Raw genomic sequence first — 96921 nt, forward strand, 5'->3', positions numbered from 1 at the left:
AAGCTTGTGCTGGATCAGCGGATGGTCAAGGATATAAAGATTGGGAAAGCGTGGATCCTGTTTCATGGCATATTCGTAAATAGCGCCGTCATTAGCGGCAGTAGCGCATTGTCTCATGCCGGATGAAGCTGCCGGCCGTCATCAAGGGAAGCTACGCTTATGTTGGTGCGCCGGGTCTATCGCCAACCGAACATAAACTGATGCGCCAGCAGGCGTTTGGCCGGCGCGATCACGTCAAGCAGCCCCAGCGTGCCGCCGAGGAAAACCTGCGATGGATAGCCGTCTGGCGCGCTGGCAAAAATGCGCGCCATGGCATCTGTCAGTCCGATGGTCAACTGGCGGTCATCGCGGCGTTGTCTGGCAAATTGCTCCAGCGTTGTCGGCGAGCGGTCGCGCGCCAGCATGCTCGATAATACTTTGGCGTCGCGCAGCCCCAGGTTGAAGCCTTGTCCGGCAACCGGATGCAGCGTCTGCGCGGCGTTGCCGACGGCAATCACCCGGGCTGAAGCAGGCGGCTTCGCATTCAGGCCGAGCGGATAGCTATTGCGCACGCCGAGTCTGCAGAAGCGTCCGAGGCGTCCGCCGAACGCCTGTCCGAGCGCCCGCAGGAAGTCCGTATCGTCAAGCGCCAGCAAGCGGCCGGCCGTGTCAGGACGCGCACACCATACCAAGGCATAGCCGTCATGATGCGGCAACAGGGCCAGCGGGCCTTCGGCGGTGAAACGCTCGAACGCGCAATGGGTTATCTCGTGCGTGACGCCGACATGAGCGACAATGGCGACCTGGTTGTAATCGCGCTGCAGCGGTTTTGCCGTCTGTTCGGAAAAAATGCCGCCTTCGGCTTGCACGACGACGGCCGTATCGAGTTTGCTGCCATCGGCCAGATGCACTTCGAGGGCAGGTTTGGATTCGTCGATTGCCACAACCCGGGACGGTCGCAAAACGGTCATGCCGCTATCGTTGAGGATGGCCGTCAACGCGGAGACCATTGCCCCATAGTGCATGACGTAGCCAAGCGCAGGCAGATCATAGTCTTCACATTGGATCACGGTGCGACCGAAATGGCCGCGCCGCGATACATGGATGCGATGAATTTCGCCGGCGTTGCCAGCCATGCGGGGCCAGGCGCCGATTTGGTCCAGGATTTGCCGGCTGCCATACGACAAGGCGAGCGTGCGGGGATCTTGCGCTGCCTGGTCGGCAGATTTGGCGTCAATGATGGCGATGCGCGCCGCCGGCATGCCGCGTTGCCGCAGTAATGCGGCAACACTCAGGCCCACTGGGCCTGCGCCGCAGATGACGACATCGAAATCGGTGGTATTCATATAGGAAAGTCATATTGGCGCCGCGTGGCGCATGATTTTCCTATTGTAGTGCTTTCCGCAGGCGGAAGCATGTTTGCGGGATGCGAAACAAGGCAGGCATTGCTGCCAGCCTTGCCCGGATTATGCTGCAGTTTTGCTCATCTCCAGCATGGTGCGTTTCGTGGCCGGCGAAGTGTCCACATGAAGGTTGTGCCAATTGACCTTGATGTTCCTATTGCGCCCTTCCTCGGTGAAAGTGTGGATGAATTCGATGATGTCGGGATCGATATAATCGACATGGTTGGCATCGATAATAAGCGCCGAATCAGGCGCAATGCTGAGTAGATGGCGTCTTAGCATGACTTTGCCAAGGAATGAAACGTCCTTGCGAAAAACCAGCAGATAGTGATTGTCGTACTGAGCGAATGTAAAGGTATTGCGCAGATTGACGGTCAGGGTCAGTGCGATGCACGTGCCAAGTCCGATCAGAATACCCATCAGCAGGTCAAAGGCGATCACGCCGATGATGGTTGCGGAGAAAGCTGCGAAATAATAAAAACCTTGCTTGGCAGTGGCAAGAAATATGGATGGCTTGGCCAGCTTGAATCCCGTATGCAGCAGGATGGCGGCCAGGCAGGCAAGCGGGATCAGGTTGAGCAGTTCATCGAGAGCGAACATGCAGATCAGCAGCAGCGCACCATGAAATATCGCCGACAGCTTGCTGCGCGCACCGGCATGCACATTGGCTGAGCCGCGCACGATAACGGAGGTGATGGGCAATCCGCCCAACGCGCCGGAGACCAGATTACCTACGCCTTGTGCCGCAAGTTCGCGATTGGGATCGGCGCGGCGTTTGCTTCGATCAAGTTGTTCCACCGCTTCCAGGCTTAACAGCGTCTCCAGGCTGGCAACGATCGCCAGCGTCAAAGCGACGGTCCAGACGTCGAAGCGCCATAGCTGACCGAGATCGGGAAAGACGAAGGTTTTCGTCAGGTCTTCCAAGGAACGCAATGCCGGCAGATCGACGCGATGCTCGGAAGGCGGCGCCAGATGAGGCGATGTCATGTCCAGCAGCCAGGTGATGGCGATGCCGACGGCGACCACAACCAGGGGCGCCGCGAGCGAGCGCACGATGGCGTATCGGCGCATCTTTTTCGTTTCCCAGGTAAACAGGATGAGCAGGCTGAGCAGTGCAATGCCGGCGGCAGTCACGGAAACGTGGCCGAATGCGGTCCGGACGACCGAGGCTGCGCCGGCGTGGCTGGAGCCGTCTTCTTCCATGCCCAGCGCCAATGGAATCTGTTTGACGATCAGTAGAATGCCGATGGCGGCCAGCATGCCCTTGATGACCGATGACGGCGTATATGCGGCAAAACGGCCCGCCTTGAGTAAGCTGAATACAATCTGAAAAATCCCTGCCAGAACGACTGCCGTGAGGAAGGCGCTAAAGCTGCCCAGTTGCGCAATGGCGCCGACGACAATGACGATCATGCCCGCTGCCGGTCCGCTGACGCTGATGGATGAGCCGCTGAGCGCTGCCACCACCAGGCCGCCGACGATGCCGGCAATCATGCCGGAGATGGGGGCGACGCCCGAGGCGTTGGCAATGCCCAGGCACAATGGCAAGGCGATAAGAAACACCACGATGCCAGCGAGCAGGTCGTTCTTGAGCGAAAGTAATGGCGATGTTTTCATGTCTGCATATATCCTTTGACTGGTTCAGTTTCTGCTGGCTTACCGGGATAAAGAACTCTCAACAGTCCGTCGTTCAGGCCGAATATCCATCCATGCAGACTGATGCTGTGTTGTGCCTGAAGGACGATGGGCAGTTGCGAGAGCGTGTCGATCTGGTCGAGTACGTTGAGTTCCGCGAGACGGTCGGCGCGCAGCTCCACGGTGGGCAAGGCGGCAAGTTCGTCCTGATGGCGCAGCGCCAGTCGCCGTAATTGCGCAATATGCTGGTTGACTGCCGGAATGTCCGGATTCGGCGGACGCATGGAGGCCATGACGCCGCCGCATTGATAATGTCCGCAAACGATGATGTGCGACACCTTCAGCACTTTTACTGCATATTCGATGACGCCGATTGCGTTGATGTCTTCAGCGGCGATGAGGTTGGCGATATTGCGATGTACGAACAATTCGCCAGAGGAGGAATGCGTGATTTTTTCGGCCGGCACCCTGCTGTCTGCGCAACTTATCCAAAGCGTGTCGGGTTGCTGGCCTTCTGCAATACGTTTGAAAAAATCGGGGTCGCGCATGCGCGTCTCGCTGGCCCAGGCAACGTTCTGGGCCAGCATCAATTTCTGATGACTCATGATGGACTCCTTGCTTCAATCGGAGCAAAGCACTGGCGAGTTTTCCCCGCCCTTGTTTGAAGAAAATCACCGAGAGAACGAATGACGTCTATCTGGTGGAAGTAGATATCTACAGAGCAAGAGTCTGTAGCAAAGTTCAATTCTGACAACTTTATGGCGCTTGGAAAAACAGAATGGCAAATTGGCGAAGCCAGATTTGCCATGGGGCGGGAACGCATAATACGTATGCGTTTGGTGGAGGGGGTATCTTGATGTGCGGGGCAGGGCGCCGCAAGCGGTATTTATTTATGCATCAACGCTTCGATGTCGGCGGCCTTGTTCGGCACGGCGGTGGTGAGGATTTCGCAGCCATCCGGCGTGACATGGGCGTCGTCTTCGATGCGGATGCCGATGTTCCAGTATTTTTCCGGCACGCCTTCCGCGGGACGCACATAGATGCCCGGTTCGACCGTCAGCACCATGCCCGGCTGCAGCGTGCGCCACGGCTTGTCGCCGCTGGCGGTGGCCGGGTCGCGGTATTCGCCGACGTCGTGCACGTCCATGCCGAGCCAATGGCCGGTGCGGTGCATATAGAACTGGCGGTAATCGCCTTTGCCGATCACGTCGTCGAGCGAGCCGACCTTGTTCTTATCGAGCAGGCCGGTGTCGAGCATGCCTTGCGCCAGCACGCGCACGGCGGCGTCGTGGCCGTCCATGAAGCGCTTGCCGGGATGGATTTCCGCGATGGCGGCGTCTTGCGCGGCCAGCACGATGTCATACAGTTCCCTTTGCGGGCCGGAGAACTTGCCGTTGGCCGGGAAGGTGCGGGTGATGTCGGACGCGTAGCTGTCGAGTTCGCAGCCGGCATCGATCAGCACCAGATCGCCATCCTTGAGTTCGGCATCGCCGGCGCGATAGTGCAGCACGCAGGCATTGGCGCCGGTGGCGACGATGGAGCCGTAGGCCGGATACTGCGAGCCGTTGTTGCGGAATTCATGCAGCAGCTCGGCTTCGAGATGGTATTCGCGCAGGCCGGGGCGCGACAGGCGCATGGCGCGGCAATGCGCTTCGGCAGAAATGATGCCGGCGCGTTTCATCACCGCAATTTCGCCGGCATCCTTGAACAGGCGCATCTCATCGAGCAGCACGTTGACATCGACGATGGACGACGGCGCCGAGACGCCTGTGCGGCCGAGCGCGCGCACGCTTTGCAGCCATTGCTGGAGCTGGCCGTCGCGCTTGGTGTCGTGGCCCAGCGCGTAAAACACGGCGGACGCATCGGCCAGCAACTGCGGCATCTCCTTGTCCAGCGCATCGATGGCGAAGGCATCGTCGAAGCCGAACTGCTCGCGCGCGGCTTCAGGGCCGTAGCGATAGCCGTCCCAGATTTCGCGTTCCAGGTTCTTGTCGCGGCAGAACAGGATGCTGCGGCTTTCCTTGCGCGGACCAGCTATCAACACAATGACCGCTTCCGGCTCGGTGAAGCCGGACAGGTAATAGAAATAACTGTCGTGGCGATAAGGGTAGTCGGCGTCGCGATTGCGCATGACTTCGTGCGCGGTCGGGACGATGGCGACGCCGCCGCCTTTGGCTTGCATGTGCGCGATCAGTCTGGCGCGACGGGAGGCGAAGGACGCTATGCTCATCTTGGTACTCTCTTCCAGGTCATTCAGGTCATCTTCCCACGAGGGGCATGTTCAATTCTTCCAACTGTTCGACGGTGCCGACATTGATCCATTCGCCGCGGTATATCTCTCCGCCGACTTGGCCGCGGGCCGCGTATTCGCGCAGCAGCGGTCCCAGCTTGGCATGCTCGCCGGGCGCAATCGCGTCGAACATCTGCGGGCGGTACACGCCGATGTTGGCGAAGGTGTAGAGCGGCGATCCTTCATTGGCGATCGAAAAACTGTTCAGCGCAAAATCACCGGAGGGATGGTGCGGCGGATTCTTGACGAGGTAGATCCAGGCGACGTCGCGTTTGTCCAATGGTATCGGATTTCCCCACAGGTCGTTGTCTTCCAGCACGGTCTTGACTTGTTCGAAGTCGAAGTGAGGAATGTAGATGTCGCCCGAGATTGCAACGAATGGTTCTTCGCCGAGCAGGTGGCGCGCCTTGGCGATGCCGCCGGCGGTTTCCAGCGCGGTGCCTTCGGCCGAATACCGAATGCGCGCGCCGAACTGCGAACCGTCGCCGAGCGTTTCTTCAAACATATGGCCCAGATGGGCATGGTTGATCACGATCTCGATGATGCCGGCGCGCACCAGGTTCAGGATTTGCCAGACGATCAGCGGGCGGCCGCGTACTTTGAGAAGCGGCTTGGGACAAGTGTCGGTCAGCGGGCGCATGCGCTCGCCGCGGCCGGCGGCAAAAATCATGGCTTTCATGGCGAAAACGGCCTCAGAAGGTGTAGCCGACTTGCGGCGTCTTGTCTTCAAGCTTTTCGATCAGCCTGACCAACGGGATCAGCGCGCTATAACGGCGAGCTGCCTTCAAGGTGTATTCCATGACCAGCGGCATGTCCTTCAGATAAGCATCCTTGCCGTCGCGATGATAAAGGCGCGCGAAGATGCCGAGCACCTTCAGATGGCGTTGCAAGCCCATGAATTCGAAATCGCGGTAGAAGGTGTCGATGTCCGGTGCCACCGGTAGGCCGGCGCGTTTGGCGCGCTCCCAATAGCGGATCACCCAGTCCAGCACCATTTCCTCATCCCACTGGATATAGGCGTCGCGCAGCAGCGACACCAGGTCGTAAGTGATCGGGCCGTAGACCGCGTCCTGGAAGTCGATGATGCCCGGGTTGCCGTTGGGCAGGACCATCAGGTTGCGCGAGTGGTAGTCGCGGTGGACGTAGACCTGCGCCTGGGCGAGGTTGTTGGCCAGCAGGATATCGAAGACCTTGGCAAGCGTGTTCTTCTGGTCGTCGCTCAGCGTGGCGTTCAGGTGCCTGCCGATGTACCAGTCGGGGAACAGTTGCAACTCGCGCAACAGCAGGGCGCGGTCGTATTCGGGCAGCACGTCGGGTTTGCTTTGCGTCTGCAGCAGCACCAGGGCGTCGATGGCGTCGATATAGAGCTTGTGTGCCGTATCGTTGTTGAGCTGGTTCAGATAGGTCGTCGAACCGAGGTCGGACAAGAGCAGGAAACCGCGTTCGGCGTCCTGGGCCAGGATTTTCGGCACCGACACGCCGGCCCGGCCGAACACCTCCGCCACATGGACAAAAGGCCGTACATCTTCCTGCGGCGGCGGGGCATCCATGACGATCAGCGTTTTGTCGTCGAGCGTATCCACGCGGAAATAGCGTCGGAAGCTGGCGTCGGCAGAGGCGGGGCGCAGCGTTTCGACTCTGGTCGGCGTCGCGGCAAGGGTTGGCAGCCATTCCTGCAGCAGGGACAGACGCGGATCAGGGGAATTATTTAAAGACATGAACAATCAGAGGAATTCGTTTGATGATGTTGAGTTCCCATATAATAAGGGATTAAATCCAAAAAATCGCCTGCCATGGTGTTTGAACGCTTCTTTACATGATCCGCTTTTTCAAGTTTCCATTTGGTCGTTCTGTCGACTTGCGGATGTCGCGTTTCCTAACGTCGCTGGCCTCCCTTGCCGTAGCGGCGTCGGCCACGACGGTTTTACCCGCCTCTGCGCAGGCGCAGACGACCCAGAGTACGCCAGGCAAACCGGGCAAACCAACCCCCGCCGACGACAAGGATGCTCCGGTCAACATCAGCGCTGAACAGATGACCGGGCGCCCCGACCGCCAGATCAACCTCGACCGCGACGTCGAAGTCGTGCGCGGCGAAACCACGATCAAATCCGACAAGGCCGAATACCGCATCATCCAGGACGAGGTCGAAGCCACCGGCCACGTCTGGATGAAGCGCTTGCAGGATCGCTACACCGGCGACAAGGCCGTAATGAACATGGATTCGGGCAAGGGTTACGTGACCAACCCGACATATCTGTTCGGCCGCGGCGGCGGACGCGGCAAGGCGGAGCAGATCGATTTCCTCTCCAACGACCAGGCCAAGGTGACGGAAGGAACCTACAGCACTTGCGAGGCGCTGGACCCGGATTGGTATATCCAGGCCTCGACCATGGACCTCGACAGCGGGCGCGACGTCGGGACGATGCATGGCGGCGTGGTGTATTTCAAGGGCGTGCCGATTCTGGGGGCGCCGTTGATGTCGTTTCCCCTGTCCGGCGAGCGCAAGTCGGGCGTGCTGCCGCCGACCTTCGGCGTGACCAGTACAGGCGGCGCGGAACTGACCGTGCCCTACTATTTCAATATCGCGCCCAACCGGGATTTGACGCTGTATCCGCGGTACATCGCACGGCGTGGGCTGCAGTTGGGCTTGGACGGGCGTTATCTGGGAGAAACCTATTCCGGTGAAACCATCGTTGAGGGCATCCAGGATCGCGTGACAGGAACGGGGCGGTATTCGCTTTCGTCGGTGCATACGCAAACAACCGCATCCGGCCTGGGCTTCGGCTGGAACTTCAACAAAGCATCAGACAACGACTATCCGAGCGATTTTTCGCATTCGGTGACTGCCAGCACCCAGCGCTTGCTGACGCGCGACGCTTATGTCACGTACGGCGGAACATACTGGAGTGCGGTCGGTCGTGTGACCAAGTATCAATTGCTGCAAGACGTCAATAATCCGATCCAGAAACCCTATGACCGCCTGCCGCAACTGACATTGACCGCGGGGCGACAGGATGTCGGCGGCTTCGATCTGAATTTCACTTCGGAGTTTGCGCGCTTCTCCAATACGTTCACCACTAGCGGTTTGACCGGCGACATGGTCGGCGGCGACCGCATGTATGCGACTCCCTCGGTGTCTTATCCCATCATCCGCCCGGGATATTTCATCACGCCGAAGGCTTCGCTGGATGCGACCACCTACCGGCTGAACAACGTCACCCTCGGCGCGCCGACCAACCTGACGCGCGTGGTGCCGACTTATTCGCTGGATGCCGGCATGACCTTCGAGCGCGATACCAACATGTTCGGCCGCGATATGACCCAGACGCTGGAGCCGCGCCTGTTCTACGTCCGCACGCCATACCGCGACCAGAACCAGTATCCCAATTTCGATTCAGGCCTGGCGGATTTCAACTTCGCGCAGATCTTCAGCGAGAACCGCTTTGTCGGTCATGACCGCATCAGCGACGCCAACCAGATCACCGGCGCGCTGGTTTCCCGTTTCATCGAGGAAAACGGCCTGGAGCGCCTGCGCATGGCGGTCGGCCAGCGCTTCTATTTTTCCGATCCGCGCGTCACGCTGGACGGCACTTCGGCAACAGTCAACGGCAGCAAGTCAGACCTGCTGCTGGCATTGGGCGGCCAGATCACCAACAAACTGTCGCTCGACAACACCGTACAGTACAGCGAAACGCTGAAGCAGATGGTTCGTTCGAACTTCGGCGTGCGCTGGCAGCCGGCGCCGAAGAAGGTGTTGAACCTGACTTACCGCCTCGACCGCACCAACGCCACCGGCCTGCTCAAGCAAATGGACATTTCCGGACAGTGGCCGGTCTCGCAACGCTGGTATGCTGTGAGCCGCATCAACTATTCCATTCCAGACAAGACCGTGGCGGAAGGTTTGCTGGGCATGGAGTACAAGGCCGACTGCTGGGTGTTCCGCCTGGTGGCGCAGCGCATTCCGACCGCGTCTACCAAGGCGTCGACTTCGTTCTTTATCCAGCTTGAGCTGAATGGGTTCTCCAAGATTGGTTCCAACCCGTTGGATGCCCTGAGCGCCAGCATCCCTGGTTATCAGGTCATCAATAAACCAGACGACATCACACGTTATTAATCGATAATCCTATGAACGTTTCCTTCTCCATGCGCAATCATTCTTCTGTACGTATCACGTCCGGCATTGTCTTGTTGTGCATGTCGCTCGGCATGGTCGGCAGCGCCCAGGCGCAATTTGCGACAACGCCGCCTGCGATTTCCGCGCAGCCGGCATCGCCGGCCAGCGCCCCTCCGGCGGCTGCGACGACTGCATCGAGGCCGGCGCAGCCCAAGCTGGTGGACTCGATTATCGTGGTCGTCAATAACGATGTAATCACTCGTCAGGAGCTGGCCGATCGGCTGGTCATGGTGGAAAAGCGCCTGACCGCCCAGGGTACGACCCTGCCTCCGCGTCCTCAGTTGCAGCGCCAGTTGCTTGAGCGCATGATCGTCGAACGCGCACAGACGCAAATGGCGAAAGAGAACGGCATTATCGTCGATGACGTCATGCTGGATCGCGCGATTTCGCGCATTGCCGAACAGAACAAATTGTCGCTTCCTGATTTTCGCACCCAGTTGGAACGGGAAGGCATCGCTTATCCGGCATTCCGCGAAGATATCCGCCGCGAAATCATCATGCAGCGTTTGCGTGAGCGCGAAGTCGACAACAAGGTGCTGGTGTCGGAATCCGAAGTCGACAATTACCTCGCTGCGGAAAACAATGGCGCCGTCGCGCACCAGGATCTGAACCTGGCGCAGATCCTGATCCGCGTTCCCGAAAATGCCTCCCCGGAGCAGGTCGCGGCACGTCGCCAGCGCGCCGAAGAAGTATTGCGCCAACTGAAGACCGGTGCTGATTTCGCCAAGACGGCGGCCACCTATTCCGACAGCAGCGACGCGCTCAATGGCGGCGATCTGGGCTGGCGCGGCCAGGACCGGTTGCCGCAGTTGTTCCTGGATGCGGTCGCCAGCCTGAAACCGGGCGAAGTGTCCGGCATCGTCAAGAGCGGCAACGGCTTTCACATCATCAAACTGATCGACCGCCGCGCCACCAGCGTGGCCAAGGCCGGCGCCCCTGCGGTCGAACAGACGCATGCACGCCACATCCTGATCAAGGTCAACCAGGTGGTGTCGGCTGCCGAAGCGCGCCGCAAGCTGCTGGAACTGAAAGAGCGCCTGGATCACAAGGCCGCGACATTCGAAGAACTGGCCAAACTGTATTCCAATGACCTGTCCGCTTCCAAGGGCGGCGACTTGGGCTGGATCTACCCGGGCGACACCGTGCCGGAATTCGAGCGGGCCATGAATGAACTGAAGCCGGGTGAAATCAGCCAGCCGATCGAATCTCCGTTCGGTTTCCACCTGATCCAGGTGCTGGAACGCAAGACCGACGACGCCTCGAAAGAGCGCACGCGCCTCGCCGCACGCCAGGCCATTCGTGAGCGCAAGATCGACGAAGCCACTGAAGACTGGTTGCGCCAGTTGCGTGACAGCGCTTACGTCGAATACCGAACCGACGATAACTGACCTCCGATGCCAGATACCCTCTCCGTTGCCAGTCCTGATCTGCGTCGGCGTCCTACGCTGGCGATCACGTGCGGAGAACCGGCCGGCATAGGTCCGGAAATTTCCATCAGAGCCGCCTGGGAGTTGCGTGCCGAAGTCCGCAGCGTCCTGCTCGGCGACGCCGCCTTTCTGGCGCAGACGGCGCAGGCGCTCGATCCATCCATCGCCTTGTCGGCCTTGTCGTTGCAAGCGTTCAGGAATAGCGGCTTGCCCGATTTCCCGCAGGATCGCCTGATCGTGATCGACTGCCCCGTCAATGAGCCGGTGGTGCCCGGTGTGCTCGACGCGCGCAATGGCCGGGCGGTGTTGCAGACGCTCGATGTCGGCATCGAGGGCGCGCTGCAAAAACAATTCGACGCCATCGTCACGGCGCCGCTCCAGAAAAGCACCATCAACGATGCAGGAGTGCCGTTTACCGGGCATACAGAATACCTCGCCGAGCACACCGCCACGCCGCAGGTGGTGATGATGCTGGCCGGAGGCGACGCGCCGCATTTACGCGTGGCGCTGGCGACCACGCATCTGGCGTTGAAAGACGTTCCGGCCGCGATCACGTTCGACGGTCTCGGCCGCACACTTGACATCCTCCATGCCGATTTGCGCGACAAGTTCGGCATTGCGCAGCCGCGCATCCTGGTTACCGGCCTGAATCCGCATGCCGGAGAAAACGGTTATCTCGGCCGCGAAGAAATCGATGTCATCATTCCAGCGTTGGCGGCGGCGAAAGCGCGCGGCATGGACGTTGCCGGCCCGTATCCGGCCGACACGCTGTTCCAGCAAAAATATCTTGAGCATGCCGATTGCGTGCTCGCCATGTACCATGACCAGGGTTTGCCGGTGCTGAAGTTCGCCAGCTTCGGTCAGGGCGTCAACATCACGCTCGGTCTGCCCATCATCCGCACTTCCGTCGATCACGGCACCGCGCTGGATCTGGCGGCCCAGGGACTGGGCCGGGCCGACCACGGCAGCATGATCGAAGCCATCAGGACCGCAGCGCTCATGGTCCGCGCCAAGAATTCCTTATGAAGCACATCCCCCGTAAACGTTTCGGTCAGAACTTCCTGACCGATCAGACCGTGCTGTACGACATTATCCGTGCGATCGCGCCGCAGAAGGACGACGTCATGGTCGAGATCGGCCCAGGTCTGGCAGCGATGACCCGCCTGCTGCTGGAATCGCTGGCGCAGATGCATGTGGTCGAACTCGACCGCGATCTGGTGGCGCGCCTGCAGAAGCAATTCGATCCGCAGCGGCTGCATGTGCATTCCGCCGATGCGCTGAAATTCGACTTCACCTCGATTCCGGTGCCGGCAGGTCGCAAGTTGCGCATCGTCGGCAACCTGCCGTACAACATCTCCAGTCCCTTGCTGTTTCATCTCGCCGACATCGCGCCGCTGGTGCAGGACCAGCATTTCATGCTGCAAAAGGAAGTGGTCGAACGCATGGTTGCCGAACCGGGCGGCAAGGCTTTCGGCAGGTTATCGGTGATGCTGCAATGGCGTTATCACATGGAACTGATGTTCGTGGTGCCGCCGACCGCATTCGATCCGCCACCGCGCGTGGACTCGGCGATTGTGCGCATGATTCCGATCCCGCAGCCGTTGGAATGCGACCAGACCCTGCTGGAAGAGGTCGTCACCAAAGCGTTCTCGCAACGTCGCAAGGTGATCCGCAATTGCGTTGCCGGGCTGTTGACGGAAGCGGACCTGATCGCCGCCGGCGTCGATCCTCAGGCCCGTCCCGAGGCGGTTCCCACCGCACAATTCGTTGCCCTAGCCAATCTGCTGAAACAAAAGCGCGCCGGCTGACACCTTGTCTGGCCGTCACTGGCGCGTCGACTTCAGCAGCAACTCCATGAAATCCACGGTGAGCTGCTGGTCGCGCGCCGACAGCAGGATGAAGCGTCCCAGCGCGCTCTCCAGCCGCGCTGCTGCGGCCGTGCCGGCATTGTTGCCGGATTTTCCGGATTGCATATTTTGTTCGGCGATAAGGTATAACGACGACACCGGGACTTCGAGCGCTTTCGCGACGTTTTCCAGCATGTCAGGGGTCAGGCGCTGCTTGTCGCGCTCGACGCGGGATAAATTGGCAGCATCGGTACCTGCGACCAATGCAATTTCTTCCAGGCTCGCTTTTCTTTCCTTGCGTATCTTCCGTAAGACTTGGCCAATATTCATTTACCAATTCTCCTGCCAACATTGCGTGACGCGCAAAGTCTTTTGAACAAATTTTTTGTTAATATATTGCGTATTACGCAAATAATTGACGCGGAACCAAGTCTGGCAAGCAAAAACATTTATTGCTTCATGGCATGGATTCGCGGCTGTTGTCGGAACTGCGCCACGATGTGTGGCTTGAGGCATGGGACAACATGCCGGAAGCGGATCGATTCGCGTATTGTCGGCGGACGGCCTTGAGAATGAGTCGGTCATATGAATCATCATAGTTTGCCGACTGCAAGAGGAAACCTGTACTTGCATCTCCTGTCGGCCGTCGTCGGAGATGCTCTGAGTGGGATGGCATCAGGATTGTCCTGATCGTCGCCAACGGCGGGGCTGGCTAGTCTCTGGGAGAAATTCTGTCCCTCAACATCGCGCCGTCTGCCGCCATGTGTTTATTTGCACTTTCACATCGACAAGGGGAAATGTATGCGCATAACGAACTTGAAAATCGGAGCACGCTTGGGTATTGGATTCGGATTTCTGGTGTTGTTGCTGATAGCGATGGCAGTACTCGGCGTGGCGCGTCTATCTGGCCTCAATGAGCAGATGGATGAAGTGGTCAATGACAAATATCCCAAGACGGTGCTGGCCAACGACATCATCAAAAACGTCAATGTGATCGCGCGTTCCTCGCGCAATGTCCTGCTGATGACGGACGCGGACGAGATCACCGGGGAAATGCAAAGCATCCGGCAGGCCAGCGAGCACACCAAGACAGCCCTGGAAAAACTTGACGGCATCATTACCGGCGACAAAGGCCGGGCGCTCATGAAAACCATCATGGACGCGCGCACGCAATACAATGCAGGGCGCGATGAAGTGTTGCGCCTGGTGTTGGCCGGGGCAAAAAATGAAGCCACCATCCTGTTGCTGCACACTGTACGGCCCTTGCAGTTGGGTTATATGAATGCCGTTGAAGCGCTGATCGCGCATCAGAACCAGTTGATGCAGGTCGCCGGCCAGGAAGTCGTGGACGAGTATCTGGAAGCGCGCAACCTGGTTGTCGCGCTAAGCGCCATTGCCATCATTTTCGCTGGCCTGATCGCATGGCTGGTCACGCGCAGCATCACTTCGCCGCTCAGCCGCGCCGTCAGGGTCGCGGAAACTGTCGCCGCCGGCGACCTGACCTCGCAATTCGACGCCACCGGCAAGGATGAAACCGGCCAGTTGCTGCGTGCCCTGCGCGCCATGAATGACAATCTGCTTCATATCGTCAGCCAGGTGCGCCACGGCACCGATACCATTGCCACCGCTTCGACCCAGATCGCCACCGGCAACCTCGACCTGTCCAGCCGCACTGAGCAGCAAGCCAGTTCGCTGGAAGAAACCGCTTCCTCGATGGAGGAGCTGACTTCCACCGTGAAACAGAATGCGGAGAATGCGCGCCAGGCCAATCAACTAGCCGTCTCGGCTTCCGCAGTGGCGGTGGAAGGCGGCAGCGTCGTCGGCCAGGTGGTCCACACCATGGAGTCGATCAACGCTTCCTCCAAGAAGATCGTAGACATCATCAGCGTGATCGACGGCATCGCCTTCCAGACCAATATTCTTGCGTTGAATGCCGCCGTGGAAGCTGCACGCGCCGGCGAGCAGGGACGCGGTTTTGCCGTGGTGGCCAGCGAAGTGCGTACGCTGGCGCAACGCAGCGCGGCTGCCGCGAAAGAAATCAAATCGCTGATCGACGACTCGGTCGAAAAGGTAGACTCCGGCAGCAAGCTGGTCGAGCAGGCTGGCCAGACCATGAACCAGGTGGTCGCAAGCGTCAAGCGCGTGACCGACATCGTCGGCGAAATTACTGAAGCCAGCCGTGAGCAAAGCGAAGGCATCGAGCAGGTCAATCAGGCGGTCACGCAAATGGACCAAGTCACGCAGCAGAACGCCGCCCTCGTGGAGGAAGCTGCCGCCGCCGCACAGTCCTTACAGGATCAGGCTGCCAGCCTGTCGCAGATCGTCGGCGTGTTCAAGATCGACAATAACCGCCTGACGCATGACGCTGCGCCGGCAAGCTTGCCGCGCGCGTACGACGTCACGCCGAAAGAGCCCGCGCTGGCGCGCAAGGAAGAGATGCCGAAGCTGCCTGCCGCACGCGTTGCAACGACAACCAAAGACGACGACTGGGAGCAGTTCTGATACCTGCGCCTGCCGCCGACAAGCATTGTCGACGGCAGGGCGTTTGCGAAGGGACGCCGGCAGCTAGGCAAGACCGGTTGCCGGCGCAGTGCTGAAGGCTAGAGGGGCGCTTCGGCAAACCTGCAGGGCGGACGTTTCGCATCTGGTTGCCCGGCAAACCGCTGCAAGGCGGCACGGCCTGAGTGCCATCCTGTTTTATTGTAAGGCCATCGACACCGACAACCGGTAACCGACGCCATGGTCGGTGTGCAGCGGCAGTTCGTTGCCGCTGGCCTTGTGCCAGCGGCGGCGCAAACGGCTGACCAGTTGGTCCAGGCGGCGGTCATCGTAGTCCAGCCAGTTAAAGCCGAAGGCGGTGGCGATGGTTTTGCGCGTCACGGTCGAATGCGGCGATTGTGATTGGTCGATCAGCAGTTCCAGCAGTTTCATTTCCTGGATGTTGAGTTTTTCCTGATGGCCGTCGGGTGAGCACAACTGGCGCTTGACACGGTCCAGCCGCCAGCCTTCTGCACCGAACCGCCGCACCATCGGCGCCATGTAGGCCGACAGCATGTCCGGCCCGATCGGCTTTGTCAGGTACTGGTCGGCGTATTCCCTGAGGCCGCGGATTTTTTCGTCGAGGTTGCTGCGTTCGGAGAGTATCACCACACCAGCTTGCGGCCGCGTATCGTGCAGGCATTGCGCGGCTTTGTAGCCGGCGCCGTCAGGCAGGTCGATGTCGATCATTGCGATGTCGGCGCGCGGGATATAGGGAATGAAGTCTTCCACGCTGTCGACCTCGAAGACTCGATGGCCGTCCCTGATCAGCGCGGAGCTGAACTCGCGCCGCACCGCGACCGTTTTTTCCAGTACCAGAATATTCGCCATACGCTTACCTCGCTTTTTTTCGTTTTATTGGTGCCGGCGCTGGTTTTTTATAGCGCGCCCTGATTGTCAGAATCGCACGCTCAAAAAAAGTGAGCGATCCGGCAATGCGCGAATTATGGGCAGGCAGGTTCCGTCAGGGAAGATGTCGCAAGCAATCGTTAACAAATGTTGACAAAAACAAGCAATGAAAACGGCGTCTGAGCGGAATATTTTCCATATGGAAACCTTATTTCGGCGAGATATTGGTGCAGACGATTTCCAGTATCATGTCGATTTTCTGTGGGTAAGATTTCCTGCAGGCATCCGACTTCAACAGCACGACTCCATCGAACGACACAAGCATTCCATGAGAATCGCCATACTGGAAGACGAGCCGGCCGAAGCCGCTCTGGTGCAGCACATCCTGACAGGCGCAGGGCACAACTGCACGCTCTACGACACCGGCACGCAACTGATCGATGCGCTCGGCAGCCGCCGCTTCGACCTGCTCGTGCTGGACTGGATGCTGCCTGACATGACCGGTCACGACGTCGTCAATTGGGTGCGCAGCCACTTGAGTGCGCAGGTGCTGGTGTTATTCCTGAGTAATCGCGCGCTGGAAGAAAACATTGTGTTGGCGCTGATGGCGGGCGGCGACGATTACATGATCAAGCCGGCACGTCGCGCCGAACTGCTGGCGCGCGTGCATGCCTTGTCGCGTCGCTTGCCGGCGCAGGAATCCGAGGCTGCCCCGCCATCGGACGACAAGCTCGAAGTCGGCGCTTACCGTTTCAACCGCATCCTCAAGCAGGCGTCGCTGCACGGCAAGGCGATCGAACTCAAGCCCAAGGAATTTGACATTGCCTTTGCTTTGTTCCGCAATGTCGGCGGCATCGTCTCGCGCGAACAGCTTACTGAGGAAGTGTGGGGCCGGGATCTCGTGATGACCTCGCGCACGCTTGACACGCACATGTCGAATGTGCGCAGCAAGCTGGCGTTAAAGCCGGAAAATCAGGTCAAACTGACGACGATCTACACGTTGGGTTACCGGCTCGATTGCCTCGACGGCGAGGCCGCGTAAGCGCGCCTGCCGTCACTCCGGCGCGCAAGGCAAGCGCACGATAAAGCAGGCACCGCCGCCGTCGGCATTGGCGGCGCCGACGTTGCCGCCGTGATGTTCCACTACCGTTTTGACGAACGTCAGCCCGAGTCCGGCACCGGGCTGGGTGCTTCCGGTCGCGCGATAGAACGGCGTGAACAACTGGTCGAGGTCGGTTTCCGTCAGGCCGGGGCCGCGGTCGTGGATGGCACAGACTAATTGCGGCGGCGTGGCGCGGTGATCGACCGACAAGCGGCATTCCACCACTGCGTCGCGCGGGCCGTATTTGATGGCGTTGGAGATCAGGTTGCACAAGGCGCGCACCAGCATCGGGCGGTCGCCGCAGACCCAGTACGACGCGTCGTCGCCGGCCGTGGTGATGTCGAGGCGCACTTGGCGTTCGTTGGCCAGCGCCCACATCTCGTCGGTGGCGTCGGCCAGTAGTGAACGGAAATCGAGCTCTTCGGGCTGATAGCTCTTGGATTCAGCGCGGGCTAGCAGGATGAATTCGTCGGCCAGAGACAGCGTGCTGTGCACCGATTTTTCGATGCGCCGGAATAATATCTCCTGGTCGAGCACGATCTGGCCGCTGCGTTGCAGTTCCAGCGTCGCAAGGATAGCCGACTGCGGTGCGCGCATGTCGTGCGAGATGAAATTGAGGCTTTCGTCGCGCAGGCGCAGCGTCGCACGTAGTGCGGTCACGTCCGCCAGCGAGATGATCCAGCCGAGCATGTCGCCGTTGGCCTGGCGTGAGGGAGTACTGCGAATCAAGAACATGCGCTGGAGCGGGTCGGTCGCCTCGATACCGTCGGCATCATAGGCGCGGTCGTCGCTATCCCCTCCATTCTGCGCGGGTGACGTCAGCAACTGGCGCCACGGCGCGCCGGCCAGCGCAGCATCGATAGGCAGGAGCGGCGCCAGTAGCAGTTGTACGTCCTGGCCGCGCGCCGGCGCAATATGCAAGCTCATGAACAATTCGCGAGCCTTGCGATTGAACAACATCACCACGCCATTGCAATCGATCACTACGTTGGCGTCAGGCATGCTGTTGAGGTTGTCGCTGACAAACTGATGGAGGTCGAGCATGCGCCGCGTCGCAATGCGCGCAGCGTCGATACGGCGTTCGAAGAAATCCAGCAGCCGTCGCTGTTCCGGCCTTGCCGCCGTCGCCGCAAACGGCGTCGAGGACGCCAGCCGGCCGGTTTCTTCATCGAGGTAACGCAGCGCAACCTCGAGCCGGCGCCAGCTCCACAGTGGATAGATCAGCCACAACAATAGCAGCGCCGCCGAAGGTGCGAGCCAGATGTCATATTGCAGCAGCCCGTAGCACAGGGCGCCGGCCAGCACGGTCAGCACGCCTGTCAACGCCAGCGCATGGCGCGGCGACAGATACATGAAACCGATCAGCACCAACAGCGCCGGCAAGGCCGCGAACGCAATGCGCGCAGGGCGCGGTGCGGCGGAAATCGAACGGCCTTCCTGCAACGCGGCCAGAATGTTGGCGTGCAGCTCGACGCCAGACATCAGTCCCTGACGGTTGGCCTGCGGCACCGGAAAGACATCTCCCAGACCGGATGCCGCGGCGCCGACGAGTACGTATTTATCTCGGAAGAAGTGCGCCGGCAACGCGCCGCGCAGCACGTCGATGTATGACACGCGCGTGAAATGTCCGGGCGGTCCGTAGAAGGGGATGACCAACAGGTCGCGGTGTGCGATCTGCGGCGTACCCGCAACGCTGCTGTGGCCGGACCTGGGGGGCAATGGACGGGTGCTGTCGCGCAAGCGGTCGGCATCTTCAAGCAGCGACAATGCCAGCGTCTTCCATTCGCGTCCGCCCAGGGTTTCGTACAGGTAGGCGCTGCGGACGATGCCATCGCCGCTGAAGTTAAGCTGAATGTGGGCGAGACCGGCGGCGGCCGTCGCAAAATCCGCATACGGCAGCAGCGGCGCCAGCCCGGTCTCGGTGCGTGTGGTCAGGATCGGCAGCACCACGTGGCGGTTCCTGGCGATCGCCAGCGCCAACGCATGGTCGCCGCTGGCCGCGGCAGCGTCGCCTTCCGTCAGGATCACGTCGAAGCCGATCGCCCTTGGCGCGCCGTTGCTGAGAATGTTCAGTAGTTGCGCGTGGGTGCCGCGCTTCCACGGCCAGCGGCCGAGTTCGGCGATGCTCTTGTCATCGATGGCGACAATGACGATATTGTCGGGGGCCGGACGTTCCAGCGTCGACATCAGATGATCGTAGATCAGCCGGTCGGGCACGCGCAGGCTGTCGCCCCCGACCAGCAGGAAGGCGGCCGCCAGCGTGATCACGAACAGCGCGAGCCATTCGTTGCGCAGCGACACGCGTCGGCGCGTGCGGCTCCAGCGCGACCGCCCCGGTTCCCCGGCAGGTTGGGAAATCATGTTTAGTTACCGCGCACCGGAGTGTCGCCGGCATTGAGCACTCCGCCGGAACCTGTCGTCCAGCGTCGCTCGATCACGACGCGCTGCGCCGGCGAGTAAGGCCCGCGGTAGCCGTCGGCATCGATGCTTTGCAGGCGTGCATAGTAGACGCCGGCGGGGGGCAGCGGAAATTCAGCGTGCGACTCGACGGTGTCGGCATGCAGCAATATGGTATCAAAAGCGGCGCTGGCGGAAACGTCGAACACAAAGGTCTGGCCCGGTTCGCCAGACCACGAGAAGTTCAGACGGTCCTGGCCCTGGCTGGCGGCGGGCGCCTGTTGCGGCGGCAGCACCAGGCATTCCTTGGCGTCGCTCCACGGCCCCTGGTCGGACCGGCCGCTGCTCATGTCGATGCTCGCAAGGCGCCAGAAGAAACGGCCTTGCGGAAAATTGTCCAGGGTGAATTCGGTGGCGGCCAGGTCTGTCTTATCGAGCAGCAACCGCGTGAATTCCGCGTCGGCAGCAAGCTGCAGGCGGTAGCGGTAACCGGCGCCGACTTCGGTCCATTTGAAATGCGCCGTGAGCGGCTGGCCGTCGGCGACGCCGCGCAGCTTGGTGCCGGGTTCCTGCTGGAACGGTGCGAACGGACGAGCCTTGAGGCGGAATTTTGCATTACTTTCGCGACCTTCGAGGCCATTGCGGTCGATTGCGGCTGCATGCACGTAATAGCTGCCGTCGGCCAGTCCGGCAATGCGCGCCAAGGTGGCACCGGCTTCGGTGCCGGCGTCCACGCGCACGTCCGCGACTTGACGCAGGCCGCCGGCGTCGGTCGATACGCTGACGCGAAACGCCGCTGCGTCGGGCTGGCGCAAGCTGAAGCGCACCGGTAGACGTTCCTGCACGGCGCTGGCGTCGGTGAACGTTGGCGCCGCCAGCAATGGCACCGGTGCCGATACCTTGTCGGCATCGGCGATGGCGCCGAAGTTGGCGTGGACGTCGCGCGCGCGGCCGGTAGTGCGCAGGCCTTCGGGAGCTACCTTGACAGTGCCTTCAAGTACTTCGCTATAGCTGCGGTCGCCGTCGAAATTGACACGGAAACGGGTGCCGCGCACACCGGCGATGGCCAGCGGTGTTTGCACTTCGTATTGGCTTTTCGATGCCGAGAACGGGGTCACCAGCGAAGTGATGCGACCTTTCCTGAGCATCAGCGCGGTGCGCGACCGGTTGGTGTATTGCTGGATTTGCAAGGTGTTCAGTTGCAGACTGCTGGCCGGCGGCAGCGCGAACGTGGTGCCGTCCTTGAGCTGCAGCGTGATGAAGCCGTCATCCGAGGTGACGATCAGCGCGCCTTCGCTCAGGCGCGTGCCGGCCTTGCTGCCCACCATCTCGCCATCCTTGCTGACGATGCTGATGTCGCCCTGCGCGGTGACGATAGTCGCAAAGGCATTCTGGTCCGGCAGCAGCCGCGCGGGGATGGTGATCGATGTGCCGACCTGAATGGTGCGGTCGTTGACGATGCCATTGGCCTTGCCGATCGCCATCCAGTTATTGGCGTTGCCGGTGAAGCGCTGGGCGATCGACGACAGGGTTTCGTTGCGCGAAATACCGTAGACGATGCGGTCGCGTTGTGTCCCGATTTGCCCGGGCGCACTGGTGCGGACGGTTTGCGCCGATGCCGGAACGATTGCCAGCAACAACGAACCGATCAGTACAGCGTTGCTGCCTATTGTATTTTTCATTGGAAGAGCGTTCACAGATCGTTTCGGATTTATGTACTTACCGTGGGCTGCGGCACCCGGTCCTGACTGGAGCATGTGCGGTTGCCGCTCGTGCTCACAGCATTGTATCCAAGGCTGTAAAGCAGCGATTTTACTATGGGTGCCGTGTCCGTTTCTGACGCATCCTGACTAGTCCTTGCGCTCGCTCCTAGCTTGCTGCGACACAATTTAGCGGATGTTCTACAGGAAAATCGATGGTTTGCGTCATGTTTTCAATGGAATTCGGCCGAGCATCGAAAGCGGATCTCGGCCTGCAGGCAGGTGCGGGGGACATTGAAAATGCATTTTGGGGATGTCTGTTATTGGCCGAGGCTAATAGATTATTCGATTGAAATGAATTCTAGTAACCTTTGAAAGGTCTTTAAATTCCTTTTGACCTTTCACAATCGGTTCTTCATTTTTTAATCGCACGTTGATGTTCGAATTGGGCTTTATGCGCTAAGGCAATGAGCAGAAGGTTACCGCCACCATGGTTCTGGAGGATTAATAAAAGAGCATGAGCATTTCAGTGCCGGGTTCAAGTTATCAGTATTGCAGCGCATAAAGGACGAGCAACTATTGCATAGTCAGACGGAAGTATCGTTCAATTTGCGCGGATGCGGCCCGGAATGTCGGTGGAAAGTCCGGGCGGGGTAGACGCATCAAGACCAAACTAAAAAGGCTGAGTCCTGTGCAATACAGAACCCAGCCATCAAGGTCTTAAGCGGCTTCTCTGACCGTCAAACTTTACGGGGTCAGTTCACGAAGCAGGCCGTTTTTGCGGCACCAACCTGAAATCAATATTGATAGAAAATCTTTTGGATTTCCTTGGTGTCGGTGGTCTTGGTGAGCGCCAGCATCAGCAGGATACGGGCCTTTTGCGCGTTCAGCGTATCGGAGACGACGAAGTCCAGCTTGTCGTCGTCGGCTTCGCCGTTGCGCGCGACGATGCCCTGGCCGACGCGGCTTGCGCGAACGATCACGACGCCTTTCTTGCGCGCTTCAGTCAGCGATGGAACGACAGTGTTGTTCAGGCTGCCGTCGCCCACGCCGGCGTGGATGATGCCCTTGGCGCCGGCGGCGACGAAGGCATTCAGCGCGATCGGGTTCATGTTGGCGTAGCCATAGACGATGTCGACCTGTGGCAGGGAATCCATTTTCGAGATGTCGAATTCGGAATCAACCGTGTGCTTGCGTGTCGACTGGCGATAGAAGAACGGCTTGCTGCCCTGGATGTAACCGAGGAAGCCCAGTTCCGGCGTCTTGAAGGTATCCAGTGTCGAGGTATTGGTCTTGGTCACTTCGCGCGCGGCGTTGATCTGGTCGTTCAACGTCACCAGGACGCCCTTGCCGATGGCTTCCTGGCTGCCTGCCAGCAATACGGCGTTGTACAGGTTGATAGGACCGTCGGCGCTGATCGCGGTCGATGGACGCATCGCACCGACGATCACGACCGGCTTCTTGCTATGCACGGTCAGGTCGAGGAAGTAGGCGGTTTCCTCTATGGTGTCGGTGCCGTGGGTGATCACGATGCCGTCAACGTCGCTTTGCGCCAGCAGCGTGTTGACGCGTTTGGACAGCTTCAGCCAGTAGTCGTTGTTCATGTTTTCGCTGGCGATTTGGAAAACTTGTTCGCCCTTGACGTTGGCGACTTTCTTCAATTCAGGCACGGCATCAATCAGCGCATCGACGCCGATCTTGGCGGCAGTGTAGCCGACGGTGGTGGTGCTGGAAGCGCCGGTGCCGGCAATGGTGCCGCCGGTGGCGAGAATCATGACATTGGGGAGTTTTTGCGCATGCGCGATGGAAACCAGTGCCGCACAAGCCAGGATCAGAAACTGGCCGATTATCTTTTTGGAATACATGTCGTTCCTCTTGGTGAAAGTATGTTTTTTAGTCTCTTCCCCGTGTGTTCCGACGCGAGCAGATGGACGCCGGAAACATCCCTTGTGAGGCGCGGAGAGCAGCCACGATAGCATTCATTGCGCTTTCTTAGAAGATGTCTTGCGCGGTTTCTGAAAGTATTTTTCAGTGCGAATGATTACTCGGATTATGTGCTCGCAACGGGTGCGTCAGAGGCGCTTTTTGAGGGCGCGGGCATGTTGGTTTTGCACTTAAATCGCTCGCGCCAGGCGGCGTGGGACGGGCATTGTGCCGCCAAGATCCATACTCGCAAGAATGCGCGGACGAGGCGTTTGTCGGTTGGAAATGCTTTCGCTTTTTTTCGTGCATTCAATTTTTGTTAAATCAAAAATTGAAGCGTCGAATGTTTGATTCTATTCAAGAATCTTCTTGCCGGGTGAATTGAACGAGGCGGCGTTGTCAGATGCGAGCAGTTTCCTGATTTAAGTTGGTGTTTTTGTTTATATAGGTACAATGAAATCGGACGTTGCCGGTCTCTAAAAAAACCGGCAACGTGTCGAGAACTGGAATTGATTGGAGAAAAGTTGTTGACTGAAAAATTTACCGATCCGCAAGCGGCGGTCGATCGTGTGATCGAGATCTATGAGCACAATACCGCCATTCTCAGAAACGCTTTCAAGCAATTCGCCAAGGGCGAGATATTGCCGGAACGCGTGCGAGCGTGCTATCCCTATGTGCGCATCGTCACCGACAAGGTTACGCATACCGACACGCGCCAGTCGTTCGGCTTCGTCGCAGGCCCGGGCACTTACCAGACCACGCTGACGCGTCCGACGCTGTTCAAGAATTATCTGCTGAGCCAGTTCAAGCTGCTGCTGCAGAATCACCAGGAGCCGCTGGAAATCGGCGTAAGCGATTTGCCGATCCCGGTCCACTTCGCCTTTGCCGAAGGCATCCACGTCGAGGGCGATCTCGATCCGGACCACCTGCGCCTGTTGCCGGACGTATTCGATTTGCCCGATCTGGCCGAGATGGATGACCGCATCGTCAACGGCACCTACGAGGTCGACAACGGCGGCTGGCGCGACGGCGTTCATCCGCTGGCACTGTTTACCGGACCGCGCATCGATTATTCGCTGCACCGCCTGCGTCACTACACGGCAACGTCGCCGCACCAGTTCCAGCGCTATGTGCTGTTCACCAACTACGCTTTTTATGTCGACGAGTTCGTGCGCATGGGACGCGAATTGATGCAGGCGACCGACGATCCCGAGTTGCGCACTTACCGCCAGCAATACACGGCTTTCGTCGAGCCTGGCAACGTCACGACGCCCAACGCCAACGTCGAGGGCATGAAGGGCATGGCCGGCTCCGGCATGGCGCCGGCGCGGCAGCCGCAAATGCCGGCGTATCATTTGCAGCGCTCCGACGGCTCCGGCATCACGCTGGTCAATATCGGCGTTGGTCCCTCCAACGCCAAGACCATCACGGACCATATCGCGGTATTGCGCCCGCACGGCTGGATCATGCTGGGCCATTGCGCCGGATTGTCTTCGTCGCAGCGCATGGGCGACTATGTGTTGGCCCACGCTTATGTGCGCGACGACCATGTGCTGGACGACGATCTTCCGCTGTGGGTGCCGATTCCGGCGCTGGCTGAAGTGCAACTGGCCTTGCAGGATGCGGTGGCGGGGATCACGCAGTTGGAAGGCTACGAGCTCAAGCGCATCATGCGCACCGGCACCGTGGCCTCGGTCGACGACCGCAACTGGGAGTTGCGCGACCACCGCACGCCTTTGCTGCGTTTTAGTCAGAGCCGGGCGATTGCGCTCGATATGGAAAGCGCGACGGTGGCGGCCAACGGTTTCCGCTTCCGCGTGCCTTACGGCACTTTGCTGTGCGTTTCAGACAAGCCGCTGCACGGCGAGATCAAGTTGCCTGGCATGGCCAATCGTTTCTACGAGCAGCGCGTGGAGCAGCATTTGAAGATAGGGATTCGCGCGCTGGAGCTGTTGCGCAATCACGGTATCGAGCAATTGCACAGCCGCAAGTTGCGCAGTTTCGGCGAGCCGGCTTTCCGTTAGTCGCCGTTGTCTGTAAAAAAGCGCCGATGCGAACGATCGCATCGGCGCTTTTTCATGTCTCATGCCGTTGCGAGGTTCTTCGTACGTGCGCGCAAAGCCAGCCAGCAATACAGCACGGCGCCGGTCAGCAGCGCCGCCGCAGCGATCGAGAGCGATGGCGTGAACGAGCCGCTCGCATGCACCAGTCTGGTCGCCAACGGCGGACCGGCAATCTGGCCGATGCCGTAGGACGCGGTCATCAATCCCATCAGGCCGGCGGCATGGCGGCTGCGCAAGCGCCGCGCTTCGCGCATGGCGAACAGCGTGATGGCAGTAAACGGCAGGCCGAGCAGGATGCTGCCCAGCGCAAAACCGGTTTCATTGGGCAGGACGGCGCTGATGATGACGCCGATCGCCTGCATGACATAGCTGGTCGCCAGCAGCAAGCGCTGGTCGACATGTATCGGGATGCGCGTCGCAAACAGTGCCCCAAGGGCTACGCACAACCCGAACAGCGGCCAGAAGAAATCCGGCCAGAACGATCCCGGCAAGGCCTGGCGTGCAATCACCGGCAGGAAGGTGGCGGTGATGATGTAGCCGAAACCGGCAAGTCCGTAGGCAAGCACCTGCCAGCGCACCTCGCGTTTTATCGCCGCCGGCTCGGTTTCGTCTGTATTGGCCGCCGCGGGTGTTCCGGTGCGCAGGTCGGCGTCGCCGCTGAACGTTTTCCACACCGCCAGCGTCAGCAATGCGGTCAGCAGTCCGAACGCCATCCAGCCGCTGGCCGCGTGCCAGCCGGCCGCAACCATGCCGCTGCTCGACAGGCCGGTCAGCACGATACCGATGCCGGGTCCGCAGTAGATGATCCCGCCCAGCGCCGGCAACTGTAACTGCGTCAACCGCTGCAAACACCAGCCCGAGCTGTAGACGAACACCAGCGCACTGGCGATGCCGGACAGCAGGCGCAGCAGCAGCCAGATGCCTTGCGTGTGCAACAGTCCCATCCCCAGCGTCAGCAGCGCGGTTGCAATCAGTCCGACGCGGATTGTGCGCGTCGGCGGCAGGCCGCGCCAGAAGGCGCACAGCATGGCGCCGATGAAATAGCCGAGATAATTCGACGTCGCCAGCCAGCCGCCGCCATTCAGGTCGATGACCTGGTCATGCAGCATCATCGGCAGCAGCGGCGTGAAAGCGAAGCGGCCGATTCCCATTGCCGCCGACAACGCGATCAGTCCGGCAAGCGCGATGCGCCAGGCGGCTTTGCGGTTGGTTTTCTGAGTATTCATGGGTTCCTGTAGCGCCACTGCAAACCGCGGCGGCTTGGCGCCGCGTCTGCTGTGGTGTTTCTGTTATTGCATGGATATTGCCGATGACGTTATGGTAGCTTGTCTTTATCATTCTAAAAAATGAATAATAAGAATGGTTTCATCTCTTTATAGGATGTTTGGTGAAAATTATTAAACCGGGATTGCCGGGAGAGTCCGATGGAAATTGCCGAGCTTGAGATTTTTCGCGCCGTGGTGGCGGAGGGCGGCATCACCCGCGCCGCCGAGCGGCTGCATCGCGTGCAGTCGAACGTGACAACACGCATCCGCCAACTGGAAGAATCGGTCGGCGTGCCGCTGTTCATCCGTGACCGTAAGCGGCTGGTGCTGACGCCGGCGGGCGAAGTACTGCTGGATTATTGCGAGCGGATTCTCGGCCTGGTGCAGGAAGCCAGGCAGGCGGTGTTGCCGCAAGGCCCGCGCGGCAGATTACGCGTGGGAGCGATGGAAAGCACTGCGGCCAGCCGTTTGCCCGGACCGCTTGCGGCGTTTCATCAGCGTTGGCCGGAAGTCCAATTAGAGCTGACCACGGGCGCCTCGCAGAGGCTCATCGATCAGGTGCGCGCCTTCAAGCTTGACGCCGCACTAGTGGCGGGGCCGATCGTGGAGGATATTTTTGTGACGACGCCGTTGTATCAGGAAGAGCTGCTGATCGTCGTGCCACGCGGTCACGCCAGGGTGAAGAGTCCTGACGATCTCGATGTCGAAACCCTGATCGTGTTTGAGCAAGGCTGCGCTTACCGCCGCCGGGCCGAAGCCTGGTTCGCTTCCGGCACCGTTAAAGGGCGGCGGCCCGCGCGTTTGCTTGAACTGGGCTCTTATCATGCCATGCTGGCTTGTGTCGCGGCCGGCGCAGGAATTGCCTTTGTTCCGCGTTCGATACTAAATATGCATGGACAACAGAATTTTTCGACCTATTCTTTAGGTAAAGAAGGACGCATCATCACGTATCTGATTTGCCGTCATGACCAACAGACAATGGTTTACGACGCGCTGCGAACCCTGTTGCTGACGGAGGCCTGACGCACCGGCCTGATCGCGAGCGGCGTAACAATTTGTAAAAAACGCTGCGATGATGGGTTTGTTTTCTTATAGTTTGATTTCCCCCTCCATTCTCTCCCCCGAGAATGGGATTTACCCCGCGAGCCGCAAGGTGCGCGGGGTTTTTTCTTTGGGCATCCGCTTTCCCTACCTTTGCTTCGGAATGATCAGGCTTTCGCGCGCGGCGGACTGGATCGCCAGCACTGCGGGGTGCGTCAGGCGGCGCTCCACCGAAATCGCATAAAACTGTTCCGTAATTTGCTCGGTCTGCCCGATCTGCACTACGCCAAGCTGTTGTTTCAACTGCGCGGCGACGGCGGACGGTGCCGCGAAGATGCCGGTTCCGGCTTCTCCGAACGCGTTCAACAACGCTCCATCGTCGAATTCGCCGGCGATTTGCGGTCGTATCTTTTCTTTTTCAAACCAGCGCAGCAGCTTTGGCCGCACGGCCGCATCTTCTCCGGGCATCAGGAAGGGCGCGCCGTCCAGGCTTTGCGGGAAATTCTTCCTGTGCGTTTTCGCCAGCGCGGGCGTGGCGAAAAAACTGGTGTTGCATTCGCCGAGCAGGTGGCTGTAGCCGCGTACGTCGATATTGTTCGGCATGGGGCTATCCGCGATGACGATGTCGAGGCGATGGATCGCCAGATCGCCGAGCAGGTTGTTGAGCTTGCCTTCGCGGCAGACGATGCGCACTGGATCCGGCAGCTTCAGGGCGGTTTCCAGCAACAGGTAAGCGATCGTCTTGGGCACGGCGTCGGCCACGCCCACGCGGAATTGCAGCGGCTTGCCTCCAGGACGGAAACGCATGACCTCTTCGAGTTCTTCCCCCAGCGTGAAAATCTGGTCGGCGTAAGCGTACACCGTGCGGCCGGCGTCGTTCAGTTCCAGTTTGCGGCCGATGCGATTGAACAGCTTGTAGCCGAGAGATTCTTCAAACAGCGTGATTTGTCCGCTGATGGTCTGCGCCGTCAGATGCAGACGCTCGCCGGCGCGTGCAATGCCGCCGGTCTTGGCGACGACCCAGAAGTAATGCAGGTGCTTGTAATTGAGTGCGGCCATGACAATCCGAATTAATCGGTTTTTACGAAGAAAATGGAAATTATATTCGAATTTTCAAGAGTATTGATTTTGGCTAAAGTGGCGCTTGTCTATTGCACAGCCAAGGAGGCCATCATGAAATGTCCCGTTTGCACTACCGTCAATCTGAGCATGAGCGATCGCCAGGGCGTGGAAATTGACTACTGTCCGCAATGCCGCGGGGTCTGGCTGGACCGCGGTGAACTCGACAAGCTGATTGAACGCTCGCAAGGTGCGATGGCGCAGTCCGTCCGTCCGGGTCTGCCGGCGGCGCCTCAGCAACGCGGCTACGACGACCGGTTCGGTCACGGCATGGGCGACAAGGATCGTCACCCGGATTACCGTTCGCGCAAGAAAAAGGGGTTTCTGGGCGAGATTTTCGATTTTGACTGATGCATAACCTGCGCGCATTCCTTGCAATCGGCAGGGAACGCGCCTCAACAAGGGGAAGACCGTGAACGGTGTGGAAAGCTTTGCCAGCCCGCTGATGTGGGGTGGTTTCATTGTGTTTGTGCTTGGCATGCTGGCATTCGACATGCTCGTCCTTGGCGGTCGCCATGCGCACAAGGTGACGGTGAGGGAGGCGCTGGGCTGGTCGGCGGCGTGGGTGGTGCTGGCGCTGCTGTTCAGCGGTTTGCTGTGGTGGTATCTGGATCACAGCATCGGGCGCGAATTCGCCAATCAGAAGAGCCTGGAATTCCTGTCCGGCTACCTGATCGAGAAATCGCTGTCGGTCGACAATATCTTCGTGTTCCTGGTGATTTTCGGCTACTTCGCGGTGCCGGCCGAAATGCAGCGACGCGTGCTGCTCTTTGGCGTGATCGGCGCGATCGTCATGCGGGCCGCGATGATTCTGCTGGGTGCCTGGCTGATTGCGCAATTTGGCTGGATCATGTATCTGTTCGGCGCGTTCCTGGTCGTCACCGGCATCAAAATGATGATTTTTGCGGACAAGGAGAGCGATCTCGGCGGCAACCCGCTGTTGAAGTTCCTGCGCAAGCACATGCGTATCAGTGACGAGTACGACGGTCAAAAGTTCTTCACCATGCGCAACGGCGTACGTTGTTTCACGCCGCTGATGCTGGTGCTGATCCTGATCGAAATGACGGACCTGATTTTCGCGGTCGACAGCATTCCGGCGATTTTCGCGATCACCACCGATCCGTTCATCGTGTTCACGTCCAACATGTTTGCGATCATGGGGTTGCGGGCGCTGTATTTCTTGCTGGCTGACGTGGCGGACCGCTTCCACTACCTTAAGTACGGTCTGGCGCTGGTGCTGGTGTTCGTCGGCGGCAAGATGCTGCTGGCTTACTGGTTCCACATCCCGGTCATGATGTCGTTGCTGGTAGTGGCCGCTATCTTGCTGGCGTCGGTAGTGGTGAGTCTGGTGTTGTCGCGCAAGCAAGTTGCCGATTGACGATAAGCTTGGCTTGATTCTGCGAGAAAATTAGGGTCGGAGTGATTTACAATCGTGAATCTTCTCCGACTCTTTCTCTTTGTCGCCATGGCCCGTCTGCCTCGTCTGATTGTCCCCCATCAGCCGCATCACATCATCCAGCGCGGCCACGACCAGCAAGTCGTGTTCCGCGATGCCGCCGACCATACGGCCTTCCTCGATTGGCTGAAGGAAGGGGCCAAGCGGTTCAAGGTGGCTATCCACGCCTATGTCCTGATGCCAGACCATATCCATTTGCTCGCCACGCCAGCCGACAGCGAAGGGCTGGCACGGATGATGCAATGGGTTGGGCGGTACTACGTGCCTTATTACAACCAGAAATACCAGCGTAGCGGTACGCTGTGGCAAGGACGCTACAAGGCGACGGTGCTCGATGCCGAGCGCTACCTGCTGCTTTGCAGCCGCTACATCGAATTGAATCCGGTCAGGAACGGCCTGGTGGCCAGTGCAGGCGATTATCGCTGGTCGAGTTATATGCATCACATTGGCGCAAAGTCGGATCCTTTGATTACCGATCATCGTTTGTACTGGGCGCTTGGCAATACGCCGTTCGACCGGGAAATCGCCTACAAGCTGCTGGCCGAGCAATTGCCTGCGCAGGCGGAGGTTGATGCAATCAGTCAGGCGACCTTGAAAGGATGGGCGTTAGGAGCCGAGGAGTTCAAAACCGGGCTGGAAAAGCAGGTCAGTCGTCGCGTGAGTCCGGCGAAACGTGGCCGGCCAGCAAAGAAAGCGAAGGATCCTGTCACATCCGAGAATGCGTCGAAGGATCTGGAAGTGAGTAAATCGTAATAAATACAATAGGTTATGAATTGTCATGATGATCCTTTGATTACTCTGTCCCTATTTATAAAATCTGGAAAGTTTTAAGGTTTTTATTATTACTCTGACCCCTTTTATTCTTGTTGAAGATTCGGGTGCAGTGCACTATCCTTAAATCCTTACTCTCAAAGTGGTGGAGCACCGTTATGCATGCGCAAGGCCTATACGACCCAGCTAATGAACACGACGCCTGCGGCGTCGGTTTTATCGCCCATATCAAGGGCAAGAAAAACCATTCCATCGTCGAGCAAGGCTTGCTCATCCTGAAGAATCTGGACCACCGCGGCGCGGTCGGCGCCGATCCGCTGATGGGGGACGGCGCCGGCATACTGATCCAGATTCCAGACCAGTACTATCGTGAAGAAATGGCGAAGCAGGGCGTTGAATTGCCGCCGCCAGGCGAATACGGCGTCGGCATGATCTTCCTGCCCAAGGAAAACGCCTCGCGCATCGCCTGTGAACAGGAAATCGAGCGTGCCGCGCTGGCTGAAGGCCAGGTCGTGCTGGGCTGGCGCAACGTACCGGTCGACATGGATATGCCGATGTCGCCGACCGTGCGCGAAAAAGAACCGGTGATTCGCCAGATTTTCATCGGCCGCGGTCCGGACATCATGGTCACCGATGCGCTGGAACGCAAACTGTATGTGATCCGTAAATCCTCCGGCCACGCCATCCAGGCGTTGAACCTGCTGCACGGAAAGGAATTCTTCGTGCCGTCGATGTCGGCGCGTACTGTTGTCTACAAAGGCCTGCTGCTGGCCGACCAGGTCGGCGTGTATTACAAAGATCTGCAAGATCCGCGCTGCGTGTCCGCGCTGGCGCTGGTGCATCAACGTTTTTCCACCAACACTTTCCCCGAGTGGCCGCTGGCCCACCCGTACCGCCTGATCGCCCACAATGGCGAAATCAACACCGTCAAGGGCAACTTCAACTGGATGCGCGCGCGCGAAGGCGTGATGCAGTCGGCTGTGTTGGGCGACGACCTGAAGAAACTGTTCCCGTTGATCTATGAAGGCCAGTCCGACACCGCGTGTTTCGACAACGCGCTGGAATTGCTGCTGATGGCAGGTTATCCGCTGGCGCAAGCCATGATGATGATGGTGCCGGAAGCCTGGGAAAACCACACACTGATGGACGACAATCGTCGCGCCTTCTATGAGTACCATGCCGCGATGATGGAACCCTGGGACGGCCCGGCCGCCCTCGCGTTCACCGACGGCCGCCACATCGGCGGCACGCTGGATCGAAACGGCCTGCGTCCTGCGCGCTATATCGTTACCGACGACGATCTGGTGGTGATGGCGTCCGAATCCGGCGTCCTGCCGATTCCGGAATCCAAGATCATCCAGAAATGGCGCCTACAGCCGGGCAAGATGTTCCTGATCGACCTCGATGCCGGTCGCATCATCGATGACAAGGAACTCAAAGACACCTACGCCAATGCCAAGCCGTACAAGCAATGGATTTCGTCGGTGCGCGTCAAACTCGATGAATTGAAGCCTGAACCGGCGGAGCCCGGCTCGATCATTCCGCTGCTGGATCGCCAACAGGTGTTCGGCTACACCCAGGAAGACGTCAAGTTCCTGATGGCGCCAATGGCTTCGGGCGGCGAAGAAGCGATCGGTTCGATGGGCAACGATTCGCCATTGGCCGTCATGTCCAACAAGAACAAGACGCTGTACAACTACTTCAAGCAATTGTTCGCGCAAGTGACCAATCCGCCGATCGATCCGATCCGCGAAGCGATGGTCATGTCGCTGGTGTCCTTTATCGGCCCGCGTCCGAACCTGCTCGACACCAACAACATCAACCCGCCGATGCGCCTGGAAGTGTCGCAGCCGGTGCTGGATTACGCCGACATCGCCAAGCTGCGCAACATCAGCGCACACACCGGTGGCAAGTTCAAGTCGCATGAGCTGAACATCTGCTATCCGGTCGCCTGGGGCAAGGAAGGCATCGAAGCGCGCCTGGCGTCGTTGTGTGCCAAGGCCGTTGACGCCGTCAAGTCAGGCCATAACATCCTGATCGTTTCCGATCGCAAGATGGATTCCGAACAGGTCGCGATTCCGGCATTGCTGGCGACTTCGGCGATCCACCAGCATTTGGTCAGCAAGGGCCTGCGTACCTCGACGGGCCTGGTTGTGGAAACCGGTTCGGCGCGCGAGACGCATCATTTTGCACTGCTGGCAGGCTACGGCGCCGAAGCGATCCACCCCTACCTGGCGATGGACACGCTGAGCGAAATGGCCAAGGGCCTGCCGGGCGACCTGTCTGCGGACAAGGCGATTTACAACTTCCAGAAGGCAGTCGGCAAGGGCTTGCTCAAGGTCATGTCCAAGATGGGCATTTCGACCTACATGTCTTATTGCGGCGCGCAGATTTTCGAAGCCATCGGCCTCAACAAGGCGTTGGTCGACAAGTACTTCAAGGGTACGGCGTCCAACGTCGAAGGCATCGGTGTGTTCGAGGTCGCGGAAGAAGCGCTGCGCCTGCATCGCGCTGCGTTCAGCAACGATCCCGTGCTGGCCAATGCGCTCGATGCCGGCGGCGAATACGCTTTCCGTATCCGCGGCGAAGAACACATGTGGACCCCGGATGCGATCGCCAAGCTGCAGCACTCGACCCGCTCGAACAGCTTCAACTCGTACAAGGAATACGCGCAGATCATCAACGATCAATCCAAGCGCCACATGACCTTGCGCGGCCTGTTCGAATTCAAGATCGATCCGTCCAAGGCGATCTCGATCGATGAAGTCGAACCGGCCAAGGATATCGTCAAGCGTTTCGCCACCGGCGCAATGTCGCTCGGCTCGATCTCGACCGAAGCGCATGCCACGCTGGCCGTCGCGATGAACCGCATCGGCGGCAAGTCGAACACTGGCGAAGGCGGCGAAGACGTCAATCGTTATCGCAACGAACTCAAGGGCATTCCGATCAAGCAGGGCGCAACCCTGGCCTCGGAAATCGGCAAGGACGTGATCGCCGTCGACATCCCGCTGCAAGCGGGCGACTCGCTGCGTTCACGCATCAAGCAGGTGGCGTCCGGCCGTTTTGGCGTGTCGGCCGAATACCTGATCTCCGCCGACCAGATCCAGATCAAGATGGCGCAAGGCGCCAAGCCGGGCGAAGGCGGCCAGTTGCCGGGCCATAAGGTCACCGATTACATCGCCACGCTGCGTGTGTCGGTGCCGGGCGTCGGCCTGATTTCGCCGCCGCCGCACCACGACATCTATTCGATCGAAGATCTGGCGCAGTTGATCCACGACCTGAAGAACGTCAATCCGCGCGCATCGATCTCGGTCAAGCTGGTGTCGGAAGTCGGCGTCGGCACGGTTGCTGCAGGCGTGGCCAAAGCCAAGTCCGATCACGTCGTGATCGCCGGCCATGACGGCGGCACCGGCGCATCGCCGCTGTCTTCCATCAAGCATGCCGGCACGCCTTGGGAACTCGGCTTGGCCGAAACCCAGCAGACGTTGGTGCTGAACGGCTTGCGCAACCGCATCCGCGTGCAGGCCGACGGTCAGATGAAGACCGGTCGCGACGTCGTCATCGGCGCGCTGCTGGGCGCTGACGAATTCGGCTTCGCCACTGCACCGCTGGTCGTCGAGGGCTGCATCATGATGCGCAAGTGCCACCTGAATACTTGCCCGGTCGGTGTGGCGACCCAGGACCCGATCCTGCGCGCCAAGTTCTCCGGCAAACCGGAACATGTGGTCAACTTCTTCTTCTTCATCGCGGAAGAAGCGCGCCAGATCATGGCACAGTTGGGCATCCGCACGTTCAATGAACTGATCGGTCGCTCCGACCTGCTGGACCGCACCAGGGCGATTACGCACTGGAAGGCGCAAGGCCTGGACTTCAGCAAGATTTTCTATCAACCGGCCAGCACGACGCCGTACTACCACACCCAGGAGCAGGACCATGGCCTGGACAAGGCGCTCGACCACAAGCTGATCGCGCAAGCCAAGATCGCCTTGGAAAAGGGCGAGAAGGTTTCCTTCATCTCGCCGATCAAGAACCTGAACCGCACCGTGGGCGCCATGTTGTCGGGTGAAGTGGCCAAGCGCTACGGCAACGAAGGCCTGCCGGATGACACCATCCACATCCAGTTGCAAGGCACCGCAGGCCAGTCGGCCGGCGCGTTCCTGGCGCACGGCGTGACGCTGGACCTGGTCGGTGAAGGAAACGACTACGTCGGCAAGGGCTTGTCGGGCGGCCGCATCATCGTGCGTCCGAACACCGAGTTCCGCGGTCGTGCGGTCGACAACATGATCTCCGGCAATACCGTGCTGTACGGCGCGACGACGGGCGAAGCTTTCATCAACGGCGTGGTCGGCGAGCGTTTTGCCGTGCGTAACTCCGGCGCCATCGCCGTCGTGGAAGGCACCGGCGACCACGGCTGCGAATACATGACCGGCGGCACCGTCGTCGTGCTCGGCGCAACCGGCCGCAACTTCGCCGCCGGCATGTCCGGCGGCATCGCCTACGTCTACGACGAAGCCGGCGATTTCGCCGGCAAGTGCAACCTGGCGATGGTGGCGCTGGACAAGGTCTTGTCCGAAACCGAGCAGGAGGCATTATCGGATCGCGCTGTCTGGCACAGCCTCCAACGCGGCGGTGCCGGCCAGACCGATGAAGCGATATTGCGTAGTCTGATCGAGCGGCACTTCAAGTACACCGGCAGCACGCGTGCGCGCTACCTGTTGGATAACTGGGCGGCATCGCGCGGCAAGTTCGTCAAGGTCTTCCCGACCGAATACAAGCGTGCGCTGGGCGAACTCAATGCAGCCAAAGCGACTGCCAAGGAAAAGGTTGCCGCATAAGCGTGCAGCCAGCCTTGAACGATCGATATACGCAACAACGCGCAACACGCGCAAGGCTGACGATTTCCAAGCATAACGACAGAATCGTCAGCCGCCTATCCTAGCGAAGAATGTGAGTGGAAAATGGGTAAAGTAACCGGCTTTATGGAATATCAACGCCTGAAAGAGGCGAGCGAAGCGCCGCAGTCGCGCATGAAGCATTACAAGGAATTCGTCCTGCACCTGGGCGACGCGGAAGCGAAGATACAAGGTGCGCGCTGCATGGATTGCGGCATCCCGTTCTGCAACAACGGCTGCCCGGTCAACAACATCATCCCCGACTGGAACGACTTGGTGTATCGCGGCGCCTATAAGGAAGCACTGGACACGCTGCATTCGACCAACAATTTCCCTGAGTTCACCGGCCGCATCTGTCCGGCGCCCTGTGAAGCGGCCTGCACGCTCGGCATCAACAGCGACGCCGTCGGCATCAAGTCGATCGAGCACTTCATTATCGACAAGGGTTGGGAGAACGGCTGGGTCGTGCCGCAGCCTGCCGCCGTCAAGACCGGCAAAAAGGTCGCGGTGGTCGGCTCCGGTCCCGCCGGCCTGGCCGCAGCGCAACAACTGGCACGCGCCGGGCATGACGTGACCGTGTTTGAAAAGAACGATCGCGTCGGCGGCCTGCTGCGTTATGGCATCCCCGATTTCAAGATGGAAAAGTCGCACATCGACTTGCGCGTCGAACAGATGCAGGCCGAAGGCGTAATCTTCCGCACCGGCGTGCTGGTGGGCAAGGATTTTCCGGCCAACGTCACCAACTGGTCCAAGGAAACCGTTTCGCCGGACCAGCTTAAGAAGGATTTCGACGCGGTCGTGATCGCCGGCGGCGCCGAGCAGCCGCGCGATTTGCCGGTCCCGGGCCGCGAGTTGAAGGGCGTGCATTTCGCCATGGAATTCCTGCCGTTGCAAAACAAGGTGAATGCTGGCGACAAGCTCAAGGGGCAGATCATGGCGACCGACAAGCACGTGGTCGTGATCGGCGGCGGCGATACCGGTTCCGACTGCGTCGGCACCTCGAACCGTCACGGTGCGGCGTCGGTGGCGCAGTTCGAATTGATGCCGCAACCGCCGGAAACCGAAAACAAGCCGCTGGTGTGGCCGTACTGGCCCACCAAGCTGCGCACTTCCTCTTCGCACGAAGAAGGCTGCGACCGTGACTGGGCAGTTGCTACTAAACGCTTGGAGGGCAAGAACGGCAAGGTTGAGAAGCTGATCGCCGCGCGCGTCGAATGGAAGGACGGCAAGATGCAGGAAGTGCCGGATTCCGAATTCGAAATGAAGGCAGATCTGGTGTTGCTGGCCATGGGCTTCGTCTCGCCGGTGCAGCAGGTGCTGGATGCTTTCGGCGTCGACAAGGATCAGCGCGGCAACGCCAAGGCAACGACGGACGGCGATGGTTGCTACAAAACCTCGGTCGATAAGGTGTTCGCCGCAGGCGACATGCGCCGCGGGCAGTCGCTGGTGGTGTGGGCGATTCGCGAAGGTCGCCAATGCGCACGCGCGGTTGACGAGTTCCTGATGGGCGCATCGCTGTTGCCGCGTTGATACGGGCAAACAGAAAAGGAAACCGGATCGACGCAAGTCGCTCCGGTTTTTTTATTGGTTCCGCATTCATCCGCTCGATCTAAAATCAGCTCGCCGTCAGCCGGGCCGGGCCTTGCTCAAGTACAATGGAATTTCACTTCTCAGACACCGGCATGCGGCTCTCCTCCAGTCGTCGCCCAAGAACAACATGACTACCCCGATTCGCTACAGCATCACTTCCAACGATTGCGCTGCTCACTTGTTCGACGTCACGGTGACCGTCGATGTGCCGGCTGCAGACGGGCAGGTGTTTTCACTGCCTGCCTGGATTCCGGGCAGTTATATGATTCGCGAATTCGCCCGCAACATCGTCCGGGTGCAAGCTGAATCGGGCGGCAAGAAAGTCGCCTTGCGCAAGCTGGACAAGCACACCTGGAAAGCCGCATCTTGCGCCGGTCCGCTGATGTTGAGTTATCAGGTTTATGCCTGGGACTTGTCGGTGCGCACGGCGCATCTGGATCAGACGCATGCGTTCTTCAACGGCACCAGCGTATTTCTGCGCGTGCATGGACAGGAGCAGTCGGCGCACGTCGTCGACATCCGCCGTCCTGCCGGCGATGCCAGCAAGCGCTGGCGCGTTGCGACGGCGATGGCCGAGTTGAAGGCAAGGCGTTACGGCTTTGGCACTTATATCGCCAATGATTACGATGAGCTGATCGACCATCCGGTCGAGCTCGGTGATTTCTCGCTCGCGACGTTCACCGCACACGGCGTGCAGCACGACATCGTCATTACCGGTCGGGTGCCGAATCTGGATTTGCCGCGTCTGTCGGCCGACCTCCGGAAAATCTGCGAAGCGCAGATTGCGTTCTTCGAACCGAAGAGCAAGCGCGCGCCGATGTCGCGCTACGTGTTCATGACGCTGGTGGTCGGCGACGGTTACGGCGGCCTGGAGCATCGCGCCTCGACTGCGCTGATCTGCGCGCGCAGCGACTTGCCTGTCAAAGGCAGCGGCGAGCTGAGCGACGGTTACCGCACCTATCTCGGTTTGTGCAGCCACGAGTATTTTCACACCTGGAATGTCAAGCGCATCAAGCCGGCGGCATTCGCGCCCTATGATTTGCGCGAAGAGGGTTATACCTCGTTGCTATGGTTGTTCGAAGGTTTCACCAGTTACTACGACGACCTGTTCCTGGTGCGCACTGGCCTGATCGACGAGCCTGCCTACCTCGCCATGCTGGGCAAGACTATCAACGGCGTTTTGCGCGGCAGCGGCCGCCGTAAGCAAAGCGTGGCGGAATCCAGTTTCGATGCCTGGGTCAAATACTATCGCCAGGACGAAAATGCGCCCAACGCCATCGTCAGCTATTACACCAAGGGTTCGCTGGTTGCACTGGCGCTGGATCTGACGATACGCAGCGAAACCGATGGCCGCAAGTCGCTCGATGACATCATGCTGGCGTTGTGGCAGCAATACGGCCGTTCGTTCTACAGCCGCAACGGCGGCAGGGGAATTGCCGAAGACGAGGCCGAGGCTCTGTTCGAAGAGGTCAGCGGCGTCAAGCTGAAACGTTTCTTCGACCGTTATATCCGCGGCATCGAGGATTTGCCGTTCGCGCAATTGTTGCCCGCTTTGGCCGTGAAGTTTGACGACGCGCGCAAGGACGCCAAGCCTTCTCTCGGCATTCGCGTGGTGCGCGACGGCGGCGATGCCAAGGTGGCGAATGTCTATGAAGGCGGGGCAGGGCATCGCGCCGGCCTATCGGCGGGCGACCGGCTGGTGGCGCTGGACGGCTTGCGGGTGCCGCCAGCGGGCCTCGACGGTCTGCTAGGGCGTTATCGCGAAAACGACGTGGTCGCGTTGCACGTATTCCGGCGCGACGAACTGATGAGTTTCTCCGTCAAGCTCAAGAACGACGACGCACCGCAAATGGCATTGACTGCCGAAGCGAAACCGGTCGCGGCGGTACGCAGGCGCAGGTCCTGGCTGCAAGGCTGATGTGTGGGAAGAATGAACAATAAAAAACCCGCCGAATGAACTGACCCCAAAGAGTTGGACAAAAGTCCAACCTTTGGGGTTTTTACATGGCGAAATACGAAACGAAGTTCAAGCATGAGGTAGTAAAGCAGTACCTGAGCAAAGGAGGCAATGCCAGAACGGTCGGAAAGGAGTTCGGAGTTGGTCACGGGACGGTCCGGCGCTGGGTACAAAGTTATCGCCATCATGGCCTGAAGGGGTTAAGCAAGAAGCACGAGCATTACAGTGCCGAATTCAAGTTGTCTGTATTGCGGCGGATGAAGAAGGGCCGGTTGTCGTATCGCGAAGTTGAAGCGATGTTCAATCTTCGGGGTTGTGGCACGGTCAGCCGATGGGAGCGGCTGTATCATGAGGGTGGCCTGGAAGCCTTGAAACCCAAGCCGAAAGGACGCCCAAAGATGATAAAACCCAGCCTTCCGCCTGTACCACCACTGACGAAAGCCACTGATACCCGAACGCGCGAGGAATTACTCGATGAGATCGAATACCTGCGTGCGGAGGTAGACTACCTAAAAAAGCGGAAGGCCTTGGTCCTGGCACAGAAAGCTGCTGCGCAAAAAAAGCGCGGCTAGTGCAAGAACTGAGGCAACGTCACAAGCTGCCCATCCTGCTGAAGATTGCGGGACTGGCGCGCAGCACGTTTTATTACCAGGCCAAGGCGCTGGAAGCGCAAGATCAATATGCGGTGCTCAAGTCGCGTATCCGCAAGATTTATGACCGGCACAAAGGACGCTATGGCTATCGGCGCGTGACGGCCGCTCTGCGCCAGGCTGGAGAAATGGTCAACCACAAGACGGTGCAGCGGCTGATGCAAACATTGGGGTTGAAGTCGCTGGTGCGGCCAAAGAAATATCGCTCTTACCGCGGCCCCGGCCATGCGAGCGTGGCCAATGTGCTGCAGCGGCAGTTCCAGGCTGAGGCATTCGGAGAAAAATGGGTGACCGATGTCACCGAATTCAATGTAGGAGGAGAAAAGCTCTATCTCTCGCCCATCATGGACTTGTATAACGGGGAAATTGTGGCTTACCAAATGAGTCGGACAGCTCACTTCAGCTTGGTCGACGGCATGCTCAAGAAGGCCATTCGCAAGCTGCCAGATAGAAACAGGCCGTTGCTTCACTCCGATCAAGGCTGGCAGTACCAGATGGCTGCTTATCGAAGAACCCTTGCTGAGCATGGCATTACCCAAAGCATGTCGCGTCGGGGAAACTGCCTCGATAATGCCGCCATGGAAAGTTTCTTCGGTACGCTCAAAGCGGAGTGCTTCTATTTGAACCGCTTTACCTGCATCGAACAGTTACAAAAGGAACTCCGCGGATACATCCGCTACTACAATCATTACCGCATCAAGAACAAGTTAAAAGGGCTGAGCCCTGTGCAATACAGAACTCAGCCCTTATGGCCTTAACCGGCTCACATCACCGTCCAACTTTATGGGGTCAGTTCACGAAGCGGGTTTTTTATTTGATGCCGATACTTGCCGAATCGAAGATTACTTCGCTTCAGTATCGCCAGCGCCTGCGGCAGGGGTTTCGCCTTCGGCTTCAACCTTGCCGGCCGGCACCGAAGCGGTAGCGACAGTCAGGTTTTCCTGCGACACGGCGGATACGCCGTTTGGCAGCTTCAGGTCGGCCAAGTGGATCGAATGACCGACTTCCAGCTTGGACAGGTCGACTGAGACGAATTCCGGCAGATCCTTAGGCAGGCAGGAAATATCCAGGTCGGTCATCACGTGGCTGATGATGCCTGCCGACAGCTTGACGGCTGGCGAGATTTCAGCGTTCACGAAGTGCAGAGGCACCTTGACGTGGATCTTTTGCGAAGCGTCGACGCGTTGGAAGTCAACGTGCAGGACCAGTTGCTTGTATGCGTGGACCTGAAAATCGCGCAGCAGAACTTGCTCAACCTTGCCGTCGATTTCCAGATCAAGGATCGACGAGTGGAACGCTTCTTTCTTCAGCGCGTGGTACAGCGCATTGTGGTCCAGAGCGATACTGAGCGGTGCGCTGGTGCCACCGTAGACGATGGCTGGTGTTTGACCAGCATTGCGCAGGCGGCGGCTCGCTCCGGTCCCCTGCTCTTTGCGTGGAAATGCGATTACTTTCATTTTAAAACTCCAATGGATGCGGGACTTCCGTCTCGCGTTAAAAATCCCCCGCGACCAGGGGATTCAAGGATTCCTTCATTTGCATGAAGGAATTAAAACCGGATTCTGAAATCCGAAAACTTATTCTGCAAACAACGACATCACCGAGTCACCCTTGCTGATGCGCTTGAATGTCTCCGCCAGCAGGCTGGCGCAAGTCAATTGGCGAATCTTGCTGCAGGCCTTGGCGGCAGCCGACAACGGAATCGTGTCGGTGACGACCAACTCGTCCAGCGGCGAATTGGCGATGCGATCCAGCGCCGGGCCGGACAGGACCGGGTGCGTACAGTAGGCGACGACTTTTTTGGCGCCGCGCTCTTTCAGGACTTCGGCCGCCTTGGTCAGCGTGCCGGCGGTATCGACCATGTCGTCCATGATCACGCAATTGCGACCTTCGACTTCGCCGATGATGTTCATGACTTCCGACACGTTGGCCTTCGGGCGGCGCTTGTCGATGATGGCCAGGTCGCAGTTCAGGCGTTTGGCCAATGCACGGGCACGGACCACGCCGCCGACGTCGGGCGACACGACCAGCAGGTCGTCATAGTTCTTGCTGACCAGGTCGCCCAGCAGGATCGGCGATGCATAAATGTTATCGACTGGAATATCGAAGAAGCCCTGAATCTGGTCGGCGTGCAGATCCATGATCAGGACGCGTTCGACGCCGGCTTCCTGCAGCATGTTGGCGACCACTTTTGCCGAAATCGCAACACGCGCCGAGCGTGGGCGGCGATCCTGGCGGGCATAGCCGTAATACGGGATCGCGGCGGTAATGCGTCCGGCCGATGCGCGCTTGAGCGCGTCGACCATGATCATGATTTCCATCAGATTGTCGTTGGTCGGCGCACAGGTCGACTGCAACACGAATACGTCCTTGCCACGCACATTTTCGTTGATCTCGACCATGACTTCGCCGTCGGAGAACTTGGAAACGTTGGCCTTGCCTAGCGGGATACCGAGTTTTTCAACGACGCCTTGCGCCAGTTCCGGATTGGCGTTGCCGGTAAAAACCATCAGGTTTTCGTATGCCATGTGGGTATCCCTGAATGCAATCGTTTAAAAGTCGAAAAGCCGGCAATGCTCGACTAGTGGCGTAGTCTTGCGTTGGCGGCTTATCTCTTGGGCTTTTATATTTCTCTATCGGGCGTTCAAATATTGCCCAAATTAAATGGCAGGGGAACAAGGATTCGAACCTTGGAATGCTGGAATCAAAATCCAGTGCCTTAACCAGCTTGGCGATTCCCCTACGCAATCTGCTGTTTGCCGCCTCGCTGCACTTTTAACATCGCGTGCAACTTGTCGTCAAACCAATTCTTGGTTACGAACTTGTCAAATGGGCGAGAGGATGTTCCTGCATCGCTTTGGCTTTCCACGCTATCCATTTCGAAGGCACTTGTTTCAGCACCTCGTCGGCTTGATGTTCGTGTTCAAAAGAACAAAATACACAAGCGCCGGATCCGGTCATCCTTGCATTTCCAAATGCACTGAGCCATTCGATAGCTTCGGCGACAGGAGGAAACTGCTTGACGGCCACCACTTCCAAGTCGTTTTTCCCGAAGCTGCTGTGAAGAAAATTATGCGCTTCAGGAAAGTCCGTTATTTTGACTACTTTTGTATCCCTTGTCAATTCTTCGGATGAAAAAATTATCGCGGTGGGAACCGCCACGCCCGGTTCGATCACCACGAACCAGCAATCGGCGGTTTGCAGGGGAAGCAGTTTTTCGCCCACGCCTTCGGCGAACGCGTTGCGGCCAAACAGGAAAAACGGCACATCGGCGCCCAGTTGGAGTCCTAGCGCCATCAATTGGGCGCGCGTCAGGCCGGTTTGCCATAGATGATTCAAGGCCATCAGCGTGGTTGCGGCATCGGACGAGCCGCCGCCCAATCCGCCGCCCATCGGCAGTCGTTTGCGGACCGTAATGTCGGCGCCCAGCTCCGGTTTGCCGGCTGCTGCTTGTAGCAGCCGGGCGGCGCGCACCACCAGATCGGTGCCGGCAGGCACACCCGGAATGTCGTTGACACGGCGGATCCGGCCATCATCGCGCACCGTGAAATCCAGGGTATCGCTGCGATCGATCAACTGGAATGCCGTCTGCAGCAGGTGATAGCCGTCCGGACGACGGCCGGTCACATGCAGGAACAGATTCAGTTTTGCCGGGGCAGGGCAGTTGAGCAGGCTTGCTTGCATGAAATGATTCGATAGAGCGGGATAAGCCGCAAATGTGCCGTCAATGGCTTTGCCAGTTGTCGATTACGATGCGGATCGACACCGGACCGGCCTGCTGGGTGTTGCGCGCCAGATCGATGCGTTTTGGGTGGCTTTGCGCGGTATCGGCTGCTTCATCCTGCCATTCTCCGTAGCTCAGGCTCCAGCCGTCGCGCGTGATGAAGCGCTCTGTATCCCTCGATGGGCGGGCAACGAAGGATTTGCCGTCGGCGCCGCGGCCGAAACCTTGCAGCCAGTCGCGCAGGCCCGATACAGGTAACGGCCAGCCCAGCGCTTGTTCGGTAAGGATATCGACGTCGGCGGCCGTCATCGGCGGTTTGCCCGATTGCGTCAATACGGCAATGCCGGGTTTGATGTCAATGACGGCGAGGGTCTGGCCCAGCGGCGACAGCAGCGTCACAGTGACACGGCGCTCGGTTTGGTTCCATGTAAAACTGCCGTGCAATGCTTCGTCGCGGTCATCGCGCTGATAGCGTACCGACAGGCGCCCGCCGAGATCGATTGCGTCGCTATAGCGGCGCTCGGCGGCAGGCGCATTACCGGTGTTTTCCTGCGGCGCAATGCTCGCGCAGCCGGCGGCCAGCATGACCAGGCACGCAGCCGCGCTCCGTCTGATAAATTCGATCGTCATCCGGCCGCGTCGCTCATAACTGAACCTTGAGGCGCTCCAGTGTGCTCTTGAGCACGTCGTTTTTCGGATCCTTGGATTGCGCTTCGCGCCAGAGCTTCTTTGCTTCGTCCTGTTTACCACGCGTCCACAGGATTTCGCCGAGGTGGATGCCGATTTCGGGATCCTGGCGCAAGCCATAGGCACGGCGAAGTTCCTTTTCTGCTTCGTCCAGGTTGCCGATGCGGAATTCGGCCCAGCCGAGGCTGTCCGCGATGAAGGCGTCTTCCGGGGCAAGCTGGACAGCTTTTTTGATCAGCTCGACCGCTTCCGGCAGGCGAATGTTGCGGTCGGCCAGCGAATATCCCAGCGCGTTATAGGCATGCTGATTGTTCGGCGCCAGTTCGATGATCTTGCGCAGCGCGGTTTCCATATCCTTATAGTTGCCGATCTTGTCGGCCGCCATGGCATAGTCGTACAGCAGGTCGGTATTGTCCGGGAAGCGCTTCAAGCCTGCCGATAGCACGTCGGCTGCATCCTGGTAGCGCCCGTTGTCGCGCAGGATCTGCGCTTCTCCCTGGATCAGTTGCAATTGTTCTCGGTCGTTGCCGGCTTCGACCTGCGCCTGCTGCAATACCTTGCGGGCGCCGTCGATATCGCCGCGTTTTGCCATCAATTGGCCACGACGGATTTGCACGTTGACGTAGGCCTCGCCCGGTTCGACCTGTTCCAGCCATTTCAGCGCGCCCGGGATGTCGTTGCGTTCCTCGGCGATCTGCGACAGCAGCAACTGCGCCTGGGTCGGATCGCGCTCGTCTTCCGGCTGGGTCGCCAGGACTTCGAGATAGCGCTTCAGATAAGTTTCGGCTTGGGAAAGGTGATTTGTCTGCACGTTCAGGATGCCCAGCGCGAACAGCGTGGTCAGGTCGTCCTGGTCGTCCTTGAGCAAAGCCTGGAACTGGCCGCGGGCCTGCTCATACTGCTTTTGTTCGACCAGGCCGCGTGCATAGGCAATGCGGACTTCGCGCGCGTCGGGATATTTTTTGAGGAAGTCGGCCACCAGCTTCATGGCTTCGATCGGATCCGGCGTGACTTGCGCCAGCGTCAGGATGGCCAGTTCGGAATCGGGTTTGATCTTCAGCGCCTGGTTGGCTTCGTCGCGCGCACGCGTCGCATCGCGGTTGGCGTATGCGCCTTGCGCCAGCGCCAGGTGGGTTTCGATCAGCGTCGGGTAGGGGGCGACGACGTCCTGCAGGATATCGAATGCGGCAGTCTTGTCGCGGGCGCGGCTCAGCAGGCGCTGGATTTGCAGCATCATCGGGCCGCGCGCCTGCGGCGCGGCTTCGGCCAGGCGCTGCGCCAGCAAGGGCTTGATTTCGGCGATGTTGTCGCCCAACATGATCAGGCCCAGATAGTTTTGCAGGGCTTCATCCGAATGCGGCGCCAGTTCGGTCCACAGGCGCACGGCGGCCAGCGCTTCGCCGGGACGACGCGCCGCCAGGGCGATTTCCGCCGCGCGCTTGGCCAGTCGGGGATCGCGGGTTTGCTGGGCAGTGCCCAGTAGCGTGACGTAGGCGGCTTGCCATTGTCCGCGCTGGAAGGCGATTTCTGAACTGAGGATCTTGAACAGGATTTCTTCGCTCAGCTCAGTGGACGGCAATACATCTTCCGGCTGTTGGACCTTCGCTTTTGCCTGCGCCTTGCGCGTCGGAGAAGCTTTGGCGAGGGCCTGTTTCTTGCTGGTTGCAACGGGCGCGGCTTCGGTCTCGCTGGGTTGCCGCAGGCTTGCACACGCGGAGAGCATGACGGAGAGCGTTACAATGGCGAGAGGTTTTTTCAAGGGAAATCCTGAATTAATCGGGCAAACATTAATTTTACGCTCAACAGCGAAGCTGTTGGTGTAAGCGAGTGTAAACCATCTGTTCTATCATATCCGCCTTATAGCAGTTCCATATCAGCCCTTATCCAGAGTCCTCGTTCCCCATGCCCGAATTGCCAGAAGTAGAAGTCACCCGGCGCGGCGTCGCTCCTTATCTTGAGGGCGAGACCGTCAGCGCTGTGGCGATGCGCCACAGCGGATTGCGCTGGCCGTTTCCTGTCGACTTGCAGCAGCGCCTGGCCGGCCGCGTCATCCGCTCGACCGGGCGGCGCGGCAAATATCTGCTGATCCATTTCGACCATGGGACGCTGATCGTGCACTTGGGCATGTCAGGGCATCTGCGCATCCTGCCTTTGGGCATTGCGCCGCAAAAGCACGATCATTTCGACCTGGTGGTCGGCAAGCCGGCCCGGAATGTCATGCGCATGACCGATCCGCGCCGTTTCGGCGCAGTGTTGTGGCACGACGCGGCCGATGGCGACATCGAAGAACATATCCTGCTGCGCGGCCTGGGACTGGAGCCGCTTGAAGACAAGTTTTCAGCCGAAGAACTGCACCGTCGGACGCGTAACCGCAGCGCGCCGATCAAGCAGGTCTTGCTGGCCGGCGATATCGTCGTCGGCGTCGGCAATATCTATGCGTCGGAAAGCTTGTTCAAGGCAGGCATCAATCCCAAGACGGCAGCCGGCAAGATCAGTTTGCCGCGCTACGAAAAACTGGCGGCGGCGATTCGTGAAACACTGGCTGCGGCAATCGAGCAAGGCGGCAGCAGCTTGCGCGATTTCATTGCGGTCAACGGCCAGTCGGGTTATTTCCAGCAAAACTATTTCGTCTATAACCGTACTGGTCTGGCTTGCCGCATTTGCACAACGCCGATCCGGCAGATCAAGCAAGGCCAGCGTTCCACTTTTTATTGCGTGACTTGCCAGCGATGAAGCGCATCCTTACTAAAACCGATGCGGCGCTTGTCGCCCTGCAGACCGGCGCAGCGGAGGATTTCGCCGACCCGGCTTTTTCAGACGCCGTGATCGGCTGGCAAAAGCAGCACGGCCGCCACGCCTTGCCCTGGCAGAACACATGCGACGCTTATCGCATCTGGCTGTCGGAGATCATGCTGCAGCAGACGCAGGTCACGGCTGTGATTCCCTATTATCAAAAATTCCTGCAGAGTTTTCCCACCGTCGAAAGCCTGGCGGCGGCACCGTCCGAAGCCGTGATGGCACACTGGAGCGGGCTCGGTTATTACACACGGGCGCGCAACCTGCATCGCTGCGCGCAACGTGTGGCGGAGGAATACGGCGGACGCTTTCCCGACGATCCGGAATTGCTGGCGGATTTGCCGGGCATCGGTCGTTCGACTGCCGCGGCCATTGCCGCTTTCGCCTACGGCAAGCGTGCCGCCATCCTCGACGGCAACGTCAAGCGTGTGTTTGCACGCGTGTTCGGCGTCGAAGGTTTCCCGGGCGCGAAGCCAGTGGAAGACCAGTTGTGGCGCCGTGCCGTTGCGCTACTGCCGCAAACGGACATGGAGTCTTATACGCAAGGATTGATGGATCTCGGCGCGACCTTGTGCCTGCGCGGCAAACCGGCCTGCGATCGTTGCCCGCTGGCGCAGCGTTGCGTGGCGCTGGCGACCGATCGCACGTCTGAGTTACCCGTGCGCAAGCCCAAGAAGGCGGTACCGGAAAAGGAAACCATGATGCTGGTGGTCAGCGACGGCGACGAGGTACTGCTGCAGCAGCGCCCCGACAGCGGCATTTGGGGGGGCTTGCTGTCATTGCCGGAACTGGCCGTAAGCCGGGATGCCGACGAATTCGGATTGGCGGTGGAAGATGCCATGAAGCCTTTCGGCGCGATCGCGGCATGCCGCAAATTGCAGCCGTTCTCGCATGTCTTCACGCATTTCAAATTGCACATCTCGCCGTATCAGGTGGTGCTGAAAAAACGCCTTCCCCACATCGCGGAATCGGTCCACGTCTGGTATCCGATCGCGGAACTGGCCGATGCGCCATTGCCGGCGCCGGTCAAGAAGCTGCTTTTGGAGGTATTGAGGGAGGACGATCTGCTGAATTGATTCAGTGCTGATTTAGCGTTGAGGCGGTGTGGCTTCAACCAAGCTGGCGATGCCGCACGACGACGTTTTCGCGGGCGGAGAAATATTGCGCCAGTTGTTCGACGATATACACCGAACGATGCTGGCCGCCTGTGCAGCCGATGGCTATGGTGAGATAGCTGCGGTTGTCGCGTTTGAAGGACGGCAACCATTTTTCGACAAAGTTGCGGATATCGCCGAGCAATTCGTTCACCTCCGGCAGATTGGCAAGGAATTCGATCACCGGCGCGTCGCGTCCCGTCAGCGGCCGCAAGCGCAGGTCGTAATGCGGATTGGGCAGCACGCGCACGTCGAACACCAGGTCGGCATCGAGCGGCACGCCGAACTTGAAGGCGAACGATTCGAACAGCAGGGTCAGGCTGGCGCGATCGGTGTCGATCAGGTCGCGGATCCAGGCGCGCAGCTTGTTGGCGCTCAGGTTGGAGGTATCGATGACGTGGCCGAGCCCTTCGATCACGCTCAGCATTTCCCGCTCCTTGTGGATGCATTCGGTCAACGTCAGACGATCGGTCGGATTCTGGTCGGGCAGCAGACGATGCGACAGCGGATGGCTGCGGCGCGTTTCGGAAAAGCGCGTGATCAGCGATTCGGTCGTCGCGGTGAGGAAGAACACCTTGACGTCGTGGCCCTGGTCTTTCAGCAGTTGTATATCGGAGCCGAGGCCGGCCAGCGAATCGGCGCTGCGCGCATCGGTCGCCACGGCCATCGTATCGTCGCCTTCCTTGAGGCGGGTTTCCACGAGGCTGCATAACAAGGCCGGCGGCAAATTGTCGACGCAAAAGTAACCGGCGTCTTCCAGTACGTGAAGAGCCACCGATTTGCCGGAGCCGGAAATGCCGGTAATGAGAACGATACGCATGGGTATGATGATACCTCAACGCCGGGAATGGTTCAGTTTCCACTCAGTGTAAGGCGTGAGTTTCCTGCACTTGACGCGCAAGAGAGGCACTTTTACCCAGTTATTCGCCGTTCATCGCCTTGCGTTGGCGATCGATGAATTCCTTGAGCGTATCAATGCCGCGCAACTGCAGGATGGTGTTGCGCACCGCCGCTTCCAGCAGCACCGCGATATTGCGGCCGGCCGCCACGGGGATGACGACCTTGCGGATCGGCAAGCCCAGCACGTCTTCAAACTGCGCATCCAGCGGCAGGCGCTCGTAATTCTCTTCGAGCGTGCTGCGGCGGACCAGATGGACGATCAGCTTCAGGCGCATTTTGCGTCGTACAGCGGTCTCGCCGAAGATGGCCTTGATGTCGAGCAGGCCAAGGCCGCGCACTTCCAGCAGGTTTTGCAGCAGTGGCGGGCAGCGGCCTTCGATCATGTTCGGTGCGATGCGCGCGAACTCGACCGCATCGTCGGCTACCAGGCCGTGGCTACGCGAGATCAGTTCCAGGCCCAGTTCGCTCTTGCCCAGACCGGATTCTCCGGTAATCAGCACGCCCACGCCGAGCACGTCCATGAACACGCCATGCATGGTGATCTGTTGCGCCAGCTTCTTGGACAGGTAGACCCGCAGATAGTCGATCACCTGCGCTGCGGGTAGCGGCGTCGAGAACAGCGGGATGTTTTTTTCGTCGCAGATCGCCAGGATATCGGGCGGCGTAGCCAGACCTTGCGCAATGATAAAGGCGGGCGGTTCGCCGGCCACCAGTTCGGCGGTCTGGTAGGCGCGCGAGGTATTCGAAAGGCGTTGGTAGTACTCGGTTTCCTGATGGCCGAAAACCTGGATGCGGCCGGGGTGGATCAGGTTCAAATGGCCAACCTGGTCGGCAGCCGACGCAGCGTCGCCGGAGATCAGGCGTTCTCCGCCCGGAAAGCCGGCAAACCAGCCCAGTTGCAGCGATTCACGGTTTTCTTCATACAGTTGCTGTATCGATAATGCGGTAAATGCAGGCATGGTTCTCCGATTCCGATAAGGCGGTAAATGGTGGCGATGGTTGCGGCCCGGCGCAAACGACGCTCGGGGCCGTCCGCGACGCTTTGATTAATTGGTTTTTTCCAGCGAAGGCTGCCATGTGACCAGGCGCGAATAAACGGAAGCCTGGTCCATATCGGTGATCAGTTCGTTGCGGAAGGCATTGTCCGAAAACATTTCGGCGATCTCGGACAGGATCTCCAGATGCTGTTGCGTCACGTTATCGGGAATCAGCAAGAAAATCAGCAGCTTGACGGGCTCGCCGTCAGGCGACTCGAACGGGATCGGATCGGCCAGGCGCATGAACAGCGCCAACGGCGCCTTCAACCCCTTGATGCGGCCATGCGGAACGGCAACGCCATGACCGAGTCCTGTCGAACCGAGACGTTCGCGGGCAAACAAGTTTTCGGAAACGGTAGAGCGGGCGATGCCGCTATTGTTTTCAAAGGTAAGTCCGGCTTGCTCGAATGCTCGTTTTTTGCTGGAGACTTCTAGATCCAGAATGACGTTCTCTGGGGACAGGATTTTTGCAAGATTTGTCATGACACAAAAGAAGGCGCTGGATAGGCTTTTGTGCAGGATTATAGGCTTCTTTATGAGTTACGCAATGAATTCCGTTGTTGCTAAAATGAAAATAATTCTGTTGCCGGAGGAAGCGGACAAGTCCCGGCGGCGAATACTGCTTTCCCTGCGTGGCAAGCCCGTTCTGGCGGAAAAGAGGTGATGAGAATCACATCTCTATACGGCCGAAAACCAACAATACGTCGCCGTTGTTTTTGTTGGACGACAGGCGCGGCACATAAGAGAACATGATCTTGGCTTTCTTGGTGCCGATCGACGCCAACGGCAGCGGCACGGGGAACGGGACGCCACCGAAATAATCCTGCCGGCTCATCAGCATCGCGGTGCCGCCGATGCCGACTTCCAGCGGTGTATGACCGATCGGGTATACCCACTCATAGGCATAGCCGGCCATGATTTGCGGATGGCGGTGCGAATCCTTGATGACGAAGCCATACAGCGATTCGTCGTTGCCGCGCTCATTGCGCATGGTTTTGCCGTAACCGAGGCCCCAGGCGTGCTCGTTCAGCTCATCCAGCTTTTCCTTGGTGTAGGTGCCGCGGCCGTGGTGGGCCAGTCCCGACACGTAAATCGCGTCGTCGCCCTGGTCGACAATTTCGGATGCGTGGTTCTTGGCGGATTGCCACCAACTGGAATCGTCGCTCTGTTGCGCCATTGCCGGCAATGAGGCGCCGGCGATGGTCAGGATGAAAACACCCGCGAGCGCAGCGCGGCTCGGGACGGAAAGAAAGGAAGGAAATAATTGATTCATGTTTTTCTTGGCTGTTGACAGGTCGATTGCAATTGGCGCGGCATGCCGGAAGAAAGTTGACCAGACTACTTCCTCGCCATGAAAAAAGACGTGGTTATGCCCTTGTGAGGCACAGGATCTGCTGCAAGCAATACACGGTTGCTGAAGATATCCAGAAACAAGGTGTCCGGATGAAGCGGCGCGAACGCCATGCGAGTCAGGTGTCAACCCGGCAAGGCTTGGGCCTAACTGCTTAACCACGACTGTGACAAGATCATGCCGTAAGAAGTTTTATGCGATGAAGGGAAATGGTTTCAAAATGTTGCGGAAACATGTTGCCTTGAATGGCATTTCCAGGAACCGCCTGAGCTGGGCGCCGGCCGGTGCCGTGTTAGGGTTTTGTAACAAATAATTTCGTTGTGCTATTGGCGGGCGTTGCGCAGGTTCGATGGAGGGCGTGCGGCAGAAAAATTGCTGCGCCATGGATTGATATCCAATCCGCCGCGGCGCGTGTAGCGCGCATAGACCGAGAGTCTCTGCGGTTGGCATTGGCGCAGCACGTCGACGAAGATGCGTTCCACGCATTGCTCGTGGAATTCGTTATGTTCGCGGAAGCCGATCAGATACTTCAGCAGCGCTTCCTGGTTGATCGGTGCACCGACATAGTGGATCTGCACGCTGCCCCAGTCCGGCTGGCCGGTGACCGGACAGTTGGATTTGAGCAGATGAGACAGCAACGTTTCTTCCACCTCAGCTTCGTTGTGATTGGCCGACAGCAGCGACGGATCGGGGTGATGATCGACGACCTCGATATCCAGCCGGTCCAGCAGCAAGCCGGCGAGTTCGCCCATCTGCAGGCTGGAAAACGCACCCGGCTCGGTCAGTGTGATTTGCACGCCGGCGCCGGCGGCGGCCGACAAATCCTTTTGCAGCATGGCGATCAGCGTTTGCGGGCTGTCTAGACGGGTTTGGTTGAACGAGTTCAGGTAGAGCTTGAACGACTTCGATTCGATGATGTTGGCCGAATCGGCCGGGATCATGAATGTGGCGATCGCGATTTGCGGCTTGCCGCGCTGGTTCAGCCACGACACTTCATACGCGTTCCAGATGTCGACGCCGAAGAACGGCAGCGTGCCTTGCAGACCGAGTTCTTCACGCTTGGGCTGGCGCGGAATCGGGAACAACTGCGCCGGATCGTAAGTGCCCGGATAGGCGGACGCTTTGCCCAGCGGCGAGGTGTCGGGTGAATTAACGTGCATCATGGTCGTGCTCTCTGAATCGCTTCAATTTCTTTGCTGACGCTTGTTTAGCCGAGGAACAGTTTGTACAGCGGGTTCTTGCTCTCATCCCAATGGCGGTAGCCGAGATTGTCGAGGAAGGAGCGGAAAGTCTTCATCTCTTTCTTCGGCACTTGCAGGCCGACCAGAATGCGGCCGACGTCGCCGCCCTGATTGCGGTAGTGGAACAGGCTGATGTTCCAGTTGGGATTCATGTTGTCGAGGAAGCGCATCAACGCGCCCGGACGCTCCGGGAATTCGAAGCGGTATAACAATTCGTCCTGAGCGAGCGCGCTCTTGCCGCCGACCAGATGGCGGATGTGCACTTTGGCGAGTTCGTCGTGGGTCAGGTCGAGCGTGCTGAAGCCGTTCTTCTCGAAGCTCTTGGCAATCCTGGCCGGTTCGTCGATATTGCTGGTCTGGATGCCGACGAAGATGTGCGCGGATTTCTCGTCGCTGATGCGGTAGTTGAATTCGGTCACGTTGCGCGGACCGACGACTTCGCAGAAGCGTTTGAAGCTGCCGCGTTCTTCAGGAATCGTGACGGCGAAAACGGCTTCGCGCGCTTCGCCGACGTCGGCCATTTCGGCGACGAAGCGCAAGCGGTCGAAGTTCATGTTGGCGCCGCAGGCGATGGTGATCAGCGATTCATTCCTGATCGGCTTCTTGCTGTCCTTGGCGCGCTCGATATAGGCTTTGGCGCCGGCCACCGACAGCGCGCCGGCTGGCTCGACGATGCTGCGCGTGTCCTGGAAGATGTCCTTGATCGCGGTGCAGACGGCGTCGGTGTCGACGATGATGATGTCGTCGACCAGTTGTCTGGCGATGCGGAAGGTTTCCTCGCCGACCAGCTTGACGGCGGTGCCGTCGGAGAACAGGCCGACATCCTGCAAGGTGATGCGGCGGCCGGCCTTGAGGCTGCGCGCCATGGCATCGGAGTCTGCGGTCTGCACGCCGATGATCTTGATGTCGGGGCGCACCGCCTTGACGTAAGCGGCCACGCCCGAGATCAGGCCGCCGCCGCCGATGGCGACGAAGATGGCGTGGATGGGATCGGGATGCTGGCGCAGGATTTCCATACCAATCGTGCCCTGGCCGGCGATGACGTAAGGATCGTCGAACGGATGGACGAAGGTCAGTTTGAGTTTCTTTTCCAGCGTCAGCGCGTGGTTGTAGGCGTCGGTGAACGAATCGCCGAACAGCACGACTTCGCCGCCGCGGGCCTTGACGGCTTCGATTTTCACTGTCGGCGTGGTGGTCGGCATCACGATCACCGCGCGGCAGCCGAGCTTGGCGGCAGACAGGGCGACGCCTTGCGCATGGTTGCCGGCGGAAGCGCAGATCACGCCGCGCTTCAATTGCGCAGGCGTGAGATGGGCCATCTTGTTGTAGGCGCCGCGCAGCTTGAAGCTGAACACGCTTTGCATATCCTCGCGCTTGAAATAAATGCGATTTTCCATCCGTTGCGACAACGTGTTGGCAATTTCCAGCGGCGTTTCCTGGGCAACGTCGTAGACACGGGCAGTGAGGATTTTTTGCAGATAATCGGTGGTCATGGTCGGCTAAATGGCACAAATGGCACAGTTTGCGCAGTGCGGGACTGCGATCTTTGCGCCGTCTTGCCGTTCAAAACGAAGGCAAGACAGGGGCGCGGCGAACTGATCATTATAATGGAGGCCGCCGAAAGGCTTATATCCGTGCGCGGATACCGCCTGTGAGAGACTCCGGAATCGTTGAAAAATCGTCTCTTGCTGCTGTCCGGGGTCAACTCTTCTCCGACTCTCCTTAATCTTCCCTGTGCCTATCTTGCATGATTGAATCCGCCGTTTTGTGGTTATTGAATGTCCTTGCCGTGCCGACGGTGGGACTGACTTCCGTCTTCGTCATCAGTTTTGTTTCGGCAACCCTCCTGCCATTGGGATCGGAGCCTGCGGTATTCGCGGTGATCAAGGCCAATCCGGAGATGTTCTGGCCGGTGATCCTGGTGGCCACGGTCGGTAATACGCTGGGTGGAGTGGTCGACTATTGGATGGGATACGGCGCCAAGCAGACGTTTGCGAAGGAGCGCCGCAGCCGCTGGTTCCACTGGCTGGAGCGATTCGGCGCCAAGACCATGCTGCTGTCCTGGTTGCCGGGCGTGGGCGATCCGATCTGTACGCTGGCGGGCTGGCTCAGGCTGCCGTTCTGGCCGTCGGTGTTCTACATGGCGATCGGCAAGTTCCTGCGCTACATCTTCATGACCTGGATGCTGCTGAACGTGCCGGACGGTTTCTGGCGCAGCGTCGCCCACTGGCTAGCCTAGCAAGGTGTCGAGTAGCATCATCGTCACGAAACCGGCCAGCAGGCCTAGCGTGGCTTGCGTTTCATGTCCCTGGCGATGCGACTCCGGAATCACTTCGTGGCTGATCACGAACAGCATGGCGCCGCCGGCTCCGGCCAGCGCCCACGGCAGCGCGGTCGCTGAAACGCCGGTTGCCAGCGCGCCCAGCATGCCGCCGACAGGTTCCACCAAGCCAGACAGAATCCCGGCCCCGGACGATTTGAGCGGGGAATATCCCAGCGTGCGCAAGGCCAGCGCGACGACCAGGCCTTCGGGAATGTCCTGGATGCCGATGCCGGTCGTCAGGGCAATCGCTTTACCCATCTCGTCGCCGCCAAAACCCACGCCGATGGCCAGACCTTCCGGGAAATTGTGGATCGTCACCGCCATCACGAACATCCAGATGCGGCTGGTGCGCGTAGTCTCGATCGATGGGTTGGGCGCGATGAAATGCTGATGCGGCACCAAGTGGTTGATCGCCAGCACGAACAGGCTGCCCAGCATGATGCCGGTGGCGGTCAGCAATACCGCGCCGGTCTTGGCGTAGCCGAGCGCCTGGGCCTGATTCATGGCCGGAATGATCAGCGAAAACACGCTGGCCGCCAGCATGATGCCGCCGCCGTAGCCAAGCAGCATGTCTTGTGTGCGCTCCGAAATGCGCCGCGTGAACAGCACGCCAAGGGCGCCGAGCGCGGTCAGCCCCGCTGCGGCGGAAGAGCCAAGCAGTGCCAGCCTGACCTCGGGATGGCTGAGAAAAAAGGCATGCAAGCCTTCATAGGATTTGACCAGAATGAAGACTGCTCCGATCGTCAGCATGGCGATCTGGCGCAGGTGGAGCCGGAAGCCGGAACGGGTGGCAGGTGTCGGCTCGACAGGAAGTTGTTCGCGCAATTGGGCTTGTATCATGGCAGTCATCCTTGTTGTGGATTGGCGGATGGCTGTCCTGTTAAGCCTTGCACTCGGCGTATTCGGCGAGGGTGATGGCTAGATTTTCCAGAAATTCGGTGATCAGTAATTGCAACATAGCATTCTCCAGGGGCTGAGGGAAGGTCTTGACGACTGAATAATAAATTTAAATAATCGATTTTTAAAAATTGATTGTATTTATTGATTTGATAGATGAGCTTGTGTTGCAATACGGAAATTGCTCTAATTTCAATGAATTGCTACAAATAAGAAGCATTTCTTATTGTTCTGCCAAAAGTAAGGGCATTGCCTCGCGCGTTGCGGCAATAAGATAAAATGCACATCCGGCAGCAGATTTTTTTCAAAATTAATGAACGCCCCCGCAAAAATCCAGGCTTTGCTCACTGATGCGCCGCAAGGCGCCAGCCCCACGCGCTTGCGTGAAATTCCTTATAACTACACCTCGTTCTCCGATCGCGAAATCGTGATCCGCCTGTTGGGCGAAGACGCCTGGGGCGTGCTTGACGAGTTGCGCAGCAAGCGCCAGACCGGCCGATCCGCACGCATGTTGTATGAAGTGCTGGGCGATATCTGGGTGGTGCGCCGCAATCCGTATCTGCAGGACGACATGCTGGACAATCCCAAGCGTCGTGCCGCATTGATTGAAGCCTTGCATCACCGGCTGGCCGAAGTGGACAAGCGTCGCGTCGACGTCCATCAAGCTGAAGTCGCTGACGGCGATACAGCCGACGCCGCGCGTCGCAGCGCCAATGTGGAAGTGTTATTGAAGGCGGCACGCAAGGCGATTGCCGATTTTGGCGAGGAATTCAAGCAAACCTACGACCTGCGCAAGCGCGCCAACAAGGTGCTCGGCCGCTACACCGCCAAGGACAACATCAAGTTCGACGGCTTGTCGCGTGTCTCGCACGTGACCGACGCCACCGACTGGCGTGTCGAGTATCCGTTCGTCGTGCTCACGCCCGACAGCGAAGACGAAATGGCCGGCCTGGTCAAGGCCTGCATAGAACTCGGCCTGACCATCATCCCGCGCGGCGGCGGTACAGGCTACACCGGCGGTGCGATTCCGCTGACGCCGATGTCGGCTGTCATCAATACCGAAAAACTGGAGCAACTGGGCGCCGTCGAAATGGCCGTGCTGCCCGGCCTCGATACGCCATACGCGACGATTTATTCCGGCGCGGGCGTGGTGACCAAGCGTGTGTCCGATGCGGCCGAAAAAGCCGGTTTTGTGTTCGCGGTCGATCCGACCTCGGCCGAAGCATCCTGCATCGGCGGCAACGTCGCCATGAACGCCGGCGGCAAGAAGGCCGTGTTGTGGGGCACCGCGCTCGACAATCTTGCGAGCTGGCGCATGGTCGATCCGCAAGGCGACTGGCTTGAAGTCACGCGTCTCGACCACAACCTGGGCAAGATCCATGACGTCGAACTGGCGCGTTTCAGGCTTGAGTGGTCGCACCCCGGCGAAAAGGGCCAGAAGATGGAAGTCTTCAGGACCGAAATCCTCGAAATCGCCGGCCGCAAATTCCGCAAGGAAGGCCTGGGCAAGGACGTCACCGACAAATTCCTGGCGGGTTTGCCCGGCATCCAGAAGGAGGGTTGCGACGGCCTGATCACCTCGGCGCGCTGGATCCTGCACAAGATGCCGAAGCAGACGCGCACCGTCTGTCTCGAATTCTTCGGCCAGGCGCGCGATGCGATTCCGTCGATTGTCGAAATCAAGAATTATCTCGACGCCGAAACCAAAAAGGGCGGCGCCATCTTGGCCGGCCTGGAGCATCTGGACGAGCGCTACCTGCGTGCGGTCGGCTACTCTACCAAGTCCAAGCGCGGCGTGCTGCCGAAGATGGTGCTGATCGGCGACATCGTCGGCGATGATGAGAACGCCGTGGCGCAAGCTGCGTCCGAAGTCATCCGCATGGCCAACAATCGCGTCGGCGAAGGTTTCGTCGCGATCAGCCCGGAAGCGCGCAAGAAATTCTGGCTCGACCGTTCTCGCACGGCGGCGATCGCCAAGCATACCAATGCCTTCAAGATCAATGAAGACGTGGTGATCCCGCTCAATCGCATGGGTGAATACACCGACGGCATCGAGCGCATCAACATCGAACTGTCGATCAAGAACAAGCTGCAATTCCTCGGCGAACTGGATGCTTTCTTTGCCAAGGGCAACCTGCCGCTGGGCAAGAGCGACGATGCCGAAGGCGAGGACATCCCTGCCGCCGAAATGCTGGAAGACCGCGTGCATCAGGCGGAAATGCTGATCGCGCAGACGCAGGCGCGCTGGACTTATTTGCTGGCCAATCTGGACAAGCCCTTGGGCGCGGCCAAGGGCGAGTTGGCCGCGCTGGGCCTGGACCGGCTATTGCCGGTATTCGACCAGCGGCTGATCGAGCAACCGGACGCGAGCGTTTTCCATGTCGTGCAGGATCGCACCGTGCGCGTGTCGTGGAAACAGGAAATTCGCGCGCAATTGCGTCAGATTTTCAATGGCGGCGCCTTCAAGCTGATCCTCGACGAATGCAACGCGATCCACAAGCGCGTGCTGCGCGGCCGGGTATTCGTCGCGTTGCACATGCACGCCGGCGACGGCAATGTGCACACCAATTTGCCGGTCAATTCCGATCACTACGAAATGCTGCAGGACGCCCATCAGGCGGTGGCGCGCATCATGACGCTGGCGCGTTCGCTGGACGGCGTGATTTCCGGCGAGCACGGCATCGGCATCACCAAGCTGGAATTCCTGACCGAAGACGAGATCGGCGAATTCCGCGAGTACAAGAAGCGCGTCGATCCGGACGGCCGTTTCAACAAGGGAAAACTGCTCAACCTGCCCGGCATGGAAGCCGACCTGAGCAATGCCTACACGCCGTCCTTCGGCCTGATGGGCCATGAGTCGCTGATCATGCAGCAAAGCGACATCGGCGCCATCGCCAACAGCGTCAAGGACTGCCTGCGCTGCGGCAAGTGCAAACCGGTGTGCGCGACCCATGTGCCGCGCGCGAACCTGCTGTACTCGCCGCGCAACAAGATCCTGGCGACCTCGCTGCTGGTCGAAGCCTTCCTGTATGAAGAGCAGACCCGCCGCGGCGTCTCGATCAAGCATTGGGAAGAGTTCGAAGACGTGGCCGACCATTGCACCGTCTGCCACAAGTGCGTGACGCCTTGCCCGGTCGACATCGACTTCGGCGACGTGTCGATGAACATGCGCAACCTGTTGCGCAAGATGGGCAAGAAGTCCTTCAATCCCGGCACCTCGGCGGCGATGTTCTTCCTCAACGCCACCGATCCGGCCACCATCAACGCCACGCGCAAGGTGATGACCGATTGGGGTTTCAAGGCGCAGCGTCTGGGCAACGACATCCTGAAGAAGTTTGCCAAGAAGCAGACGCAAAGACCTGCGGCCACGGTCGGCAAGGCGCCGATCAAGGAGCAGGTGATCCACTTCATCAACAAGAAGATGCCCGGCAACCTGCCCAAGAAGACGGCGCGCGCCTTGCTTGATATCGAAGACGACAAGATCGTGCCGATCATCCGCGATCCGAAGACGACCACCGCCGATACCGAAGCGGTGTTCTACTTCCCCGGTTGCGGTTCGGAGCGCCTGTTCTCGCAAGTCGGCCTGGCCACGCAAGCGATGTTGTGGAACGTCGGCGTACAGACCGTATTGCCGCCAGGTTATCTGTGCTGCGGTTATCCGCAGCGCGGCAGCGGCGATTATGACAAGGCCGAGAAGATCATCACCGACAACCGCGTGCTGTTCCACCGCATGGCGAACACGCTGAACTACCTCGATATCAAGACCGTCGTGGTGTCCTGCGGCACCTGCTACGATCAGTTGCAGGGGTATGAGTTCGAAAAGATATTTCCGGGTTGCCGCATCATCGACATCCACGAATATCTGCTGGAGAAGGGCGTGCGTCTGGAAGGAGTGACCGGCACCCGTTACATGTACCACGATCCTTGCCACAGCCCGATGAAACTGCAGGATCCGCTGAAGACCGTCAATTCGCTGATCACCACCGTCGACGCGCAAAAGATCGAAAAGAACGATCGCTGCTGCGGCGAATCGGGCACCTTCGGCGTCTCCCGTCCGGACGTCTCGACCCAGGTGCGTTTCCGCAAGGAAGAAGAGATGCGCAAGGGCGCCGACAAGGTGCGCGCGGACGGTTTCACCGGCGACGTCAAGATCCTGACTTCGTGCCCGTCTTGCTTCCAGGGTTTGTCGCGTTACAACGAAGATTCCGGCACCACCGCCGACTACATCGTGGTCGAAATGGCCAGGCATCTGCTCGGCGAAAACTGGTTGCCTGACTATGTTGCGCGCGCCAACAACGGCGGCATCGAACGCGTGCTGGTGTAAGCATGGCCAACGTATGCGACTTGTGTGACGGCGACGGCGGCCAGTTGGTGTTCAAAAACGACAGCTATCGCGTCGTGCTGGTCGACGAAGCCGCTTATCCCGGCTTCTGCCGCGTGATCTGGAATGGCCATTTCAAGGAAATGACCGACTTGTCGCCGGCTGATCGTAGCGCGCTCATGAATGCGGTGTGGGCGGTCGAAGCTGCCGTGCGTGAAGTCATGCAGCCGGAAAAAATCAACGTCGCCAGTCTCGGCAACATGACGCCGCACGTACACTGGCATGTGATTCCGCGCTATACCGACGATGCGCATTTTCCCAGTCCGGTCTGGGCCGAGGCCAAGCGTGAAAGCGCGGCGGCGACGCTGGAACAGCGTCGCGCGAAATTGCCGCAACTGCGCGCCGCGATCATGCGTCATCTGTCGTCGATGCCGTCCTGACGATCTTCCGAAAGACCGGAGCAGGCTTGCCTGTGAAGAGTAGAAGCCAAACCGCCGGCCTTCGTTTTACAGAATAGAAAGTGCAAGCAATGAGCTCCGGTCCCACGCCCGTATCCTTCAAAGTCCGCACGCAATCGCGCGTGATGGAAGTCGCCTTCGACGACGGCGCACAGTTTTCCATTCCGTTCGAGCTGCTGCGCGTGTATTCGCCCTCGGCCGAGGTGCGCGGGCACGGTCCCGGCCAGGAAACCCTGCAGACCGGCAAGCGCGATATCGGCATCGTCGGCGTCGAGCCGGTCGGCAATTACGGCATCAAACCGATATTCTCCGACGATCATTCCAGCGGTATCTTTACGTGGGAATACCTCTATCAGCTCGGCCGCGATCAGGATGCGATGTGGGAAACCTATCTGCAAAAACTGGAAGCGGCCGGTTTCACGCGCGACAGCGGCCGCGATCAGGACATGAGGGCGCAAGGCGGCAGCGCCTGCGGCCACCAGCACTGACCGGCATCGACTTTGCCGGGCCGGGCGATTTCACCTTGCCTCACCTTATATAATGTCGCATTACTTATTTCAGGTTGCCACATGACCAACACCACCCACTTCGGTTATCAGACCGTTCCTGAAGAAGACAAGGTACATAAAGTCGCCGAAGTCTTCCACTCCGTCGCAGCCAAGTACGACATCATGAACGACTTCATGTCGGCCGGCCTGCATCGCGTGTGGAAAGCGTTCACGATCGCCCAGGCCGGCGTCCGTCCCGGGTTCAAGGTACTCGATATCGCCGGCGGCACCGGCGACCTGTCCAAGGCGTTCGCCAGGCAGGCCGGCCCCACCGGTGAAGTCTGGCTGACCGACATCAACGAGTCGATGCTGCGCGTCGGCCGCGACCGTCTATTGAATAAGGGTACTCCGACCCCCACCTTACTGTGCGATGCGGAGAAGTTGCCGTTTCCCGACAATTATTTCGACCGTGTTTCAGTGGCCTTCGGCCTGCGTAACATGACGCACAAGGATGTCGCCCTGTCGGAAATGCGCCGGGTCCTGAAGCCGGGCGGCAAGCTGCTGGTGCTGGAGTTTTCCAAAGTATGGGAGCCGCTGAAGAAGCCTTACGACGTGTATTCCTTCTCGGTGTTGCCATGGCTGGGCAAGAAAATCGCCAACGATGCCGAAAGCTATCGTTATCTGGCCGAATCGATTCGCATGCATCCCGACCAGGAAACGCTGAAGAAGATGATGGAAGATGCCGGCCTGGAACGCGTGCAGTACCACAACCTGACCGCTGGCGTGGCCGCATTGCATACCGGTATTAAACTTTAAAATCAAATTCTGGAACCAATTTGCGTAGGAGCTTGTGTGAAAAAGTTATTCCTCATTCTGATGCTTGCCCTGACGACCATGACGGTCGCAATGTCGGGCGCTGAAGCCAGGCGTCTCGGCGGTGGCGGTTCTTTCGGCAAGCAATCGTCGAATTATTCCCGCCAGGCGCCGTCGTCTTCGCCGTCCTACGCTGCACCTGCCAGACCCGCAGCCCCGGCTGCAACTCCGCAATCGGTTCCGCCCAAGCCGGCCAGTCCATGGAAAGGCATCCTCGGCGGCGCATTGCTTGGTCTCGGCTTGGGCGCGCTGTTGTCGCACTTCGGCCTGGGCGGCGCCTTCGCGAGCATGATCAGCACCGTTTTGATGCTGGCCTTGCTGGCTTTCGTTGCGATGTTCCTGTTCCGCATGTTCACGCGCAAGAGTGGCGGCAGCAGCAATCCGGGAACTGGCTTCAATCCGCAGCCGGCTTATGCCAATACCGCGGAATCCTCGGTCTACACGCCTGAAATCGGTTCGCGCATCGGCCCGACCGGCGTGCAAGCGCCTGCGGCACTGCAAGGCAACGATTTCGGCGCCTCGGCTGCCCATGCACCGATCATCCCGTGGGGCATCCCGGCCGATTTCGACGTGGCCGGTTTTGTACGTACCGGAAAAACCTATTTCATCCGTCTGCAAGCTGCATGGGACAGGGCCGATATCAACGACATCCGCGAATTCACCACGCCGGAAATGTTCGGCGAATTGCGCCTCCAATTGCAAGAGCGCGGCAGCGCGCCGAACAACACCGACGTCGTGCAGATCGATGGCGAACTGCTCGGTATCGAGACCATCGGCAGCGACTATCTGGCAACCGTCAAATTTACCGGTTTGATCAAGGAAGCGCCCGATATGTCGGCGGAGCCGTTTGCCGAAATCTGGAACCTGTCGAAGCCGGTCAACGGCCCAGGCGGTTGGGTGCTGGCAGGCATCCAGCAGGTGTAAGCCTCAAACCGGCTTGAAGGCGTGAGCCTGGAGTCACTTGGCAGCGCCAAGAACTGTTAAACTTGAAACCGCCCGACTTTCTCTCGGGCGGTTTTCTTTTTTGATGCCGCACATTCCCATGCTTTCTTCCTTCATGCGCCCAGTTGCTGCCGTTATCAATCATTTGCTTGCCCAGGAACCCTGGGCGCAAGCCAGGCTGGTTGCACATCGCGACAAGACCGCCTGCATCGACGCCGGCCTTGCGCAACTGATGTTGACCGTCACCGGCGACGGCTTTGTCAGGAACGCCGCCGAGAATGCTGTGCCGGCCGTGACGATACATCTCAAGCTGTCCGATGTGCCGCTGATCCTCGCCAACCGTGAACGCGCCGTGTCCTACGTCAGGATCGAAGGCGATGCCGACTTTGCCAACGCCATTTCCCAGTTGAGCCAATCGCTGCGCTGGGATGCGGAAGAAGACGTCAGCAAGGTAGTTGGCGACATCGCCGCGACGCGCCTCGTGTCCGGCGCGAAATCCTTCCTTGCTGCGGCCCGGACGACCCAAAGGCAAGTGGCGGAAAACGTCGCAGAATATTTTTTGGAAGAACAGCCGATGCTGATCCGTCCGTATGTCATGAATGAATTTTCCGGCGATGTCGTCAAATTGCGCGACGACGTCGAGCGCCTGTCCAAGCGGATAGAGAAGCTGGAGCGCCGCTGATGCTGCTGCGTTCCCTGCGACTGTTCAAGATCGTGCGCGTAGCGATACGCTATGGCCTGGACGAGATCGCCATTTCCGGTTTCGACACGCCGCGCATCACGCGTTTTCTCAATGCGATTTTTTTCTGGCGCGACCTGTCGCGGCCGCGCGGAGAGCGCCTGCGCCGCGCGCTGGAAGACCTCGGGCCGATCTTCGTCAAGTTCGGTCAGGTGCTGTCGACGCGCCGCGATCTGCTGCCGCTGGATATCGCCGATGAATTGATGCGGCTGCAGGATCGCGTGCCGCCGTTCGATTCCGACCTCGCCATTGCGCAGATCCAGAAGTCGCTGGGCGCCCATCCCGATGCCTTGTTCGCCACGTTCGATCGCACCCCGATCGCTTCCGCTTCAATTGCCCAGGTGCATTTTGCGACGCTCAAGGACGGCACGGAAGTCGCCGTGAAAGTCTTGCGTCCCGGCATGCGCAACACCATCGACCACGACATCGGCCTGATGCACCTGGCTGCCGACTGGGTCGAACGCCTGTGGGCCGACGGCCGTCGGCTGAAAGCCAAGGATGTCGTCGCCGAATTCGACAAGTACTTGCACGACGAACTGGACCTGATGCGCGAGGCGGCCAATGCCAGCCAGTTGCGGCGCAATTTCGCCAACTCCGATCTGCTGATGGTGCCGGAGATGTATTGGGACTATTGCTCCTCGTCGGTGATTGTCATGGAGCGCATGCACGGTATTCCGATTTCCCAGACCGAGCGTTTGCGGGCGGAGGGCGTGGATCTGAGCAAACTGTCGCGCGACGGCGTTGAAATTTTCTTTACGCAAGTGTTCCGTGACGGTTTCTTCCATGCCGACATGCATCCGGGAAATATCCTGGTCTCGACCGCGCCGGCAACCTTCGGCCGTTACATTGCGCTCGACTTCGGCATCGTCGGCACGCTGACCGATTTCGACAAGGATTACCTGTCGCAGAATTTCCTGGCGTTCTTCCGGCGCGATTACAAGCGCGTGGCCGAGGCGCATATCGAATCCGGCTGGGCGCCGAAAGATACCCGGGTCGACGAGTTGGAGGCGGCGGTGCGCGCCTGCTGCGAACCGATCTTCGATCGTCCGCTGAAAGACATTTCCTTCGGCCAGGTGCTGCTGCGCTTGTTCCAGACTTCGCGCCGCTTCAATGTCGAAGTGCAGCCGCAACTGGTGCTGCTGCAAAAGACCTTGCTCAACGTCGAAGGCCTGGGACGCCAGCTCGATCCCGAACTTGACCTCTGGAAAACCGCCAAGCCCTATCTTGAGCGCTGGATGACAGAGCAGATCGGCTGGCGCGGTTTTGTCCAGCAACTCAAGATCGAAGTGCCGCGCTACAGCCGCCTGTTGCCGCAATTGCCGCGTCTGGCGCATCAGGCGCTGACCATGGCGACCCAGGCCAACAAGCACGAGCAGAATACCGAATTGCTGAAGAGACTGGTGGCCGAGCAGCGTCGCACCAACCTGTTGCTGGGGGTAATCGTCTATTTCGGCGGCGGTCTGATCGGCGGGATTATCGTGGTGCAGTTGCTGCTGCATTTCCTGCGCTTCTGACGGACAGGATTTCAGTGAAATAAAAACAAATACAGGACAGGGATGACAGCCGCACAGACTCCATCGCGCGCACACTGGTTGCCTTTCATCGTCGCCGCGACGTTTTTCATGGAATACCTCGACACGACGATCATCGCGACGGCGTTGCCGCAGATGGCGCAGGCGTTCAAGGTGGGGCCGAATGAACTGAGCCTGGGCATGACCGCCTACATGCTGACGCTGGCGGTGTTTATTCCGATCAGCGGCTGGGTCGCGGATCGCCTCGGTTCGCGCACAGTATTCGGCGCGGCGATTGTGGTCTTCACGCTGGCGTCGGTGCTGTGCGGCATCTCCGGCAGCGTGTTCGAATTCACCGCCGCGCGTATCCTGCAAGGCATGGGCGGTGCGCTGATGGTGCCGGTCGGGCGTCTGATCGTCGTGCGCAACACCAGCAAGGACAAGCTGATGAAGGCGATTTCCACGATTACCTGGCCGGCGATTGTCGCGCCGGTGGTGGGGCCTTCGCTCGGCGGATTCATCACCACCTATTTCTCGTGGCACTGGATCTTCCTGATCAACGTGCCGTTCGGCATTGCCGCTTTGATCGCCGTGGCGGCGCTTGTCCCCAACGAGCGCAGCATGCAGCGCCGGCCGCTGGACATGGTCGGCTTCTTCCTGAGCGGCACGGCGCTGACGTCGCTGTTATACGGCACCGAACTGGCCAGCCACACTGAAACCAACCTGACCGTCGCGCTTTTCTTCATCGCCGCCGGTATCGTCTTGGGCTTTTTTTCGTACCGCCATGGCATGCGCAGCGAACATCCGTTGCTGGACTATTCGACGCTGAAAGTGCCGACCTTCAATATCACCGTCGTTACCGGTTCATTCACGCGCATCGGTATCGAAGCGGTGCCGTATCTGTTGCCGCTGCTGTTCCAGATCGGATTCGGCCTGTCGGCGTTCCATTCGGGTTTGCTGCTACTGGCGAGCGCCTTGGGCAATCTCGGCATGAAGATGTTCACTACACGCGTGTTGCAGCGTTTCGGTTTCCGTCGCGTGTCGCTGACCAATGCCACTATCGCCGGCGTGTTCGTGCTGGCTTGCGGCCTGCTCACGGCGACGACGCCGTTGCCGGTCGTGCTGCTGACGATTTTCATCTACGGCTTGTCGCGGTCGATGCAGTTCTCGACGCTGGCCACACTGGCCTATGCCGATGTCTCCGAAGCGCAAAAGAGCGCGGCCAGCACACTATGGAGTGTGGCGCAGCAAATGACGATCGGTATGGGAATCGCATTTGGCGCGCTGGCGTTACGCGTGGCGTCCTATTTCAACGGCAGCGCAGATATGGCTGGCGGCGGTATCGAGGCGCATTTTTCAATAACCGATTTCCACTGGGCGTTTGTCATGGCAGGAGCGCTGACTTTATGTTCCGCGCTGGGTTATCGCAGCCTGGCCAGGGATGCCGGCAGTAATCTTGGCGGCGGCATGCGGGCCGGCGCGAAGAGCCGCTAGGTCAGTCAAAAGGCGGAGAATCGCCGTGCCAGTTCTTCATGGCGGAAATGTTCCACCACATAATCGACGAACACGCGCGTCTTCGCCGGCAACAGCCGTGCAGCGGCGAAGTAGAGCGCCAGCATGCCGCCGTCGACATACCAATCCGGCAGCACCCGCATCAATGCGCCGCTCTTCAGGTACACCACCGCATGTGGCATCGCTGCCAGCGTGATGCCCATGCCCATTTGTGCGATTTCGCAGGCGGCATTGGGGTCGCTCATCGTCATCTTCACTTTCAGATTGATCGACGCCTGCGCACCATCACGATTGCGCAGCGTCCATGAGCGCACGCGGCCGGTTTGCGGCGAGCGGATCAGGATGCCGTCGTGCTGTTCGAGGTCATCCGGCGTGCGGACCGGCGGACGTTGCGCCAGGTATTGCGGCGACGCCAGCAATACCCGGTGCGCCGGCGCCAGTTCGCGCGCGACGATGCCGGGCGGCAGTTCGATGCCGCCGCCGATCGCGGCGTCGAAACCTTCCGTGATCAGATCCACCGGCCGGTTATCGAAATGCCAGTCCGGTGAGATGGCAGGATAGCGCTCCAGGAATCCTCCCAACAGCGGCACGATGTATTCACGTCCGAAACCGGTTCCCATGCTGACCTTCAACACGCCTGCCGGCTGTCCGTCGGCGCTGGCCAGGTTGGCGACTGCGCTCTGGATGGCGGACAGGCCGCCGCTGACTTCCTGAAGAAACCGTTCCCCAGCCTCGGTCAGGCGCAGGCTGCGCGTGCTACGCTGGAACAGGCGGACGCCGAGGTTCGATTCAAGCCGGGCGACGTTCTTGCCCACGGCGGCAGAGGTCAGGCCGAGTCGCCGTGCGGCTGCGGAGAAGCTGCCTGCCTCTGCGGAGACAACAAAACATTCAATGCTGGTCAGGGATTCCATTTGTTAATTTTAAACATAATGTTTAAAAAGAAGATAGTGATTGATGTCTAGTTTTAACATAATCCTTACTCCATACTTGATTCCAAGCCAAACGGAATTCGACGCTCAAGCAAGGAAACCGCAGGCCATTCGCTTATTTTTTTATCCTGACTCTTACACGAACAAGGAGCAATATCATGACTGCAAACATCAACACCACTCTGACGCTGAAAGACAAGGTTGCTTTCGTGCAAGGCGGTTCGCGCGGCATCGGCGCCGCCATTGTCAAGCGCCTGGCGCGCGAAGGCGCGATCGTCGCCTTCACCTATGTCAGTTCGCCGGACAAGGCGCAGGCACTGGTCAGCGACGTCGAAGCCAAGGGCGGTCGAGCGCTGGCCATCCAGGCCGACAGCTCGGACACCGCGGCGCTGCAGCAGGCGGTGCGCATCGCTGCCGAAACGTTCGGCCGTCTCGACATTCTCGTCAACAATGCCGGCGTACTGGCGCTGGGGTCGGTGGAGGAATTCAAGCTGGAAGACCTTGACCGCACCTTGGCCGTCAACGTGCGCAGCGTGTTCGTTGCGACTCAGGAAGCCGTGCGCTTCATGCGCGAAGGCGGTCGCATCATCACCATCGGCAGCACCAACGCCGAGCGCATGCCGTTTGCCGGCGGCGCTGTGTATGCAATGAGCAAGTCGGCCATCGTCGGCCTGACAAAAGGCCTGGCGCGCGATCTCGGTCCACGCGGCATCACCGTCAACAACGTGCAGCCGGGGCCGGTCGACACCGACATGAATCCGGCTTCCGGCGAGTTCGCCGAAACGCTGAAAGGTTTGATGGCCTTGCCGCGTTACGGCAAGGCCGAAGAAATTGCCAGCTTCGTGGCTTACCTGGCTGGACCTGAAGCCGGTTATATCACTGGCGCCAGCTTGACGATCGATGGCGGTTTCTCGGCTTGATCGTGCTTTTCTCGTAATCATCAAAAAAGCCGTCGTCCCGACCTAAGTCAGGACGACGGCTTTGTGTTTTGGGTTTGTTTATGCGTCGCGTGGCGTTCAGGCAAACAAGCGCGCCAGCTCCACACCCGGTTCCGGCGCGCGCATGAAGGCTTCGCCAACCAGGAACGCATTCACATCGGCGTCGCGCATGCGCTTGACATCGTCCGGCGTGGCGATGGCCGATTCGGTGACGACCAGCTTGTCCGGCGGGATGCGCGGCAGCAGGTTCAGCGTCGTGTCGAGCGTGGTCTCGAAGGTGCGCAGGTTGCGATTGTTGATGCCCAGCAATGCGGTTTTCAGTTTCAGTGCCGCGTCCAGTTCGGCGCCGTCGTGCACTTCCACCAGCACGCTCATGCCCAGTTCATGAGCGCAGGCTTCGAGTTCAGCCATCAGACCGTGGTCGAGCGCGGCGACGATCAGCAGAATGGCGTCGGCGCCCCAGGAGCGCGCTTCATAGACTTGATACAAGTCCATCATGAAATCCTTGCGCAGCACCGGCAGCGCGCAGGCGGCGCGCGCTTGTTTCAGGTAGTCGGGCGAGCCCTGGAAGAATTGCACGTCGGTCAGCACCGACAGGCAGGCGGCGCCGTGGGCGGCGTAGCTGGCAGCGATCTCGGCCGGTTTGAAATCGGGACGGATCACGCCCTTGGAGGGCGAGGCCTTTTTGATTTCGGCGATGATGCCGGCACGGCCGGCGGCGATCTTGCCGCGCAGGCCAGCCTCGAAGCCGCGCAATTGCGCGCGTGCTTGCGCATCGGATTCGACATCGCGGCGCAGGCTGGCGAGGTCGCGGTGTTTCTTCGCCGCTTTAACTTCCTCTGCCTTGACGGCGAGGATATTGTTGAGGATGTCTGACATGGATACTCCTTGGTTACGGCTTGTTTGCTTTGCTTATTTACGTTGATCAATCGCAAGCCGCAACGCCAGCGCGCCCAGCGTCAATCCCATGACGTAGCGTTGCGCCCGCATCCAGCAGGGATTGTTCGAAAAGAAGCCGGCGATGGCGCTGGCCGAGAAAATGATCATGCTGTTGACCGCGAAGCTGACTGCAATCTGCGTTGCGCCCAGCGTCACGCTTTGCAGCAGGACGTCGCCGTGCTCGGCGTGGATGAACTGCGGAAACAGCGAAATGTAAAACACGGCGACCTTGGGATTGAGCAGATTGGTGAAGAAGCCCATCTTGAACAAGGTCAGCTTGCTGTCCTGCGGCAGTTCGCGCGTCTGGAAAGGCGATGCGCCGTCGGGTTTGATCGCATTCCATGCCATCCACAGCAGATAGGCGGCGCCAAGGTACTTAATCAGATCGTAGGCCAGCGGGATCGCCAGAAATAGCGCTGTCAACCCGAAGGCCGCCGCCAGCATATGCACCACAAAACCCGCCGCCACGCCCAGCAGGGAAATCATCCCTGCGGCGCGCCCCTGGCAGATCGAGCGCGACACGCAATACATCATGTTGGGACCAGGCGTGAGCACCAGCACCAATGCGGCCAGCGCGAAGATCAGCAGATCGTGCAGAGGAATCATGGTTATGCCTTTCTGCGCATAGGACAACTAATGAATGATGCAATCAGGCCTTGCCGCCCAGTTGCCGGGTGACCTTGACGAAGGAATCGACCTTGGCCAGCGCCGCTCCCGAGGCGATGGTCTCACGCGCCTTGCGCAAGCCTTCCCCGATCGAACTTGCTACACCGGAGGCATAGAGCGCTGTGCCGGCATTGAGGGCGACGATGTCATGTACAGGGCCGGGCGTGCCTTTGAGCGCCTCGAAAATCTTTTCTTTCGATTCGGCGGCATTGGCGACTTGCAGATTGCGGCTGGCGAACATGCTCATGCCGAAATCTTCAGGATGAATCTCGTATTCGCGGATTTCGCCGTTGACCAGTTCGCCGACCATGGTGGCGCCGCCCAATGTGACTTCATCGAGGTTGTCGCGCCCCCAGACCACGATCGCGTGTTGCGCGCCGAGGCGTTGCAGCACGCGCACCTGGATGCCGACCAGGTCGGGATGGAATACGCCCATCAGGATATTCGGCGCGCCGGCCGGGTTGGTCAGCGGGCCGAGGATGTTGAAGATCGTGCGCACGCCGAGTTCCTTGCGCACCGGTGCTGCGTGCTTCATGGCGGCGTGGTGGTTGGGCGCGAACATGAACCCGATACCGGTCTGGGCGATCGACTGCGCGACTTGTTCCGGTTGCAGGTTGATGTCGGCACCCAATGCTTCGAGCACGTCGGCGCTGCCGGATGAGGAGGAGACGCTGCGGCCCCCGTGTTTGGCCACGCGTGCGCCGGCTGCAGCGGCCACGAACATCGAGGCGGTGGAAATATTGAAGGTGTGTGCGCCGTCGCCGCCGGTGCCCACGATGTCCAGCAAATTGGCAGTGTCTGCCATCGGCACCTTGGTGGCGAATTCGCGCATGACCTGCGCAGCGGCGGCGATTTCACCGATGCTTTCTTTTTTGACGCGCAGGCCCATGGTGAGCGCAGCGATCATCACCGGCGACATTTCACCGCTCATGATCTGGCGGAACAGCGTCAGCATTTCATCGTGAAAAATTTCACGGTGCTCGATGCAGCGCAATAAGGCTTCTTGTGGCGTGATGGACATGATGTCGGTTTCCCCGGATGGTGTTGTCAGCGAACCGTCGGCGCTCATGAGTGCGCGGTGCCGGTCAGGAAGTTCTTCAGCAAGGCATGGCCGTGTTCCGACAGGATCGACTCGGGGTGGAACTGCACACCCTGCAAGTCGAACTCCTTGTGGCGCACGCCCATGATTTCGCCATCATCGGTCCAGGCGGTGACTTCGAGGCAATCGGGCAGCGAAGCGCGTTCGATGGCCAGCGAGTGGTAGCGGATCACGGTGTAGGGGCTGGGAATATTCTTGAAGACGCCGACGCCGGTATGGGCGATCTTGGATGTCTTGCCGTGCATGACCTGTTTGGCGCGCACGATCTTGCCGCCGAAGGCTTCGCCGATGGCCTGGTGGCCGAGGCAGACGCCGAGGATGGGCAGTTTGCCGGAGAAACGCTTGAGCAGGTCAATGCAGATGCCAGCCTCTTTCGGGCTGCACGGGCCGGGCGACAGGCAGATGCGTGCCGGATTCAGTTTTTCGATGTCGTCGAGCGTGATCTCATCGTTGCGGATGGTCAGCACTTCTTCGCCAAGCTCGCCGAAATATTGCACCAGGTTATAGGTGAAAGAATCGTAGTTGTCGATCATGAGGAGCATATTTATAGTAACCCTTTGATTTTGCTGAATTTTTAATGTTCTTGGGCAATTTCTTGCCCGGTAGCTTGTCCGGTTTTTTGTCGCAGGGACAAGAACCTATCGGACTGCTCAAGAACAATCGGAATGCACACGCGAAACGTGGCGGCGAAGCCGCCTAGCAGTACCAATGTCAGGAACGCCATCGAGCCGGCGAGGCGGCAGGCTGTTTATTGACGGCAAAGTGGCAGGATGTTTTCATCGATTTGAAGGGAGACCTAAAGTGCTCGGATACTTGAAAAAGTATAACCGAGATCGCGGCATAGCAGAAATTGAAGAGGAGGGCAGGTTTGCCGTACGCACGCGACGCACCGATTCCGGCTGCGGCCGGCGCGAGGTCAATCTGGATCGCCCTGAGCGCATAGATGGCCGAGGCTATTCGTGGATGGGCGCAATATGCGATGTGCCGGATGCATTCACCTCCGACCGATCTACAGTCATTGTTACGGACTGGAATCGCTTCGGCCGGCTCGCTGGCGGCGCGTGCCTTAAGGGGGCGGCGCGGTTGCCTGGCAGGTGCAATTTTCAGATTGAAGCCAATGAAATCAAGGCTTGCTGATTGGTGCGATCGTCGGGCATGCAGGCCCACAGACTGATATATGCATCCTTATCGACGATGCCGGCATTTCCGTGCCGGTGCGCCTGCACTACCTTGTCGATCGCGGCGGCGACCTGCATTGCTGCATGCGGTCCGAGTAGCGGATCTCTGAGTATCGTTTCGAGTTCTTGCAATAAGGCGATGGCAGGACTGACGCAATGCAAAGCTGACTTCATGACGAGTCTCCCGGTAACCAACTGATAGAAGAACGAGGCAAGCGGCATGCCATCGGCAATAACTACCGCCGATGGCGCGGGAATGCAGAAGCAGTACGGAACGCGATGAAGAATCAAGCAGCGGCGTCTCAGCCGTTGCGGAAGATGAAGCTGTAGGCATTGAGCGCCGGGGCGCCGCCAAGATGGGCGTAGAGCACTTTGGAGCCGGCCGGGAATTCACCCAGACGGACTTTCTCTATCATGCCGTGCATCGACTTGCCTTCGTACACCGGGTCGGTCAGCATGCCTTCGGTACGCGCACACAGGCGGATTGCCTCGAGCGTGCCGTCGTTGGGCAAGCCGTATTCCGGACCGCCGAAACGGGTATCCAGCACTACGTCCTTTTCGGTAATGTCGCGGTTCAGTTCCACCAGGGCGGCGGTATTTTTTGCGATGCGCAGGATCTGATCGAAGGTCTGCTGCGGCTTGGCCGAGGCATCGATGCCGATCACGCGGTCGGCGCGGCCATCGGCGGCAAAGCCTACTACCATGCCAGCCTGGGTGCTGCCTGTGACGGCGCAGGTGACGATATAGTCGAACTTGAAGCCGAGTTCTGCTTCCTGCTGGCGCACTTCTTCGGCGAACGCCACGAAGCCGAGACCTCCCTTGGGATGTTCGGAGCAGCCGGCCGGGATCGGAAACGGTTTGCCGCCGGCGCGGCGCACGCTTTCCATGGCGTCTTCCCAGCTCTTGCGAATGCCGATGTCGAAACCCGATGCGTCCAGACGCACGTCGGCGCCCATGATGCGCGACATTTCGATATTGCCGACGCGGTCATAGACGGCATCCGAGTAGTTGACCCAGTTCTCTTGCACCAGCACGCATTTCAGACCGAGGTGGGCAGCTACCGCCGCCACTTGGCGGGTCTGGTTGGATTGGATGCCGCCAATCGACACCAGCGTATCGTAGCCGCCTTCGAGCGCCTCCGGGATCAGGTATTCCAGCTTGCGCGTCTTGTTTCCGCCGAAGGCCAGGCCGCTGTTGCAGTCTTCGCGTTTGGCGTACAGATCCACCTTGCCGCCCAGGTGGGCGCTCAGGCGTTTGAGCGGTTGGATCGGCGTCGGTCCGAAGGTCAGAGGGTAACGGGAAAATTTTTTCAGATTCATGGGTGAAGCTCCTAAGGTCAGAATGGGTATCCAGGCATCCAGGCTTTGGAAGAAAGATGGCATGGCGGGCTTTCGATGTCGCTCTCGATGTCGATCGCGCTGAGCTTCATTCTAAAAATTAATGCGCGCATCATGGTTGTGAAATTCGACTATTATTCAATGCAGAAAATCAGGAAAATGAATAGATGGAATTATTTATTGTGAGATATTGAATATGAGAGCAACAAAATTACGTGAAAAGAATGTCGCCGCCGAATCGTTCAGCGATATTCTCGACCGCACCGATCGCGCCATCCTCAAGCAGTTGCAGCGCGACGCATCGATTTCCAACGTGGCGCTGGCAGTCAAGGTCAACCTCAGCGCGCCGGCCTGCCTGCGGCGCGTGGAGCGGCTCAAGGAACTGGGACTGATCAAGGGGATAGTGGCGTTGCTCAACCCGCGCGCGCTCGATGCGGGCACGCTGGTGATGATAGGAGTGGTGCTGGATCGCTCCACGCCGGAGTCGTTCATGGCCTTTGAAAAGGCGGCGCAAAAAGTTCATGGCTGCCTGGAGTGCCATGTGGTCACGGGCGAGTTCGATTACTTCATGCTGGTGCGCACCAAGGACAATGACAGCTTCAACAAGCTGCATGCGGAACAATTGCTGTACCTGCCGGGGGTGCGCCAGATACGCACTTTCATGGTGATCAAACAGGTGTTGTCCACCACCCAGTTGCACCTGTAATGACTACTGGCGGAGCGCAGGCGACCGTGCTCAGGCCGGAGTGGATTCCTTGTTCAATTCCGCCAGCAGGTATTCCAGGAAAATTTCGACGATACGCGGCAGGGTACGGCCGGCCAGCGTCTGCACCTCGGCATAGCGGCCGTCCAGCGCGCGATCGCGGATCGGCCGCGTCACCAGTTGGCCGGTGCCGATGCGATAGCGCACGGTGATTTCGCCGGTGATCGAGAGGGCATCGCCTTCGAGCAGATAGTTGTGCAGGGTCTGGATGTAATTGCTGGTGAGCACCGGCTCGAACACCAGTTGTTGGCGGCTGCAAGCCAGGTCGAACAATTGCCGCAGCGTGGTATGCGGGTCCGGCAGCGCCAGCGGATAAGGCCGCAGTTGCGCCAGCGTGACCTGCTTGAAACGACTCAGTGGATGATCCGCCCGCATCACCAGCAGCACCGGCGCCAGTTGCTGGTGGACGATCTTGATATCCGGTTCGGGCTGGCGGTTGAAGGTTACGCCGAGGTCGGCATTGCCCTCGCGGACCTGGCGCGAGACCAGTGCCGGCGGACCGACATAGACCTGAAACAGGATCGCCGGATACTTTTGCTGGAACGAACGGATCAGGCGCGGCAGAAAGTCGATGCCGAAACCCTCCGACGACGCCACCCGGATTCGGCCGCTGCGCAAGCCCTTAAGCGCCAGCAGGTCGGCCACCACACGGTCGGCCTCGAGCGCCACCTTCTGGGCGTGCGCGGCCAGCATTTCGCCGCCGGCGCTCAACACCATGCCGCGCGGGCGCCGCTCGAACAAGACCGTGTCGAGCATTTCTTCAAGGCTGCTGATCTGGCGGCTAATGGCCGAACTGGCAACATTGAGCCGTTGCGACGCCTCGCTGATCGAACCGCAACGCACCACCTCCAGGAAATAGCGCAGCGCGGTGTCTTGCAGATATTGCGATTTCATCATGAGCCTCTCTATGAAGATGGTATCGGCGATCAGTCAATCCGGCGTCGGTTTCTCATTTCGGCAACGCAGACATAGTAATTCTCTAATTGTTGCATCGCCATATTGTGACCTAGACTGCTTTCGACGTCCTGGTTTTTCTCAAACTATTTTCTTCGAAGGAAGCTTAGGCATGAAAGCAATAAGCAAAAGCATGGCTGCATGGGCGCGATGTGCATTGCTGGCGGCGGGGGCCACAGCGTCGATGTCTGCGCTGGCCAACAAAGCCAACGACACGCTGGTGTACGCCTCCGACAGCGAAGTGGAAAACATCAGCCAGTATCACAACAATCTGCGCGAGGGTGTGATCCTGGCGCATCTGATCTGGGATACGCTGGTCTATCGCGATCCCAAGAGCGGCGAATACAAACCGCAACTGGCTACTTCCTGGAAATGGGAGTCGCCCACCGCGCTGGTGCTTGAGTTGCGTCAGGGCGTGCAGTTCCAGAATGGCGACAAGTTCACTGCCGACGACGTGGCGTTCACCTTCAACTATGTGGTGTCCAACGAATCGAAGGCGGTCACACGGCAGAACACCGACTGGATCAAGGATGCTGAAAAGATCGGCGACTACAAAGTGCGGATCAACCTCAAGCGCCCGTTCCCGGCGGCGCTGGAATATCTGGCCGGGCCGCTGCCCATCTATCCCGGCGCTTACTTCAAGAAAGTCGGCCTGGAAGGTTTCAGCAAGGCGCCAGTCGGCACCGGTCCTTATAAGGTGACCAGCGTCACGCCAGGCCAGGGCGTCACTCTGGTCAAGAACACCGGCTATTTCAAGGACAGTCCACAGGGGCAGCCCAAGATAGGCAACATCAAGTTTGTCGTGATTCCCGATCCGGAAACCCGTGCGGCGCAACTCATGACCGGCGCCATCGACTGGATCTGGCGGGTGCCGGCCGACCAGGCCGAGTCGCTCAAGAGCACGCCCAAGATCAGCGTGCAAAGCGGTGAAACCATGCGCGTCGGTTTCGTCACCATTGATGCTCAGGGTTCGTCTGCTCCCAATTCGCCATTCAAGGATCTGCGCGTACGCCAGGCCATCAACATGGCGATCAACCGCAAGGGAATTGCCGAGAACCTGATGCGCGGCGGCAGTCAGCCGGTGTATGCGGCGTGCTTCCGGGCCCAGTTCGGCTGCGATCCCAAGGTGGCAATCAAATACGATTACAACCCGGCCAAGGCCAAGGAACTGCTGGCAGCGGCCGGTTTCCCGAACGGCTTTGATACCGAGATTTACGCCTACCGCGAGCGTGAAGTGGCTGAGGCCATCATCGGCGACCTGCACAAGATCGGCATCCGTGCGCGTCTGCATTACATGAAGTTCGCGGCGTTGCAAGCCGAATACCGCGCCGGCAAGACGCCGCTGACTTTCCAGGCGTGGGGTTCGTTTTCCATGAATGACGCTTCGGCTTTCCTGGGAGTCTGGTTCAAGGGCGGCAGCGATGACATTACCAAGGATCCGCAGTTGCGTCAGTGGCTGGAAATTGCCGACACCTCGACCGATCCGGCGACGCGCAAGGCCAACTACAGCAAGGCGCTGGAGTCGATTTCCAAGCAGGCGTTCATGGCGCCGTTGTTCTCTTATTCGACTTTCTATGCCTACAACTCGCAGCTCAAGTTCCAGGGTTATCCGGACGAACTGCCGCGCTTCTACGAAGCTAGCTGGAAATAATCGTCATCATCGTCACCAAGGATCGCCGCCATGTTGATCTATATCCTGCGTCGTCTGCTGATCGCCTTGTGCGTCGCCGTGACGGTATCGGTGGTCAGTTTTTCGCTGCTGCACATGTCGGGCGACCTGGCCACGGCGATTGCCGGGCCGGAGGCCACCGGCGCGCAAGTGGAGGCGATCCGCGTGCAATTCGGTCTGGACCGGCCCATGAGCACGCAATACCTGGAATGGCTGGGTAACGCCCTGCATCTGGATTTCGGCAAGTCGTTCTACTTCCAGGCGCAAGTCATGGACATGGTGGCAGAACGTTTGCCCATCACTCTCAAGCTGGGTGGCATCGCCCTGCTGCTGGCGGTGGTGGTGGCGATTCCGCTGGGCGTGCTGGCGGCGATTTATCGCGACACCTGGCTGGACCGGATGGCGCTGGTGATTGCCGTGGTCGGGCAGGCCATGCCGAGCTTCTGGTTTGGCCTGACGCTGATCCTTATTTTTGCGGTCACCTTGCACTGGTTGCCGGTATCCGGTAATGAAGAATGGCAAAACTTCGTGCTGCCCGCGGTGGCTCTCGGTTACTACGCGATGCCGGCGATGATGCGGCTGACCCGCGCCGGCATGCTCGAAGTGCTCGGTTCGGATTACATCCGCACGGCGCGCGCCAAGGGACTGGGCAAGGGCAAGGTGATTTTCAAGCATGCGTTGCGCAACGCGATCATTCCGGTGGTGGCGCTGGCGGCAGTAGAGCTGGGCTTCATGCTGGGCGGATCGGTGGTGATCGAGTCGGTCTATTCAATGCAGGGCCTGGGCCAACTGGCCTGGGACGCAATCTCGCGCAACGATTATCCGGTGGTGCAGGCGGTGGTGTTGATCATCGCCATGTTCTATATCGGCCTGACTTTTCTTGCCGATGTGATCAACGCCATGCTTGATCCACGCATCCGTACCCGTTAGGAGCCGCCATGAGCACCACTTCCACTTCTGTTCTGCCGCCGGTCGCCGCCTTGCACAGTGCCCTCAAACCGTTGCCGCCGTGGCGCCGCAAACTCAGGCGCCTGCTCGGCCACCGCGGCCTGGTGCTGGGGGCGGCGATGCTGGCGGTGATCGTGTTGGCGGCGATTTTCGCGCCCTTGCTGGCGCCCCACGATCCGTTCAATCAGGATGTGTCGCAACGGCTGATTCCGCCGGTGTGGAACAGCGCCGGCAGTTGGGAGCATGTTCTGGGCACCGACAAGCTCGGGCGCGATTACCTCAGCCGCCTGATTTTCGGCGCGCGCGTGTCGCTCATCATCGGTTGCGCGGCGGCGCTGATCTCCGGCCTGATCGGTACTACGCTGGGGGTGCTGGCCGGTTACTTCGGCGGGCGCGTGGACGCTTTCATCAGCTATCTGATCACTACCCGGCTGTCGATGCCGGTGGTGCTGGTGGCGCTGGCGATGGCGTCGCTGGTCGGCGGTTCGCTCAAGGTGGTGATCATCTTGCTCGGGCTGTTGCTGTGGGACCGCTTTGCCGTGGTCACGCGCTCGGCCACCCAGCAGTTGCGCGACGCCGAATTCATCGCTGCCGCCAAGGCCGTCGGCGCTTCCACTCCCTATATTCTGGTGCGCGAAATTCTGCCCAACATCATGAGCGCGCTGATTGTCGTGATCACCCTGGAAATGGCGCATGCGATTCTGCTCGAAGCGACCTTGTCCTTTCTCGGCCTGGGCGTGCAGCCGCCGACGCCGTCCTGGGGCCTGATGGTGTCGGAAGGCAAGTCCTACATGTTCTTCAAGCCGTGGGTCATCGTCATTCCGGGCGTCGCTCTGGCGTCATTGGTGCTGGCCATCAATCTGGTCGGCGACGGCCTGCGCGACGTCAACGCGCCTGACGGTCGCAACTGATAGCGGAGCCGCCATGAACACTGCAATTTCAACCGGGAGTGCGCAATCAATGAGTGTCCTGCTCGACGTGAAAAATCTGCGCGTGGACCTGCCCACCGACAACGGCATGCTGCATGCCGTGCGCGGCATCGATTTCCAGGTCAGGCGCGGCGAGATGCTGTGCCTGGTCGGCGAATCCGGTTGCGGCAAGTCGATGACCTCGCTGGCGCTGATGGGCCTGTTGCCGCGCAAAGCGATCTGCACTGCCGACCAGATGCGTTTCGACGGCGCCGATCTGCTGGCTTTGCCGGAAAAACAGCGCAATCAATTGCGTGGCCGGCGCATGTCCATGATTTTTCAAGAGCCGATGACTTCGCTCAATCCGTCCTATACGCTGGGCAATCAGTTATGCGAAGCGATGCTGGAAGAGACAGGCGTGACCCGCGCCGAAGCGCGTGAACGCGCCATCTATCTGTTGCACCGCACCGGCATCAGCAATGCTGAAGACCGCCTGCGCCAGTATCCGCACCAGTTGTCCGGCGGCCTGCGCCAACGCGTGATGATCGCCATGTCGCTCATGTGCAGTCCTGACCTGATCATCGCCGATGAACCAACCACTGCGCTCGACGTCACGATCCAGGCGCAAATCCTGCGCATGATCCGCGAGTTGCAGCGCGAGTTCGGTACCGCGGTGGTGTTCATCACCCATGATCTGGGCGTGGTGTCGCGCATCGCCGACCGCGTGGCCGTGATGTATGCCGGCCAGGTGGTCGAAACCTGCGACGCGGCAAGCCTGTTCGCCGCGCCCCGGCATCCCTATACGCGTGGTCTGCTGTCGTGTATTCCGGTACGCGGCAAGACGCTGCCGGGCAGCCATCTGCAAGCCATACCGGGAGTGGTGCCGAGCCTGATCGGCAATGTCGCCGGCTGTGCCTTTCGCAACCGCTGCACATTGGCAGACGCCGTCTGCGAAAACGATCCGCCGCTGGTCGATATCGATGGCGACCAACGCCACTGGGCGCGTTGTCACAAGCTGGAACCAGGCGTGCTCGACGCAGGCCGGCTGCATGAGGTGGCGGCATGAATGATCACATGAACAACCCCGGAGAAGTCTCCGGCAACGATATCGCTCTCGAATTGTGCGCGCTGAGCAAGGTCTATGCGCTGAAGCGCGGCATGTTCCAGCCAGCCGGTGAAATCCGCGCCGTCAACGACGTCTCATTGCGGCTGTATCGCGGTGAAACACTGGGGCTGGTGGGTGAATCCGGTTGCGGCAAGAGTACGCTGGCCAAGATGTTGCTGGGTTTGCTGGCGCCCAGCGCGGGCAACGTTCTCATCAATGGACGGGAAGTCGATCCGACCCGGCGCAAGGCCAATGCGCGCCATATCCAGCCGATCTTTCAAGACCCTTATTCTTCGCTCAACCCGCGCAAGACAGTGGCCGACATCGTCGGCCTGCCGCTCAGGCTGCACGGCATTGGCACCCGCGCAGAACAGCATCAGGAAGTGCGGCGCATGCTGGACCTGGTCGGCATGCCCGAGCGTACCCATGGCCAGTATCCGAATCAGCTTTCGGGCGGTCAGCGCCAGCGCGTGGCGATTGCGCGCGGACTGATCCTGCAGCCGGACATCCTGATCTGCGACGAGCCGACGTCGGCGCTTGACGTCTCGGTGCAGGCTCAGATATTGAACCTGCTGCTGGATCTGAAAGCCGAATTCGGCCTGACTTATCTGTTCATCAGCCACGACCTCGGCGTGGTCGAACATCTGGTTGATCGTGTGGCCGTCATGCACAAGGGCAGCATCGTCGAGCTGGAGTCGCGCGAAAAGATCTTTACGCAGGCCGGCCATCCCTATACGCGCATGTTGCTGGCCTCGGCGCTCACGCCTGAACCCGGTCTGGGCATACCGGAGCTTGCCGTGGCCGGATGACGCGCATTACCGGCTTCGTTTCGACGCGAGCCTGCATGCCGCGGCGGCAGGAGCATCCACGTTCGCACCATGAATTTCTTACTTAGTAACACTCTGATAAATCGAGGAGCAGCAACATGAGCAGAGCACAAGCCATCGCGCAGGCGGGCGCCTATTTCGACGATGGCAGTTTCATGGCGGCCATGCAACGGCGCGTGGCGATACGCACGGAAAGCCAGGAGGCCGCCAGCCGGCCGATTCTGTACGATTACCTGAATCAGGAAATCATTCCCGAGCTGCAAGGCATGGGTTTTAGCTGCGAGGTGGTGGACAATCCCATCGCCGGCGGCAGTCCGTTCTTGCTGGCCGAGCGCAGTGAAGCGGGAGCCGCTCTCACAGTGCTGACCTATGGCCACGGCGATGTCGTGCGCGGTTACGACAAGCAATGGCGCGCCGGCCTCAATCCGTGGGAAATCGTGGTGGAAGGCGATCGCTGGTACGGCCGGGGCACTGCCGACAACAAAGGCCAGCACACCATCAACTTCGCCGCGCTGGCGCAAGTGATGCAGCAACGCAACGGCAAGCTCGGCTACAACGTCAAGGTGATTCTTGAAATGGGCGAGGAAACCGGCTCGCCGGGATTGAAGGAAGTGGCTGCGCTGCACAAGCAAAAACTCAAGTCGGATCTGTTCATCGGTTCCGACGGCCCGCGCGTGAACGCGCCCACGCCGACCATGTTCCTGGGATCGCGCGGCGGCTGCAATTTCGACCTGCGCGTCAATCTGCGCGACGGCGGCCATCATTCCGGCAACTGGGGCGGCCTGCTGCGCAATCCCGGCGTGCGCCTGGCCAATGCAATCGCTTGCCTGGTCGATGGCAAGGGCCGCATCCGGGTGCCCAGTCTGTTGCCGTCGTCGTTGCCGCAGAGCGTGCGCAATGCGCTGGCCGACGTCCAGGTGGGCGGCGGCCCCACCGATCCGGAAATCGATGTCAACTGGGGCGAGCCAGGCATGACTCCGGCCGAGCGCGTGTTCGGCTGGAATACGCTGGAAGTGCTGGCCTTCAAGACCGGCAATCCGGAAGCGCCGGTCAACGCGATTCCGGGGCAGGCATCGGCGCATTGCCAGATCCGTTTCGTGGTCGGCAGCGACGACAAAAATTTCATCGCCAATATCCGCGCGCACCTGAATGCGCATGGTTACACCGATGTCGAAGTGAGTCTGTCAGGCGTGCAATTCAACGCCACCCGGCTCAATCCCGACGACGACTGGGTGCGCTGGGGGTTGGCGTCGATGCAGCAGACCAGCGGCAAGCGGCCGACCTTGCTGCCCAACCTGGGCGGCTCCTTGCCCAATGATGTATTCGCCGATGTGCTTGGTCTGCCGACCTTGTGGGTGCCGCACTCTTATCCAGCCTGCTCACAGCATGCACCCAACGAGCATATACTTGCCAGCGTATCGCGCGAGTCGCTGCAAGTCATGGCAGGACTGTTCTGGGATCTGGCCGAGCAAGGTCCGCAGGTGCTGGCGGCGCGCAACCGCGCCACTGCGCTTGAGCAAACGCGGTATTAATTCACTTTTACGGAGTCATACAGATGAACACAGCTCTGTGCCGGATCGGCGATCTGGACGATGTCAAGGAAGAACTGATCGCGATTCGCCGTCATCTGCACCAGCATCCCGAGCTGTCGTATCAGGAGGTCGATACTGCCGCGCTGGTGGCCGAGCGTCTGCAAGGCTGGGGCTATACGGTCACGCGCAATATCGGCGGCAACGGTCTGGTGGCGACCTTGCGTTCCGGCGGCAGCACACGCAGCATAGGCGTGCGCGCCGATATGGACGCCTTGCCGATCCATGAACAGACCGGCCTGAGTTACGCCAGCGCGCACGACGGCAAGATGCACGCCTGCGGCCACGACGGGCATACCGCGATGTTGCTGGGCGCAGCGCTGCAACTGGCGCGCACGCGCAATTTCGACGGCGTGGTCAATCTGATTTTCCAGCCGGCCGAAGAAGCCGGGTTCAACAGCGGCGCTCAACAGATGATCGCCGACGGCTTGTTCGAGCGTTTTCCCTGCGACGCCATTTTCGGCATGCATAACCATCCGGGCGTCGCCACCGGCACCTTCATGTTTCGCGCCGGGCCCTTCATGGCGGCCTGCGATACGGTCAAGGTCAAGGTGACCGGCAAGGGCAGCCATGCAGCCCGGCCGCACCTGTCGGTCGATCCGGTGGTGGCGGCGGCCAGCCTGGTGATGGCCTTGCAGACGGTGGTGGCGCGCAATGTCGATCCCATGGATGCGGCGGTGGTGACGGTGGGTTCTTTGCATGCCGGGCATGCGTCGAATGTGATTCCCGAATACGCCACGCTGGAGATGAGCGTGCGTTCGTTCAAGCCGGAGGTGCGCGCCTTGCTCGAACAGCGCATTCGCGCGCTGGTGCAGTCGCATGTGGAAAGCTATGGCGCAACGGCCGAGATCGACTATATCCAAGGTTACCCGGTGCTGGTCAACTCGGAGGCGGAAACCGAATTTGCGCAGCAGGTCGCACTGGAGCTGGTGGGGGCGGAGCAGGTGATCGCGCCGTTCGGGCCGATTGCCGGCAGCGAAGACTTCGCCTATTTCCTGCAACAGCGGCCGGGGTGTTTCGTGCGGGTCGGCAACGGCGCCGGCAAGCCGATGCTGCACAACGCCCATTATGATTTCAACGATGACAATGTCGCCATCGGCGCGGCGTACTGGACACGTCTGGTGGAACGTTACCTGGCGCCGTCCGCAGCAGCGTAAGCCGCTGCGTCGGATCAGGCGGCTTTCGAAAATCCCGATCAGGGGCCGGCAACACGTCGCGTCAGCGGGGAGGTGCTCCGGCAGTCGAGTTTGAAGCAGCGCTCAGATTTCTCCATCCAGTCCGTCTTGCACTTGTTCGGCTGCCCGCAGAACGGCACGCGCCTTGTTTTCGGTTTCTTCCCATTCCAGTTCCGGCACCGAGTCGGCGACGATACCGGCCGCAGCCTGCACGTACAGCGTGCCGTCCTTGATGACGCCAGTGCGGATCGCGATCGCCACGTCCATTTCACCGCCGAACGACAGGTAGCCGCAGGCGCCGCCGTAGATGCCGCGCTTGGTCGGTTCCAGCTCGTCGATGATTTCCATCGCACGCACTTTCGGCGCACCCGACAGTGTGCCAGCCGGGAAGGTGGCCTTCAACACGTCCAGATTGGACAGGCCTGGTTTGAGCAGGCCTTCGACGTTGGAGACGATGTGCTGCACGTGGGAATATTTTTCGATGACCATCTGGTCGGTCACCTTGACGCTGCCGGTGACGGCGATGCGGCCGATATCGTTGCGCGCGAGGTCGATCAGCATGACGTGTTCGGCGATTTCCTTCGGGTCGGCCAGCAGTTCGGTCGCCAGTTGGGCGTCGCGCTCCGGCGTCGAGCCGCGCGGACGGGTGCCGGCGAGCGGACGGATGGTGACTTTCTTTTGTGCCTGGCCATCGGACGTCTCGCCGATGGTTTCGTTGCGCACCAGGATTTCCGGCGAGGCGCCGACGATCTGCATGTCGCCGAAATTGTAGAAGTACATGTACGGCGAAGGATTCAGCGAGCGTAGCGCGCGATACAGCATCAATGGCGAATCGACGTAGGATTTTTTCAGGCGCTGGCCGATCTGGACCTGCATCAGGTCGCCCGCCATGACGTATTCCTTGGCGCGGGCGACGGCCTTCAGGTAGTCTTCCTTGGCGAATTCGCGGACGGTTTCGGTGCGCACCGAGCCGCTCGTGACCGGTGCATCGGCGGCGCGGCGCAGCATGGCGCGCAAATCCTTGAGGCGCTGACGGCCTTTGCTGAACGCTTCCGGCTGCGAGGGATCGGCGTAGACGATCAGATAAAGCTTGCCGGAGAGATTGTCGATGACGGCCAGTTCTTCGGTCACCAGCAACTGGATGTCGGGCAGGCCGAGGTCGTCTTTCGGTGCGCTGCCGGCCAGGCGTTTTTCGATATAGCGCACCGCATCGTAGCCGAAGTAACCGGCCAGGCCGCCGCAGAAGCGTGGCATGCCGGGACGGATTGCGACTTTGTAGCGCGACTGGAACGCGGCGATGAATTCGAGCGCATTACCCTCCAGCGATTCGACCACCTTGTCGTTCTTCAGGACTTCGATCTTGTTGCCGAAGCTGCGCAGCCTGGTTGTTGCCGGCAGGCCGATGAAGGAGTATCGGCCGAAGCGTTCGCCGCCGACCACCGATTCCAGCAGGAAGGTGTTTTTGCCGGCGTTCTGGGTTTGCGCCAGTTTGAGATACAGGGTCAGCGGGGTTTCCAGGTCGGCGAAAGCTTCGGCGATCAGCGGAATGCGGTTGTAGCCTTGTGCGGCCAGCGATTTGAATTCGAGTTCGGTCATTGTTTCTCTCCAGGACCGCTATTGTAGAACGAGTTGCAGGACGACTTGCGACGTCCCGGCAAGCGCGTGCCGACGTTGGCGGTGTTCAAACAGGGATAATGTTGCAAAAAACGTTCTGGTCGAGGGGAGCGGCCAGTAGCTGACTTGGGTTAGTTAGCCCAGGATTGCCAGCGTCGCCACAGCCAGGCCTCAGGGGCGGCTGATTTGTTGGCGTTGTGTTTTTTGTTGAGAAACATTTGTCGTATGTGTTCAGTTGAGCGAGTTTTCACTACGAAATCTGATGCGCTGCATCCAGCAGCGTTGAAACTATACCATCGGAATCGACATTGTGTATAGGTTCGCCGTGGTTATAGCCGTACGGCACGTTGAGCACGCGGCAACCCGCTGCGCGCGCGGCTTGCGCGTCGTTGGACGAATCGCCGATGGCAACCACCTGCACCGGCAGCAGCGCAAAATCCTGGCAGACTTGCAGCAAAGGCAGTGGATCCGGTTTCTTTTTCGGTAGAGAATCGCCGCCGTAAATCACATCGAAATAGGGGTACAGGCCCTTTTTATCCATCAGCGGCAGGGTGAAGGCAATCGGCTTGTTGGTAACGCAAGCCAGGCGCAGGCCCTTGGCTTTGAGCGCTTGCAAGCCTTCTATCACGTTCGGATACAGCGTCGAATAATCGCCGTTGATGCTCAGGTAATGTTCCTGATATGACGCCAGCGCTTGTTCGAAATTCTCTTCCACGCCGTCTTCGTCGTAGTCGACGGCCAGCACCCGGCGCATCAGGTTTTCCGATCCCTTGCCGACAAAATTGACGATGGTCTGCATCGCCAGCGGCCCCAGGCCCAGGTCGGCACGCATGCGATTGACGGCGACGTGGAAATCCGGCGCGGTGTCGAGCATGGTGCCGTCGAGGTCGATGATGGCGGCTTTGATGTTGTCGAGCATGGGATTTTCTGTCTGCTTTATGCGGTCAATTCGCTGCGCATGGCGTCGATGACGGCCTTGTAGTCCGCCTTGCCGAAGATGGCGGAACCGGCCACGAAGGTGTCGGCGCCGGCCTTGGCTGCCGCTGCAATATTGTCGATTTTGATGCCGCCGTCGACTTCCAGCATGATGTCGCGGCCAGATTCGTCGATGCGGCGACGGACTGCGGCGATCTTCCTCAATGCTTCCGGAATGAAGGATTGACCGCCGAAGCCGGGATTGACGGACATGATCAGGATGATGTCGAGCTTATCCATGACATGGTCGAGGTAATGCAGCGGCGTACCGGGGTTGAACACCAGGCCGGCCTTGCAGCCGTTGTCGCGGATCAGTTGCAGCGAACGGTCGATATGTTCCGACGCTTCCGGATGGAAGGTGATGATGTTGGCGCCCGCCTTGGCGAAATCGGGAATGATGCGGTCCACCGGCTTGACCATCAGGTGCACGTCGATCGGCACTTGGACGTGCGGGCGGATTGCCTCGCAGACCAGCGGCCCGATAGTCAGGTTGGGAACATAATGGTTGTCCATCACGTCGAAGTGGATGATGTCGGCGCCGGCAGCGACGACGTGGCGGACTTCCTCGCCCAGGCGGGCGAAGTCGGCGGACAGGATACTCGGGGCGATACGGTAAGTAGGCATGGCGATATGGCTGAGGCAGGCTATGGAGCGATGATGGAACAATGAAAGATGCGCTATTTTACCCGTTCGCAGCGCCCGGTTTTGTTGCAAGCCTTGCACTTGCGGTTGATTTCGTGTGGAATGGGTCAGGCTTTTTACAAAATCGAGGAATCCGCATGGCGACGTATGAGTTTACGGTGACGGTCAAGACGCAATATCTGGAAGAGCAATCCGATCCGGCGCGTTCCCATTACGTGTTTGCTTATGCAATCACTATCGTCAATACCGGCCAGGTGCCTGCCCAACTGATTTCGCGCCATTGGATCATCACCGACGCCAACAACCACACCGAAGAGGTGCGCGGCCTGGGCGTCGTCGGCCATCAGCCGTTCCTGCAACCGGGGGAGCAGTTCGAGTACACCAGCGGCACCTCGTTGCAAACGCCGCAGGGATCAATGCATGGCGAGTATTTCTGCGTTGCCGAGGATGGAGAGCAGTTCGACGTGAAGATCCCGGAATTCATCCTGTCGCTGCCGCGCACGCTGCATTAGGCATGTTTTGGATAAAAAAGCTTCAAGCGATCAAGCCTGGTTGCCGTCTTTTTTGTCGTTCTTTTTTTTTTGTTGCGGCGGTGGCTCCGGCTTGCGTCCGGAGAACATGGTCCACCAGACAATGAACACGAAGATAAAGAAGGCTCCGCCGGCTTCAAGTATTAACCACCACATTTTTACGTTTCCTCAATGTCATTTACCCGCTCCAGTTTACCCGCATTAGCCATCATCGTCGCCGTCTGTCTGGCTGCCTGCACGACCACGCCTTCGGTCCCGCCGACGCAACCGAAACCGCCGACGCAACCGGAGGTGCAGGTCCAGACGTTGCAAAAAAGCACGTTTGCCGCCATGCCCGGTTGGGATCGTGATGCATTGGGCGAGGCCTGGCCGGCATTTATAACATCGTGTCAGACGCTGATCCGACGCAACGAGTGGAAGAATGCCTGCACTGCGGCGCGTCAGGTCAATCCCGGTGATGATGGCGCAATTCGCGCTTTCTTCGAATCCGGTTTTACGCCGTATAAGGTTTTCAACCCGGATGGCAGCGATACCGGATTGGTGACCGGCTACTACGAACCCTTGCTACGCGGTTCGCGCAAACGCGGCGGTCCTTACCAGACACCTCTATATAAGGCGCCCGACGATTTGCTGACGATCGACCTGGCCAGCCTTTATCCCGAACTGAAGAACATGCGGTTGCGCGGCCGCGTGGTCGGCAACAAGGTCGTTCCCTATTTCTCGCGCGCGGAACTGCTGCAATCGGGGGCGCTGACGGGCAAGGAGCTGGTTTGGGTGGATGATCCGGTCGAAGCCTTCTTTCTGCAGGTGCAAGGTTCCGGTCGCGTCATCCTGAACGAGACGCAAGAGACGGTGCGCCTGGCCTATGCAGACCAGAACGGCTATCCGTACAAATCAATCGGCCGCTATCTGGTGGACAAGGGCGAAATGCCGCTGTCGCAGGCGTCCGCCCAGGGTATTAAGGCTTGGGCCATCGCCAATCCATCGCGCCAGAACGAGCTGCTGAATGTGAATCCGAGCTATATTTTTTTCAAGGAAGAAAAAATCCCTGATCCGTCCAAAGGACCGAAAGGCGCCATGGGGCTGCCGCTGACCGGCCAGCGGTCGATTGCCGTCGATCCTCAGTACATCCCACTGGGCGCGCCTGTGTTCCTGGCGACAACGCAACCCAATAGCAACGCCGCGCTGCAGCGTCTGGTGCTGGCGCAGGATACGGGCGGTGCGATCCGCGGTGCGGTGCGGGCGGATTACTTCTGGGGCTTCGGCAACGAGGCCGGGGAAAAGGCCGGCGCCATGAAACAGCGCGGCATGATGTGGGTATTGCTGCCGAATTCCTGAGTTTTATTGTTAAAGTGCGAAGAAAAACCCGGCTTGCCTTAAATATAGGCAAGCCGGGTTTTGTATTTGAGAGGAGAGTAAGTCAGCGCAATACCAGTACGGGAATGGAGGAGTGCGCCAGCACTTTCTGCGTCTTGCTTCCCAGAAACAGTCTGCTGAGCCCGCTACGTCCATGCGAAGCCATGAAGATGACGTCGCAGGCGTACTTCTTGGACGCATTGATGATCTCTTCATCCGGCGCAAACGACAGCACCGTCGTCGTCTCGCACTCCACACCCGCAGCATGAGCGGCATCGGCGATCTTCTTCACATGTTGTTCCGCGAGCGTGCGGACGTTTTCCTCATAGATGCCGGGATCGATTGCCATGGAGCTTTCCGCCAGCGGCGAGAACGGATACGGTTCGGCGACCGAAATGCCGATGATCTTGGCTTTGCAGTGCTGAGCGTAGTCGATCGCGTTGGCGATTGCCTTGTCCGAACGCTCGGACCCATCTGTTGGCACGAGAATGGTCTTGAACATGTGATCCTCCTCTATTGTGGTGAAGGGATGCTTCAGTATAGGCTCTGACCCGGGCCGATGGAGACAAATTCAAGGCTGCCTTTGATCTCGCTCAAGTTTCATTGGCGTTACAATCGACGCGGCAGATACAGTCAACTTCCGCACCATCTCTATATAAGGATATAAGGAGACCAGATGAGCTACGAAAACATTTTGACCGAGACGCAAGGTAAGGTCGGCGTGATCCGCCTGAATCGCCCGAAGGCATTGAATGCCTTGAACGATCAGTTAATGAGCGAGTTGGGCCAAGCCTTGCTGGCTTTCGATGCCGACGAAGGGATCGGCTGTATCGTTGTTACCGGCAGTGAAAAGGCGTTCGCTGCCGGTGCCGACATTACAGTCATGGCGGGCTATGACTACATGGACGTGTTCAAGGGTGAATTCATTACCCGCAACTGGGAAACCATTCGCCGTGTGCGCAAGCCCGTCATCGCGGCTGTAGCCGGCTATGCGCTGGGCGGCGGCTGCGAACTGGCGATGATGTGCGATTTCATCATTGCCGCCGATACGGCCAAGTTCGGCCAGCCGGAGGTCAAGCTCGGTATTGTCCCCGGCGCAGGCGGTACCCAGCGCCTGCCACGGGCGGTATCCAAGGCCAAGGCCATGGATCTGTGCCTGACGGGACGCATGATGGATGCGCAGGAAGCTGAGCGTGCCGGTCTGGTGTCGCGCGTGGTTGCCGCCGACAAGTTGATGGATGAGGCCCTGGCGGCGGCGATCATGATTTCCGAGATGTCGCAGCCGGTGGTGGCAATGATCAAGGATTCGGTGAACCGCGCTTACGAGTCCACCTTGTCCGAAGGCATCAAGTACGAACGCGCCATGTTCTACAGTTGCTTCGCCACGGAAGATCAGACGGAAGGCATGAGGGCATTCCTGGAAAAACGCCCTGCGAATTTCAAGAATCAGTAACTGGTTTTCTCTCTGGATATGCATAGTAAAACCATGCCCATGCCGACAGGCATGGGCATGGTTTTTTTTTTGATTTGTAATTTTTTGAGAGGAGGGAATTGAGAGCTGAAGCGGGTTTTGGGGTGGTTGAGGTAAAAAGTTTAAATAATTAAGCGAAAGGGGGTTGCGGTATGGGTAAAAGCTTTGCTATAGTTCGCCTCCCCGCTGATGCAGCGACGCAGCAAAGAGCAGGACGCGGCGAGTTGAGTGCGGGGAAAGGAAGTAAAAAGGTTTTAAAAGAAGTGAGAAGTTGGTTGGAAATTTTTAGTGAAGCGTTAAAAAAGTTGTTGACGCGAATTAAAAAACACTACATAATCTCGTTTCTCTGCTGCTGACAAACAAAACGATTTGACAGCGACGCAAGCGGTACTGAGTAACGCGGCGAAGCAGGCAAGGTTCTTTAAAAATTAACAGTCGATAAGCGTGGGCGTTTAATGGAAGTGCGACAGGCCTTCGGGTCTGGAAACTTTAAATATTAAATGCTCACAAAGAAATATAGGTAAGAAATTATCTGTCAGTATTTTGAGTGAGCGACCGGTTCGAAAGAACCAGCCAGAAATGGCAAAACAGAGATTGAACTGAAGAGTTTGATCCTGGCTCAGATTGAACGCTGGCGGCATGCCTTACACATGCAAGTCGAACGGCAGCACGGGAGCTTGCTCCTGGTGGCGAGTGGCGAACGGGTGAGTAATATATCGGAACGTGCCCTAGAGTGGGGGATAACTAGTCGAAAGATTAGCTAATACCGCATACGATCTAAGGATGAAAGTGGGGGATCGCAAGACCTCATGCTCGTGGAGCGGCCGATATCTGATTAGCTAGTTGGTGAGGTAAAGGCTCACCAAGGCGACGATCAGTAGCTGGTCTGAGAGGACGACCAGCCACACTGGAACTGAGACACGGTCCAGACTCCTACGGGAGGCAGCAGTGGGGAATTTTGGACAATGGGCGCAAGCCTGATCCAGCAATGCCGCGTGAGTGAAGAAGGCCTTCGGGTTGTAAAGCTCTTTTGTCAGGGAAGAAACGGTTCTGGTTAATACCTGGGGCTAATGACGGTACCTGAAGAATAAGCACCGGCTAACTACGTGCCAGCAGCCGCGGTAATACGTAGGGTGCAAGCGTTAATCGGAATTACTGGGCGTAAAGCGTGCGCAGGCGGTTGTACAAGACAGATGTGAAATCCCCGGGCTTAACCTGGGAATTGCATTTGTGACTGTACGGCTAGAGTGTGTCAGAGGGGGGTAGAATTCCACGTGTAGCAGTGAAATGCGTAGATATGTGGAGGAATACCAATGGCGAAGGCAGCCCCCTGGGATAACACTGACGCTCATGCACGAAAGCGTGGGGAGCAAACAGGATTAGATACCCTGGTAGTCCACGCCCTAAACGATGTCTACTAGTTGTCGGGTCTTAATTGACTTGGTAACGCAGCTAACGCGTGAAGTAGACCGCCTGGGGAGTACGGTCGCAAGATTAAAACTCAAAGGAATTGACGGGGACCCGCACAAGCGGTGGATGATGTGGATTAATTCGATGCAACGCGAAAAACCTTACCTACCCTTGACATGTACGGAATCCTGAAGAGATTTGGGAGTGCTCGAAAGAGAACCGTAACACAGGTGCTGCATGGCTGTCGTCAGCTCGTGTCGTGAGATGTTGGGTTAAGTCCCGCAACGAGCGCAACCCTTGTCATTAGTTGCTACGAAAGGGCACTCTAATGAGACTGCCGGTGACAAACCGGAGGAAGGTGGGGATGACGTCAAGTCCTCATGGCCCTTATGGGTAGGGCTTCACACGTCATACAATGGTACATACAGAGGGCCGCCAACCCGCGAGGGGGAGCTAATCCCAGAAAGTGTATCGTAGTCCGGATTGGAGTCTGCAACTCGACTCCATGAAGTTGGAATCGCTAGTAATCGCGGATCAGCATGTCGCGGTGAATACGTTCCCGGGTCTTGTACACACCGCCCGTCACACCATGGGAGCGGGTTCTGCCAGAAGTAGTTAGCCTAACCGCAAGGGGGGCGATTACCACGGCAGGGTTCGTGACTGGGGTGAAGTCGTAACAAGGTAGCCGTATCGGAAGGTGCGGCTGGATCACCTCCTTTCTAGAGTGCGCATGAAGTTAAGCGTCCACACTTATCGTCTGTTAGTAAAGAAGAACAGTTATTCGGTTGCGGCGGCGGGGCAAAGCCTGCGGTCCGGCTCTGATTACTGATCCAAGCGGGTCTGTAGCTCAGCTGGTTAGAGCACCGTGTTGATAACGCGGGGGTCGTTGGTTCGAGCCCAACCAGACCCACCAAAGAGTTTCGGGGGTTTAGCTCAGCTGGGAGAGCACCTGCTTTGCAAGCAGGGGGTCGTCGGTTCGATCCCGTCAACCTCCACCAGAAACATCAAACCTAAGTCGCACGTTACTGCGTGTAGATTTAGGTTTGGTCTTTTAACGATCAATGGCTGTTTTTGTTCTTTAACAATCTGGAAGAAGTAAAGAATTCGTCAACGACGAGTGCCAGGATTTCGATCCTTGCATGAGAAGTTGATGGGTGTGATTGTATCAATCAAAGTATTACGAAGTGATCTTAGCAATTAGAAGACTTACTTTGGCAATACGGCAAACGCTAAACTCAAAAAGCTCTATGACGTTCTCTGGGAACAGAGGCTAACGTTATAGGGACAAGTGAATAAGTGCACATGGTGGATGCCTTGGCGATTACAGGCGATGAAGGACGTAGTAGCTTGCGATAAGCTGCGGGGAGCGAGCAAACACGCTTTGATCCGCAGATTTCCGAATGGGGAAACCCACCCGCAAGGGTATCACTGACTGAATACATAGGTCAGTGAGGCGAACGTGGCGAACTGAAACATCTAAGTAGCTACAGGAAAAGAAATCAACCGAGATTCCCAAAGTAGTGGCGAGCGAAATGGGACCAGCCTGCAAGATTTAGCATTATTGATAGTAGAACGGAATGGAAAGTCCGGCCATAGAGGGTGATAGCCCCTTATACGAAATCAGTAGTGTGGAACTAGGCTTGCGACAAGTAGGGCGGGACACGTGAAATCCTGTCTGAACATGGGGGGACCATCCTCCAAGGCTAAATACTCGTAATCGACCGATAGTGAACCAGTACCGTGAGGGAAAGGCGAAAAGAACCCCGGAAGGGGAGTGAAATAGATCCTGAAACCGTGTGCATACAAACAGTAGGAGCCTCGTAAGGGGTGACTGCGTACCTTTTGTATAATGGGTCAGCGACTTACATTCAGTGGCAAGGTTAACCGCATAGGGAAGCCGTAGAGAAATCGAGTCCGAATAGGGCGTTCAGTCGCTGGGTGTAGACCCGAAACCAAGTGATCTACTCATGGCCAGGTTGAAGGTGCGGTAACACGCACTGGAGGACCGAACCCACTAATGTTGAAAAATTAGGGGATGAGCTGTGGGTAGGGGTGAAAGGCTAAACAAACTTGGAAATAGCTGGTTCTCTCCGAAAACTATTTAGGTAGTGCCTCAAGTATCACCATCGGGGGTAGAGCACTGTTATGGCTAGGGGGTCATCGCGACTTACCAACCCATTGCAAACTCCGAATACCGATGAGTGCGAGCTTGGGAGACAGACGTCGGGTGCTAACGTCCGGCGTCAAGAGGGAAACAACCCAGACCGCCAGCTAAGGTCCCAAAGATTGGCTAAGTGGAAAACGAAGTGGGAAGGCTAAAACAGTCAGGAGGTTGGCTTAGAAGCAGCCATCCTTTAAAGAAAGCGTAATAGCTCACTGATCGAGTCGTCCTGCGCGGAAGATGTAACGGGGCTAAGCCAGTCACCGAAGCTGCGGATATGCGTAAGCATATGGTAGGAGAGCGTTCTGTAAGCCTGCGAAGGTGTCTTGTAAAGGATGCTGGAGGTATCAGAAGTGCGAATGCTGACATGAGTAGCGATAATGGGGGTGAAAAGCCTCCACGCCGTAAGCCCAAGGTTTCCTGTTCAACGTTCATCGGAGCAGGGTGAGTCGGCCCCTAAGGCGAGGCAGAGATGCGTAGCTGATGGGAAGCAGGTTAATATTCCTGCACCGTCGTTAGATGCGATGGGGGGACGGATCGCGGAAGGTTGTCCGGGTGTTGGATGTCCCGGTTCCTGTATCAGAGAAGGCTGTTAGGCAAATCCGGCAGCGTAATTCAAGGGTATGGGACGAGCGAACTTGTTCGCGAAGCAATCGGAAGTGGTTCCAAGAAAAGCCTCTAAGCTTCAGTCTAACGAGACCGTACCGCAAACCGACACAGGTGGGCGAGATGAGTATTCTAAGGCGCTTGAGAGAACTCGGGAGAAGGAACTCGGCAAATTTGTACCGTAACTTCGGGATAAGGTACGCCCTAGTAGTTTGACTGGCCTGCGCCAGGAGGACAAACGGGTTGCAATAAAAAGGTGGCTGCGACTGTTTAATAAAAACACAGCACTCTGCAAACACGAAAGTGGACGTATAGGGTGTGACGCCTGCCCGGTGCTGGAAGATTAAATGATGGGGTGCAAGCTCTTGATTGAAGTCCCAGTAAACGGCGGCCGTAACTATAACGGTCCTAAGGTAGCGAAATTCCTTGTCGGGTAAGTTCCGACCTGCACGAATGGCGTAACGATGGCCACACTGTCTCCTCCCGAGACTCAGCGAAGTTGAAATGTTTGTGATGATGCAATCTACCCGCGGCTAGACGGAAAGACCCCATGAACCTTTACTGTAGCTTTGCATTGGACTTTGAACCAATCTGTGTAGGATAGGTGGGAGGCTTTGAAGCGGGGACGCCAGTTCTCGTGGAGCCAACCTTGAAATACCACCCTGGTTTGTTTGAGGTTCTAACCTTGGTCCGTTATCCGGATCGGGGACAGTGCATGGTAGGCAGTTTGACTGGGGCGGTCTCCTCCCAAAGTGTAACGGAGGAGTTCGAAGGTACGCTAGGTACGGTCGGACATCGTGCTAATAGTGCAATGGCATAAGCGTGCTTAACTGCGAGACTGACAAGTCGAGCAGGTACGAAAGTAGGACATAGTGATCCGGTGGTTCTGTATGGAAGGGCCATCGCTCAACGGATAAAAGGTACTCTGGGGATAACAGGCTGATTCCTCCCAAGAGTTCATATCGACGGGGGAGTTTGGCACCTCGATGTCGGCTCATCACATCCTGGGGCTGTAGCCGGTCCCAAGGGTATGGCTGTTCGCCATTTAAAGTGGTACGTGAGCTGGGTTTAAAACGTCGTGAGACAGTTTGGTCCCTATCTGCCGTGGGCGTTGGAAGTTTGAAGGGGGCTGCTCCTAGTACGAGAGGACCGGAGTGGACGAACCTCTGGTGTATCGGTTGTCACGCCAGTGGCATTGCCGAGTAGCTAAGTTCGGAAGAGATAACCGCTGAAAGCATCTAAGCGGGAAACTCGCCTTGAGATGAGACTTCCCGGGAGTTTAACTCCCCTAAAGGGTCGTTCGAGACCAGGACGTTGATAGGTCAGGTGTGGAAGCGCAGTAATGCGTTAAGCTAACTGATACTAATTGCCCGTGTGGCTTGTCCCTATAACATTAGCTGTTATAGCTTTAGAGTTTGAAGTGTTTGCCTTGTGCATCACACCCAATATACTATTTACTTCTTCCCAGATTGCGTTGTTTGGCAACCCAGATTCAACGGGACCCAAGCAACAATACAAGTTATGCCTGATGACTATAGCAAGTTGGTACCACCCCTTCCCATCCCGAACAGGACCGTGAAACGACTTCGCGCCGATGATAGTGCTGCAACCAGTGTGAAAGTAGGTCATCGTCAGGCTATTAATTAAGCTCAAGCCCCATACCTTACGGTGTGGGGCTTTTTGCTGTCCGCTTAATTTACTTCCTTCGCCAGCTCCGCTCGTTTTAATAACCAATCAACTCCCCTCTCAATGACATGAGCCACCCATGACTACTCCGCGCACCAGAACGCGTCTGTAACACCGGTCACTAGTGACTCACATCTCCTACCGCGCTCTTCATTTACCTTCTTTCTCCCCTTCACAATAAAACCACCAAGCGTAAAAATGCCGGCTCAAGGCCGGCATCTCTACTCATGTTCTTGTGGCAGACAACAATCAGCCGCACATCACAAACTCATCAGAAGTGGTACCCCGCTTTTACCACCGCAAAGTTCACCCCTCCGTTCGGCTGCTTGATGCCACCATTCGAAAAATGCTGCAGCTTCACTCCCAGGTCCAGTCCGTTCGAAAACACATAACCAGCTCCTATGTGATCGCCAAATTGGAACGC

Annotated in this window: 80 protein-coding genes, 3 tRNA genes and 3 rRNA genes (1 of these 86 cut by a window edge); 45 read left to right on the top strand and 41 right to left on the bottom strand. The window is 58.8% G+C overall.

Annotation, left to right across the window (positions count from 1 at the left end; all coding sequences use genetic code 11):
• The 7 genes from upp to RV1423_RS08900 form a co-directional block, all read right to left on the bottom strand.
• Positions 1–66 carry the 5' end (the start) of a uracil phosphoribosyltransferase gene (gene upp / locus RV1423_RS08870; protein WP_034295517.1) on the bottom strand. It extends 582 nt beyond the left edge of the window, so the window shows 66 of its 648 coding nt (coding positions 1–66); it begins with the start codon at positions 64–66; the stop codon falls past the left edge of the window.
• Positions 67–176: 110 nt separating this feature from the next.
• Positions 177–1325, bottom strand: a complete 1149-nt coding sequence (locus RV1423_RS08875; RefSeq protein WP_034295519.1) for an FAD-dependent monooxygenase — start codon at positions 1323–1325, stop codon at positions 177–179.
• Positions 1326–1445: 120 nt separating this feature from the next.
• A complete protein-coding gene (locus tag RV1423_RS08880) occupies positions 1446–2999 on the bottom strand; it encodes a SulP family inorganic anion transporter (protein ID WP_081768756.1) in 1554 nt (517 codons plus the stop codon).
• The gene (locus tag RV1423_RS08885; RefSeq protein WP_034295520.1) at positions 2996–3622 is read right to left on the bottom strand and encodes a carbonic anhydrase; all 627 of its coding nucleotides are present in this window, start codon (positions 3620–3622) and stop codon (positions 2996–2998) included. Before RV1423_RS08885 ends, RV1423_RS08880 begins: the two co-directional genes overlap by 4 nt.
• A gap of 281 nt (positions 3623–3903) precedes the next feature.
• Positions 3904–5247, bottom strand: coding sequence for a Xaa-Pro aminopeptidase (pepP, locus tag RV1423_RS08890; RefSeq protein WP_034295522.1), 1344 nt, complete (start codon positions 5245–5247; stop codon positions 3904–3906).
• 28 nt (positions 5248–5275) lie between these two features.
• The gene (murU, locus tag RV1423_RS08895; protein ID WP_034295524.1) at positions 5276–5986 is read right to left on the bottom strand and encodes an N-acetylmuramate alpha-1-phosphate uridylyltransferase MurU; all 711 of its coding nucleotides are present in this window, start codon (positions 5984–5986) and stop codon (positions 5276–5278) included.
• Positions 5987–5999: 13 nt separating this feature from the next.
• Complete coding sequence (locus tag RV1423_RS08900; RefSeq protein ID WP_034295526.1) at positions 6000–7025, bottom strand: aminoglycoside phosphotransferase family protein; 1026 nt, start codon at positions 7023–7025, stop codon at positions 6000–6002.
• A 98-nt stretch (positions 7026–7123) separates the two neighbouring features.
• Between RV1423_RS08900 and RV1423_RS08905 the strand changes: the two genes are divergently transcribed.
• Genes RV1423_RS08905 through rsmA form a run of 4 tightly spaced genes read left to right on the top strand, consistent with a single transcriptional unit; the run spans position 7124 to position 12716 of the window.
• Entirely contained in the window at positions 7124–9421 is a 2298-nt protein-coding gene (locus tag RV1423_RS08905) for an LPS-assembly protein LptD (RefSeq protein WP_034295528.1), read from the top strand.
• An 11-nt stretch (positions 9422–9432) separates the two neighbouring features.
• The gene (locus RV1423_RS08910; protein ID WP_231502121.1) at positions 9433–10869 is read left to right on the top strand and encodes a peptidylprolyl isomerase; all 1437 of its coding nucleotides are present in this window, start codon (positions 9433–9435) and stop codon (positions 10867–10869) included.
• 6 nt (positions 10870–10875) lie between these two features.
• Positions 10876–11934 carry a 4-hydroxythreonine-4-phosphate dehydrogenase PdxA gene (gene pdxA / locus RV1423_RS08915; RefSeq protein ID WP_034295532.1) on the top strand — a complete coding sequence of 353 codons (1059 nt, stop codon included), beginning with the start codon at positions 10876–10878 and terminating at the stop codon, positions 11932–11934.
• Positions 11931–12716: a 16S rRNA (adenine(1518)-N(6)/adenine(1519)-N(6))-dimethyltransferase RsmA gene (gene rsmA, locus RV1423_RS08920; RefSeq protein WP_034295533.1), complete on the top strand. Its 786-nt coding sequence runs from the start codon at positions 11931–11933 to the stop codon at positions 12714–12716. The genes pdxA and rsmA overlap by 4 nt, the downstream gene beginning before the upstream one ends.
• Positions 12717–12731: 15 nt before the next feature.
• Here the strand turns inward: rsmA and RV1423_RS08925 are convergent, their stop codons facing one another.
• On the bottom strand, positions 12732–13085 hold the full coding sequence (locus RV1423_RS08925; RefSeq protein WP_034295535.1) for a helix-turn-helix domain-containing protein: 354 nt from the start codon (positions 13083–13085) through the stop codon (positions 12732–12734).
• A 471-nt stretch (positions 13086–13556) separates the two neighbouring features.
• Between RV1423_RS08925 and RV1423_RS08930 the strand changes: the two genes are divergently transcribed.
• Positions 13557–15257 carry a methyl-accepting chemotaxis protein gene (locus RV1423_RS08930; protein WP_034295537.1) on the top strand — a complete coding sequence of 567 codons (1701 nt, stop codon included), beginning with the start codon at positions 13557–13559 and terminating at the stop codon, positions 15255–15257.
• 195 nt (positions 15258–15452) lie between these two features.
• On the opposite strand, the gene RV1423_RS08935 is transcribed toward RV1423_RS08930, so the two are convergent.
• The gene (locus RV1423_RS08935) at positions 15453–16124 is read right to left on the bottom strand and encodes a response regulator transcription factor (protein ID WP_034295541.1); all 672 of its coding nucleotides are present in this window, start codon (positions 16122–16124) and stop codon (positions 15453–15455) included.
• 346 nt (positions 16125–16470) lie between these two features.
• On the opposite strand from RV1423_RS08935, the gene RV1423_RS08940 reads away from it, so the two are divergent.
• Entirely contained in the window at positions 16471–17184 is a 714-nt protein-coding gene (locus tag RV1423_RS08940; RefSeq protein WP_034295544.1) for a response regulator transcription factor, read from the top strand.
• A 12-nt stretch (positions 17185–17196) separates the two neighbouring features.
• Here RV1423_RS08940 and RV1423_RS08945 read toward each other — a convergent pair whose 3' ends face one another.
• The 3 genes from RV1423_RS08945 to RV1423_RS08955 all read right to left on the bottom strand — a co-directional run bounded on the left by RV1423_RS08945 (position 17197) and on the right by RV1423_RS08955 (position 23206).
• Positions 17197–19605: a CHASE2 domain-containing protein gene (locus RV1423_RS08945; protein ID WP_034295546.1), complete on the bottom strand. Its 2409-nt coding sequence runs from the start codon at positions 19603–19605 to the stop codon at positions 17197–17199.
• A gap of 2 nt (positions 19606–19607) precedes the next feature.
• Positions 19608–21323, bottom strand: a complete 1716-nt coding sequence (locus tag RV1423_RS08950; protein ID WP_034295548.1) for a FecR domain-containing protein — start codon at positions 21321–21323, stop codon at positions 19608–19610.
• Positions 21324–22138: 815 nt separating this feature from the next.
• Positions 22139–23206, bottom strand: coding sequence for a type II asparaginase (locus RV1423_RS08955; protein ID WP_034295549.1), 1068 nt, complete (start codon positions 23204–23206; stop codon positions 22139–22141).
• 582 nt (positions 23207–23788) lie between these two features.
• Here RV1423_RS08955 and RV1423_RS08960 point away from each other — a divergent pair.
• On the top strand, positions 23789–25288 hold the full coding sequence (locus tag RV1423_RS08960; protein ID WP_034295551.1) for an AMP nucleosidase: 1500 nt from the start codon (positions 23789–23791) through the stop codon (positions 25286–25288).
• A gap of 59 nt (positions 25289–25347) precedes the next feature.
• Here RV1423_RS08960 and RV1423_RS08965 read toward each other — a convergent pair whose 3' ends face one another.
• Positions 25348–26553, bottom strand: coding sequence for a YbfB/YjiJ family MFS transporter (locus RV1423_RS08965; RefSeq protein WP_034295553.1), 1206 nt, complete (start codon positions 26551–26553; stop codon positions 25348–25350).
• A gap of 198 nt (positions 26554–26751) precedes the next feature.
• Between RV1423_RS08965 and RV1423_RS08970 the strand changes: the two genes are divergently transcribed.
• The gene (locus tag RV1423_RS08970) at positions 26752–27615 is read left to right on the top strand and encodes a LysR substrate-binding domain-containing protein (RefSeq protein WP_034295555.1); all 864 of its coding nucleotides are present in this window, start codon (positions 26752–26754) and stop codon (positions 27613–27615) included.
• 165 nt (positions 27616–27780) lie between these two features.
• Here the strand turns inward: RV1423_RS08970 and nhaR are convergent, their stop codons facing one another.
• Positions 27781–28692: a transcriptional activator NhaR gene (gene nhaR, locus RV1423_RS08975; RefSeq protein ID WP_034295557.1), complete on the bottom strand. Its 912-nt coding sequence runs from the start codon at positions 28690–28692 to the stop codon at positions 27781–27783.
• A 114-nt stretch (positions 28693–28806) separates the two neighbouring features.
• On the opposite strand from nhaR, the gene RV1423_RS08980 reads away from it, so the two are divergent.
• The 7 genes from RV1423_RS08980 to RV1423_RS29760 all read left to right on the top strand — a co-directional run bounded on the left by RV1423_RS08980 (position 28807) and on the right by RV1423_RS29760 (position 40826).
• Positions 28807–29103 (top strand): zf-TFIIB domain-containing protein, encoded by a 297-nt coding sequence (locus RV1423_RS08980; protein WP_034295699.1) that lies wholly within the window; start codon positions 28807–28809, stop codon positions 29101–29103.
• A gap of 61 nt (positions 29104–29164) precedes the next feature.
• Positions 29165–30130, top strand: coding sequence for a TerC family protein (locus RV1423_RS08985; protein WP_034295559.1), 966 nt, complete (start codon positions 29165–29167; stop codon positions 30128–30130).
• 87 nt (positions 30131–30217) lie between these two features.
• On the top strand, positions 30218–30961 hold the full coding sequence (locus tag RV1423_RS08990; protein ID WP_034295561.1) for a transposase: 744 nt from the start codon (positions 30218–30220) through the stop codon (positions 30959–30961).
• Positions 30962–31137: 176 nt separating this feature from the next.
• The gene (locus RV1423_RS08995) at positions 31138–35814 is read left to right on the top strand and encodes a glutamate synthase-related protein (protein WP_034295562.1); all 4677 of its coding nucleotides are present in this window, start codon (positions 31138–31140) and stop codon (positions 35812–35814) included.
• A 123-nt stretch (positions 35815–35937) separates the two neighbouring features.
• Positions 35938–37401, top strand: coding sequence for a glutamate synthase subunit beta (locus RV1423_RS09000; RefSeq protein WP_034295564.1), 1464 nt, complete (start codon positions 35938–35940; stop codon positions 37399–37401).
• A gap of 187 nt (positions 37402–37588) precedes the next feature.
• The gene (locus tag RV1423_RS09005) at positions 37589–39379 is read left to right on the top strand and encodes a M61 family metallopeptidase (RefSeq protein ID WP_034295566.1); all 1791 of its coding nucleotides are present in this window, start codon (positions 37589–37591) and stop codon (positions 39377–39379) included.
• Positions 39380–39465: 86 nt separating this feature from the next.
• Positions 39466–40826 (top strand): IS3 family transposase gene (locus tag RV1423_RS29760; protein ID WP_373419952.1). Its coding sequence is split into 2 segments (ribosomal slippage): positions 39466–39945 and positions 39948–40826, totalling 1359 coding nucleotides; the frame shifts between segments, so codons are not numbered across the junction.
• An 84-nt stretch (positions 40827–40910) separates the two neighbouring features.
• Here the strand turns inward: RV1423_RS29760 and RV1423_RS09020 are convergent.
• The 6 genes from RV1423_RS09020 to RV1423_RS09045 all read right to left on the bottom strand — a co-directional run bounded on the left by RV1423_RS09020 (position 40911) and on the right by RV1423_RS09045 (position 46238).
• On the bottom strand, positions 40911–41525 hold the full coding sequence (locus RV1423_RS09020; protein ID WP_034295572.1) for a 50S ribosomal protein L25/general stress protein Ctc: 615 nt from the start codon (positions 41523–41525) through the stop codon (positions 40911–40913).
• Positions 41526–41645: 120 nt separating this feature from the next.
• A complete protein-coding gene (locus RV1423_RS09025; protein ID WP_034295574.1) occupies positions 41646–42596 on the bottom strand; it encodes a ribose-phosphate pyrophosphokinase in 951 nt (316 codons plus the stop codon).
• Between the two features lie 137 nt (positions 42597–42733).
• Positions 42734–42810, bottom strand: a tRNA-Gln gene (locus RV1423_RS09030).
• Between the two features lie 72 nt (positions 42811–42882).
• The gene (ispE, locus tag RV1423_RS09035; RefSeq protein ID WP_034295576.1) at positions 42883–43752 is read right to left on the bottom strand and encodes a 4-(cytidine 5'-diphospho)-2-C-methyl-D-erythritol kinase; all 870 of its coding nucleotides are present in this window, start codon (positions 43750–43752) and stop codon (positions 42883–42885) included.
• Between the two features lie 40 nt (positions 43753–43792).
• Positions 43793–44422 (bottom strand): lipoprotein insertase outer membrane protein LolB, encoded by a 630-nt coding sequence (gene lolB, locus RV1423_RS09040; protein WP_034295577.1) that lies wholly within the window; start codon positions 44420–44422, stop codon positions 43793–43795.
• Positions 44423–44435: 13 nt separating this feature from the next.
• Positions 44436–46238: a tetratricopeptide repeat protein gene (locus tag RV1423_RS09045; protein WP_034295578.1), complete on the bottom strand. Its 1803-nt coding sequence runs from the start codon at positions 46236–46238 to the stop codon at positions 44436–44438.
• Between the two features lie 143 nt (positions 46239–46381).
• Between RV1423_RS09045 and mutM the strand changes: the two genes are divergently transcribed.
• Positions 46382–47212, top strand: coding sequence for a bifunctional DNA-formamidopyrimidine glycosylase/DNA-(apurinic or apyrimidinic site) lyase (gene mutM / locus RV1423_RS09050; protein WP_034295579.1), 831 nt, complete (start codon positions 46382–46384; stop codon positions 47210–47212).
• Positions 47209–48351: an A/G-specific adenine glycosylase gene (gene mutY, locus RV1423_RS09055; protein WP_034295581.1), complete on the top strand. Its 1143-nt coding sequence runs from the start codon at positions 47209–47211 to the stop codon at positions 48349–48351. Before mutM ends, mutY begins: the two co-directional genes overlap by 4 nt.
• A gap of 34 nt (positions 48352–48385) precedes the next feature.
• On the opposite strand, the gene rapZ is transcribed toward mutY, so the two are convergent.
• The 3 genes from rapZ to RV1423_RS09070 all read right to left on the bottom strand — a co-directional run bounded on the left by rapZ (position 48386) and on the right by RV1423_RS09070 (position 50849).
• Positions 48386–49249 carry an RNase adapter RapZ gene (gene rapZ, locus RV1423_RS09060; RefSeq protein ID WP_034295583.1) on the bottom strand — a complete coding sequence of 288 codons (864 nt, stop codon included), beginning with the start codon at positions 49247–49249 and terminating at the stop codon, positions 48386–48388.
• 100 nt (positions 49250–49349) lie between these two features.
• A complete protein-coding gene (gene hprK, locus RV1423_RS09065) occupies positions 49350–50288 on the bottom strand; it encodes an HPr(Ser) kinase/phosphatase (protein WP_034295585.1) in 939 nt (312 codons plus the stop codon).
• 87 nt (positions 50289–50375) lie between these two features.
• Complete coding sequence (locus tag RV1423_RS09070) at positions 50376–50849, bottom strand: PTS sugar transporter subunit IIA (protein WP_034295587.1); 474 nt, start codon at positions 50847–50849, stop codon at positions 50376–50378.
• Here RV1423_RS09070 and RV1423_RS09075 point away from each other — a divergent pair.
• Entirely contained in the window at positions 50848–51030 is a 183-nt protein-coding gene (locus RV1423_RS09075; RefSeq protein ID WP_034295588.1) for a hypothetical protein, read from the top strand. The two genes, RV1423_RS09070 and RV1423_RS09075, sit on opposite strands and share 2 nt — an antisense overlap.
• A gap of 6 nt (positions 51031–51036) precedes the next feature.
• On the opposite strand, the gene RV1423_RS09080 is transcribed toward RV1423_RS09075, so the two are convergent.
• The 3 genes from RV1423_RS09080 to ilvA form a co-directional block, all read right to left on the bottom strand.
• Positions 51037–51639 (bottom strand): hypothetical protein, encoded by a 603-nt coding sequence (locus RV1423_RS09080; RefSeq protein ID WP_034295589.1) that lies wholly within the window; start codon positions 51637–51639, stop codon positions 51037–51039.
• A gap of 401 nt (positions 51640–52040) precedes the next feature.
• Positions 52041–52880 (bottom strand): NADPH-dependent 7-cyano-7-deazaguanine reductase QueF, encoded by an 840-nt coding sequence (gene queF, locus RV1423_RS09085; RefSeq protein WP_034295591.1) that lies wholly within the window; start codon positions 52878–52880, stop codon positions 52041–52043.
• Positions 52881–52924: 44 nt separating this feature from the next.
• A complete protein-coding gene (ilvA, locus tag RV1423_RS09090; RefSeq protein WP_034295593.1) occupies positions 52925–54451 on the bottom strand; it encodes a threonine ammonia-lyase, biosynthetic in 1527 nt (508 codons plus the stop codon).
• A 254-nt stretch (positions 54452–54705) separates the two neighbouring features.
• On the opposite strand from ilvA, the gene RV1423_RS09095 reads away from it, so the two are divergent.
• Positions 54706–55197 carry a YqaA family protein gene (locus RV1423_RS09095; protein ID WP_034295595.1) on the top strand — a complete coding sequence of 164 codons (492 nt, stop codon included), beginning with the start codon at positions 54706–54708 and terminating at the stop codon, positions 55195–55197.
• Here the strand turns inward: RV1423_RS09095 and RV1423_RS09100 are convergent.
• A complete protein-coding gene (locus RV1423_RS09100; protein WP_081768758.1) occupies positions 55189–56121 on the bottom strand; it encodes a ZIP family metal transporter in 933 nt (310 codons plus the stop codon). The two genes, RV1423_RS09095 and RV1423_RS09100, sit on opposite strands and share 9 nt — an antisense overlap.
• 370 nt (positions 56122–56491) lie before the next feature.
• On the opposite strand from RV1423_RS09100, the gene RV1423_RS09105 reads away from it, so the two are divergent.
• The 8 genes from RV1423_RS09105 (at position 56492) to RV1423_RS09140 (ending at position 67004) form a co-directional block, all read left to right on the top strand.
• Positions 56492–60502 (top strand): FAD/FMN-binding oxidoreductase, encoded by a 4011-nt coding sequence (locus RV1423_RS09105; protein WP_034295599.1) that lies wholly within the window; start codon positions 56492–56494, stop codon positions 60500–60502.
• A 2-nt stretch (positions 60503–60504) separates the two neighbouring features.
• Positions 60505–60939, top strand: a complete 435-nt coding sequence (locus RV1423_RS09110; RefSeq protein ID WP_034295601.1) for an HIT family protein — start codon at positions 60505–60507, stop codon at positions 60937–60939.
• A gap of 89 nt (positions 60940–61028) precedes the next feature.
• The gene (locus RV1423_RS09115) at positions 61029–61445 is read left to right on the top strand and encodes a gamma-butyrobetaine hydroxylase-like domain-containing protein (protein WP_034295603.1); all 417 of its coding nucleotides are present in this window, start codon (positions 61029–61031) and stop codon (positions 61443–61445) included.
• 81 nt (positions 61446–61526) lie between these two features.
• Positions 61527–62261 carry a bifunctional demethylmenaquinone methyltransferase/2-methoxy-6-polyprenyl-1,4-benzoquinol methylase UbiE gene (gene ubiE / locus RV1423_RS09120; protein WP_034295604.1) on the top strand — a complete coding sequence of 245 codons (735 nt, stop codon included), beginning with the start codon at positions 61527–61529 and terminating at the stop codon, positions 62259–62261.
• 36 nt (positions 62262–62297) lie between these two features.
• Entirely contained in the window at positions 62298–63242 is a 945-nt protein-coding gene (locus RV1423_RS09125; RefSeq protein WP_034295605.1) for a Tim44 domain-containing protein, read from the top strand.
• 133 nt (positions 63243–63375) lie between these two features.
• The gene (locus RV1423_RS09130) at positions 63376–63942 is read left to right on the top strand and encodes an SCP2 domain-containing protein (protein WP_034295702.1); all 567 of its coding nucleotides are present in this window, start codon (positions 63376–63378) and stop codon (positions 63940–63942) included.
• Positions 63942–65513, top strand: coding sequence for a ubiquinone biosynthesis regulatory protein kinase UbiB (gene ubiB / locus RV1423_RS09135; RefSeq protein ID WP_034295608.1), 1572 nt, complete (start codon positions 63942–63944; stop codon positions 65511–65513). The genes RV1423_RS09130 and ubiB overlap by 1 nt, the downstream gene beginning before the upstream one ends.
• Before the next feature lie 42 nt (positions 65514–65555).
• Positions 65556–67004 (top strand): MFS transporter, encoded by a 1449-nt coding sequence (locus RV1423_RS09140; protein ID WP_034295610.1) that lies wholly within the window; start codon positions 65556–65558, stop codon positions 67002–67004.
• Between the two features lie 5 nt (positions 67005–67009).
• Here RV1423_RS09140 and RV1423_RS09145 read toward each other — a convergent pair whose 3' ends face one another.
• Positions 67010–67933 (bottom strand): LysR family transcriptional regulator, encoded by a 924-nt coding sequence (locus RV1423_RS09145; protein WP_034295612.1) that lies wholly within the window; start codon positions 67931–67933, stop codon positions 67010–67012.
• A 176-nt stretch (positions 67934–68109) separates the two neighbouring features.
• On the opposite strand from RV1423_RS09145, the gene RV1423_RS09150 reads away from it, so the two are divergent.
• Positions 68110–68871 (top strand): 3-oxoacyl-ACP reductase family protein, encoded by a 762-nt coding sequence (locus tag RV1423_RS09150; protein WP_034295613.1) that lies wholly within the window; start codon positions 68110–68112, stop codon positions 68869–68871.
• A 96-nt stretch (positions 68872–68967) separates the two neighbouring features.
• Here RV1423_RS09150 and trpC read toward each other — a convergent pair whose 3' ends face one another.
• The 6 genes from trpC to RV1423_RS09180 form a co-directional block, all read right to left on the bottom strand.
• Positions 68968–69768 (bottom strand): indole-3-glycerol phosphate synthase TrpC, encoded by an 801-nt coding sequence (gene trpC, locus RV1423_RS09155; RefSeq protein ID WP_034295615.1) that lies wholly within the window; start codon positions 69766–69768, stop codon positions 68968–68970.
• A gap of 33 nt (positions 69769–69801) precedes the next feature.
• Entirely contained in the window at positions 69802–70434 is a 633-nt protein-coding gene (locus RV1423_RS09160; protein WP_034295616.1) for a LysE family translocator, read from the bottom strand.
• A gap of 43 nt (positions 70435–70477) precedes the next feature.
• Positions 70478–71515, bottom strand: coding sequence for an anthranilate phosphoribosyltransferase (trpD, locus tag RV1423_RS09165; RefSeq protein WP_034295704.1), 1038 nt, complete (start codon positions 71513–71515; stop codon positions 70478–70480).
• Positions 71516–71559: 44 nt separating this feature from the next.
• Positions 71560–72135, bottom strand: a complete 576-nt coding sequence (locus RV1423_RS09170; protein ID WP_034295617.1) for an aminodeoxychorismate/anthranilate synthase component II — start codon at positions 72133–72135, stop codon at positions 71560–71562.
• A gap of 561 nt (positions 72136–72696) precedes the next feature.
• Complete coding sequence (locus RV1423_RS09175) at positions 72697–72945, bottom strand: hypothetical protein (protein WP_155835057.1); 249 nt, start codon at positions 72943–72945, stop codon at positions 72697–72699.
• A gap of 128 nt (positions 72946–73073) precedes the next feature.
• Positions 73074–74090: a 1-aminocyclopropane-1-carboxylate deaminase gene (locus RV1423_RS09180; RefSeq protein ID WP_034295620.1), complete on the bottom strand. Its 1017-nt coding sequence runs from the start codon at positions 74088–74090 to the stop codon at positions 73074–73076.
• 214 nt (positions 74091–74304) lie between these two features.
• On the opposite strand from RV1423_RS09180, the gene RV1423_RS09185 reads away from it, so the two are divergent.
• The gene (locus tag RV1423_RS09185; protein ID WP_034295622.1) at positions 74305–74814 is read left to right on the top strand and encodes an Lrp/AsnC family transcriptional regulator; all 510 of its coding nucleotides are present in this window, start codon (positions 74305–74307) and stop codon (positions 74812–74814) included.
• Between the two features lie 30 nt (positions 74815–74844).
• Here RV1423_RS09185 and RV1423_RS09190 read toward each other — a convergent pair whose 3' ends face one another.
• Entirely contained in the window at positions 74845–75765 is a 921-nt protein-coding gene (locus RV1423_RS09190) for a LysR family transcriptional regulator (protein WP_034295706.1), read from the bottom strand.
• A 172-nt stretch (positions 75766–75937) separates the two neighbouring features.
• On the opposite strand from RV1423_RS09190, the gene RV1423_RS09195 reads away from it, so the two are divergent.
• The 7 genes from RV1423_RS09195 to RV1423_RS09225 all read left to right on the top strand — a co-directional run bounded on the left by RV1423_RS09195 (position 75938) and on the right by RV1423_RS09225 (position 84028).
• Positions 75938–77476, top strand: a complete 1539-nt coding sequence (locus RV1423_RS09195; RefSeq protein WP_034295624.1) for an ABC transporter substrate-binding protein — start codon at positions 75938–75940, stop codon at positions 77474–77476.
• A gap of 30 nt (positions 77477–77506) precedes the next feature.
• Entirely contained in the window at positions 77507–78424 is a 918-nt protein-coding gene (locus RV1423_RS09200) for an ABC transporter permease (RefSeq protein ID WP_034295626.1), read from the top strand.
• 8 nt (positions 78425–78432) lie between these two features.
• The gene (locus RV1423_RS09205; protein ID WP_034295628.1) at positions 78433–79353 is read left to right on the top strand and encodes an ABC transporter permease; all 921 of its coding nucleotides are present in this window, start codon (positions 78433–78435) and stop codon (positions 79351–79353) included.
• A 49-nt stretch (positions 79354–79402) separates the two neighbouring features.
• Complete coding sequence (locus RV1423_RS09210) at positions 79403–80416, top strand: ABC transporter ATP-binding protein (RefSeq protein WP_034295630.1); 1014 nt, start codon at positions 79403–79405, stop codon at positions 80414–80416.
• Between the two features lie 8 nt (positions 80417–80424).
• The gene (locus RV1423_RS09215) at positions 80425–81264 is read left to right on the top strand and encodes an ATP-binding cassette domain-containing protein (protein WP_034295631.1); all 840 of its coding nucleotides are present in this window, start codon (positions 80425–80427) and stop codon (positions 81262–81264) included.
• Between the two features lie 116 nt (positions 81265–81380).
• Positions 81381–82814: a M20 family metallopeptidase gene (locus RV1423_RS09220; RefSeq protein WP_034295632.1), complete on the top strand. Its 1434-nt coding sequence runs from the start codon at positions 81381–81383 to the stop codon at positions 82812–82814.
• Between the two features lie 23 nt (positions 82815–82837).
• Positions 82838–84028, top strand: a complete 1191-nt coding sequence (locus RV1423_RS09225) for a M20 aminoacylase family protein (protein WP_034295633.1) — start codon at positions 82838–82840, stop codon at positions 84026–84028.
• 102 nt (positions 84029–84130) lie between these two features.
• Here RV1423_RS09225 and trpE read toward each other — a convergent pair whose 3' ends face one another.
• The 3 genes from trpE to rpe form a co-directional block, all read right to left on the bottom strand.
• Entirely contained in the window at positions 84131–85642 is a 1512-nt protein-coding gene (trpE, locus tag RV1423_RS09230) for an anthranilate synthase component I (protein ID WP_034295635.1), read from the bottom strand.
• Positions 85643–85910: 268 nt separating this feature from the next.
• Positions 85911–86579 (bottom strand): phosphoglycolate phosphatase, encoded by a 669-nt coding sequence (locus tag RV1423_RS09235; protein ID WP_034295637.1) that lies wholly within the window; start codon positions 86577–86579, stop codon positions 85911–85913.
• Positions 86580–86596: 17 nt separating this feature from the next.
• Complete coding sequence (gene rpe, locus RV1423_RS09240) at positions 86597–87259, bottom strand: ribulose-phosphate 3-epimerase (RefSeq protein ID WP_034295639.1); 663 nt, start codon at positions 87257–87259, stop codon at positions 86597–86599.
• Between the two features lie 155 nt (positions 87260–87414).
• Between rpe and apaG the strand changes: the two genes are divergently transcribed.
• Positions 87415–87789, top strand: coding sequence for a Co2+/Mg2+ efflux protein ApaG (gene apaG / locus RV1423_RS09245; RefSeq protein ID WP_034295642.1), 375 nt, complete (start codon positions 87415–87417; stop codon positions 87787–87789).
• Positions 87790–87819: 30 nt separating this feature from the next.
• On the opposite strand, the gene RV1423_RS30360 is transcribed toward apaG, so the two are convergent.
• Positions 87820–87963 carry a hypothetical protein gene (locus tag RV1423_RS30360; protein ID WP_197034906.1) on the bottom strand — a complete coding sequence of 48 codons (144 nt, stop codon included), beginning with the start codon at positions 87961–87963 and terminating at the stop codon, positions 87820–87822.
• Between the two features lie 15 nt (positions 87964–87978).
• Between RV1423_RS30360 and RV1423_RS09250 the strand changes: the two genes are divergently transcribed.
• The gene (locus RV1423_RS09250) at positions 87979–89145 is read left to right on the top strand and encodes a murein transglycosylase A (protein ID WP_034295645.1); all 1167 of its coding nucleotides are present in this window, start codon (positions 87979–87981) and stop codon (positions 89143–89145) included.
• Between the two features lie 82 nt (positions 89146–89227).
• Here the strand turns inward: RV1423_RS09250 and RV1423_RS09255 are convergent, their stop codons facing one another.
• A complete protein-coding gene (locus RV1423_RS09255; RefSeq protein WP_034295648.1) occupies positions 89228–89665 on the bottom strand; it encodes a universal stress protein in 438 nt (145 codons plus the stop codon).
• Between the two features lie 174 nt (positions 89666–89839).
• Here RV1423_RS09255 and RV1423_RS09260 point away from each other — a divergent pair, with 174 nt between their 5' ends.
• The 7 genes from RV1423_RS09260 to rrf all read left to right on the top strand — a co-directional run bounded on the left by RV1423_RS09260 (position 89840) and on the right by rrf (position 96448).
• Positions 89840–90616, top strand: coding sequence for an enoyl-CoA hydratase (locus RV1423_RS09260; protein WP_034295650.1), 777 nt, complete (start codon positions 89840–89842; stop codon positions 90614–90616).
• 170 nt (positions 90617–90786) lie between these two features.
• Positions 90787–90990, top strand: a complete 204-nt coding sequence (locus RV1423_RS29765) for a hypothetical protein (RefSeq protein WP_155835058.1) — start codon at positions 90787–90789, stop codon at positions 90988–90990.
• Between the two features lie 240 nt (positions 90991–91230).
• Positions 91231–92763 (top strand): 16S ribosomal RNA (locus RV1423_RS09265).
• Positions 92764–92880: 117 nt separating this feature from the next.
• A tRNA-Ile gene (locus tag RV1423_RS09270) sits at positions 92881–92957 on the top strand.
• A 9-nt stretch (positions 92958–92966) separates the two neighbouring features.
• Positions 92967–93042 (top strand) — tRNA-Ala (locus RV1423_RS09275).
• A 284-nt stretch (positions 93043–93326) separates the two neighbouring features.
• Positions 93327–96198, top strand: a 23S ribosomal RNA gene (locus RV1423_RS09280).
• Between the two features lie 137 nt (positions 96199–96335).
• Positions 96336–96448, top strand: a 5S ribosomal RNA gene (rrf, locus tag RV1423_RS09285).
• Together the 16S, 23S and 5S rRNA genes with 2 tRNA genes alongside form the textbook arrangement of a ribosomal RNA operon.
• A gap of 320 nt (positions 96449–96768) precedes the next feature.
• Here the strand turns inward: rrf and RV1423_RS29005 are convergent.
• Positions 96769–96921: acyloxyacyl hydrolase (locus RV1423_RS29005; RefSeq protein WP_034295652.1), on the bottom strand; the 153-nt coding region annotated here is incomplete at its 5' end.

Source organism: Herbaspirillum sp. RV1423, assembly GCF_000577615.1.
Taxonomy (GTDB): domain Bacteria; phylum Pseudomonadota; class Gammaproteobacteria; order Burkholderiales; family Burkholderiaceae_D; genus Herbaspirillum.

Excerpts from the sequence above, each read along its gene's own strand:
- RV1423_RS08995 (WP_034295562.1), top strand. The coding sequence starts at position 31,138 with ATGCATGCGCAAGGCCTATACGACCCAGCTAATGAACACGACGCCTGC.
- ispE (WP_034295576.1), bottom strand. The coding sequence starts at position 43,752 with ATGCAAGCAAGCCTGCTCAACTGCCCTGCCCCGGCAAAACTGAATCTG.
- RV1423_RS09170 (WP_034295617.1), bottom strand. The coding sequence starts at position 72,135 with ATGCTCCTCATGATCGACAACTACGATTCTTTCACCTATAACCTGGTG.
- RV1423_RS09000 (WP_034295564.1), top strand. The coding sequence starts at position 35,938 with ATGGGTAAAGTAACCGGCTTTATGGAATATCAACGCCTGAAAGAGGCG.
- RV1423_RS08875 (WP_034295519.1), bottom strand. The coding sequence starts at position 1,325 with ATGAATACCACCGATTTCGATGTCGTCATCTGCGGCGCAGGCCCAGTG.
- RV1423_RS08990 (WP_034295561.1), top strand. The coding sequence starts at position 30,218 with ATGGCCCGTCTGCCTCGTCTGATTGTCCCCCATCAGCCGCATCACATC.
- mutM (WP_034295579.1), top strand. The coding sequence starts at position 46,382 with ATGCCCGAATTGCCAGAAGTAGAAGTCACCCGGCGCGGCGTCGCTCCT.
- RV1423_RS09070 (WP_034295587.1), bottom strand. The coding sequence starts at position 50,849 with ATGACAAATCTTGCAAAAATCCTGTCCCCAGAGAACGTCATTCTGGAT.
- RV1423_RS09220 (WP_034295632.1), top strand. The coding sequence starts at position 81,381 with ATGAGCAGAGCACAAGCCATCGCGCAGGCGGGCGCCTATTTCGACGAT.
- RV1423_RS08970 (WP_034295555.1), top strand. The coding sequence starts at position 26,752 with ATGGAAATTGCCGAGCTTGAGATTTTTCGCGCCGTGGTGGCGGAGGGC.
- RV1423_RS09140 (WP_034295610.1), top strand. The coding sequence starts at position 65,556 with ATGACAGCCGCACAGACTCCATCGCGCGCACACTGGTTGCCTTTCATC.
- RV1423_RS08940 (WP_034295544.1), top strand. The coding sequence starts at position 16,471 with ATGAGAATCGCCATACTGGAAGACGAGCCGGCCGAAGCCGCTCTGGTG.
- RV1423_RS08935 (WP_034295541.1), bottom strand. The coding sequence starts at position 16,124 with ATGGCGAATATTCTGGTACTGGAAAAAACGGTCGCGGTGCGGCGCGAG.
- RV1423_RS08980 (WP_034295699.1), top strand. The coding sequence starts at position 28,807 with ATGAAATGTCCCGTTTGCACTACCGTCAATCTGAGCATGAGCGATCGC.
- rapZ (WP_034295583.1), bottom strand. The coding sequence starts at position 49,249 with ATGCGTATCGTTCTCATTACCGGCATTTCCGGCTCCGGCAAATCGGTG.
- hprK (WP_034295585.1), bottom strand. The coding sequence starts at position 50,288 with ATGCCTGCATTTACCGCATTATCGATACAGCAACTGTATGAAGAAAAC.
- RV1423_RS09175 (WP_155835057.1), bottom strand. The coding sequence starts at position 72,945 with ATGAAGTCAGCTTTGCATTGCGTCAGTCCTGCCATCGCCTTATTGCAA.
- RV1423_RS09190 (WP_034295706.1), bottom strand. The coding sequence starts at position 75,765 with ATGAAATCGCAATATCTGCAAGACACCGCGCTGCGCTATTTCCTGGAG.
- RV1423_RS09130 (WP_034295702.1), top strand. The coding sequence starts at position 63,376 with ATGCGCCCAGTTGCTGCCGTTATCAATCATTTGCTTGCCCAGGAACCC.
- RV1423_RS09150 (WP_034295613.1), top strand. The coding sequence starts at position 68,110 with ATGACTGCAAACATCAACACCACTCTGACGCTGAAAGACAAGGTTGCT.
- RV1423_RS09100 (WP_081768758.1), bottom strand. The coding sequence starts at position 56,121 with ATGATACAAGCCCAATTGCGCGAACAACTTCCTGTCGAGCCGACACCT.
- pepP (WP_034295522.1), bottom strand. The coding sequence starts at position 5,247 with ATGAGCATAGCGTCCTTCGCCTCCCGTCGCGCCAGACTGATCGCGCAC.
- RV1423_RS08955 (WP_034295549.1), bottom strand. The coding sequence starts at position 23,206 with ATGTATTCCAAAAAGATAATCGGCCAGTTTCTGATCCTGGCTTGTGCG.
- pdxA (WP_034295532.1), top strand. The coding sequence starts at position 10,876 with ATGCCAGATACCCTCTCCGTTGCCAGTCCTGATCTGCGTCGGCGTCCT.
- RV1423_RS08965 (WP_034295553.1), bottom strand. The coding sequence starts at position 26,553 with ATGAATACTCAGAAAACCAACCGCAAAGCCGCCTGGCGCATCGCGCTT.
- lolB (WP_034295577.1), bottom strand. The coding sequence starts at position 44,422 with ATGACGATCGAATTTATCAGACGGAGCGCGGCTGCGTGCCTGGTCATG.
- ubiB (WP_034295608.1), top strand. The coding sequence starts at position 63,942 with ATGCTGCTGCGTTCCCTGCGACTGTTCAAGATCGTGCGCGTAGCGATA.
- RV1423_RS09160 (WP_034295616.1), bottom strand. The coding sequence starts at position 70,434 with ATGATTCCTCTGCACGATCTGCTGATCTTCGCGCTGGCCGCATTGGTG.
- RV1423_RS09210 (WP_034295630.1), top strand. The coding sequence starts at position 79,403 with ATGAGTGTCCTGCTCGACGTGAAAAATCTGCGCGTGGACCTGCCCACC.
- RV1423_RS09025 (WP_034295574.1), bottom strand. The coding sequence starts at position 42,596 with ATGGCATACGAAAACCTGATGGTTTTTACCGGCAACGCCAATCCGGAA.
- RV1423_RS09020 (WP_034295572.1), bottom strand. The coding sequence starts at position 41,525 with ATGAAAGTAATCGCATTTCCACGCAAAGAGCAGGGGACCGGAGCGAGC.
- RV1423_RS09080 (WP_034295589.1), bottom strand. The coding sequence starts at position 51,639 with ATGAATCAATTATTTCCTTCCTTTCTTTCCGTCCCGAGCCGCGCTGCG.
- queF (WP_034295591.1), bottom strand. The coding sequence starts at position 52,880 with ATGATGCACGTTAATTCACCCGACACCTCGCCGCTGGGCAAAGCGTCC.
- RV1423_RS09225 (WP_034295633.1), top strand. The coding sequence starts at position 82,838 with ATGAACACAGCTCTGTGCCGGATCGGCGATCTGGACGATGTCAAGGAA.
- trpD (WP_034295704.1), bottom strand. The coding sequence starts at position 71,515 with ATGTCCATCACGCCACAAGAAGCCTTATTGCGCTGCATCGAGCACCGT.
- murU (WP_034295524.1), bottom strand. The coding sequence starts at position 5,986 with ATGAAAGCCATGATTTTTGCCGCCGGCCGCGGCGAGCGCATGCGCCCG.
- RV1423_RS09185 (WP_034295622.1), top strand. The coding sequence starts at position 74,305 with ATGAGAGCAACAAAATTACGTGAAAAGAATGTCGCCGCCGAATCGTTC.
- RV1423_RS08945 (WP_034295546.1), bottom strand. The coding sequence starts at position 19,605 with ATGATTTCCCAACCTGCCGGGGAACCGGGGCGGTCGCGCTGGAGCCGC.
- RV1423_RS09195 (WP_034295624.1), top strand. The coding sequence starts at position 75,938 with ATGAAAGCAATAAGCAAAAGCATGGCTGCATGGGCGCGATGTGCATTG.
- RV1423_RS08950 (WP_034295548.1), bottom strand. The coding sequence starts at position 21,323 with ATGAAAAATACAATAGGCAGCAACGCTGTACTGATCGGTTCGTTGTTG.
- RV1423_RS30360 (WP_197034906.1), bottom strand. The coding sequence starts at position 87,963 with ATGTGGTGGTTAATACTTGAAGCCGGCGGAGCCTTCTTTATCTTCGTG.
- RV1423_RS09215 (WP_034295631.1), top strand. The coding sequence starts at position 80,425 with ATGAACAACCCCGGAGAAGTCTCCGGCAACGATATCGCTCTCGAATTG.
- RV1423_RS09250 (WP_034295645.1), top strand. The coding sequence starts at position 87,979 with ATGTCATTTACCCGCTCCAGTTTACCCGCATTAGCCATCATCGTCGCC.
- RV1423_RS09075 (WP_034295588.1), top strand. The coding sequence starts at position 50,848 with ATGACACAAAAGAAGGCGCTGGATAGGCTTTTGTGCAGGATTATAGGC.
- nhaR (WP_034295557.1), bottom strand. The coding sequence starts at position 28,692 with ATGGCCGCACTCAATTACAAGCACCTGCATTACTTCTGGGTCGTCGCC.
- RV1423_RS09260 (WP_034295650.1), top strand. The coding sequence starts at position 89,840 with ATGAGCTACGAAAACATTTTGACCGAGACGCAAGGTAAGGTCGGCGTG.
- RV1423_RS08885 (WP_034295520.1), bottom strand. The coding sequence starts at position 3,622 with ATGAGTCATCAGAAATTGATGCTGGCCCAGAACGTTGCCTGGGCCAGC.
- RV1423_RS09205 (WP_034295628.1), top strand. The coding sequence starts at position 78,433 with ATGAGCACCACTTCCACTTCTGTTCTGCCGCCGGTCGCCGCCTTGCAC.
- RV1423_RS09115 (WP_034295603.1), top strand. The coding sequence starts at position 61,029 with ATGAGCTCCGGTCCCACGCCCGTATCCTTCAAAGTCCGCACGCAATCG.
- RV1423_RS09095 (WP_034295595.1), top strand. The coding sequence starts at position 54,706 with ATGATTGAATCCGCCGTTTTGTGGTTATTGAATGTCCTTGCCGTGCCG.
- RV1423_RS08905 (WP_034295528.1), top strand. The coding sequence starts at position 7,124 with ATGATCCGCTTTTTCAAGTTTCCATTTGGTCGTTCTGTCGACTTGCGG.
- RV1423_RS09105 (WP_034295599.1), top strand. The coding sequence starts at position 56,492 with ATGAACGCCCCCGCAAAAATCCAGGCTTTGCTCACTGATGCGCCGCAA.
- ubiE (WP_034295604.1), top strand. The coding sequence starts at position 61,527 with ATGACCAACACCACCCACTTCGGTTATCAGACCGTTCCTGAAGAAGAC.
- RV1423_RS09200 (WP_034295626.1), top strand. The coding sequence starts at position 77,507 with ATGTTGATCTATATCCTGCGTCGTCTGCTGATCGCCTTGTGCGTCGCC.
- RV1423_RS08910 (WP_231502121.1), top strand. The coding sequence starts at position 9,433 with ATGAACGTTTCCTTCTCCATGCGCAATCATTCTTCTGTACGTATCACG.
- mutY (WP_034295581.1), top strand. The coding sequence starts at position 47,209 with ATGAAGCGCATCCTTACTAAAACCGATGCGGCGCTTGTCGCCCTGCAG.
- RV1423_RS29765 (WP_155835058.1), top strand. The coding sequence starts at position 90,787 with ATGGGTAAAAGCTTTGCTATAGTTCGCCTCCCCGCTGATGCAGCGACG.
- ilvA (WP_034295593.1), bottom strand. The coding sequence starts at position 54,451 with ATGACCACCGATTATCTGCAAAAAATCCTCACTGCCCGTGTCTACGAC.
- rsmA (WP_034295533.1), top strand. The coding sequence starts at position 11,931 with ATGAAGCACATCCCCCGTAAACGTTTCGGTCAGAACTTCCTGACCGAT.
- apaG (WP_034295642.1), top strand. The coding sequence starts at position 87,415 with ATGGCGACGTATGAGTTTACGGTGACGGTCAAGACGCAATATCTGGAA.
- trpE (WP_034295635.1), bottom strand. The coding sequence starts at position 85,642 with ATGACCGAACTCGAATTCAAATCGCTGGCCGCACAAGGCTACAACCGC.
- RV1423_RS09110 (WP_034295601.1), top strand. The coding sequence starts at position 60,505 with ATGGCCAACGTATGCGACTTGTGTGACGGCGACGGCGGCCAGTTGGTG.
- RV1423_RS09255 (WP_034295648.1), bottom strand. The coding sequence starts at position 89,665 with ATGTTCAAGACCATTCTCGTGCCAACAGATGGGTCCGAGCGTTCGGAC.
- RV1423_RS08900 (WP_034295526.1), bottom strand. The coding sequence starts at position 7,025 with ATGTCTTTAAATAATTCCCCTGATCCGCGTCTGTCCCTGCTGCAGGAA.
- RV1423_RS08925 (WP_034295535.1), bottom strand. The coding sequence starts at position 13,085 with ATGAATATTGGCCAAGTCTTACGGAAGATACGCAAGGAAAGAAAAGCG.
- trpC (WP_034295615.1), bottom strand. The coding sequence starts at position 69,768 with ATGTCAGACATCCTCAACAATATCCTCGCCGTCAAGGCAGAGGAAGTT.
- RV1423_RS09180 (WP_034295620.1), bottom strand. The coding sequence starts at position 74,090 with ATGAATCTGAAAAAATTTTCCCGTTACCCTCTGACCTTCGGACCGACG.
- RV1423_RS08880 (WP_081768756.1), bottom strand. The coding sequence starts at position 2,999 with ATGAAAACATCGCCATTACTTTCGCTCAAGAACGACCTGCTCGCTGGC.
- rpe (WP_034295639.1), bottom strand. The coding sequence starts at position 87,259 with ATGCCTACTTACCGTATCGCCCCGAGTATCCTGTCCGCCGACTTCGCC.
- RV1423_RS09235 (WP_034295637.1), bottom strand. The coding sequence starts at position 86,579 with ATGCTCGACAACATCAAAGCCGCCATCATCGACCTCGACGGCACCATG.
- RV1423_RS09145 (WP_034295612.1), bottom strand. The coding sequence starts at position 67,933 with ATGGAATCCCTGACCAGCATTGAATGTTTTGTTGTCTCCGCAGAGGCA.
- RV1423_RS08930 (WP_034295537.1), top strand. The coding sequence starts at position 13,557 with ATGCGCATAACGAACTTGAAAATCGGAGCACGCTTGGGTATTGGATTC.
- RV1423_RS09005 (WP_034295566.1), top strand. The coding sequence starts at position 37,589 with ATGACTACCCCGATTCGCTACAGCATCACTTCCAACGATTGCGCTGCT.